This is a genomic window from Chryseobacterium oleae (assembly GCF_900115055.1).
Lineage (GTDB): Bacteria > Bacteroidota > Bacteroidia > Flavobacteriales > Weeksellaceae > Chryseobacterium > Chryseobacterium oleae.
The window spans coordinates 1,211,104-1,326,446 of record NZ_FOVD01000001.1 but is presented as its reverse complement, the minus strand read 5'-3'; the positions used below and the strand labels follow the sequence as shown (position 1 = coordinate 1,326,446).

Below are 115,343 nucleotides of genomic sequence, written 5' to 3'. Positions count from 1 at the left end.
TTAAATATTTAACTGGGACGAGTTCCCATAAAATTCACAACATTATGTCAGTAAAAATCAGATTACAAAGACACGGTAAAAAAGGTAAGCCTTTCTTCCACATCGTGGTTGCAGATTCTAGAGCTAGAAGAGATGGTAGATTCATCGAGAAACTAGGAACTTACAACCCAATTACTAACCCTGCTACTATCGATTTGAACGTTGATTCTGCTGTAAAGTGGTTAAACAACGGTGCTCAGCCAACTGATACTGCAAGAGCTATCCTTTCTTATAAAGGTGCCCTTTACAAAAAACACTTACAAGGTGGAGTTGCTAAAGGTGCTTTTGACGAAGCTGAAGCTGAAAAAAGATTCAATGCTTGGGTAGAATCTAAAGATCAAAAAGTACAAGGTAAAGTAGAAGGTTTAACTAAAGCTCAGGCTGACGCTAAGAAAGCTGCTTTAGAAGCTGAAGTTAAAGTAAACGAAGCTAGAGTTGCTGCTGCTGCACAAGTTGAAGCTGATGCTAAAGCTGCTGAAGAAGCTGCTAACGCACCTGCTGAAGAAGTTGTTGCTGAAGCTACAGAAGGAGAAGCTCCTGCTGCTGAAACTGAAGAAAACACTGAAGCTTAAAAATAAACCTGTATGCGTAAAGAAGATTGCTATTTACTAGGAAAAATCACACGCAGACATGGCCTTGCGGGAAACGTTATCCTTAAATTGGATACCGATCAACCCGAGCTTTACAATAAATTGGAATCAATATTCGTTGAAATCAACGGATTATTGGTTCCATTTTTTATTGACAAAACATCATGGAGCAAAAACGATGCTCTGAACATTGCATTTAAAAATTCTTCCGAAACACTGGTAGACCAATCTTTAGGGAAAAGTGTCTATCTTCCGCTTGCTACACTTCCGAAACTTTCCGGAAAGCAGTTTTATTATCACGAGATCATCGGTTTCGATATTCTTGATGAAAATGATAAAGAATGCGGGGTGATAAGATCTGTAAACGATCAGACTGCTCAAAACTATTTCGTGACCAACCTGGACGGAAAAGAAGTAGTGATTCCTATCATCAAAGACTGGATCCTGGAGGTGAACAGAGAAGAAAGATTCATCAAAATGCAGCTTCCGGAAGGACTTATCGACGTTTTTTTAGTGTCCTCTAAAAAAGACGAATAGTCCGATCAGTTTTTCAGATAATAGATCTGAAACTTCCCCTCTCTCACATTACTTACTAAGAAATATTTCCCCGTTTTGGTCTTTATAGGATCAGAAGCGACTATTTTGGTATGGTCTTCTTTGGTGGAAACCGTTTTGTTACCAAGTTTTACATCATAGTAATACATATAAACCGGATAGTAGCCAAAAGAAGCCACAAAATGATTCCCTGTGCTGAACCATCGGTTTCCGGAAACAATTTTATCCTTTATATTGAACGATATCGTATCTCTGTACTCCTTACGGATTTCAGGAGAGAAATTGTTTTCGTTTGGAGAAAGTCTGATCTTTGGAAGGATTTTGGTGTAAACAGGATCCTTTTCCACAGTTGAATCTTTTGTTTTCAGATCCTGTAGGAGGTTATAAGACACGAAATAAGTATTTTTCTGTCCGGGATTAAACAGGTAGTTAGCACCATAGATCGCATGATCCGGAATTTCAGTATTCATGAGATCGGCTACCAATACAATCTGATCAGCTTTGTCCAGAACATTTTTCTGGAGAACAGACTGTTCATCTCCTATTTTTTTGAAGAGGGCAGAGTCTTTTTCGGATTCACCGGTATGGAAAAGATGTTCGTATTTCTTTGTAATATCGTTGAGGTCATAAAAAGGCAGAAACTTTTTGTAACGGAAATCCGGAGCCAGGTATTTCCGGTTATTGGCGTATACATTACCTGCCTCATCTACAAAAGCCAGATTGTTGATACCCGGCCTGTTCTTCCATTGCTCAGAAATAGCCAGCTTTCCTTCCGTCATTATAAAAATCATGTTGGTGTTATTTTGGTGGGAATCTGTGACCGGGAAATTATAGACCAAAAAGTAATTATCTTTAACCAGATACCTGCAGTTATCCTTCTGCGAAAGCGGCAGCTCCATAACTTTTTCCAAAACAACGGTCTCGTCTGAGAAATGAGGAAATTCAGGGATCTCAGGATGCTTGTCTTCTTCTACATCGGTTTTCGGACTATAGCATGATGATAAAACGAAAAGCGACAATACAAGTGAAATCCTCATGGTTTATTTTTATTAAAGATACATTTTTTACCCATTCAACAATATTCTGACCTATCACTCATTACCATAACCCAGCGCTGTTAATAAATACTCCTGAACAATCTTCTCCGACTGTACATGTGCATAAGATTTATTGTATGCTTTAGCTGTAATGACGATCACTACAGGGATTTCCGTGAACATAATTATTTTGTTTCCGCCGTTTCCACTGCATTGATACGCTTCAAAATTCCGGTTTCCTACTTTATAGATTTTTCTCCAGAATAAGTAGCCATAGCCTTCAGAATCAGGATCGTTGGTGAAATAGTTGGTGAAAGATTTTTTTACCCAATTTTTATCGATAATGTTCTTTCCGTTCCATATTCCATTATTTTTATAAAGCTGTCCAAACTTAGCAAAATCCAGCGATTTCATACGTAATCCACCAGCCAGAGAAGGTTTTTGTTGTGGGGTGAACTGCCATTTATAATGAGTGATGCCAAGGGGTTGAAACAACTTTTTATCCGCATACTTTTCAAGACCTTTTGGAACATTTTTGTCTAAAATATCTCCTGTCACCACAACGCCTGAAGTGAAATAGTTCCAGACTTTTCCAGGCTTATTCTCTGTTGTAGGCAAATCTAGGGTGAACTTTACCCAGTTGTAGGTAGGATACATATTTTCCTCATTTCCAGGCGAGCTTTCATCCTGATCATTACCGTCGAATCCGGAGCTCATCGTCAGAAGACTTTTAATGGTAACGCTATCCTTTCCGGACGAATAGTTTTTGAACTGTTTCAAATCATAAAAATCTTTCAGCATCTGGCTTTCACTTTTAAGATGTCCGTCTTTTATCGCAATACCCGTCAAAGCCGACGCAAAAGACTTTCCTACCGAACGTGTATCCTGCAGAGAATCTCTTCCGGATTGGTTGAAATATTCTTCCAGAAGAAGCTTTTCATTTTTGATCACGACAATACTTGTGATCTCTCTGAATCGGTTTTCAGCAATTTTTGTATTTAAAAGTTTTATTTTTTCCTGATCCAGTTTTTCATCTGAAACTTTCCATCCGCTATTGGGCTGTATCTTTTGAATGGCAACTTGTTGTTGTGGAATATTTTTACGGGGGATTGTTAAGTTAATTTCCCCTGCTGCAATCGTAGGTCCAACCTTTAATGATGGAGTTTTTAAATAGGGCTTGATTTCAATTTTCAGAACATGTTTTCCCTCTTCCAGTGCATCAATTCCACCGTTGCCAAGATAGAATCTCATCCACAAATACCTTCCCCATGAATCTTCGTTTTTTGAACTTGATAAAGGAATTCTCAACGTAGTTTTCTTCTTTTTGTCTTCAGCAATTCCTGCTCCGGTATTCAGATTTTCAGTGTAGATCAATTTTCCGTCAACAAAGAAATTGAATTGATAATTTCCTTTTTTCAGGAGCTCATCGGTTGATAGTGAAGGATCGATTTGATGTAGATAATTAACCAGAGCATTGTCCATAAAAATGCGGATGCCCAAATCCTTATCTTCCTGAAATTCCATCGTCTTAAGAAAATCGGATTCTTTTAATTGGTCGGGAGCTATGGTTTTATCCAGAAAAACAATAGTGTTGATGTATTTTTTATGAAGAGGAAGCGTGACCGGATCCGGATCTGTAAGATTTTTGGATTGCCCAAAAGAAAGCCCGAAACTTAGAAATAAGACAAACAGAAGAATAGATTTCATTTTAATATTTTATCTGAACAAAAGTATAAATAGGTTTTCGGAAAAAATAGAATGAAATTAACATTATTATTTCTTCAGAAGAGTTTTGTATTGCAAAGGAGTAATCCCCGTATATTCTCTGAATGATCTGATAAAATGACTTTGATCTGCAAAACCACATTCCAGGGCCACTTCAGCCAGAGATGGATAAGTGTTGAGAAGCGTCAGAGATTTATTGATCTTCAGTTTTTTGATGTATACCCCTAAAGTACAGTGAAAATGTTTCTGAAAATCCCTGCTTAAATGAACAGGATGAATATCTAATGTCTTTGAAAGTTCCGTCAGGCTCAGTTTTTCTGTACAATTTTCGTGAAGTATTTCATCAATCTTACTGACCCAGGTTGGTTTTCTGTCAAAATTTCCTCCCTTCTCTGTCAGCTGATTGAATAGGTTAAGCAGAAGCTCGTGAACAGACAGTTCAAAAGAAGGATCATTCACTTTTGTCTCCCTGAAAATCCTGTACATTAATAATTTTATAGCAGGATTTTTCAGATTAAAGCTTCCTTCAATGGAGTCTTTGGGAACCCCAAACTGTTCAAACCATTCTTCGGTAAGTTCAAGATGAAAACCTCTCGTAAAAATATCCGGTTTGATATTGTAATGAGCATCTTCCCAATGATGGTAAAGCAGCGTTCCTGCAGGACAGTCATAGGTTTCCTTTCTGTTTCCTTCCGTCATATTTCCCTGCAGCAGAAAAGTGAAATAAGCATTTTCATGATAATGCCAGTCGACGTAGGGATGCGTGTATTCCGTATCCGTAATGGTCAATCCATCGAAACGCAGGGTTTCATTGGTCTGTCCGAAAAATTCACCATTATGGAGGGTATTCATATTATAGCTTTTGTTTTAAATTTTCAATTTGCTCGAACATTTTATTGAAAAATATCTTTCTGTCGCGGTTTCCGGATGTGTTCAGCGATTTTGAATTTTTAATCTGGTGTTCAAAATAATTCCGTGTTTCACCACAGGTTTTTTCGTCATTAATCAAAATATAGCCAAACATATTGATCGGTATGGCAAAAAGCGACTGTTGCGGATGATGGAAAAAAATGTCATTGGACAGATGCATCAGTTCATTTTCATACAAATGAAATTTTGGATTGCTTTCCGTTTTCTTCTCAATATATTCTATAAGTTCTCTGAGTTCTTTCAGGATAATTTCAGCTTCATTTTTCTGTAAAAGTCCGGTTTCGTAGTAGAATAAAATCTGCTGTAAAATACTGGAAATGGTCCTGTCATTCCACAATTCTACAACATTTTGTGCTTCGTATCTTTTCTTCAGCTCCTGCGTATTGGATTCAAAATAAGGCGGTGAAAACTGCATAAAAGGAATGAAAACCTGTTTTGCATTAAGCAGATTCATCCAGACATAAATCTTAAAACGGGAAAGCAATGTGTCCGAAAGCGTGTAGAAAAAAGGAATATCCTTGGCAGAATAATAAACAGTCATCTCATCAGACAGTGGTAAATTTTCAAAAACGCTCAGATTATTCTGAAAAAAAGACTTTAGATCTTCTGTTTTGTCCACACCCGAAGTTTTCTGAACCACAAGCTGTTGATCTGAAGTGATAAATTGATTGAGAGAAATCTGATAATACTTTGCCAGCTCCAGAGCTTCTTCAAAGCTGAACTTTGCTTTCAGAGACGTTCTTCTGTGGGATGCATCATAGCTTATATTGAGAATATTGGCGATCTCGTCATTTAAAGATTTGTCCCCAATTTTCTTTCGTATTTCCTTAAGTAAAAGTTCCTGATGCATGTTTTTGTGATTTTCACAAATGTACTTCTTTATTTTAATTTTTTTTCGCATTCGGAATTGTGATTTTCACAGATACTTTTGATGTATCATTTTAAAACAGTGAGTTATGAAAATAAAATTGTTAATGATGATCGGTCTCTTTGCGGGAAGTGTCATCAGTGCTCAGGATAGTTTGCAGGTTGAAAGAATAAAATCAAAAGTAATTACATTCACTCCGAAAGCTCAAGTGGAAAATACCAATGGAATTAATCTTGGTGTAGTGGATGATTATCAATCCCAAACAATCAACGGGCTTAATCTGCAGGGGAATCCATTTTCTTTGATTTATCCTTTGCTGCCTCATGCCATTAAAGTTCCTACCGATGAGCAGGCAACAGTTTCTATCAACGGCCTTCATATTTCTACAGGAGGCGTTACCAATGCTAAAAAACTGAATGGAATCGGAATCTCAATGTATCATGTTGCCCAGACCACTAATGGGTTTACAGTAAACGGATTTAATAATAATTCTGGTAAGCTGAATGGGCTGCATATTTCCTTTATCAATAATTCGGCAGGTACCGGCAAAGGACTTTTAATCTCTTTTAGCAACACAGCTGATCAATTTGGAGGAGTTCAATTGGGACTTTATAACCATACAGGAACAATGAAAGGTATTCAGGCCGGAGCTGTGAATGTGAGTAAAGATCATAAAGGTATGCAAATAGGCCTGGTAAATAAAACAGACAGGAATAAAGGTCTTCAGATCGGTTTTTGGAATAAGAATGCCAAAAGAACGCTGCCATTTATCAACTTTTAGCCTATGAAAACGATTCTTTTTTGTTTGGCATGCTGTATAAATATAACAGCCCAAACCGGAGAAATTAATGATCACCGGAAAAGATCACTGATCGAGACTGGGAGCTATCTGAATTTTTCTGCTGAAAAAGTAAAGCAGAGTCCTGGATTTTACATTGGATATTGGTATCGCTATCCGGTAGATGAAACGAAAACTCACCTGGAAATAGGAGGTAACTTCAATTATAGTAATAGTTTGTATGATTTTGATTACGGTAAAAAAGGACTGTTTTACAGGGTGCGTTCTCAGGAATTTATAGTGAATTTGGGTGCTAGGTTGGTCAAAAGTTATCCTGTGAGAAATAATAGAATAGAATGGGTAAGTGAACTCAGTTTTCACAATTTATTCTTTGACGGCAAAGGAATACCATCTGATGAGGCTGAGCAAAACGATAATCAAAATACAATTCATATTGACACCAAATTGGAAAGTGTTGCGTCATTAAAAATTGGACAGGGAATAAGGTTCTGGAGAAAGAATATAGGATTGGGCATTCAGGCTTCATACATGCCCTATCAACTCTGGTACAGAAATACAGTTCCTAAAGATTTTAATTCTTTCTCCGTAGAAACAGGAATATACTTTAAGTTTTAGATGAAATAATTGATTTAAAAAAACAAAAAATTATGAAAAAATTACCATATCTGCTGATCGCAACCAGATTTATCTTGGCTCCGGTGATTCTGTTATTAGCTTATTTCAAAGGAACAGAAGCAGGATCTTTAATTTTAGGATTGATGTATTTTGGCTTATTGACGGATATTTTCGATGGAATCATTGCCCGGAAGGTGGGCGTTTCCTCGGAAAAATTAAGAAGACTGGACAGTCAGACCGATTTGATTTTCTGGCTGTCCTTAGGGTTTGCATCTTATTTTCTGAATCCTGATCTGATTAAAAATGAATGGCAGGGAATTCTTTTAATCTTAGTCATGGAAGCACTTTGCTACGTCGTCAGTATCTGGAAATTCGGAAAAGAGACCTGTACGCATGCATTTCTGTCAAAAATGTGGGGTCTGAGTCTGCTGATTGCCTTTACCTATCTGATCGGGTTTCAGCAAACGGGCTGGGCATTTTATCTCACGGTTGTACTGGGATTTGCCTCTCATATTGATGTGATTTTAATTGTCTTATTGCTTCCTAAATGGCAGTACGACGTACCGAGTTCCTATCATGCATGGAAGATACGGAATGGAAAAGAGCTGAAGAAAACCGTATTCTTTAATTAGAAAGTGAATGTAAAGAAAGGAAGTGGGAAGTTTAACGAGTAACGCTGTCACTCGTTTTCAGTGACTTTTTGTATCCCTATAGACTCTTCCGATTATATCCTAAAGTATTTGAATGCCAATTGGGCTAAATAAACCAAATGTGGTTATTTAAATGATAAATTAAAATTTAAACTTAATAAAATGAAAAAACTTATTGTACCGTTAATTTGCTTGTTGGCCGCAGTGTTGAATCTTCTCCTATTGAAGTTTAGTTTCATAACTTGGTTTGTACTGGCACCAATTGTTTTATTTTTTATTTTCCATACATTGATCATTAATGCAATGCATAGTTTGGCTATTAGGATCTGCTATGGTTTGGCTTTTATGATACTGCTGATCTTTCCACTCTTACTTCCTATTATCTTTTATTTTAATATAGGTGGTATAGCAGAAGATGGCCAATCTGCATTGGCGTTTGTCTTTTTACCTATTTATGCTTGCATGTTGGGTGTGCTTCCTTGCTTGGTAGCACTGATATTAAAAAAGAGAAATAGGAAAAAGAATCTTCAGGCAGGGATGTTGTAATATGCATGTGTAGCTGCAAAACATTATATTGATAGATTTAATAAATATTTATCGTTGTATCATCGCCTGGATAATATCCATAGCATAATTTTAGATTCAATATTTTAATAAATGATTTTTTAAAAATACAGCGTAATCATCAAGTTGCGCTGTTTTTTTGTAACTTTGCAGACGTTAATTTTTATACGAAAATTTATAATCAACAAATGAAAAAGCAGACGATTAAAGAAATCCTACAGGATTACAAGAAAGTATTACATCATGACATTACAGTTTACGGATGGGTAAGATCATTCCGTGCCAATCGCTTTATTGCCCTTAATGATGGATCTACGATTAATAATTTGCAGATAGTTGTTGATTTTGAAAATTTTGATGAAGAGATCCTAAAGAAGATCAGTACAGCTTCTTCCCTGAAAGTAATCGGAGAAGTGGTGGAAAGCCAGGGAGCGGGACAGGCAGTAGAAATTATTGCTAAAAAGATCATCATTTTAGGAGATAACTTCACAGAAGAACTTCAGAACACGATTCTTCAGCCTAAAAAACACAGCTTGGAGAAACTTCGTGAGCAGGCACACTTAAGATTCAGAACCAATGTATTTGGAGCTGTTTTCAGAGTACGTCACGCGGTGAGTTTTGCCGTGCATTCATTCTTTAACCAAAACCAGTTTTTCTATATCAACACACCGGTGATTACAGGTGCAGATGCAGAAGGAGCAGGTGAAATGTTCGGTGTCACCAACTTTGACCTGAACAATATGCCAAGAACGGAAGAAGGTGAAATTGATTTTGCACAGGATTTCTTCGGTAAAAAGACCAACCTTACGGTTTCAGGGCAGCTTGAAGGAGAAACGGCAGCGATGGGATTAGGTAGAATTTATACATTCGGACCTACTTTCCGTGCAGAAAATTCAAATACGACAAGACACCTTGCAGAGTTCTGGATGATAGAGCCGGAAGTGGCATTCAACAACCTTGAAGACAACATCGACCTTGCGGAAGATTTCTTAAAATATGTGATCCAGTACGTTCTTGACAACTGTAAAGATGATCTTGAATTCCTGAACACCCGTTTTGAAGAAGAACAGAAAGGAAAACCGGAAAAAGACAGAGCTAAAGAAGGTCTTATCGAAAAACTTCAAAACGTTATCGCTAAACGCTTCAAACGTGTTAGCTATACGGAAGCTATTGAGATCTTACTGAACTCTAAAGAGAATAAAAAAGGAAAATTCCAGTATCCGGTGGAGAACTGGGGTGCGGATCTTCAGTCTGAGCATGAAAGATACCTGGTTGAAAAGCATTTTGAATGCCCGGTAGTATTGTTCGACTATCCGAAAGAAATCAAAGCGTTCTACATGAAACTGAACGATGACAATAAGACCGTTGCAGCAATGGACGTTCTTTTCCCGGGAATCGGGGAGATCATCGGAGGTTCTGAGCGAGAAGCGCGATTAGACGTATTAAAACAGAAAATGGAAGATATGCACGTAGATGCAGAAGAGCTTTGGTGGTACCTTGATACCCGAAAGTTTGGTTCTGTGCCGCATGCAGGCTTCGGATTAGGGTTGGAAAGACTGGTTCTTTTCGTTACGGGAATGACCAATATCAGAGACGTGATTCCTTTCCCTAGAACACCGAAAAGCGCTGAATTCTAGATCAATAAAAAAAGCCTTAATGTAAAAATTAAGGCTTTTTTATTTTCTAATAGTTTATTATATTAATAAGTGTAATGCAAAAATCATGCTAAATGTGTTTTTTGTCGAATTAATTTATTAAATTCGTAGAATATGTTATGTTAAAACACAAAGACTAATATGCTTAAACAACACTTACAACTCAAGTTAGGACAGAAGCTGGCACCTCAGCAGATCCAGCTGATGAAGCTTATCCAGCTTCACACCCTGGAATTTGAAGAGGAGCTGGAACGGGAGCTAGAAGAGAATCCTGCTTTGGAAATTGTAAAGGAAGATCCAAAAGAAGATGAATTCTCTTCTCTTGAAGATGCTTATCAGGATGAAGGAACAGCCAGCATTGAAACAGATTTTGACGTCAACGAGTATATCTACGATGACGAGCCCAACTATAAAACTGCATCCAGTAACTATTCTCCGGACGATGAAGAGTTCGATAACGAAAGCCTTCTGACGGAAGGACAGTCGTTATATGACTATCTCTTGGAACAGATTCACCTGGTGAACATCAGTGATGAGGATGAGAAGATTGCGGAATATGTGATCGGAAACCTTGACACGGACGGTTATCTGAGAAGAGAAATCAAAGCGATCGTAGATGATCTTGCTTTCTCACAGGGAATTTATACCACAAAGGAAAAAGTGGAAGACATTCTGGAAAATTATATCCAGAAGCTGGATCCACCTGGAGTGGGAGCCAGAGGTCTTCAGGAATGCCTGTTGCTTCAGATCGAAAAGAAAGTAAGTTCCGATAAAGCAGTTTCCCTCGCAGCCAATATCTTAAGACATCAGTTCGATGCCCTTACCAATAAGCATTACAACAAGATCATCCAGAAGTACGATATCGAAGAAGAAGATCTTAAAGATGCCCTTGATGAGATCTCAAAACTGTCTCCGAAAGTAGGAGGAAACTTTGATACACAGACCATCACCATCAACCAGGAAATTATTCCGGATTTTGTGATCCAGGTAAAAGATGGAGTGGTAATCCCAATGCTGAACAGCAAAAATGCTCCGACCTTAAGAGTTTCTGAAGAATATAAGGACATTCTGACCACGTATTCCCACGATAAAAACTCTTCAGAGCACAAACAGGCGGCATTGTTTATCAAACAGAAATTAGATGCTGCGAAATGGTATATTGATGCTATTAACCAGCGTCAGAATACCCTGTTGCAAACCATTACAGCAATCGTGAAATTCCAGAAGGATTATTTTATCACAGGTGATGAAAAATCTCTGAGACCTATGATTCTGAAAGATGTTGCAGATATCACGGGATTTGATATTTCTACGATTTCAAGAGTGGTAAAAAGTAAATATGCCGATACATCCAACGGAATCGTTTATCTGAAAGACCTTTTCTCGGACAGTCTTACCAACGATGATGGTGAAGAAGTTTCTACCAAAGAAATTAAAACCCATCTTCAGGAAGTGATCGGGAAAGAGAACAAAAGAAAACCGCTTACCGATGATGCATTGGTAGTGATCCTTAAAGAACAGGGTTACAATATCGCCAGGAGAACAATCGCTAAATACCGTGAACAGCTGAATATTCCGGTAGCAAGATTAAGAAAAGAACTTTAAGAAGTTATGCATAAAAGTAAAAGCCCGGTATATCCGGGCTTTTCTATTTTGAATATAAAATTTGTCTAGATTATTAGTGAGTATTAACAATTTATCTAAAAATAAATTCAGTCTGATTTGCTCAATCTGCGAGAATTTTTTTTTAACGCAAAGTCTTATTATAACATTGAATATTTCAAGTGAGCGAAGAGAGATCAATTTCATTGATCTGAATAAGCAGTCGTTTTATCTGTGAGCTTCATCAGTGACAAAGTTGAATTCTTTGCCTTCCTCAAAGTCAATATCATTTTATTTAAAAACTTTGCGTCAGAAACAAAAAAACTACGAACGCTGTTTCAATTGATCCAGTTCCAGCTCTTTGATAGAAATCTCACGCATTTCCACTTTTCGTATTTTTCCGGAGATCGTCATCGGGAATTCATCCACAAATTTCCAGTATTTAGGAACTTTATAATGAGCAATTCTGCCTTTGCAGTAGTCGAGAAGTTCAGTTTCCGTTACGTCAAAACCTTTTCTCACCTTTACCCAGGCCATCACTTCTTCACCATACTTTTCACTCGGAATTCCTATGATTTGTACATCCAGTATATTCGGATAGGTGTATAAAAAGTCTTCAATTTCTTTGGGTGAGATATTTTCACCACCGCGAATGATCAGGTCTTTCATCCTTCCGGAGATGGTGATATAGCCGTTATCATCCATTACCGCCATATCGCCGGTGTGCATCCATCTGGCATCGTCCAGTACTTTTTTGGTGTTTTCAGGGTCATTCCAGTATTTCAGCATCACAGAATAACCTCTGGTGCAAAGTTCGCCATGTTCGCCACGTTCCAGGGTCTTTCCGTTTTCGTCAATGATTTTAATCTCAAGATGATCCTGAACGGTTCCTACCGTACTTACCTGCTTTTCTAAGGGCGTTCCGATCAAAGTCTGGGTAGAAACAGGAGAGGTTTCCGTCATTCCGTAGCAGATACTCATTTCTTTAATATTCATCAGGTTTTCCACCTTTTTCATGATCTCAGGAGGGCAAACTGAACCTGCCATAACCCCGGTCCTTAAATTTGAGAAATCATAGGTTTCAAAATCTTTAACCGCCAGTTCGGCGATAAACATCGTTGGAACTCCGTATAAAGAAGTACATTTTTCATCAGAAACAGTTTTTAACGTAATATCCGGATCAAAACTGTCATTCGGGATCACCATACAGGCACCGTGAGCCGTACAGCATATATTCCCGATGACCATTCCGAAACAGTGATAAAACGGTACCGGAATACAAACCCGGTCGTTTTGTGAGTACTTTAAGCGTACACCGATGAAATATCCGTTATTTAAAATATTGTGGTGGGAAAGGGTAACGCCTTTTGGAAAGCCTGTCGTTCCTGAAGTGTATTGAATATTCACAGGATCGTCGAACTGTACATGTTCTTCAAAGCTGTGGAGTGTGTCATCTGAAATATCCTGTCCGTTGTTCAGGAAATCTTCCCAGTTGTCATCAAAGAAAATTTCATGTTCCAGGCTGGGGCAGACTTCTTTGGCGTATTCTACCATTTCTTTGTAGTTGCTTGTTTTAAAGCTTAAAGAAGAAAATATAGAACGGATTCCCGATTGATTGATGACGTAAGTGAGTTCATGAGTTCTGTAAGCAGGATTGATATTTACCAGTATGGTTCCGATCCGGGCGGTTGCATATTGAAGCAGTACCCATTCATAGCGGTTAGAAGACCAGATTCCAATTCGGTCTCCTGCTTTGGCCCCTAAAAAAATTAAGGCTTTTGCAACAGCAGTGGTCTGATTATAAAATTCCTGGTATGTGGCCCTGTAATCCTGATGAACACAGACTAAGGCTTCCTGATTGGGGTATTTTTCAACAGTCTTTTTAAGATTTCCTCCGATGGTTTGTCCCAGTAATGGAATCGAAGAAGCTCCATAGACGTAAGATAATGGCATAGTTTAAGATTTGGTGGAATAAAATTAATGAAAAATCTTGAACTGATGCCTGTTTGCACTAATTTTCCTGAGAATCTATGTCTTTAAGCTGTTTTAAATTTCTATCCAGTTTTCTGATGATGATTCCGTAGACAAGTCTGTAGTAAAACCAGATCAGAAGCACACAAAGGACCGTACTTACAATGATCCCGATAATAACGATGATCAGGTTGGAGTTGGAAGGCTGTACATTCTGAGAATTTAATACATAAAAAATAAATGCGGTAAACACGAACATAAAGGCAACCAGCAGTGCAATGCTGATCAGGATAAAGGCATTGACTGTCTTTTTGAATTTAATAATTCTTATGATGAGCCCTTTAAGGTTTTCCTCAATCTTTATTTTGCGGTAATTCTGATAAAATTTCAGGACAAAATAAGCCGTGATCAGTAAGCTTATAATTTTGATGGCTAAATACGCATGGTCAAAATTAGTTTCTATCTCAGGAGCTTCCTGTGCGCCCAGTTTTTCTAATATTTTGCGGAAACTGTCCGATTCTTCATCCTGAAAGAAATAAAATAGTCCCAAAACAGAAAAGAATAAAAATTCCAACACGCTGATCCAGAAAATATATTTCACATAATTGCGTGACTTTCTGTTCAGCATCTGAAGGATCTCAGTGCTGTCGTATTTCGGTTGAACAGGCTGCTCTTGCCATGTTTTCTTAAAGCTGTCTAAATCAAAATCAGGCATATTTTTCCATCTGTTCTTTAAGGGTTTTCTTTAATCTGTTCATTTTCACGCGCGCATTGACCTCGGTGATCCCAAGGTTTTCTGCAATATCCTTATAAGGCAGGTCGTCAAGATACATCATTACAATTGCCCGTTCTACATTGGGAAGGGTTTTGATCACAGTATACAGAAGAGAAATCTGCTGCTGCTTATCGTCATCATCTTCCACAAAATCTCTGTGGTTGATATCCAATTCGTTGGTAGGGAGGCTTTTGCTTTTTTTTCTGAAAAGAGTAATGGCTGTATTAAGGGCTACACGGTACATCCACGTAGAAATTTTAGAGTTCCCTTTAAAAGAATCGTAGCTTCTCCACAGCTGCAGTACGATCTCCTGAAACAGGTCCTCTTCATCTTCGAGAGAATTGGTATACAGACGCGAAACTTTGATAATCAGGCCCTGATTATCTTTGATAAGCTGCGCAAATTCTTTTTCTCTGGAAGTCATAGATATATAATGGCACGAAGATAATAATAATGCGGTGATTTGTTGATATGATGATGCGTTAATTTGTTGATATGGCGATTTGATGATTTGCTGATGATGGGGTAATGTCAGAATTGGGTTTAATAGATTTTGGGAATTGTTGAAATGATATTGTTTTTTTAGGTTTTGGCTAAAGCCAAATTGCTTGCTTTCTTTTTTTAATGGGCTAAAGCCCATGCCTATTGAATATTACATTCTCCTAATCAATCCATATATTCCCCATCATCGTATTAACACATCATTATATCAACGCATCAACAAATCATCACATCACTAAATCACCAAATAATGCGTATCTTTGCAACCGCGAGAAAATCGGCTTGTTGATTCCTGTTTCGGCAGGGGTAGGAAAGTCCGGACACCATAGAGCAGCAAAGCGGATAACATCCGTCACCCGTGAGGGTAGGACAAGTGCAACAGAAAGCAGGTACAGTTCGGCTGTAGTGAAACCAGGTAAACTCTTTGCGGTGCAATGATAAGTATATCGGTTCTTTTCAGCAATGGAAATTAGGGGCGGCTCGTCCTGAAAGCCGAGGGGTAATCAGCTCAAGTTTTGCAGCAATGTAAGACGCAGATAAATAACAGGCGCTTCTTCGGAAGAACAAAATCCGGCTTACAGATCTTCTCGCGATTTTATACAGGCTACACAATTGTTTATAAAAAAGAAAGCGGAGAAAGTTCTCCGCTTTTTTTATGGATAGATACTGAAATAAGTAATCTTCCCTGTAGATGTTGTAATGGTAAACCACTCGGCTTCTATACCGCTGTTGGCTCCTATCTGATATGCATTGGCGGTGACCCCTGCATTAATGGCAATATTCGGATCTCCCACAAGGTAGGAGTCTATCGTATTTCCAGCACTGTCCTTCAGGAAGAAGTGAAATGAAGCCCACTCGTTGATAGAAGACATCGTAGAGGTGATGTAGTTATGGTTGTACGGATACGATGTGTTATTTGCGGTGTTGCTTGGATCCGTAATATTCCATACATTCATATTCATTGGGAAAGCGGCTAAACCCGTAGTGTTGAATGATGCATAGGAGGAAGAAATTCCTGCCGGCATTGTATACGTACCATAAGGTCCGTTGGGTGATGCATACATATAGCAAACCAGTCCCGGCGTAGGGCTGCAGGTCATCAGTCTTCCGACCGCATCATAAATATTGTAGTTATTAAATACAAATGTTGAAGTCTGTGCGGAGGAAAGTATCGATGTTAAACCCAATAATAAAGCTGCTGTTTTTTTCATGGCCGTAATTATTTATCAGATTTAATGTTCTTACGTATTTCATCGCTTTTCTGCATATAAATCTGGGTAGCCCAAACGATGATCTGGCTCATATCGCCACCTGTTTTTCTTGTCAGTTCAGCTTCTGTAACGCCTGTGGAAATAATCAGTTCTTTTGATGCCGGAACCAAAAGTGCTTTTCTTCTGTCACTTAGTTCAGAGGTATTTCTTTTTTTCTCCTCTTCCGTAGGTCTGTTTTGTGGATCTCCCAGACTTTTAAAAGCTTTGTCGAACTTTTCCATCTGTGGCGTTTTCATACTTTCTACGGTATTCACGGCGCTGCCTTCATTATTACAAGATATTAAGGCTAAAGTGGCAAAAGCTGCTGATATAAAAAGTTTTTTCATAATGAATTAGGATGTAGGTTAGATTTTTTGTGACTAATAAATTTGTAAATACGAATAAGTGACGTTTGCTACGGTAATGTTGAACCATTCAATGTCTCCGTAGGATGTGGAAGTATATCCCGGAGCACCCGTGCAGGGATCAGGAGATTCCCCGATTTGTCCGCTAAAACCCGGCTCCGGAGTGGATGTACCTGCATAGTACATCTGAAACTGGGAAGATGCCCATTTTACATTTTCTGAAATAACACCGCCCGGTGCTATGCTTGGATGATTCCATGATCTTACCGAAGAATTAGTGGCAGTGGTCTGCAATGTCCAGTTAGTGGTAGGATACAGTGAACTTGTAAACTGGTCTCTGAAATTTTTATAAGCCAGTTCTTTACCGTTACCCTGATGCGAATCTGCCGGAACAACGATGGACGTCGGAGTATTGGATGTTACATAAGGATAGCAGCTGCCTGCGAAATTATGAGCCCCTATTTTTCCCTGAAAATCAAAGGTAGTAGAGTAGTTATTGACGATCATGATACTGTGCTGTGCATAAGCAGATGACAGTAATGATAGGGTGAGAATAGTGAATATTTTTTTCATGATTTTATAATTAATTTAAATCCTCGATATCCTGTATTAAAACAGTTGTAAATAGGTTATCGTTCCTATAGTAAAGATTTCAGCACTGTTGTTTCCCGATGGAGTATCGTAATAACTATACGCGGTAGGGTTGCAGGGATTGGCCAGATTTAAATTGGCCCGAAAGTCCGGTGAGGATGTAGTTGTTCCGGGTTCCGTCATATCAAATTTAGTGGCAAACCATCGGGTTGTGGTTGAAATAGTACCGCTGGTTGCAAGGTTGGGATTATTCCAGGCCATGATGGAAGAATTGGTGGGACTTAATGTGACAGCCCAGTTGGCGGTAGGATATAAAGAAGACATGAACTGACCGTTGTAATCTTTATAGATCAGTTCCATATTGTTACCCATATGAGAATCTGCAGGGACTACGATCTCGCCATCATTTCCTACCCGGGGATAGCATCCGGCTGTAGATCCGGCCGCCATAATAAATCCATGAAAATCATATTGAGAATAATTATTAATGATGATCGTACCCTGTGAGTAGGCCAAAGAAGCGGCTGCTGTTCCTATGATAGCTAAAATCTTTTTCATAATTCAATCAAATTAATAAAGTTGGATGTAGGTGGTAGTGGAGGTTCCACTCGTGATCGTAAATATTTCCGCACTGTTATTTCCAGTAGTAGAAGTCATATTATCCAATGCAGTATAGCAGGTATTGCCAACAATGGTTATAGCGCCGTTGAAGTTGTCCGGTGCCAGGTTCGTTGTTCCCGGATAATACATCACGAATTTGGTAGTGGCCCATCTTGTATTGGTGGATAAAACTCCGCCGGGTATTAGAGAACCGAAATTCCAGGGTCTAATGACGCCAAGTGCGCTGGAGGTAGCCACATGCCAGGAAGCCATGGGATATAAAGAAGAGCCAAACTGATCTCTGTAATTGTCGTATCTCAGCTCATTTCCGTTGCCCATATGAGAATCGGCAGGAACTCTCACCATGTCCGGATTGGCAGAAGTGATATAAGGATAACACCCACCGGCAAGATTATTGGCAATAATGAATCCCACAAAATCATAGGCAGAATAGTTATTCAAAACAAGAGTTCCTCCCTGGGAATACCCCAGAGAAAAAGCGGCTAAGCCTAATACGGTTAGTAATTTTTTCATGATGATTAATTTTAGGATTTAATGTTTTTTCTGATTTCATCACTCTTCTGCATATAGATCTGAGTCGCCCAAACGATGATCTGGCTCATATCACCGCCTGTTTTTCTTGTAAGTTCAGCTTCTGTAACCCCTGTGGAAATGATCAGTTCTTTTGATGCAGGTACAAGAAGTGCTTTTCTTCTGTCACTCAGTTCGGAAGTATTTCTTTTCTTCTCCTCTTCAGTAGGTCTGTTCTGTGGATCTCCCAGGCTTTTGAAAGCTTTGTCGAATTTTTCCATCTGTGGCGTCTTCATCGTTTCCACAGTATTCACGGCAGAGCCTTCATTGTTACATGATGCTAAGGTTAAAACAGCTATTGCAGCCGATAAAAAATATTTTTTCATAATTAAGATTAATAAAGTTGGATATAAGTGTAATTGATTCCCCCGCTTGATATGATAAACATTTCCGCACTGTTCGCTCCGGATATCGTGGTGAAATTGTCGGAAGCCCCAGTACATGGATTTCCTGCGAGACCTAAATTGGCGTTATATCCCGGGACATTATTTGTAGTCCCTGCATAAAACATCTGAAATTTTGTATGTCCCCATTTTGTATTGAGCCCTACAGGTGAAGCAGGTCCTACGGCAGGATGATTCCATAATCGTTGTTGAGTGGTAGTTGCTGAGACACTCACATTCCATTCGTTTATAGGATACAGCGATGAGGTGTATTGATCTTTGTAATTGACATACCTTAGCTCTGTTCCTGTACCCATATTGGCGTTGGCAGGAACGGTGATCATACTGTTAGGGGTATTGGGGCTTACATATGGGTAGCATCCGCCTGAAAAATTATTGGCCATGATAGCACCGTAATAATCATAAGGTGTATAATTATTCACAACAAGTGTTCCTCCTTGTGAGTAAGCAAAAGAAGCCACTGTGATTCCAAGTATCGTTAGTATTTTTTTCATAGTAATAAATTATTTGTCGGATTTGATATTTTTTCTGATTTCGTCACTCTTCTGCATATAAATCTGAGTAGCCCAAACGATGATCTGGCTCATGTCACCACCTGTTTTTCTCGTCAGTTCAGCTTCAGTAACGCCTGTGGAAATGATCAGCTCTTTCGACGCAGGAACCAAAAGTGCTTTTCTTCTGTCGCTCAGTTCCGAAGTATTTCTTTTTTTCTCCTCTTCCGTAGGTCTGTTCTGAGGATCTCCAAGGCTTTTAAAAGCTTTGTCGAATTTTTCCATCTGTGGGGTTTTCATCGTTTCCACGGTATTCACGGCAGAGCCTTCATTGTTACATGATGCTAAGGTTAAAACAGCTATTACAGCCGATAAAAAATATTTTTTCATAAGTAAATCAGATTAATAAAGTTGGATATAGGTGAAGTTAATTCCTCCGCTTGATATCATGAACATTTCTGCGCTGTTACTTCCGGATGGTGTGTTGAAAAAGTCATCAGACAAATTACAAGGATTTCCCGCGAGACTTAAATTGGCGTGATATTCCGGAACGTTATTCATAGTACCGGCAAAAAACATTTGAAATTTTGTAGATCCCCATTTTGTATTGAGTCCTACAGGTGAAGCAGGTCCTACGGCAGGGTGATTCCATAACCGTGGCTGCCCGGAGGTTGGTGATACATTTACCTGCCATTCGTATATAGGATACAGTGATGAAGTGTATTGATCTTTGTAGTTGTCATACCTCAGCTCAGTTCCGGTACCCATATTATTGTTAGCAGGAACGGTGATCATACCGTTAGGTGTTTTTGGACTTACATAGGGGTAGCATCCGCCTGCAAAATTATTGGCAATCAGGGCTCCGTAATAATCATAGGGCGTATAGTTGTTCACAATAAGTGTTCCGCCCTGTGAATAAGCAAAAGAAGCCACTGTGATTCCCAGTAGGGTTAGTATTTTTTTCATAACAAAAGATTATTTATCGGATTTGATATTTTTTCTGATTTCGTCACTCTTCTGCATATAGATCTGGGTAGCCCAAACGATGATCTGGCTCATATCACCACCTGTTTTTCTTGTTAGTTCAGCTTCAGTAACTCCCGTAGAAATGATAAGTTCCTTCGATGCCGGAACAAGTAGCGCTTTTCTTCTGTCGCTCAGTTCAGATGTATTTCTTTTCTTCTCCTCTTCCGTAGGTCTGTTCTGAGGGTCTCCAAGGCTTTTAAAAGCTTTGTCAAATTTTTCCATCTGCGGAGTTTTCATCGTTTCCACAGTATTTACGGCAGAGCCTTCGTTGTTGCATGATGCCAAGGTTAAAATGACAAAAGCAGCAGATAACAGTTGTTTTTTCATAGTTAGATTGTTTGTAAATGATCAGTTTTTATTATGTTAAGGTTGTTGATATTATAATGGAGGAATTAAAAGATCTGAAAATAAGTGACCACACCTCCGGGCGTTGTGATCGTAAACCAATCCGCAGAAGAACCTGTGTTGGGCCCGTTTTGACTAGATTGGAGAAAACCTCCCGAAAGTACAGGATCTCCTACCTCAAATGTATCATAAGTATATCCCGTACTGTCCGTAAGGTTGAATGCAAACCCCATCCATTCGTCGATGGCAGTCACCGCTGTGATGGTAGGATGATTGTACGGATAATTCCCTGTATTGGCACTGTTGAGGGGATCTATATAAAACCATCCGGGAATCGGAATCGGATTGCCTCCACCTGTATTGTCAAACTTATCATATTTGGTGTGGCCTCCTGCAGGAATTGTATATACGCTGTAAGGAGCATTGGGAAGAGCATACATATAAGGCTGGGATGATCCGGAACCTGCCGACCCAACGGTCATAAATCTTCCCGCAGCATCATAAGCGCTGTAGTTATAGATCACCAGTGTGGAAGACTGGGCTGAAATACCCATTCCCGCCAGAATACCCAGAATAATGCTTAGTTTTTTCATAGTGTAATTCGTTTAATAATTAGTGTTTATGAATTTATTTCATGTTTTAAAACAATGAATAAGGGCTGATAAAAAATATTAAAATGCCTGAACATATGTGTAAGTGGTTCCGGCGCTCGTTATGGTAAACCATTCTACAGCTCCCTCTGTAGTAAGTAACGTGTTAGGTACAGGATTGCAGGTATACCCCGTATCACCTACACCTCCTGATGATAAAGCTGTTCCTGACTGGTGAAACTGGAATTGTGACATCACCCATGTGGTATGGTTGGAGATCGCGCCTCCTGACATAAGACTTGGGTGGCTTCCCGGTCTTGGCGTGGCACCTGTAGGAGAGGTAGATACTTTCCAGATCGTACCAGGAATATTGAAACTGTTATAACTCACAGAACTTCCGCTGGGAATAACAAGTTCAGTATTGTCTAAGGTTACATAAAAATAACACCCCGGCGTAGTAAGACTGGCAGCAGTAAGTCTCGTATGAAAATCAGCAGCCGTATAATTATTAATGATAAGAGGTCCTCCCTGTGCATAAGCAAAGGATATGGACACGAATCCTAAAATGGTTAAAAGCTTTTTCATACCTATTTTTCAGATTTTAAGTTTCTGCGTATCTCATCACTTTTCTGCATATAGATCTGAGTTGCCCAGACAATGATCTGACTCATATCTCCCCCTGTTTTTCTCGTCAATTCATTTTCTGTAACCCCTGTAGAAAGGATAAGTTCTTTAGAAGCCGGAACGAGAAGTGCCTTTCTTCTGTCGCTCAGTTCAGAAGTATTTCTTTTCTTCTCCTCTTCAGTAGGTCTGTTCTGTGGATCACCAAGGCTTTTAAAAGCTTTGTCAAATTTTTCCATCTGTGGGGTTTTCATGGTTTCCACAGTGTTTACAGCAGAGCCTTCATTATTACATGATGCTAAGGTTAAAACGGCTACTGCAGCCGATAAAAAGAATTTTTTCATAATTAAAATGTATTAGAATAAGTTTTAAAATAGTATTGAAGTATAGGTATATGTCTTCCTGAGAAAGCAAAAAAGCTGCTTTCCATATCAATGGTTTTCAATAAAATAGGCAGCCGCAGAACAGCTGCCGGTTATTTAAAAGATTTGCAGATAAGTGGTAGGACCGCTAGGTGTAGTGATGGTAAACCAATCGGCGCTTGAATTAATTCCGGTTGCTGTACTGACAAACCAGGGGTCAACAGCAGGATCTCCCATCCGGAAATGATCAACTCCGTTTTGGGTTACAGGATCCTTAAGAAAGAAATCAAATCCCGCCCATACATTGCTAGGGTCCATTACTGTGGCAATAAAAGGATGATTATAGGCATATGTTCCGTTGTTCGCAGGATTGGTAGGGTCTCCAACATACCATAATGTGATCCCATAAGGAGCTGTCCCTGCTGTACTGAATTTATCGTACTGGGTAAACCCTCCTGCAGGTATCGTGAATGATCCATAAGGAATATTGGGGGCTGCGTACATATAAGGACCGGGTGCACTTATCGGGCTGGTACGAAGTCTGCCTTCTGCATTATAGGCACTGTAGTTCTGAATAACGAGAGGAGAAGTTTGCGCAAAAGCAAGAACACCTGCCAGAGCGGATAAAAGTAATGTTATCTTTTTCATAGTGATATAAGGTAAATGATTTATTGAATGACTAGATAGGTGTAAACATCTGTGCCTGCTGTGATGGTGAACCACTTGGCATTTCCCCAGGCTGTGTTGATCACATCGGGAACAGTATTACACGCAGCGACTGTTTCCCCGATATTTCCGTTAAAGTAGGTTTCAGGGACAGAAGTTCCTGCGTGAAACATCTGGAATTTTGACATCGACCATTTGGTGTTATTGGAAATCACACCACCAGGCATCAGACTGGGATGGCTCCATAGCCTTGGTAAGACGGTAGATCCTGGGCCCAAATTAACATTCCAGGAAGTAACCGGAAAGGCGGAGGAAGAATACTGGTCCCTGTAATTTTCATATTTTGCAGTGGCTCCTGCCGGTACAACGATCGCATCAGGATTTTGGTTGGCGACAATTGGATAACACCCTCCAGCATTGTTACTGGCAAAAATAGCTCCACGGAAATCGTAATTGGTGGTGAAATTCTGAATGATCAGCATTCCTCCCTGAGCATATGCCGAAGAAACGGAGCATATGCCGAGTAGCAGTAAAAACTTTTTCATCTGCTATTCAGATTTTAAGTTCTTACGGATCTCGTCACTTTTCTGCATATAGATGTTGGTAGCCCACACAATAATCTGGCTCATATCACCGCCGGTTTTTCTTGTGAGTTCAGCTTCTGTAACGCCGGAAGAAAGGATCAGTTCCCTGGATGCAGGAACAAGAAGAGCCTTCCTTCTGTCGCTCAGTTCAGAGGTATTTCTTTTCTGTTCCTCTTCAGTAGGTCTGTTTTGTGGGTCATTAAGACTTTTGAAAGCTTTGTCGAAATTCTCCATTTGTGGAGTCTTCATGCTTTGTGCTGTATTGGCAGCGATTCCTTCACTGGTACAGGAGATAAGACATATTACGGCGATTGCCGGTAATAATAAGAGTTTTTTCATAGCTAAAGTTTAATAATTTGGGGTAAAAAATTAATTTTTGATAAATTTATAAAAAAAAAGCACATGAACAATAAATTATTCACTTTTCGGTGTCTTCTTAGTTAAATTTATTTATATATACTTAGCTATGATATAATATTTTACGTTTTAAGTTTATTCACTTTCAAGTGTTTTTTTAGCTTCCAGAAGCTCATTTTTTTCCTTTTCACCCACCTGAGGATACTTTAGATCCATCTTTTCCAGCGTATCAATAATAATCTGAATAGCGGCTACTCTTGCAAACCATTTATTATCCGCAGGAAGCACATACCACGGGGCATGATCTTTTGACGTTTCATTAATAGCGGTTTCGTAGGCTTCCATATATTGTGGGAAAAGAGCCCTTTCCGGAAGATCGGCTGCTGAAAACTTCCAGTTCTTCTCCTGTTCGTTGATTCTGTCCAGTAACCTTTTCTTCTGTTCATCCTTGGAAACATTCAGAAATATTTTCACAATGGTGGTTCCGTTGTGGGCTAGGTGCTGTTCAAAATTTCGGATGCTTTCATATCTGTTTTCCCAGAACTTACCATCGAAATCCTTTACAGAAGACCATGTCTTCTCGCTGAGGTTGTATTCAGGATGAACTTTACATACCAGAACGCTTTCATAATGGGACCGGTTGAAAATACCAATCATTCCTTTCTGCGGAAGTGCCAGATAATGTCTCCATAAAAAGTCATGGGAATATTCTTTTGAGCTGGGTGTTTTAAAGCTGGTCACATTACATCCCTGAGGATTTACCCCTCCAAAAACATGCTCTATCAGACTGTCTTTTCCCGCTGCATCCATCGCCTGAAGGATCACAAGCAGAGATTTACTCCCGTCTGCATACATTTTTTCCTGCAGCTCACGGAGTTTTTCCTTTTCCTGAATTAAAAGCTGTCCGCCTTCTTCTTTGGTCAGCTTGCCTTTATATTCTGTTGAAGCTTTTTTTATTGAGAACTTTCCTTTTACCAGGAAATCATCTGAGAAATTGGTGTCCATGTTTTTTTATATTTAATGATTTAAAAATTTAAAATTAAGTGATTGAGAAATTTAGGAATTAAGAAATTAAGCGAAAGTCTCTAACTGGCTTATAATTTCGACCTCTTACATCAGACGTCTGATATCTGATGTCTGACATCTAGCATCTAGCATCTAAAATCTAACTTCTAACCTCTAATTTCTAATCTCTCACCTAAATGTAACAAAAAAACCGCCTCCAATGGAGACGGTTCCTTTATTTTTTTAGTAGAGATTTACTTTGCTGCTGCTTTTTTAGCAAGTTTAGCTGCTTTCTTTTCAGCTTTAGCGGCTGCTTTTTGCTCTTCAGCGGTTAATGGCTTTGGCTCAGGAGCGCTGGCATCTACATTACCTTTGATATAGATTACGCTTCTGCTGTTGGCAGGGTCGTTAGAGAAAACCTCAATCATTTTGTTGAAAGGTCCGTTAAGTGTCGTGTTGTATCCTACTTTAATTTTAGCAGATTTTCCTGGCATGATCGGATCCTGGCTGAATTCAGGAGTTGTACATCCGCAAGAAGGCTTTACGTTGGAAAGGATCAAAGGTTTGTCACCTGTGTTCGTTACTGTAAAGAATCTTGTACCGTCCGCACTTGGTTTGATAGTACCGTAGTCAAAAGTCGTTTTATCAAATGTAATAGTCTGTGCAGAAGCTAATGCAAATGTCCCAAATAATGCAATTCCTGCAATTAATTTTTTCATATTCTTGAATGTTAATATGTTTGTTAGATAAATTTTGAGAAACAAAGTTAAAAATTATTTTAATTCATACTTAAAATTTTTTTTCTTTAGACTATTTTTGCAAATTGTAAGCAAAAGAAATAGAATTTTATGCAGATTTCAGAAAAGTACAATCCACAGGAAACTGAACAGAAATGGTACAACTTCTGGATGGAAAACAAATTTTTCCATTCGGAGCCTAATGAGAAACCACCATATACTGTGGTAATTCCTCCGCCAAACGTAACGGGGATATTACACATGGGACATATGCTGAACAATACCATTCAAGATGTTCTCGTCCGCCGTGCAAGAATGCAGGGCTTTAATGCCTGTTGGATTCCGGGCACAGATCACGCTTCAATTGCCACTGAAGCCAAAGTTGTTGCTAAACTGAAGTCTGAAGGGGTCAGTAAATCAGATATTACCCGTGAAGAATTCTTAAAACATGCATGGGAATGGACTGACAAATATGGAGGAACCATCCTTGAGCAGCTGAAAAAGCTGGGATGCTCATGCGACTGGGACAGAACCCGTTTCACCATGGAGGAAAAATTGTCTCAGCAGGTGATCAAGAGTTTCGTAGACCTTTATAATAAAGGACTCATCTACAGAGGCTACAGAATGGTTAACTGGGACCCGGAAGCAAAAACCAATATCTCCGATGAAGAGGTTATATTTAAAGAGCAGAACGGAAAGTTATATTTCCTTAAATATAAAATAGAAGGTTCGGAAGAATTTCTTTCCGTGGCTACGACGCGTCCCGAGACTATTTTCGGGGATACTGCCGTATGTATCAACCCTAATGACGAAAGATATGCTCACCTGAAAGGGAAGAATGTTATCGTACCAATCGTTGGTAGAGTAATTCCTATCATCGAAGACGAATATGTTGACATTGAATTCGGAACAGGAGCGTTGAAAATTACACCTGCTCACGATACCAATGACTACGAGATCGGACAGAAGCATCAGCTGAAAATGATCGATGCTCTGGATGATGACGGAAATCTTAATGAGCACGGTTTACATTATGCAGGGCAAAACAGATTTGATGTAAGAAAGCAGATCGCAAAAGAATTACAGGAAAAAGATCTTTTACTGAAAGCAGAAGATTACGTAAATAAAGTAGGAACTTCAGAAAGAACAGGTGCAGTTATTGAGCCTAAAGTTTCTGTTCAGTGGTTCCTGAAAATGTCTGAAATGGCGCCACCTGCTTTAGAAGTAGTAATGAATGATGAGGTTAAATTTTACCCTGAGAAATTCAAAAATACCTATAAGCACTGGATGGAAAACATCCGTGACTGGAATATTTCCCGTCAGCTTTGGTGGGGACAGCAGATTCCGGCATTCTACTATGGAGACGGAGAAAATGATTTTGTGGTTGCAGAAAACATTGAAGACGCTTTAGTATTAGCGAAGCAAAAAACCGGCAACGAGCAACTGACCACTGACAACCTGAAACAGGACGAAGATGCTCTTGACACCTGGTTCTCATCATGGTTATGGCCAATGTCCGTATTCGATGGTCTTTTGGATCCTGAAAATAAAGACATTAACTATTACTATCCAACCGCTGACCTGGTGACAGGACCGGATATTATTTTCTTCTGGGTAGCCAGAATGATCATGGCCGGACTGGAATACAAAAAAGAAGTTCCTTTCAAAAATGTATATTTCACGGGGATTGTAAGAGATAGCCAAAGAAGGAAGATGTCAAAATCTTTAGGAAACTCACCGGATCCGTTGGAATTAATTTCTGAATTTGGTGCAGATGGGGTTCGTGTTGGAATTTTATTAAGTTCTGCGGCAGGAAATGATTTACTTTTTGATAAAGATCTGATGTTGCAGGGAAGAAATTTTGCGACAAAAATCTGGAATGCTTTCCGATTGATCAATATGTGGAATCATGAAGACAAACCAGCCAATACAGCAGATAAACAAACTATTGAATGGTTTGAGAATAAGCTTAATAAAACCATTGCTGAGATTAATGATCAGTTTGGAAAATTCAGGATTTCAGATGCACTTCATTTAATTTATAAATTGATTTGGGACGATTTCTGCGGTTGGTATCTGGAAGCTATTAAGCCGAATTATGGAGAAGGTATTTCTAAAGAAGTTTATAACAAGACCATATATTTCTTTGAAGAATTAATGAAATTACTTCATCCGTTTATGCCTTTCTTAACAGAGGAATTATGGCAGACGATTTCTGAAAGAAGCATTGAAGAGGCATTAATTATTGCTCAACAGAAAAAAGAGGAATCATTTAATGAAGACATCATTAAAAACTTTGAAACTGCTGAAGATATCATTTCCGGAATCAGAAATTACCGTCAGACCAAAGGAATTTCTCCTAGAGAAGCCGTTGAGGTGTATACCGGAGCTTCGGAATTTGCCAATGAAGCCGTAATCAGAAAGCTGGCGAATGTTACTGAAATTCATTTTGGAGAAAAAACAGCTAAGCCTAGCTTTACATTCCTGGTAGGGGCTACTGAAGTTTCTATTCCTCTAAGTGAAAATTTAGATTTAGCTGAAGAGAAAAAGAAGACAGAAGAAGAAGTTGCTTATTTAAAAGGATTCCTGATCTCTGTAGACAAGAAGCTTTCCAATGAAAAATTTGTAGCCAATGCAAAGCCTGAAATCGTAGAAGTAGAGCGTCAGAAACAGAAAGATGCACAGGATAAGATTGCTATTTTAGAAGAGAAGCTGAAAAGTTTGTAAATTTAAAAGATAGACAGTAAGTTTGTCGGAATGTCAGGCTGAGCACAGATAGAAAATCTGCGAACGAAAGTTCACGAAGCCTGATATCTTAGAATGAAACAATATTTTGTCTATATTTTAAAATGTTCCGACAGCTCTTATTATACAGGAGTTACCAGTGATATTGAAGCCAGATTAGCTCAGCATCAGTCTGGAAAATTTCCTGAAAGCTATACTCACAAAAGAAGACCGGTTCAACTAGTCTTCTTTTGTGAATTTAATGACATTATTCAGGCTATTTTATTTGAAAAACAGGTAAAAGGCTGGAGTCGAAAGAAAAAAGAAGCCATTATTAATGATAATTGGGAGAAGTTGAAAGAATTATCGGTTTGTCAAAATAAAAGTCATTCTGATAATTTTGAGCAAGAAAAAAAAGGCTTCGACTCCGCTCAGCCTGACAGTTTAAACAACGAAAAATAAATGACACATATAGACAACATAAAAAAACTATTCTCAAAAAACTTCGTGGAAAGCCCTTTACTGGAAAGCTTCGAAGTAGGGAAACTCTATCTTTCAAGTGGAAAGCTGGTAGCTTGTGACCCGTTGATCACAAATGATATGCAGGCTTTCACAACAGAATTTCCGAAAGGAGATTTTTCTGTTTTACTGCATAAAGAGAGAGAAAGCAACTGTGTCGCGTATGCAGAAGTTATTTTCAGCACTGCCGAAATTGCAGAATGGGAAATGGCTGTGACTGCAGGACAGAATGTAAAGGATCTCGGAGAAGAAGAAATCTTCGGATATCCTGTAGAAAGCGGGATGGGATGTCTTATGGATGTAGATACCCAAAACAGTCTGAACGAGCTTGAAAAGAGGCTTTATCACAGCAAAGGCGCAGATTTCATGGGAATCTATGAAGAATTTTTCCATGAGTATTTCTTCGACGAAAAAGGAGCGATAGATCAGTATGCATTCCTGAAACCGGCTGATGATCATCCCGGAACCATTTTCGCCTTTGAAACCGGATATGGTGAAGGTTTTTATGCAAGTTATATTGCTTATGATAAAGATCACAAGCCTGTGAAGATAATTACAGAATTTATTGAAATAAGTTAATTAAATTAGTTATTTTTGAAACTTAGTTTTTTGAATATAGTATATTAAGCTAACATTAAAACACCAATGAAATTCTCATCAGAACAACCCAAAATTATTGTTGTAGGCAGCTCTTCCATCGATCTTGTTTTAGAGACCGAAAAAATTCCACAGCCGAATGAAACGGTTTTAGCCGTCAACTCAGACAGCTATTTTGGAGGAAAAGGAGCCAATCAGGCGGTAGGTACTGCAAGATTGGGAGCCAGCGTTTATTTTATCGGATGTGTTGGGATGGATCCTTTGGGGCAGCAGATCATGAGAAATCTGGTAGGTGAAAACGTGAATGTAGGTTTCGTTCATGAAACGGATGCCGAATCCACGGGTACCGCCTATGTAACCACCAGCCACGGAAATGCAGCTATTGTAGTGGTTCCGGCAGCCAATAAACGTCTCAGCATACAACATATAGAAGAAGCCGATCGTTATTTTCAGACGGTAGACCTGATTTTGGTTCAGCTTGAAGTCGCCATGGAAGTGGTGGAATACACCATCAGAAAAGCCAAGAAATATGGTAAAAAAGTGGGACTTTATGCCTCACCGGCTATGAAAATCAGTGAAGGAATTATTGAGATGGTAGATTTCATTGTAGCAAAAAGCAGCGAGCTTCATACCGTTTTTGGAGAGGAAAAAAGAGAAGAAATTCTTAAAAAATATTTCAACAAAGTTTTTGTAAGAGACGATACCAATTCTACGATCTATTTTGACGGTACGGAAATGAAGTACTTTAGAAATGACAAAGATGAAACGGTTTACAAAATGGGAATGGGAGACGCTTTTACTTCAGGATTTGCCATAGCACTCTGCCATGGAAACTCGGTGGAAGACTGTGTGAAATTCGGGAATGAAGTTTCTTCAAGGGTTTCCGGAGGGAAAGGTTCGCAGACCGGTCTTCCGAGAATGTCGGATTTCTTTTCCTAAAGCTATTTACCACATATCGAAAGTCAGAAACTTAACATAAAAATATAAGTAAAATCTCCACTTTTATAGTGGATTTTTTCTTTTTACCCTATGGAAAAACTGGAACTCATTACAAAAGATCAGGTATCGCTGGCGGTTCATCTTTTCAGACCTGAAAAAAGCAACGGAAAACTACTTCTGATCAACTCGGCGACGGGTGTGAAGCAGCAGGTGTACTTTTCTTTTGCCCATTTCTTTGCAGAAAAAGGATTTACCGTCATCGCTTATGATTACAGAGGAATCGGGCTTTCAAAACCTGAAAACATGAAAGGTTTTAAAGCGTCTATGAGGATCTGGGGCTCCGAAGACTACAAAACCCTTACCCAATACATTAAAAAGGAATTTTCAGACTATAAGAAGTACTGCCTGGGACATTCCGTGGGTGCATTGATCTTGGGAATGAATGAAGATTCTGAAATGTTTGACGAATTTATTTTTGTAGGAACCCAGAATGCATTCGTAGGAAACCTGAAATGGAAGACAAAAATAGAAGCTTATCTCGGATTTGGAATTGTTCAGCCTTTAACTACCGGATTATTAGGATATTTTCCGGCCAATTGGTTTGGGCTTGGAGAAAGTCTTCCAAAAAATTGCGCATATGACTGGAGAACCTTAATTTTAAACAGGAAATCAACCAACAGACTGTTGGAGAAAATTGATGACTATTCTAAAAATCTGACGCAAAAAGTATTTGTAATCCGGGCAGAAGATGATGTGTGGCTGACTGAAAAAGGAGTATTAAGTCTTTTGAATACTACCTATCCCAACCTTAAGCCTTCCTACAGGCTCGTAAAAACATCTGAATCCGACAAAAAAGAAATAGGACACGTTAATTTTTTTAGAAGTTATAATAAAAAACTCTGGAATATTATTTTAAACGAATTGACAGCTTAATGAAAAGTACGATCGAAAACACCGTAGCATTTGTAAAAGAAAAATTAGAAGGCGCTGAAGCAGGACATGACTGGTACCACATCGAAAGAGTATGGAAACTGTCCAGGAAAATAGCAGAAACAGAAAACTGTAATCAGGAAGTGGTAGAACTTTCCGCTTTGCTGCATGATATTGCAGATCCGAAGTTTCATAACGGGGACGAAACCATCGCTCCCAAAATAGCAAGAGAATTCCTGGAAGGACAAAAGGTTTCGGAAGAGGTGATAGAACAGGTTTTATTTATCATTAAAAATATTTCGTTTAAAAACAGAGGTGAGGCTCCGGCTGAACTGCCGATTGAACTCAAAATTGTACAGGATGCCGACCGTATCGATGCCATCGGGGCTATCGGGATCGGGAGAACATTCAATTTCGGAGGATTTAAAAATAATCCGATGTATGACCCGGAGATCCAGCCCAGCCTGAATATGTCCAAAGATGAATATAAAAAATCCAACGGTACGACAATCAATCATTTCTACGAAAAACTTCTGCTTTTGAAGGATTTAATGAATACTGAGAAAGGGAAAGAGATCGCTCAGCAAAGACATGATTATATGCTGGGATTCCTTGATCAGTTTTTCAAAGAATGGAATGTTGATTAACCTTCCTTCCGAAAAATCTTAAATCAGTATCTTTGCAGTATGGTATTTATCATTTTTGTTATCTTCTGGGCTAGTGTGCTTTCTTTGATTTTGTATAAAGTAAAATCAGGAAGGGTGGCAAAATGGGCAAAACTGTTCAGAATCCTCACATTGGTTTTTTCAATCTCTATTTTTACGTACTGGTTCATTCAGAAAAGTGCGGTAAGTTTTGTAGATAATTCAGTAGGGCTGCAGGTAGTCAATAAACTTCCCCAAACCCTGGACTTTTATCTCATCAAAGTAGACAGCGCTAAAAATGGAGTTCTTGCACCTAAACATATCGGAAAAATACGTCCGGAATACTACAGGATAGAATACCTTAAAATGGATAAGTCCGATGAATACTGGATCATAGGGTATCTGGGTAAAAAGAACATGGTCTATTTCTCCCAGCACGCCGTTCCGAACAAAAATATTGACCAGATTGTAGAAGTACAGAATTATATCAATCAAAGTGTAAAGCTTTCCGAAGCAGCAAAAAAAGAAGTAGACGCATACAATTATGAAAATGCAAAGCTGGGAATATGGGTATCTCTGGATTTCTTACTTCTGTTTCTGAACCTCGTCCTTTTATTGAGAAAGAATAAGCAATAAGTAGTGGGCAATGAGTAATAATAAATTGATTTAAAATATTACTCATTGCTTATTACTCAGTACTCATACATCATATTAAGGATAGTCCAGAATCTGCATCACCTGCTCCTTAAATTCTTCAGGGCAGTTTTTAATCAGTTTATCTTTATTCTGTTTGTTGATCTGATGTGGTTCCAGCCATTCGGTGCGGTTGGCGCTCAGGCTGTGATTATCGTAGACCCTTTTTATTCTGTGATCTTCGTAAAATGTATATTCATCACCGAGCCAGGTGCTCGTAATGCTTATCGTGCAAATTTCTTTTTCCATGACATTTTGTATTTTAAAAATACTGTGCCCTATATGAACAGCAGTACATCCTAAATTACTAAAATTTTTCCACAAAAACAGATTTTTAAGTGCCTTTTTGTAAGTCGGTCTGAAAAGGTTGGGATATGGGTTCGGGAAGTTTCGGGTTTTGGAGTACGTGTTTCGAGTGGGAGAGTGGGAGAATCGGAGGGTTTTAGAGTCTGAGGGTTTGAGGGTTTTAGAGTTGGTAATTGTGAATCAGGACATATTAAACGAGCTACAAATATCTGGTGGCTGAGGCTCCCGAAGCCACCAGTACTGCTATCTAAAAGTTTCGTATCTGAAATCTGAAATCTTGCATCTTGGCTCTTGATTCTACCATTCACCATTCACTTGCGAAGCAAAATTCACCATTGACATCTAAAACAACGTCCCATTGTTATCAGTCGCCATTTGCGGAATATGAATGTCCGTTTTCCAGTCCTCATTCATCTTTTTAATGAAATAGGCGGAAAGCAGTGGAGATGCTTTTTCAATATTCTGGTGTACAAAGAAATAGACATTCTGAAGTCCTTCTTTTTTCCATTTGGTCAGGTGTTTCATCCAGTCATCCAGTCTTTCATAATCACTTTCGGCATTGGCGCCTACGTAGCGGATGAAGGCATTGGGCGTGGTAAGACGCATATGCAGCATATCTCTTCTTCCGGCCGTATCTACGATGATATTGGTGATATTATTGGCTTCAAAAAGCTCACAGGTTGTATTGAAAATTTCCTCATCGGTGAACCATTCGGTGTTACGGAGTTCGATGGCTAAAGGAACTTCTTTAGGCCAGTCTTTGACAAATTTTTCCAGCCTGTCATAATCTTTAGGTTTAAAATTATCATGAAGCTGCAGAAAAGCCATTCCCAGTTTATCATCAAAATTCATCACTGCTGATGTGAAGTTGGTCACCGGTTCCGTCACATCTATCAGTCTTCTGAAGTGGGAAACCGTGTTGGTGATCTTTGGGAAGAATTTAAAATTTTCCGGTGTTTTTTCTTTCCATACTTCCACCTGTTCCGGGGTAGGCATTCCGTAAAAAGTAGCGTTCAGTTCAATAGAATTAAACTGCTTCGCGTAATATGTCAATTCGTCTTTGGTTCCTTTAGGGTAAAATCCTTTAAGGTCGGTTTTGTTCCATTTAGCACATCCTATGGAAATATTTTCCAGTCCTTTTTTATTTTGGTTTAAAATTTCTTTGGTTCTGGCGTGATCTTTAGGAAGTGTAAAATCTATTTTTGACGGGTCTTCTACTTGTCCGAATTTCATATTAAATGATTTTATTTTTTTAAAATTAAGCATTTTTTGCCGATCTGTGCAGGAATGGGGTCTAAATTCTTTACACTTTGAGGAGTGCTTTATTAAGTTTTTTTTAAGGAAATATTAAACATTCATTTACACAATGTTAATTCTATGTTACCACACTTGATATTTCTGAGATCTAATTTTACTCCCGAATTTGTAACAATAAAATCATGAAGAAAAAAATAATCTGTGCTTTTGCTTTATTATCCTTTGGCTTTGCATTTTCACAGGAAACCAGCTCTAAAATTTTTGGAAGGCTCAAAGGAATTTCTTCCGAGGTTACTGTGAAGGTCGTACATATTCCTACGAACAGTGCATTCGAAACCAAAAGTAATAGTAAGGGGCAGTTTAGTTTAGACAACCTTCAGCCGGGAGGCCCATATTCCATTGAAATATCGGATGGAAAACAGATTATTTATTCTAATACCAACGTGCAGCTTTCGCTGGGAAACAATGATTTGCCGGTAGTTGAAGTCAATACGGGTGAAAAAAAGATTGATGAAGTGAAGATCACTTCTAAAAAGACCGGTGCAAAATATGGTGTTGGAATCAGTCAGGCTCAGATTTCAGGACTTCCCAACATCAACAGAGGAATTCAGGATGTGACCAAACTGGTGCCGCAAAGTGCCAATAACTCTTTCAACGGAACCAATTTCAGATACAACAATGTTACGATCGACGGATCCATCAATAACGACGCGATCGGTTTCAGTCCGTCTTTGGGAGGTCAGACAGGAACTTCCGGAATGCCGGGAAGCAGTACGCGTTCGAATTCCATAAGTCTGGATGCCATTCAGGATGTGCAGGTATATATTGCGCCGTATGATGTAAAGCTTGGAAACTTCCTGGGTGGAAGTATTAATGCCGTTACCCGAAGTGGAAGTAATGAGGTGACCGGATCTATTTACGGATACGGAAGAAATGCTTCCATTACCGGAAACAACAGGGTAGGAGATAATTCAAAGATGCCGAGCGCTTTTCAGGATATGATTTACGGAGGAAGGGTAGGACTACCTGTGGTAAGAGACAAGGTTTTCCTGTTTACCAATCTGGAATATACCAAAAGAACAGATCCTGTATTCTATAATGCCAATGATCCCAATGCTTTGGTCAGTGATCCCGTGGCTCAGCAGATCTCAGATTTTGTTAAAAATAAATATGGTTTTAATGTAGGGAGCTTCGACAGCTACAACAACTTTTCAGAAAGTGCTAAACTTTTTAATAAATTAGACTGGAAGATCAACGATAAACACACGCTATCCATTAAAAATAATACGGTGTTTTCCCAGGCCTCGAATCTTGAAAGAGATGGAGCAAACTTCAGATTTTCAAGCATGGATTTTATTCAGAAAAATAATGCTTCCACCACGACATTGGAGTTGAAAAGCCGTTTTAATGATAAATGGAATAATAATTTAGTCGTTGGATATTCTTCCATCCATGATTACAGGGATCCTACCTCGGGGAATGCCATGTTTCCGCAGGTGGAAATCTCCTATAACGGAGGAACTGTACTTCTGGGGAATGACCGTGAAGCCACTGTTTTCAATATGAAACAGAAAACCTTTGAGATCACAGACAATCTGACCTATAAAACCGGGCACCATACTTTCTTGTTGGGAACGCATAATGAGTTGTATAACATCAATTACGGCTTTGTCAATGCCCTGAACGGAAGGATTTCCTATAAAAACCTGACCGATTTCTATAATTCCAGTCCATCAAGGATCAGAGGGACATATCCTTTTAACGGAGACAGCAGAGAAACACTTTTTGATAATCCTTATGCACAATATAAAGTCAATCTTTTCTCCCTGTATTTTCAGGATGAGATCAATTGGGGAAGGTTAAGATTATCACCGGGAGTAAGGGTAGATTACACAGATTTACCGAACAAACCTCTGTTAAGTAAAATGGTGCAGAGCTCTCCTCAGGATCCGAACTTTGGGAATACCTACAGCTATACACCGCTAGGCCAACTTTCGAATGATTATCTTAATAAGCCTACCATTTCTCCGAGATTAGGATTTAATCTTGATCTTACTGAAGACAGGTCTATGGTGTTAAGAGGAGGCTCCGGTATTTTCGTGGGAAGAATTCCTTTTGCATGGTTAGGGTATGCTTATTATAATGATGGAGTAGGTTTCGGAAGCTATGATTATAATGCTCCGACTGCTGCTCAGCTGGCTGCCAACGGAGATCCTCTGGTAAGCGGCAATTTCCCGAAATGGCAAAACTCTTCAAAGGTTCAGGTAGACCTTATAGATAACAATTTTAAAATGCCGAGGGTATGGAGAAGCTCTTTAGCCTTTGATTATACATTGGCCGGATACAAACTTACGCTGGAAGGAATTTATACCAAAGTGCTTTATGACCTGAAATTCCAGCAGGTAAACAAAACGGATAATGTGACGTATTTCAGCTATGATACGAATCATGAAATGCCGATATACACCACCAATATCAACAGTAATTTCTCAAATGCCTATCTTCTGTCCAACACTAAGGAAGGATACCGTTACAACCTGACGGCGCAGATTTCCAAGGCCTATAATTTCGGGTTTAATTTCTTCGTAGCCTATACGTATGGTGATGCAAAAGACATTACCAACGGAATCAGAAACTCAATGGAAAGTAACTGGCAGATGAACCAGTCTCTGACTCCGAATGATCCTAAACTGACAACCTCCAATTTTGCCATCAAAAACAGAGTCGTAGCCAATCTGGGCTACAGTCTTGAGCTTTCAAAATCCAACAGATTATCTGCTAACGTATACTTTAACGCCCAATCAGGAAATCCTTTCAGCTGGGGATTTGTGAACAGTACGATTGCGAATACTGGTCAGGCCGCAGGACTTTCTTATGTGTTTAAAGATGCTGCAGAAGCTGCCAAATATATCGTTCCTATTAAAGATGCCGCCGGAAATGTACTGGTAACTGCCCAACAGCAGATTGCAGACTATGAAAATTTTGTAGGTGGAAATAAATATCTGAACTCCAGAAGAGGAAAGTTCACGGAAAGAAACGGTGATGTTACCCCATGGAACATTCAGGCCGATTTCAAAATCATGGATGAGATCAGACTCAGCGAAAAGTCTAAAAATAACATCCAGATTTCAATAAGCATTATCAATCTTACCAATTTGCTGAATAAAGATTGGGGCAAAGTCTATTTTGTGCCTAATACCTTTAATTCTACCGCCAGTGTAGGGCTCACGAAAGTTGGAAATGTAGCTGCCGGTCAGCCTGCTGCGGGTGATCCTACCTATAATTTCAAAACACCGGGACTGCCTTATACCGTTGATCAGTTTGCATCAAGGTTCCAGGCGCAGTTGGGAGTGCGGTATAATTTTTAATCATTAGTCTTTCATTTTTTACTTATAATTTTTTCAGCGATCCGGATTTTCTTTCCGGGTCGTTTTTTGTTTTTTTATTAAACCGGAAAAAATATTCATCAAGGCGTTTCACACAGTAAAAACAGCAGTCAGTCTTTGGTTGTCAGTGTAGAAACAAATTAGTAAAAAACAAGTGAAATTTTTTTTACAGTTGGAACAGCGCAAAGGCGCAAATTAAATGACAGGAACATGTTTTAAGGCGCAAAGATTTTATCTCCGATAAAATTGATTACGTCATTGCGAGGAGCGTAGCGACGAAGCAATCTCATCATTCTCCTTGCTGAAAATCTTTGATTTTCTTGCGCCTTAAATATTCAAATATTATAAAACAAAAACCATAGAAAATTCTATGGTTTTTTGCTGCTTTTTTATAATTGAATTTGTGTTTTCTTCTGGGGTTTATTTTACACCCTGTGTTACCATTTTGTTGGAAATAACAGAATAGATACACCCTGTGGTTTTTAAATTCACAGTAATCGTTGCCGGAACAGAACGGTAAGCAGTGTCACCATAAGGTTCAGTGATCTTTCCATTTGAATCCTTTACGGTTCTTCCTTTTATTGTATACGTCATTGTTGCTGTTCCTGTAAATCCGCTTGATGGATTGAACGTAACAATACCTGTGGCTTTATTGTAAGTCCATGTTCCCTGCGGGGTTACTTTTTTACGGTAAAGCGTAAGATCTGTATCACTGCTTTTTGTAAAGCTGAAGGTCGAATAATCGATATTGGCATTGCTTCCGGTGGGCGGAGTTGTAATGCTGATAGCCCCTTTATATGCTATATCATTAGCAAACACCGGAATATTCACCGGCTGAAACTTACAGGTAGACGTCACATCATCGTTGGCAACGGCTGCATAAGGAAGCGTAAGTTTCACATTTCGGATGATATGCTGCTGAAATGCTGCTCCTGTTGCTGCCGCAAAACCCAGTTTCAAAACAGACGGAACCGTTGCATCCAGTGTTTGGGATGTAGCACCTCCTTCTGTATCTGAAGCATTAAAATCAGAACTCTGTGGATTTGCGTTTTCAGTGTAAGGCACTGACGTTTTATAATGATAGTAGTTGATAATATTCGTAGGTGTTCCGTTTTGAGTAGTCTGGATATCCACTTTGATGTCAAACCCATCCGTTGTCGTAGGGCTTGTAAAGTGGGGAATCAGATCCAGATATACTTTTCTGAATTCTCCCGCATTATTTCGGAGATCAAAAACAGAAGCCAGTGTATTGGAAGTAGCCAGATAACTTCTGTCAGCCTGCAGGATTCTGCCGACAGTTCCTGTGTTGCTTAAGGTAGAACGGGTCACCAGAACAGGATATCCTGTAAATCCGGCTCCCAGACCTGTGGTATTAATCGCAGCACCTCTTGCCCCTCTTAAAGTCACATGACTTGTCGACTGGCTCCAGGTTACGCCTGCAATACCATTCACCCTGGAATCGCCCTGAAAACGTTTAGATTTAAAATTCCCGAACTCATCCAGCGCAATACCCAGATAAGCTCCTGATAAACCTGCTTTTCTCTGGCTGGCATAAGTATCTTTCGTCCTGTTATAGGAATACCCGATTCCGGCACCCGGTGCTCCGATGGTAGGGCTGGCTACCGCTCCGTCATAAAGAAAGAATGATAAACCGTCACCAAAAGTACCTCCTAAGGCAGTTCCGTTTTTCATCTCATATTCAAACTCAACATGAAGTCCGTTTACCGAAGTAAAAGTTCTTCCGTTGATAAACAATCCTCCAAACTGGCCTGAACTGGCCGGAGTAAGCTGTACACCCGTAGAAGTATGCGACGCATTTCCCTGTATCGTAAGTTCAGATGCCGAAGAGGCATTCATCAGCGAACTCGAATAGGAATAAAACCCGTAGATACTGGCCACTTCTGTACTGTCTGTCTGCGCATACACGAAGTTGGTAAGCAATGTGAAAACCAGGCTCATCAAAGATAGCCCCTTAAAATTCTTTTTCATGACTGCTTATTTTACAACAAATACGATGTTGATGAAAGAGGCTGAAGTAGCATTCGATAAGACATCATAATTCAATACACCCGTGTTGCTGATGCTGTTGATCTTGAAAACAGAAGTATCATAACCCGTCACATAATAGTGCAGATCTGTTGCATTGGGAAAAAACGGAATCGAAGCTGGAGCAGATGCACTTCTTGCATTAGCCGGTACATTCGAAAACTGGTTTTTATACAATGTGTACAAATCTTTCGTCTGCCCTGTGGCTGTTGTGGTCGTGTCAAAAACTACACTCGGCATATAGAAAAACCTGGCGACATACGGAGAGAGGCAAGCCCAATCCGGAGCTGCTGGAGTTCCTACATTCTGGCTGATACATTTTTTGTTGGTATCAAAAATAACGAGCCCGGTTGCAGGGTTGGTAATTGAGGAAAGATTGCTGATTCGTGGTAGTAAAACTCCTTTAGAAGTGCTTGTAACGTCTAAAGCGGAGCTTGCATCTGGTGTGGTAGTATTAATACCCACCTGCGCGGTAATGGAGCAAAAAGCCATCACCAAAACTAAAGTAATAATTTTGTGCATGTTCGAAATAATTTTTTTTTGTGTGTTTCTACTATTAACAAACTTCTTGCCAATAGAAAATTAATTGCTTAATATATGTGTTTTGTGTATTTTATATTAGAATCAATATTTATTTATGATTAATTTTAATTTCTATCTCCTGATTGTGTTTAAATTCATTATAGGCTAATTTGTGTAGTGCCTTTTTTATGTGTTTTTATTCGTGTTTATGCGGTTTTGTACTTCTTAATTTTTCCTTATATTTTTATGAATGCTTGTTTTTCAAACAGAACTTGAAAATGTATTATTTTAATTAATTCTTCGTTTTTACTTATAAATGTTGAATTTTAGAAATATAATAGTCAGAACATAACAAGTACTTTATTCAACTCAAATAAAAGTCTAAACTTTGTGGGTTATCTATCAATTAATATCAAAAATATTCTGATTATATATTGATATTTTCATTAAAAAGGTGATTTAAGTGGTAAATTTTAAACAAATGTATATAAAATTACTTAATAATAATAACCTAAAGCCTGTGGTAGAGCCATTTGATTCACTGTTCAGGGAGGGAATGGCTCATATTTTCAGTGTTAATGAATGATTAAAGGAAAATAATTTTTTAAAACTCAAATGTTAAAATTTTGTTAAAATTAAATAATACCCTTTTTAGCAGGCTTATTTTATGACTTTTAGATTGTTTTTTGGCTTTATATCTGAGTTTTTAGAGAAAAGAAACCATAGATATTCCATGGTTTCTGTACTTTATAATAAGGCTTAAAAGTTTTATTGATTTTACTGTCCCAGATACACAAATATATATGCTGAAAGGTATTTCGGCTGCAGGCTCAATGCTGTATTTGATCCTCCTGTAGATACGGAGAATGTGTGATTGTGAGCCCCTGCAGTTGAAGTGGTAGAGGTAGTTGCATCATTATCCACAACCGTTTTCGTGCTTCCTGCTTCTATACTGTTGGTAGTACCGCTTGCACGGTCATTGTAGGCATGGGTATGAGCTCCGTTGGTCGTAGTAGTAGCATTGTAGGTTACATTCGGAAGATTAGCCTGAGTAAGTGCTACAAAAGTACTCCCGCCTGTAGTTCCCAATGTTTCCGAACCTGATTTAGACTTAAGATACCTGTCTGTACTGTTCGGAAGTGTTGTGGAGAATCCCAGTGAAGTTGCCCTGCTCTGTACTGCCGAAGGGAGGCTTGAAATGGCCCTTCCATCCAGCAGATACCATCCGTCCTGATCTGCAGGTGTGCTGCTGTATTTTATGTCGCCCACTGTTGGAAGCTGTACTTCCAGTTTGCTCCATGAAGTTCCATCATTATAATAAAATCCGGGAGTTACACCGGTCAAAGCTGCCGCTGTGGTATTGGTGTTATACACAGTCATTCCTGCGATGTGGCTTGGAAATGGATTTGGGGCGCTTGTCGCTGTAAGAGATACCTTTGGCATCAATAGCCCTTTATTTTTATTCTGCGCATACAGCTCAAGAACTGCCTGGCTGTTTGCGGTAGGAGTTGGAGTAGTTCCTGCTGTGATAAGCACTTGTGCAGTGAATATATTGAAAGTAGCAAGAAACAGTATGATATAATTAATTTTTTTCATGTCTGATTTTTTATTTTCCTAAATAGATGAAATACTGAACGACCATATGTTTTGGATACAGTGCAAGGGGAGTATTCGTTCCTCCGCTGGGTACAGAAAAAGTATGGCTGTGATCTCCGGCTGACCCGGTGGTTCTTGTTTCAGTATTCACTGTTCTGGTCGTGGCTAGACTTCCTGCATTGTAATTCCAGTAATTCACCCCTCTGTTGGTGTATGTATGGCTGTGTGCACCGTCTGTACTGGTTGTTCCAGTAAGGGTGAGGTTCGGAAGATTGGCCTGTGAAAGACTGTAAGAGTTGGTTCCACCTGTTGCTGCCATAGCTTCAGAAGCATTTTTACCTTTTATAATCCGGTCTGCTGTATTGGGAAGGGCTGTTGTATATCCCAACGAAGCTGCATTAATCCGGGCAGATTCTGAAAGAGCAGATGCGCTTCTTCCATTCAGCAGGTACCATCCGTTGTGGTCTGCATTGGTCATACTGGATTTGATATCTCCTATTTTTGGTATATCGCTGTTGATAGACATGAGTACCCATTTGGAACCGTCATTATAATACAATCCCGGGATTACATTATTGGGAGCTGTCCCGGCCGTAACGGTATTGTAAACCCAGATTCCTTCAGTATGAGCACTAAGAGGGCTTGCAGATGATGTGGAAACCAATGAAACGGTATTCATCAGAAAGCCTTTATTCGTACTGCTCAGTTCTAAGACGGCAGAAGCGGAAGGATTGGATGTTCCTATACCCACTTGAGCGCTTAAACCTGAAAAAAATAATAATCCGATCAGTGTTTTTAAAATATTTTTTTTCATAATCAGCTTCCTAGATAAATAAATACGTTAGTAATGATATTGTTCGGGACCAAACTTACAGGCTGGCTGCTACCTCCAAGAGAAAAGCTCAGGGTGTGGTTGTGATCACCGCTGCTGTTTGTATTGTCGTTAACGCTGGAGGTATCAGAGATCGGATTATTGGTTCCTCCTGCTACTCCGTTTGCTGCCGTGTTTAATGGGTTGTCGGTGTAGGTATGGGTGTGATTTCCGGTCGTGTTGGTTGTTCCTGTAAAAGTAACGTTAGGAAGATTGGCCTGTGTAAGGGTGAAAGAGTTTGCTCCTGCCGCTGTTCCTATATTATCTGTTCCGCTTGTGTTTTTTAAGTATCGGTCTGAAGCATCAGGAAGATTGGTCGTGAAGCCTAATGCTGTCGCTCTGGCTCTTGGATTAACGGCTAATGTACTTATGGTTCTTCCGTTCAGCAGATACCATCCGTTGTGATCTGCGCTTTGGAAGCCGTTTTTAATATCTCCGACCTGTGGTGCTTTAGTGGTCAGTTTGATCCATTGTGTTCCGTTGTTGTAGTACAACCCGGGAGTCACATTATTGGGAGCAGTTCCAGCTGTTGCTGTGTTGAAAACAATCATTCCTGCGATATGGGAAGCAAGAGGTGCTGCTGTGTTGGCAGCCTGCAAAGCAATTCTGGTTAACAGAAATCCTCTGTCGTTTGATGAGCTTTCAAGCTGCAGTAAACTTTCTGAATTAATGACTCCTGATGAATTGGAAATTTTGACCTGGGCATTTGTGTTTGTTGCGGGTAAGCACAATAGTAAGGTAAGCAGTGTGCTACCGCCTAGAGTTTTTATCATAAGGTTTAGTTTGAAATAATTTTTTGCAAATATATCAAATTTGAAACCATTATGTCTGTTGGGAATCAATCATATAGCAGTTATACTCACTGTTTGGAGAATAAGGTGTGGGTATTTTTAGTATTAATGGATGATTAACAATGTATGTGTTTTTATGTTCCCAATATTAATATTTTATTAAAATTTAAATAATAATAAAAAAAGCACGCTAAAAAGCGTGCTTTAATTCTATATTGATGTGTATTATTTATGAATAATATTATGCTTCACAAGCTGAACAGCTCACAAAATTAACCATCATTTCTTTAGAAACAGAAGAACTTCTTTGGTAATAAAGTGTTTTTACCCCTTTTTTCCATGCCTCGATGTAAAGGTAATTAACGTCTTTTACCGGCATTGTAGATGGGATCTGTAAGTTCAGAGACTGAGCCTGGTCGATATATTGTTGTCTTTGAGCAGCCTGAGAGATAATTTCCATCGGAGAGATCTCTTTGAACGTTTTGAATACTGCTTTCTCCTCATCGGTAAGCTCTTTCAAATGCTGTACGGAACCGTGGTTCAGCATGATCGTTCTCCATGTTTCTTCGTTGTCCAGACCTTTTTCTTCCAGTAATTTAGCTAAATACTTGTTCTTACGCATAAAGTTTCCTTTCGCAAGCCCCGCTTTGTAATAGTTGGAAGCAAACGGCTCGATTCCCGGGGAAGTCTGTCCTAAGATTGCAGAACTTGAAGTGGTAGGAGCAATAGCCATTGTTGTGGTATTTCTTAATCCGTATCCTTTTAATAATTCCGGTTCACCGTATATGTTGGCTAATTCTCTTGAAGCAGTTTCTGCCTGCTCTTTGATGTGTCTGAAAGCTCTTGCATTGAACTGAGTTGCTTCAAAACTTTCAAACGGAATCATATTTTTCTGTAAATAAGAATGGTATCCTAAAACTCCCAATCCAAGCGCTCTGTGACGCAATGCGAAGTTTCTGGCTCCCTGTAGGTAGTAGTTTCCTTCTGTTTTTTCGATGAATTCAGTTAACACGGCATCCAGGAAGTAAACAGCCAGTTTTACAGCATCTGTATCTTTCCATTCGTCATACAGTTCCAGGTTCATGGAAGACAGACAGCAGATGAAAGATTCTTCTCTGGTAGAAGGAAGCATGATTTCAGAGCAAAGGTTACTTGCATTGACAGGCATTCCCAGATCTTTATAAACCTGCGGCTTGTTTCTGTTAACGTTGTCGGTAAAGAAAATGTATGGAAGACCTTTCTGCTGACGGCTTTCAAGAACTCTTGCCCAGATTTTACGCTTATCCATATCCCCATCGATCATATCCTGCATCCAGTAATCAGGAACACAAATTCCTGTAAATAAGTTCTGGATCGGGCTTCCGATATCTTTGATGGATAAGAATTCTTCAATATCACCATGGTCGATATCCAGATAAGCTGCAAAAGCACCTCTTCTTACGCCTCCCTGAGAAACCACATCCATTGCGGTATCGAATAATTTCATGAACGAAACCGCTCCTGAAGATTTTCCGTTATCTGTTACCGCAGTCCCTCTGTTTCTCAATTCTCCGAAATATCCTGAAGTTCCACCTCCGATCTTTGTTTGCATGATCACTTCACCCATTTTGTGGGTAATGCCTTCGATGCTGTCCGGAATGTGGACGTTGAAACAAGAAATAGGAAGACCTCTCTGTGTTCCCATATTTGCCCATACAGGAGATGAGAAACTGATCCATCCTTTGGTGATCATTTCTTTGAAAGCGGGTTGTAATTCCGGCTTGTATAATTTTTTTGCCGCTGCAGTGGTGATTCTGTCGATGGCTCCGTCTACCGTTTCTCCTTTTAACAGATACCCTCTGTTCAGCATCTGCTCAGACTCTTCATTGAGCCACCATATATTTGAATTTTGCTCTTCCATAGATGTTATATTTTCGAATTCCGGGGCAGTTTTTATGCTCCGGAATTTTGTTGCTTTTTATATTGATTGTAAAATTTCCACTTTGTGCGTGCCGTTCAGGCCGCTTTCATCTCTTAATCGTTGAAACTCTTTAAAAGACGGTACATTTAAAACCTCATGCTGAACCTCTTCATTGATGTAGTTTGAATAATGTAAAAAAGTAACACCGTCTTCTTTTACATACACCTTATACTCAAATGTTTCCTGATTCAGATTTTTGAAATCCTCCAGAAACTTTTGGATATGGGTTTTGTTTTCTGAAACGTATTCAGGGTTTACGGTGTAGGTTACAATTACATTAATCATTTATTGTGCTTTGAATTATGGTGTTATTTCAGGGAACGAAAATTTATTAAGATGATGCTTTGACAGGCTTAGCGTGATATTGCTAATACTTTCTGCTTTGACGCTCGCTTCGCTCGCGCCCACCCATTGATATTTAAAACAGATCGTTCGCCGTAATACTCTTATCGTGTTTCGTATAGTCCACAGGTCTTTTTGCGAAGAAGTCATCCATAGAGTTGGCGAAAACTTCTTCTTCAAACCATTTCATTGGACGGTACTGCTCAGGAGTCACGTTGTAACGGGTTTCCATGTCGATTTTTTTCAAACTGTCGTCTACACGGTATTTCATGAAGTTTAGAAGGTCTTCTTTTGAGAAAACGGTTAATTCTCCCAGTTCAAAGATCCAGTCTAAAATTTCACCTTCCAGCTCGATAGACTGATCTACCAGCGTGTAGATGTCTTCGATATCAGAATCTGTTAACAGATCAGGTTGTTCCTCACGGATTTTGTTGATCAGATAGATTCCGGCGTTGGCGTGGATTTGCTCGTCAATAGAAGTCCATGCGATGATATTGGAAACGTTCTTCATGTATCCTTTGAATCTTGTGAAAGAAAGGATGATCGCGAATTGTGAGAAAAGCGATACATTTTCGATCAGGATACTGAATAATAAAAGGGAAGATACGTATTCTTTAGGTGTAGTGGAATTGGCGTGTTTCAATACATTTGAAAGGAAGTCAATTCTCTTTTTTACGGCAGGAATTTCAATAACGTTGGTAAATTCTTCGTTGTATCCCAAGACCTCTACCAAACGGGAATACGCTTCGGAATGACGGAATTCACATTCTGCAAAAGTAGCTCCCAGCCCATTGAATTCAGGTTTTGGCAAGTGGTTGTATAGGTTTCCCCAGAATGTCTTTACAGACACCTCGATCTGTGCAATGGCAAGCAATGCATTTTTCACAGCGTGTTTTTCGTTCGGCTCTAACTGCGAATGAAAATCCTGAACATCTGCAGTAAAATCCACTTCCGAGTGCACCCAGAACGATTTGTTGATCGCCTCTACAAACTGAAGAACCTCAGGGTATTCAAATGGCTTGTAACTTACTCTCTTATCGAAAATTCCCATATTAAAATATCTTTAAAATTAAATAATCAGCATTACTGTGGATAACGTGGAAGTAATGCTTAACTTCTTGTATGTTTGGTATTTACGTTAGAAACATATTCACATTGGTGACTGGAGGTTTCTTGTAAAGAACTAATGACAAAGTTCGAAAAAAAGAACTGATTTTGAAAGGGGTAAATACTAATTGGCTGAGTTTTAACTCTAAAAGTTTTCCACATTTACATGAAACCAGCACGAATAATGGCTTAGAAGGGGTTATGAGGAAAAAATAAATGAAAAAACACACTTACAGTTAAACAGATTAATGCAATGTACTATAAACAAAGGAGTAATTGGTTAAACAATAAAATATTCGAATAAATTATGCATCTTGTAACAAATTGAAAGTATCGTCTACTTATATGGGTATAAAACAAGCATCACTTAATGTTAGTAATTCAGGATTTACATAAATCATACGATACGGGGAAAAGCAAGCTGCACGTTCTTAAGGGTATTAATCTTAATATTTCCGAAGGCGAGTTTGTTTCTATTATGGGAAGTTCCGGGTCCGGAAAGTCCACGCTTCTTAATATCATCGGTATTCTGGATGAAAAAGATTCAGGGACTTATGAGCTGGACAACGTTCCTATCGAACATCTCTCTGAGGTGAAAGCGGCAGAGTACAGAAGTAAATTTCTGGGCTTTATATTTCAGTCTTTCAACCTGATCAGCTATAAAACGGCTTTGGAAAATGTAGCACTTCCTTTATACTATCAGAATGTTCCCAGAAAAGAACGTAACAAGAAAGCCATGGAATATCTTGAGAAAGTAGGTCTTGCACAATGGGCAGATCACTTACCCAACGAACTTTCAGGAGGACAGAAACAAAGGGTTGCCATCGCAAGAGCACTGATCACAGATCCTAAAGTAGTGCTGGCAGATGAGCCTACCGGAGCACTGGATTCCAAAACAACCCATGATATTATGAAACTTCTTCAGGATATCAATAATGAAGGAAGAACCATCATCGTTGTAACCCACGAACCGGACGTAGCCGCACAAACCAAAAGAAACGTCATCCTGAAAGACGGCATCATTGAAAGTGATGAGTTTATCAAGCAGATTGTTTTATAGAATGTGCTGATTTGAAAATTTGATAATGAGATAATTTGAAAATTTAGAGCCCAATATTTTAATCTTTAAATTTTTCAATCTTTAAATACCAGTAAAAAATGTTTGACCTAGATCGTTGGCAGGAAATATTCAGTTCTATTCGCAGTAATGTATTGCGGACGGTGCTTTCGGGGTTTACAGTGGCTTTGGGGCTGTTTATTTTTGTGGTTCTTTTCGGAATAGGAAAGGGGCTTCAGAATGCCTTTACCGAAGGTTTTGCAAGAGATGCCCAGAATCTGATCACGATCTATACCGGTAAAACCACGATGGCTTACAAAGGACTTCAGTCCGATAGAACCGTCACAATGAATAATGACGACTACGATTTTCTGATCAATGCCGATAAAGATAAAGTAGGTGATGCCAGCCCGAGATACACCACAAGTTTAATGGTGAAATACGGCAAAGAAAGCGGGACTTACCAGGTAAACGGTGCAGAACCGGGAGAAAAGGTCATTGAAAACAGAAAAATGCTGGACGGACGCTATCTGACGGATATGGATCTTCAGAGAAAGCAAAACGTTGCCGTCATCGGAAGAATGGTTCAGCGTGACCTGATCAAGAATGGTAGCCCGGTAGGAAAGGATCTGAACATCAATGGAACCATGTTCAAAGTAGTAGGGGTATTTTCTGATGATGGAGGAGACTGGGATGAAAGGCATATCGCAGTGCCTATCACCACACTTCAGCAAATGAAAAAAGGCTCTGATACGGTATCCACGGTATATATTGCCTATAATGAAAAGCTGAGCCCTGAAGAAGCTATTAAATACGGTGATGAACTTAAAGACAGATTAAAATCAAGAAAGAATGTTGCTCCTGACGATGAAAACGGAGTCCGTGTCTGGAATAATGCCAAGAACATGAATGAAACCTTCCAGTTTATGGCCGTACTGACCATTATTGTAGGTTTTATCGGGATGGGAACATTATTGGCAGGAATCATCGGGATCAGTAACATCATGGTGTATATCGTAAAAGAAAGAACCAAAGAAATCGGTGTTCGTAAGGCTATCGGGGCCAAACCAAGAAGTATTGTAGCGCTGATTGTACAGGAAAGTGTCGTGATAACGGTAGTTTCAGGTATTGTTGGAGTGGGAATAGGCGTTCTGGCGCTCAGCTTAATCGGAGACAGTCTCGAAGAATATTTCATCAAAAGCCCGAGTGTAGGCTGGGTAACGATCTTTATGGCGTTTATCGCTTTGGTGTTTTCAGGGCTTATTGCAGGATTTGTTCCGGCGTACAGAGCTTCGAGAATTAAACCGATAGAAGCGTTAAGAACCGAATAATGATACGATGATTTGTTGATGTGATGATACGATGATTCTTAGGATAGCATCATTGATCAATCATCATTTATATTTTATTTTAAACTTATAACTCAAAGAAGTGAACATATTATTTAAAAAAGATACTTGGCAGGAAATTTATTATTCACTGAGGAATAATAAGCTTCGTACGTTCCTTACCATGATTGGTGTAGGCTGGGGAATGTTTTTGTATGTGAGTCTTCTTGGAGCAGCAAAAGGGATGGAGAATGGTTTTGATAAACTATTTTCCGGATTTGCAACCAATTCCATTTTTCTTTGGGCTCAGAAAACATCCATTCCTTATGATGGATTCCCTAAAGGAAGACAGGTTCATCTCAACTTATCCGATATGGATATGCTGAAAAGAAAAGTGAGTGCTATCGACTATATCTCACCCCAAAATGCAAGAGGAAGCTTTACCGGAACACCTGGTGAATCGATGTCCAGAAACGGAAAAAACGGGACGTATTCTCTTACGGGAGATTACTCGGTGGGAAATAAAATTTCAGAGAAGAAACTTATTTTCGGACGCTACATCAATGATGCCGATGTGATGGGAAATAAAAATGTAGTGGTGATTGGAGAAGAGATCTATAAGAACTTCTTTGATGCCAAGAAAAAAGAAAATCCGGTAGGAAAACAGGTCAATATAAAAGGAATATTTTTTAATGTGATTGGAGTTTTCAGGGTGAAAAAAGGCGGTGGATTTGAAAATGACCAGACGGCATTTATTCCACTTTCCACCTATACCAAAATGTATAATGCCGGAGAACAGATTGACATGTTTGCGATCGTAAGTAAGCCTAATGCCAATGTAAATGGAGTAGAGGAAGATGTAAAGCAGGTACTGAAAACTCAAAATAAAGTATCTCCCGAAGATACCAATGCTTTTGGAAGTTTCAACTTAGGAAAAGAATTTAAAAAACTGACGGGATTCCTTACCGGAATGCAGCTTCTGACCATTATCGTAGGAACGCTGACCATTCTTGCCGGAGTTATCGCCATTTCGAATATCCTTCTGATCACGGTAAAAGAAAGAACCAAAGAAATCGGGATCCGAAGAGCTTTAGGCGCAAAACCGGCCGAAGTAAGAAACCAGATTCTGTTGGAAAGTGTAGTGATTACACTGTCCTCGGGGATTCTCGGATTCATGTGCGGAATCTTTGTCCTCATTATTTTAAATGCAGTGACGCAGAACCAGGATGAATTCCCTTTCTATAATCCGACGGTAAATTACGGAAACGTATTCGGAGCTATGGCGGTCATGGTAGTCCTCGGTCTTATTATCGGAATGATCCCGGCGCAGAGAGCGGTAAAGATCAGACCTATTGAAGCATTGAGATCAGAATAATAATGGGGTAATAGGGTTGATGTAGTAATTTGAAAATAATGACAGATTTTTTTAATGTTTAAATTCTTAAATCATTAAATATTTAAATCAGTTAAAAATCTTAATAGTAAAAAATAAACTAGATATATGAAAAAGAAATTCACTTGGAAAAAAGCCATTTATATTGTACTGGGGCTTTTATTTGCAGTGGCATTGTTCTCCGGGATCGGGTATCTCGTGAAATCAAATTCTAAAGAGAGTGAAGCTTTCCTGACCAGAAAACCATCGTACCAGAACATGGAAGACAAGGTAATGGCCACGGGAAAAATCGTTCCGAAAGAAGAAATTGAAATCAAGCCGAACATTGCGGGAATCATTGATAAAATTTTGGTAGATGAAGGCGATAAAGTGGTAGCAGGACAGCTGATCGCTACCGTGAGAATCATTCCTAACATTGCTGACGTGAACAACGCTCAGCAGGAAGTAGTGAATTCCCAGCTGCAGATCAGTAACGCCAAGCTGAATGTGGATAACATGCAGAAACAATATGCTATGCAGGAAAAACTGTTTAAGCAGGGCGTAATTTCCAAGCAGGAGTATTTAAACTCACAGCAGCAGCTGTATACCCAGCAGCAGACGCTTAGAAATGCCAACCAGCAGTTAGCGACCGCTCAAAAAAGACTACAGATTGTAAAAACCGGAGCGACTCCTGAACTTCAGGGATTGGCGACAACACAGATCCGTTCCAAGGCATCAGGTACCGTTCTTGAGGTTCCTGTAAAAGTAGGAAGCCAGGTGATTGAGGCCAACTCTTTCAACGCAGGTACAACGATCTGTTCTATTGCAGACCTTAATTCTTTGATCTTCCAGGGAGAAATAGACGAAGCTCAGGCAGGAAAACTGAAACAAGGAATGGATATGAAAATCGTAATCGGTGCCCTTCAGAACAAAACGTTCCCGGGAAAACTGACGATGATCGCGCCCAAAGGAAAAGACAATTTAGGAACTATCAAATTCCCGGTGGAAGGTGATGTGACGAATCCTAACAATGAATACATCAGAGCGGGATTCTCTGCCAACGGAGAAATCGTCCTTAAATCTGAGAAGAACGCATTGCTATTGGATGAATCACTGGTTCAGTACGAAAAGAAAAACGGAAAAGACACGCCATTTGTAGAAGTAAAACAGAAGGATGGAAAGTTCAAGAAAGTCTATGTAAAATTAGGAGCCAGCGATGGAATCAATGTGCAGATCCTTTCAGGAATCACCAAAGACTCTGAAGTGAAAGTATGGAACCCTTCCGATAAAGACAAGGAAGAGCTTAAAGAAAAGAAAAAATAGTAAACAATCACTATATATTTAAACTGTAAGATCCTGGGAATTTATTCTCAGGATTTTTTTATTAATCAGGTCTGTTCATCTCTGAAATAGAATTATTAGATTTGATATTAAAATAAAGACATGTGCAGGTATGCCCGGAAAACATATAAATCCCATTACACCTGTTTTAAATGCAGAAAATCATTTAAACAGACCGATACGTATGATATTCTTTCAAGAATTGAAAAAGAAAAAATCTATCATCAGCCGGATGGGACGATAAGAGATGTGGGCGATGTGTTTACAAAAGCTAAAAAAGAAGAACTTGATGCACTGACAGAAGAGATCAGGGCAAGAAAGATAAAATGTCCCGAATGTGGAAGCCTCATGGCAGACCTTGGGTGGGATTTTAAAGCACCGAAGAAAACCGCTGTTAAAGAATGGAAAATTGTAGAAGGCCTGTTTGTCATAGGACGGTGTTTTCACAGCTGCGGGTGTGACGGGATTGGTTACGTTCCCCAAAATCCTAAAGACTATGAAGAGTACTTAAAAAATACTTTGGAAGAGTACAAAAGCAACGTCCTTAGCGGCCAAAGCCAAACGGTCACGGAATTTCCCGGAAAACGTGAATATATTCAATTTTGGACACGAAAAGTATCAGATGTCAAAGCAGAAATAATCCGTCAAAAATTTGAAAAAGCTTAAAATCCTCCTCCATGAAGAAAAACTACCTGGTTCTCTTTTTCTTTATCATCGCAAAATTCATTCTCCAGTATTCCCTCATCAGCCCGGAATATGAACTGCACCGGGATGAATACTTACATCTTGATCAGGGCAATCACCTTGCATGGGGATATCTTTCTGTGCCGCCTGTCAATTCATGGCTCGCCTGGCTGGTAAAAATAGCCGGAGGTTCTGTCTTTTGGGTTAAATTTTTTCCGGCTCTCTTCGGAGCATTGACGATTGTTGTGGTATGGAAGATCATTGAAGAACTTCATGGAAATTTATACGCTCAAATTCTGGCTTCAACGGGCATTCTGCTGTCGGTGCTTCTCCGGATCAATATGCTTTTTCAGCCGACTTCTCTGGAAGTCCTCTTATGGACCCTTATTTATTATACACTGATTAAATACTTCAATTCAGAAAAAGTAAAATGGCTCTACATCGCTGCTGTGATCTTCGGAATAGGTTTCCTGAATAAATACAATATCGCCTTTTCAGTGTTGGGAATGATCCCGGCTGTTCTATTGACGAAACAAAGGAAGATCTTTCTTCAGCCGCATCTTTATATTGCGGGATTACTGGCACTGTTGATCATGCTGCCCAATCTGTTGTGGCAATACAGTAACGGTTTTCCGGTGATTCACCATATGAAAGAACTTACGGAAAGACAGCTCGTCCATGTCGATCGGTTTGATTTTTTTAAGTCTCAGATTCTGTTTTTTATAGGTTCCTTTTTGGTGATTATTGCTGGATGGTATGCCTTGCTGTTTTATAAGCCGTTTGAGAAATTCAGGTCCTTCTTCTGGATGTATGTCTTGACGATTGCGCTGTTTGTATTTTTTAAAGCCAAAGATTATTATGCCGTTGGTCTTTATCCGGTTTTTATAGGATTCGGGGCTGTTTTTCTGGCTCCTGTTTTTGAAAATGGCTGGAAGAAATTTCTTAAACCGGTCTTTATTGTAATTCCTGTTTTACTGTTTTTGCCTTTGTATCAGATCGCATTTCCCAATAAAAGCCCGGAATACATCATCAGTCACCCGGAACCCTACAAAAAGATGGGACTGCTCCGTTGGGAAGATGGGGATGATCATCCGTTACCCCAGGATTTTGCAGATATGCAGGGTTGGAAAGAACTTGCGGAAAAAGTGGATAAAGAATATTCCATATTGTCAAAATCCGGAAATACACTTGTGCTCTGTGATAATTACGGACAGGCAGGCGCCATCAATTATTATTCGAAAAAAAATATAAAAGCGGTTTCCTTTAATGCAGATTACATCAATTGGTTTGATCTGAGTAAAAAGTATGTTAATCTGATTCGAGTGAAAGAATTTTCCAAAGATGAAGATGAACTCAAAGAAACAGGTCCTTATTTTAACACCGGCAAAGCGGCCGATTCCATTGTCAATAAGTTTGCCCGGGAAAAAGGAACTACCGTCTTTAGTTTTGAAGGTGCTAAAATTGATATCAGGAAGAGAATTCAAGATGAAATTGATAAAATGAAATGGTGATAATTAACACTTAATTAACTATGGCTTATCACTTTAGAGGGAGAAATATTTTCTAATTTAGCTGTAATGAATTAAACCTATGAAATCACTGTCAAAAATTTTACTCTTATCCTCTGCACTGTTTGCTTTTAGCTGTACTTCTCAGAAAAAGCAGGAGAAAGCTAAACTAATGTACAAAACTGATAACCTGTCCATCATTCAACTGTCAAATGGTATTTATCAGCACATATCCTATTTAAATACAGACTCCTTTGGAAAAGTGGAATGCAACGGAATGATTGTAAAAGACGGCAATGAAACCGTAATTCTGGATACCCCAACCAATGATAAAAGCTCTGAAGAATTGATTTCATGGATCAAAAATAACCTTCATTCAAAGGTGAACGCCGTTGTTGCGACCCATTTTCATGATGACTGTCTGGGTGGACTGAAAGAATTTGATAAAAATAATATTCCGTCTTACGCCAATAATAAAACCATAGAGCTGGCCAAACAAACAGGCGCCAATGTTCCCGGTCACGGATTCAATGATACCATGACCCTGAACGCCGGAAAACATAAAATTATATTGAAATACTTTGGAGAAGGGCACACAAAAGACAATGTTGTTGCATATGTTCCCGATGAAAAAGCCATGTTCGGGGGCTGCCTGATCAAAGAAGTAGATGCTACGAAAGGCTATTTGGGTGATGCCAATGTTCAGGCCTGGTCTCCAACTGTTGAAAAAGTAAAAGCCCAATATCCCGATGTTAAAATCGTAATGCCGGGACATGGAGAAATAGGTGGGCAGGAACTTTTAGACTATACGATCAAACTGTTTAAAAATTAAAGGATTAAGTGGCTGGAAGATGTAAGAGGGAGGCTGGAAGTTCTTAATAACAGTTTTTATTACTTCCGGTATTTAAATGAAATGCATGAAAGAGTGAAAACTCCTATTCGGTCCTCTATAGCTTCCATCTTCCACCCTCAGGCTTCCTTTCTTTAAACAAAACTCATCCATTAATATATCAACTGACAGCTGATTTTAAATTATTTACAGGTTTAAAATCAGCTGTTTTTCTTTATTGTTTCCGCATCAATTCATCATGATAGAAAATATTAATGCAACAATATTGCTTTAATGAAATTTTGTTTTACCTTTGTCAAAGCAAAAGAGCAAAAGCAATGAAGTTGAGACAGGCTTATGGTAAACCTTCTCACATTAATCATCAATTATCATTCATCAATCATGAAAAGCTACGACGTTATCATCATAGGAGGAAGTTATGCCGGATTATCGGCCGGAATGTCTTTGGGAAGATCAGTAAGAAATGTTCTGATCATCGACAGTGGGAAACCATGCAACAGACAGACTCCGCATTCCCATAATTTCATTACCCACGATGGAAAAACCCCAAAGGAAATCTCTGATCTTGCCCGCGAGCAGGTAGCAGCCTATGATACGGTACAGTTTCATGAAGGTTCTGTGGTCAAAGTAGGAAAAACAGACGAAGGCTTTGAAACAGAAATGCTTGATGGTGAAAAATTCAAAGCTAAAAAACTGATCCTTGCTTCGGGAGTGAAAGATCTTATGCCCAATATTCCCGGATTTTCAGAATGCTGGGGAATTTCGGTACTGCATTGTCCGTATTGTCACGGGTATGAAGTGAGAAATGAAATCACCGGAATCCTTTCCGATGGTGATATGGCTTATGATTTTTCTAAACTCGTCTACAACCTGACGAAAGATCTCTTCTTATTTACAAACGGGCCATCAGTGCTTTCCAAAGAGCAAAAGCATAAACTGGCAGAGAATAATATCACGCTGGTAGAAGATGAAGTAGAGAACATTGAACATGAAAACGGGAATATTAGAAAAATTATTTTCAAAACCGGAAAGGAAATTTCATTGAAAGTTCTATACGCCAAAATACCCTTTGAGCAGAACATTAATGCTTCAGGTGATCTTGGCTGTGAGCTTACAGAGCAGGGTTTCATCAAAGTTGATATGATGCAGAAAACCAACGTTCCGGGAGTCTTTGCATGCGGAGACAATGTAACGATGATGAGATCTGTAGCCAATGCGGTAGCACAGGGGAATTTCGCCGGAGCAGTAGTCAATAAAGAACTTACAGAAGAATTGTTTTAATGTATCCAATGGGGAAGAGAGGTTGGAAGTTTTAGTTTTGTGTAGAGAGATAATTTCTGACAGACTTAAGGACATAGTTGTTTTTTAGAGTATTGTGACTTCCTTCTTCCATCCTCCAGCTTCCTTTATTATCAAAACAGCTTATTCGGAATTTCATATTCATATATATAAATTGGTGCGGTCCCTGTAGAAAATTTCTGCAGGGATTTTGTGTTTAGATGGGAGATGAAAGAGGGAGGCTGGAAGTTACTATTAGAAATCATTTTCAACAGTTACCTGAAAAATTACTGAAGATATCTTATAGTTCTTCCTTTGGGTTTCAATAACATCCCTCTTCGAGCTTCAAACTTTCTGACGTAATAAAAATGACTAAAATATTTTGCTGTAAAAATTTATTATCGTAATATTGCGATATAATTAAATGATATGGGAGCTACAAAAACAGATTTCTTTACGGATGAGCAAAACAAAATAGCGGTCATTGCAAAAGCTTTGGGGCATCCGGCGAGAATTGCCATCATTGAATACCTTCTTAAAGTCAATGAATGTATCTGCGGAGATATCGTGAATGAACTTCCTCTTGCACAGCCTACCGTTTCCCAACACCTTAAAGAATTAAAAAATGCAGGACTGATCAAAGGAAACATTGAAGGAAACTCCGTATGCTATTGTATTGATGAAAAAGCTTTTGAAATCCTGAATGCTTTCTTTTCCAATATCATTTCCGCGGTGAAAAAGCAGAATTGCTGCTAAAATTTTTTTGACTTTTATTATCGCAATATTGCATTATAACAATAAAAATAAATCTATGAAATTATCAGACATTAAAAACATTTTACCGGCATTGGAGAATGTAGAATTCCAGCTGGAGAACGGGAAATTGGTACCGGAACACTTCCATGTGACGGAAGTAGGGATGGTGACCAAAAACTTCATCGACTGCGGAGGAACCATCAGAAAAGAAGAAAGAGTGAATTTTCAGCTTTGGGACGCAGATGATTACGAACACCGTCTGAAACCGGGAAAACTGCTCCACATCATCAATCTGTCGGAGGAAAAGCTAGGGATCGGAGATTTTGAAATTGAAGTGGAATATCAGGACCAGACGATTGGAAAATATGATCTGGAATTTAATGGTAAAAACTTTGTGCTGAAAAATAAAGTGACGGCCTGCCTGGCTAACGAAGCATGTGGTATTCCTCAGGAAAAACAAAAAATCAGTCTGAGTGAGCTGAAAACGGATCAGAATTCCTGCTGCACACCGGATTCAGGTTGCTGCTAATATTAATTTAATACCAATTGAAATGTATCCTAAACTACTAAAACATATAGAAGAAATTCTTGCTCAGAATATCAGCGATGAAAGAAAGGCGGTATTGCAGCCCTTAATTGATTTTATAGAAAGCAAAAAAAGAAACCGGGAAGCAATAGATATTAATTTTATCTGTACCCACAATTCCCGTCGAAGCCATCTTGCGCAGATCTGGGCACAGACGGCCTCTGCTTATTTTAAAATTCCTGACGTACACTGCTACTCCGGAGGAACGGAGACCACGGCTTTATTTCCTAAGATTGCTGAAACCTTGATGGAAGAGGGTTTTCACATCTGGAAACTCAGTGAAGGTGAAAATCCTGTGTATGCCGTAAAATATGCTGAAAATGCCCTGCCACTCATTGGATTTTCTAAAAAGTATGATGATATTTTTAATCCAGACAGCGGTTTTGCAGCAGTGATGACCTGCTCTCAGGCAGATGGAGGTTGCCCTTTTATTGCAGGCGCAGAAAAACGGATTCCCATTACATTTGAAGATCCTAAAATTTCAGATGGAAGTTCTAAACAAACCGAGACATACAAACAACGAAGTAGGGAGATTGGTGCTGAAATGTTTTATGTTTTTTCCAGAATAAATAAACAAGTATGAAACCCAAATTAAAACTTCTCGACAGATATCTGACCCTTTGGATCTTTCTCGCAATGCTTACCGGCGTTGGTTTGGGATATTATTTTCCGGGGATTTCTGTACTCACCCATTCACTTTCTTCAGGTACGACGAATATACCTTTAGCGGCCGGGCTGATCTTGATGATGTATCCGCCATTGGCGAAAGTGGACTATGCCTTACTGCCGAAAGTGTTCAGAGACAAAAAAGTAATCACCGTTTCGTTGGTCTTAAATTGGGTTGTTGGACCTGTACTCATGTTTGCGTTGGCTGTTATTTTTCTTAAAAATGAGCCGGATTTTATGATAGGACTGATCCTTATTGGTCTGGCAAGATGTATTGCTATGGTCATCGTCTGGAATGACCTGGCGCAGGGAAACCGGGAATATGCGGCTTTGCTAATTGCGTTAAACAGTATTTTTCAGATCGTATCCTACAGTTTTCTGGTATGGCTGTTTATCAATGTGCTTCCTCAAAAATTAGGACTCGGGAATTTTAATGTTTCAGTACCCATTGGAGATGTTACGAAAAGTGTTTTAATTTATCTGGGTATTCCCTTTTTAGCAGGTTTTTTAAGCCGCTACTTTCTCACGAAATGGAAAGGAAAAGAATGGTACAGCCGGAAATTTATTCCCATGATCTCACCCATTACCTTATATGCTTTGTTATTCACGATTGTCTTAATGTTTAGCCTGAAAGGAGATAAAATACTGGAACTTCCTATGGATGTGGTGAAAGTTGCCATTCCACTGATTATTTATTTTGTGTTGATGTTTTTCATTAGCTTTTCGATTAACAGACTGATTAAAGTTCCATATGATAAAAATGCAGCTATTGCTTTTACAGCTACAGGAAATAATTTTGAATTGGCTATCGCGGTAAGTATTGCTGTTTTTGGAATTCATTCATCGCAGGCATTTGTAGGGGTTATTGGTCCTTTGGTAGAAGTTCCTGTTTTGATTGTATTGGTTAAGGCGAGTTTATACCTGAAAAAAAGATACCAGCTGAAGTAAAAGGAATTACGAATAATAAAAGATTCAAACTTAAAACCCAAAATTTTGGTCTAAAATCATGCTTTCTGATACAGAAATCTTAAAGTAAATTCCGTACATTTGGGGTGAAAAATTTCAAAAACTAAAAGTAAAATGGACATTATTTTCGACCTGATTGAAAAAGAAAGACAAAGACAAGCCCATGGATTAGAGCTTATTGCGTCAGAAAACTTTGTTTCTGAGAACGTGATGAAAGCAATGGGAAGTGTACTGACCAACAAATATGCTGAAGGATATCCCGGAAAAAGATATTACGGAGGTTGTGAAGTAGTAGATGAGGTTGAAACATTAGCCATCAACAGAGCAAAGGAACTTTTCGGTGTAGACTACGTGAACGTACAACCGCATTCCGGATCTCAGGCTAATGCTGCCGTTTATCTTGCAGTTTTGAAAGCAGGAGATAAGATCATGGGAATGGACCTTTCAATGGGAGGACACCTTACTCACGGTTCAGGAGTTAACTTCTCCGGAATCCAATATCAGGTAGTTTCTTACGGGGTTCAGAAAGAAACCGGACTTATCGATTACGATCAGATGAGAGAAGTGGCTTTGAGAGAAAGACCAAAAATGCTGATCGCTGGGTTCTCTGCCTATTCAAGAGATTTGGATTATGCTAAATTCAGAGAAGTTGCTGACGAGATCGGAGCGACACTTTGGGCAGATATTGCTCACCCGGCTGGTTTAGTGGCTAAAGGGTTATTAAACTCTCCATTCGAACACTGTCATGTAGTGACTACAACTACTCACAAGACTTTAAGAGGTCCGAGAGGAGGGATGATCATGATGGGTAAAGACTTCGAAAATACTTACGGTCACAAAACACCAAAAGGAGAAACGAAGATGATGAGCCAGGTATTGGACGGAGCTGTATTCCCAGGAATTCAGGGAGGTCCGCTAGAGCATGTTATTGCCGGTAAGGCAGTTGCTTTCGCTGAAGCCATTGACGGTAAATTTGAAACATACGCTAAGCAGGTTAAAGCCAACGCACAGGCATTATCAAAAGCAATGATCGAGAGAGGTTTCGATATTGTAAGTGGAGGTACAGATAACCACTTAATGCTGGTAGATCTTAGAAATAAAAACGTCAACGGAAAAGAGACAGAAAAAGCATTAGTGCTTGCAGATATTACATGTAACAAAAACATGGTTCCTTTTGATGATAAATCACCGTTCACTACTTCCGGTATCAGACTGGGAACTGCAGCGATCACGACAAGAGGGCTTAAAGAAAATGATATGGATACGATTGCAGGACTTATTTCTGAAGTTGTGGACAATATCAAAAATGAAGAAGTTATCGGTTCTGTAAAAAAGAAAGTCAATGAACTGATGGAGGGCAGAGCACTGTTCAACTATTAATTTAATGTAACATTATCATAAAGAATGGGCAGCTTTGTCCATTCTTTTTCATATCTATTTATGGAGAAAAAGTCTTTCACCTTTGACGAAATAAAACTGAAACTGGTGAACTATTGCGTTTACCAGGACCGTTGTCATGCAGAAGTTGAACAGAAAATGCGGGAATTCCTGCTAATCGAGGAGGCCAGAGATGAGATCATCCTATACCTTTTGAAAGAGAACTATCTGAACGAGGAAAGGTTTACACGAAGCTATATCAGAGGGAAATTTTACATTAAGCATTGGGGCAGAAATAAAATTAAAATGCACCTGAAGCAAAAACAGATCTCTGAAAAGCTTATCAACAGCTGTTTTGATGAAATACACGAGGACGATTACGAAAAAATGATCAGAAAAATATTTGAAGATTATTCCTCCAAACAAAAAGGATTACAGGAATATCAAAAAAAATCTAAAACGATAAAATATTTAATGAGCAGGGGTTTTGAATATGAGAAAATAAATGATACTTTTGACGAAACATAAGCAGATAATTGAAAAAAGAAAAGATTTGGCTATCACCACCGCATATGGGCGGAAATGAGCTTAAATATATACAGAATGCATTCGATACCAACTGGATCTCTCAATACGGCGCCAATATAGACGAATTTGAAAATAGCCTGGAAACCTATCTAGGAAATAATTCTTATGTTACAGCCTTGTCTTCAGGAACTGCAGCCATTCATCTGGCATTGCGTTTACTCAACGTGGAGGAGGGTGATTTTGTGATCTGTCAGTCTTTTACCTTTGTAGCTACAGCCAATCCTATCCTTTATCTTAAAGCTATTCCTGTGTTTGTTGACAGTGAAAGCCAAACCTGGAACATGTGTCCGGATGCATTGGAAGAGGCTATAAAATACTGTATTCAGCAAGGAAAAAAACCAAAAGCTATCATTACTGTATCTTTGTATGGAATGCCTTTTAAGGTAGACGAAATACTCAGGATCTCAAAGGAATATGAAATTCCTATTGTTGAAGACAGTGCAGAAGCTCTTGGCAGTAAATATAAAGGCCAGCCATGTGGAACTTTTGGGGATATTTCTGTGATAAGTTTTAACGGGAACAAGATCATTACGACCGGCGGCGGCGGAATTTTAATATCAAGAAATGCTTCAGTTAAAAGCAGAGCGCTCTTTCTGGCAACACAAGCTAAAGATAAGGAAGAATTCTATAGCCATTCTGAAATAGGATATAATTATAGAATAGATAATATTGCGGCAGGAATCGGAAGAGGGCAGTTGGAAACATTAGAAGAAAAGATCACTCAACGAAGAAAAAACCATGATTTTTATCAAGGTATGGTGAAGAATAGTGATCATATTGAACTGTTTTCTGCACCCAATAGTGACTTTTTTTCTAATTATTGGCTCAATACTATAGTTCTTAAAAATAATTATTCGAAGGAAAAACTGAGGAGTAAATTTTCTCAGAATAATATAGAAACCAGATATCTATGGAAGCCAATGCACCTGCAGCCGTTGTATAAAGGGTACCTGTTTTTTGGAAATAATTTATGTGGTACACTTTTTGAAGCAGGACTGTGTCTACCGTCAGGGACCAATTTAACAGATGAAAGTAGAGCCAGAATTTCTGAAGTTTTAGAAAATGAAATTCACTAAATTTGTTTTTTTAAATTTAAGTATAGATGAGAATTTATTTTAATTTTGCATCAGTAGTTTAAAATTATTATTAATAAATATCGGGTTTATTCCCATTTAAATATGAACACAAATACAGACAATGTACAGCTCTCTTAGAAAAAAAATATTTGGAGGTGATAATGTTGTCAATCTCTCAGATGTAAGATATCTTCCCAGATGGATAATATTAGTAATAGATATTATTATTCTGGTAATGTCTTTATTTCTATCCACCTACACTATCGAAAAAATCACTCAGAAAGAGTTTATTTATCATGAAGATAAAAGTGTCGTTTTTGCTTTTATTATACTGATAAATACGATGTTTATGTATTTTTTCAAGACCTATGCGGGGATTATAAGGCACTCTACCTTTATTGATCTTTTCAAACTTCTGATTTCCTGTTTTTGTACAATGACAGTAGTAGGTCTGGTTAATCTTATTTATTTTTGGTCTACAGGAGGTAAATTCATATTAACTCCATTCCTGATACTGTATTTCATTATATCTTTCATGGGGCTATTTCTCTTTAGACTATATGTTAAAGAGTTTTTTCATATTGTGAGAGAATACAGAAGAAGTACTTTGAAAAAGAGAATATTGGTACTTGGTATTGACGAACAGTCTATTGCCATTGCCCGTGCTATTTTAGATAATCCAAGCCTGCCTTATCAGGTAGTAGGGTTTCTTACCCAAAGAACCGATTCTAAAAGAGCGTCTTTACTGGGGAAACCTATTTACGAAAAAAGAAGAATAGAGGAAGCTACAAAAGAGGATCTGATCATCGATGGGGTAATCATTGTTAAAGAAATGATGTCTAAGGATGAAATGAATTCCTGGGTGAATCTATTTTTGGAAAAAGACTTGAACATATTCAAAGCTCCGTCTGTACAGAAATTAAGAGATAGTGACTTGGGAGGGGCCATACGAAACCTTCAAATTGAGGATCTCCTGAACAGAAAACCAATAAAAATTGAAAGTGAAGAGGTTAAAAGCAGACACTTTAATAAAAATATACTGGTGACAGGGGGGGCGGGTTCTATCGGAAGCGAAATCGTAAGACAGGTAGCTCAGTTTAATCCCGCATTAATTGTTGTTTTAGATCAGGCTGAAACCCCGCTATATGACATTGAACTTGAAGTTAAAGATAAATTTCCTCATATCAGGTTTAAATTTGTTTTAGCAGATGTTTCCAATATACACAGGGTAGAACCATTATTTCAAACCTACAATTTTTCAATGGTTTATCATGCTGCAGCTTATAAGCACGTTCCATTGGTAGAAGAAAATCCAAATGAGGCTATTCGTGTGAATGTCTTGGGATCAAAGAATATTGCTGTTCTGTCAAGTCGTTACAAAGTGAATAGATTTGTCATGATCTCTACAGATAAAGCTGTAAACCCAACCAACGTAATGGGGGCTTCAAAAAGAGCAGCTGAATTATTTGTACAGTCTTTACAGCACGTTGAAGGAAATACGACAAAATTCATCACCACGAGATTTGGAAATGTATTGGGATCAAACGGTTCGGTTATTCCACATTTCAAAAAACAGATTGAGGCCGGTGGCCCTGTTACGATTACCCATCCCGATATTGTAAGATACTTCATGACTATTCCTGAAGCCTGTGAACTTGTTCTTCAGGCCGGAACAATGGGACAAGGTGGAGAAATCTTTGTCTTTGATATGGGAGAGCCTGTAAAGATTTTAGACCTAGCAAGAAGAATGATAAAGCTATCAGGTTTTGAACCTAATATTGATATAAAAATCATTTATACTGGTCTAAGACCAGGAGAAAAGTTATATGAAGAGTTGTTGAGTGACGATGCAAAAACGCTTCCTACTCACAATGAAAAGATTATGATTTCTAAGGATCCTATGAAGTCGTTCTCAGAAATTGAAAGTCTCATCAATCTGATTACAGACGCTTCAGTAATGGATGAAAAAGTGGATGTAGTAAAGATGCTGAAAATTATCGTTCCGGAATTTAAGAGTAATAATTCGATCTACGAACTATTAGATAAATAGCAAAAATATAAATGTATATTTGTACAATTTTTAAAATATGAAGGGAAAAATATTAGCAATATCTCTTGCATTAATGCTGGTTTCCTGCAAGGTAAACCAAACTAAGCCAAATGACTTGAACTATATGCAGAATATAGAGAAGGTTGCAATAGAAGCATCGGAAAAAAATTCTAAACCTACAATACAGGCAGGTGATCAGCTTATTATTTTGATCACTGCTAAAGATATGGACGTAGTAAAACCGTTCAATCAAAATTATTCTTCGTCAGAATTGATCCAAAGTAATGCCATGGCTGGTGGAAATACTCCCAATCAAGGATTAACAACTCTTACAGGACCAACATATGTTGTAGATGCTGAAGGTAATATTGACTTTCCTATTTTAGGTAAAATTAATACAACTGATAAATCTTTATTAGAATTTAAAGATGAACTACGTGATAAAATGACAAAATATGTCATTAACCCTACGATAAGCGTGAGGCTTGCCAATTTCAAAGTTACGGTATTAGGTGAAGTAAACAGACAAGGAGATTATACTATAGCAAATGGACAGGCTACTATTCTGAATGCCTTGGGACTTGCTGGTGATTTAACATCATATGGAAAAAGAGATGATGTACTAGTAATCAGAACAGAAAACGGAACTGTTTCACATGGACGTGTTAATCTTCGCGATGCTAACTTAATCAACTCACCATACTATAATCTTAAACAAGGAGACGCCATTATTATCTCTTCCAACAATACAAAAGACGTTTTAGCAAAACAAAACCCAAATACAGGACTTATCTTAACAGGTGTTTCAATTGCAGTCACGGCTGTAGCAGTAGTAGTAAGTTTATTTAATAAGAAATAAAAATTTGATGGATAACCAGCAGCCTTCGCAATTTTCAGAAGTTGAAAATAATTCAAATAGTATTGATATTAGTGAGATAATTAAGCCATATTTAAGAAAATGGCCATGGTTTATTTTAAGTGGATTTATTGCTCTACTGATAGGGTATTTTGTCTTGAAATTTATGGTTCCCATATACGAAGTTCAGGCTACTGTACTGGTAAAAGATGCTAAGGGAACCGGATCTCCTGTTGCAAATGAATTAGGCTTACTACCAGACCTTTCTGGCTTAGGTGGTTTAAAGACAAATAGTGTTGCCAATGAAATCGAGATTCTCAAGTCAAAGAAAATGATGAGGGAAGTTGTGATCAATCAGAACCTTCAGACTAATATTATTGGAAAGGGAAAGATTGCCAAGATGGAATTATACCAAGAAACTTCACCAATCGAAGTTAAGGTCATTAATGAAAAACCTATGCAAGGGTCGGTTAATGTCATTAATTTGATAATTGAAGGGAACAAGCTTACTATAAAATCTGAAAAATTAAAAAAAGACATAGTAACAACATATGGCAAAACAATAGGGCTGCCATTTGCTAATATTATGATTACAAAAAACAGCAAGTTTAATCCTTCTCTGGTAAAAAATGTTGACACACAAAATCTGGTCTTACAGATTGCTTCTCTTGAAGCTAAGGTAGGAAGCCTACAGGGCGCTTTAAATGTTAGCTTGGTCACAAAGGAAGCTACTGTTGTGAGACTTGCCATGCAATATCCTCAAATAGAAAAAGCGGAAAATGTTCTTAATAATCTGGTAGTTGCTTATAACAATGATGCTATTTTAGATAAAAATTCAGAATCCACAAAAACGTTGGATTTTATTGAGGATAGAATTAAAAAATTATCAGGAGAACTTGGTGAGGTAGAAAATCAAAAAGAGAGTTTTAAATCAAAAAATAATCTTACAGATATTGAAACTGAAGCAAAAATTAGCTTAGAAAGCTCAGCGGCTGCAAGAGTAAAACAGTTGGATATTGATGCACAATTAGAATTAACTGATGCATTAATAGGATTTGTTTCAAGACAAGGGCAGTTTCAGGTTTTACCGGCTAATGTAGGATTAAACAATCCAGAAGCTACTGCTGGAATTTCAACCTACAACCAGTTAATTCTACAACGAAATAGATTGTTGGAATCTGCCACAACAGAAAACCCTACAGTAGTAGATATTACCAAGCAGATTAATACAATGCGAGGGTCTATTACGCAAAGTTTACAAAGAAATAAAACGGGACTTGAGCTGGCAAGAAACGAATATGTGGGCGAACAGAATAAAGTTTCAGGTAAGATTTCTAAACTTCCTTCTATCGAAAAAATGTTTAGAAGTATTGAAAGACAACAACAGATAAAAGAGAATTTATACCTTCTTCTTCTTCAAAAACGAGAAGAAACAGCTATTGCTCAGTCTATTACAGCGCCGAAAGCCAGAGTAATTGATACTGCGTATGCATCCAGCATTCCAGTGGCACCCAAAAGAAACTTAATTCTACTAGCAGCTTTATTTTTAGGGTTGTTATTACCTTTTATCATTATTTATGTATCACAGTTATTTAATAATAAGGTGGTTACTAAACATGATTTAGATAAATTAATTCATGCTCCAGTCATAGCAGAACTCCCAAGTCTTCAAAAAGGAGATTCGGACATTGTTCAGGTAAATGATATTACTCCAATGGCAGAGGCATTCAGAATTCTTATCACTAATATGAATTTCATGCTTCCTAAAAGTAAAGAGGGAAAAGTGGTATTTGTTACTTCAACAGTAAAAGGAGAAGGGAAAACATTTACTTCAGTGAATTTAGCTTTAACATTGGCTAACCCTAAAAAGAGAGCAATTATCATAGGATCGGACATCAGAAACCCACAGCTTCAGAGATATAATCCGGCAAGAAAAGGATTAATGGGACTTACAGAATTTCTTTATTCTAATGAAACGAAAATTGAAGATATTGTACATGTTTCCTCTTTCAACCCTCATCTGGATGTTATTTATTCCGGAATGATTCCTCCAAATCCTACAGAATTAATATCTAACGGACGATACGAAGTTCTTCTTAATGAATTGAAAAATAGATATGATTATATTATTTTAGATACAGCTCCGTTACTTCTTGTGACTGATACATTCCTGATTTCAGAACTTGCGGATGTTACTATTTATGTATCAAGATCTAAATACACAGAAAAATCTCTTCTTGAGTTTGCCAATAATAATATTGATGCGAATAAGATCAAAAATGTTGGATTTGTCCTTAATGATGTTAGTAATGAAAACTTAGGATACAATAACAAATATGGTTACGGATATACCCAACACAAAGAACAGACATGGTTTGAAAAAATTAAAAATAAATTTAACTAATGATGAAAACATATAAAATAGCTGTTATTGGCCAGGGCTATGTAGGTCTGCCTTTGTCTTTAGAATTTGCCAGTCATTATCCTGTTTTAGGATTTGATATCAATGCTCAACGAGTTGATCAGCTTAATGAAGGCATAGATATAACGCTGGAAGCAGATATCGATAAGCTTAATGATGGTTTAAAAAAATATAAAGAATCAACGGGTTCTATTGGATATAAAGCTACAAGTCAATTGGCAGAAATAAAGGAAGCTAATATTTTTATAGTAACAGTTCCTACACCTATTGATAAATATAATGCTCCGGATTTAAATCCATTGATTTCTGCTTCAAAAATGCTGGGAGAAATTATTAAAAAAGGAGACATTGTCATATATGAATCTACCGTTTTCCCTGGTTGTACAGAAGAAGAGTGTGTTCCAATTCTGGAGAAACATTCTGGGTTAAAATTTAATGAAGACTTCTTTGTGGGTTATTCTCCGGAGAGAATTAATCCGGGAGATAAAGTAAATACCCTTACCAGCGTTAAAAAAGTAACTTCAGGATCTACTGAAGAAATTGCTGAAGAAGTAGACCAGCTCTATAAAAAAATTATTACAGCAGGAACACATAAAGCATCCAGTCTTAAAGTGGCAGAAGCCTCAAAAGCAATTGAAAACGCACAACGTGATGTGAACATTTCTTTTGTGAATGAACTTGCTTTAATTTTTGACAGAATTGGTATTGATACCAATGATGTATTAGAAGCTGCAGGAACAAAATATAATTTCCTTAAATATAAACCTGGATTAGTTGGAGGACACTGTATTTCAGTAGACCCATATTATCTGGCACATAAAGCAGAACAGTTAGGATATCATCCTGATGTTATTTTATCAGGAAGACGTGTTAATGACTCTATTGCAAAATTTGTTGCATCTAAAGTGGTAAAACTTCTTATCGCAAAAGGGGGTATCATCAAAGATTCAAATGCATTGATTTTAGGCGTTACTTTTAAAGAGAACTGCCCTGACGTAAGAAATACCAAGGTCGTTGATATTTATAAAGAACTTACAGATTACGGAATCAATGTAGATATCTATGATCCTTGGGCAAGCAAAGAAGAGGTAAGACATGAATATGGTATAGATATTCTTGACGTCCTTCAGGAAGGTAAAAAATATGGTTCTATCATTATAGCGGTTTCCCATAATGAATTCCTTCAAATGGATCTGGCTCAGTTAAAAACTGAAAATGCAGTAGTTTTTGATACTAAGGCTTGTTTAGATAGGAATCTGGTAGACGCGAGATTATAAAATTAGAATGAATTATGACATCATAATAGTCGGTGCAGGTTTAGTAGGATTAGCTACTGCCTATCAGGCTAAACTCAAAAATCCTAATTCTAAGATTCTTATCTTGGAAAAGGAAAATAATGTATCCCTTCACCAATCCGGGCACAACAGTGGGGTGATTCATAGTGGAATATATTATAAGCCGGGAAGTTTAAAGGCAAAAAACTGTATTGAAGGCTATAATTCTGTTATAAACTTCGCAAAAGAATACGGAATCAAATATGATTTGTGTGGCAAAATAATTGTGGCAACTTCACAGGAAGAGCTACCTCTTTTAGACAATATTTATAAAAGAGGAGTAGAGAATGGCCTTGAAGATTTAAAATATCTTTCCAGAGAGGAATTTCGTGAAATAGAGCCTCATTGTGAAGGAGTGAAAGCTATAAAAGTACCTCAAACTGGTATTATAGACTATCCGGGCGTTGCTAAAAAAATAAAAGAACTTTTCGAAGAGCTAGGAGGAGAGGTTAGGTTTAATCAGGAAGTTAAAAATATTATTGATAAAGGTTCAGAAATTATTGTTCAAACCAATACTTCTGAAGTTAAAACAACCAAACTCATCTCGTGTGCCGGACTTTATTCAGATAAAGTAACCAGCATGACCAACAAAAATAATGATGTCATCATTATTCCTTTTCGTGGAGAGTATTACAAATTAAAAGACGAGAAAAAACATTTGGTTAAACACCTTATTTATCCCGTTCCGGATCCTAATTTTCCTTTTTTGGGAGTACATTTCACCAGAATGATTGATGGGAACATTGAAGCTGGTCCGAATGCTGTCCTCGCTTTTAGAAAAGAAGGGTATAAATTTTTTGATTTCAGTTTCAGCGAAACCATGCAGACTCTTACATGGCCAGGGTTTAGGAAAATCGTTGCCAAATATGGTAAAACAGGAATGGGAGAGGTTCACCGCTCACTTTCCAAATCTGCATTTACAAAGGCGTTGCAAAAACTGATGCCGGAAATACAGGAAAATGATCTTGTTACCGGAGGTGCAGGTGTAAGAGCGCAGGCATGTGACAGGAATGGTGCTTTAATTGATGATTTTGACATTGTGAAAAATGGAAATATTATCCACGTAAGAAATGCTCCTTCACCGGCAGCTACTTCATGCCTTTCAATAGGAAATAAGATTAGTGAACTTATAGAAAATTAAATTCTCCGAAAATCTCCCCCCAACACTTAAATAAACACTACATATGAAAATTCAAATGGTTGACTTAAAAAGTCAATATGAGAAAATAAAAGAAGAAGTAAATGCCGGAATTCAGGATTGTCTGGATAATACTGCATTTATCAATGGTCCGGCAGTAAAAGAATTTCAACAGGATTTTGAAAAGTATTTAGATGTAAAACATGTTATTCCTTGTGCGAATGGTACAGATGCCTTGCAGATCGCAATGATGGCTCTGGATTTAAAGCCTGGAGATGAAATAATCTGTCCTGCTTTTACCTATGTAGCAACTGCCGAAGTGATGGGCCTTTTAGGATTAAAGCCTATCATGGTAGATGTTGATGAAAATACATTTGATATTGAACTTAACGGTTTAGAAAAATACATAACTCCCAATACCAAGGCTATTGTTCCTGTTCATTTGTATGGGCAGAGTGCAGACATGGAGAAGATTCTTGAGTTTGCAAAAAAGCATAATTTATTTGTGATAGAAGACAATGCTCAGGCTATTGGTTCAGATTATACATTCTCAGATGGTACGGTAAGAAAAACCGGAACCATTGGAGACATAGGATGCACTTCTTTCTTCCCTTCAAAAAATTTGGGATGCTATGGAGACGGAGGAGCTTTAATGACCAATGATGATGATCTGGCTCTAAAAATAAGAATGATTGCTAATCATGGTCAGGAGAAAAAATACTATCATAAAGTACTGGGCTGTAATTCAAGGCTAGATACAATACAAGCAGCAGTGCTTAAAGTAAAGTTGAAGCACCTTGATGAATATTCAGAAGCCAGGAATACAATGGCGGATTATTATGATAGAAATCTGGCCGGTATTTCTGAAATCCAGGTTCCAATCAGGGCCAAAAATTCTACTCACGTATTTCATCAGTATACCTTAAGAGTAAAAAATGGAAAAAGAGACGAATTGCAGAAATATCTTGGTGAAAAAAATATTCCAAGTATGATTTACTATCCGTTACCGTTATATAAGCAAGAAGCTTTTCAGCAGTATGTAGAAGAAGGTTTTAGTCTTCCTGCTACAGAAAAGCTTTGCTCGGAAGTTATTTCACTTCCTGTTCATACAGAATTTGATCAGGATGCCTCAGATACTGTCATTTCTGAAATTAAAAACTTTTTTAATCAATCATAAAAAGAATACTATGTCAGATTTTTTTGCACACGAAACTGCTGTTATAGATGAAGGCTGTAAAATAGGAGCCGGAACTAAAATTTGGCATTTTTCACATATTATGCCTAATTGTATTTTGGGTGAGAATTGTAATATTGGCCAGAATGTAGTAGTGTCTCCTCAGGTAGTTTTAGGAAAGAATGTCAAAGTTCAGAACAATGTTTCTATATATGAAGGTGTGACTTGCGAGGATGATGTTTTTTTAGGTCCTTCTATGGTTTTTACCAACGTTATTAATCCTAGAAGTGCTGTAAACAGGAAAAATGAGTATTTAAAAACCAATGTTGGTAAAGGCGCATCTATTGGTGCCAATGCTACAATAGTCTGTGGTCACAATATTGGAAATTATGCATTTATCGGAGCAGGAGCTGTAGTTACGAAAGAAGTACCTGACTATGCTCTGGTAGTAGGAAATCCTGCAAGACAATTGGGATGGATGAGCGAGTACGGACAGCGTCTTGAATTTGATGCGGATGGAATAGCTATTTGTGAAGAAAGTGGAGAGAAATATAAAATTGAAAATAATAAAGTTTCAAAAATTTAAATAAAGAACAAATGTCTGAGAAAATAAAATTTGCAGTTGTCGGTTGTGGACATATCGGGAAAAGACACGCTGAAATGGTATCTAGAAACCCTGAGTGTGAGTTGGTAGCTTTAATAGATGTAAAAGATAAATCAGTTCTTGGAATTGAAAGCTTTGACGTCCCTTTTTTCGCTTCACTTGATGATTTTTTGAATTCTGGGATTGAAGTGGATGTTGTTAACATTGCTTCTCCGAACGGGTTCCATTTCGAACAGGCATATAAAGTAATAGATTCTGGAAAACATGTTGTCGTAGAAAAGCCGATGGCTCTTAATAAGCAACATGCTGAAAAGCTTATTTTTCAGGCACTTCATAAGCATAAACAGGTTTTTGCTGTAATGCAAAACCGTTATTCACCTCCTTCTGCATGGGTGAAGGAAATGGTGGAAAGCGGAAAATTGGGTGAAATCTATATGGTTCAGCTCAATTGCTACTGGAACCGTGATGACAGATACTACAAGCCGGAATCATGGCATGGGAAATTAGAATTAGATGGAGGAACTTTGTTTACACAGTTTTCCCACTTTATAGATATTATGTACTGGCTGTTTGGTGATATTACCAATATTCAGGCAAAATTTGCTGATTTTAACCACGAGAAACTTACAGATTTTGAAGATTCAGGTTTTGTAAGCTTTGATTTTGTTAATGGAGGAATGGGATCATTAAATTATTCGACTTCTGTATGGAATCAGAATCTTGAAAGTTCAATGACGATCATTGCTGAAAACGGTGCCGTTAAAATTGGGGGCCAATATATGGATAAAGTAGAAGTCTGCAACGTAAAAGACTATGTAATGCCGGAACTGGCGCCTACGAATCCAGGAAATGATTATGGAGCTTACAAAGGTTCTGCTGCTAATCATCATTATATTATTGAAAATGTAGTAGACGTAATCAAAGGAAGAAATTCTATTACGACCAACGCTTTAGAAGGTCTGAAAGTGGTAGATATTATTGAAAGAGTCTATGCTTTAAAAAATAGTACAAAAGGTTAGATTTTGAGAGAAAAATTAAAAAATATAATTAACTCATCTAGCATTAGAAATTCTTTTTTGTTAATGATTGGAACAGGGATTAGTCAATTTATTCCTGTTCTTTTCAGTCCTTTACTGACAAGAATTTACTCTCCTTCTAATTTCGGAGATTTGGCAATTTTCATGGCCTTTTCTCTTATTATAGGTATGGGTGCCTCTGGAATGTATGAATATGCAATTGTTTTGCCGGAAAATGATGATGATGCGCAGAATATCATAAAATTAATAACAATTCTGGCCCTATCAATTAGTGTTTTAACGGGAATAGTTTTTTACGTTGTAAGCTGGTTCATAGAATTAGATTTTTTTTATTTCCTGCTACCATTTTCTATCTTTTTTACAGTTTGTTATAACGTTATATCCTATTGGTATAATAGAATGAAGAAGTATAAAACTTTAAACCTTATTAGAATCTTTCAGTCTGTGCTGATTATTGGGGGAAGTTTTATTTTCTATACTGTTAAAAATGGATTAATCTACGGATATGTATTAGGGGGGCTTTTTTGCTTTATTATATATTTATTTAATTTTATCAAACAACTACGCCAGGTAAACTTGCAAAAAATAAGAAGTCTGGCCATTGAATACAAAAAATTTCCTACGCTGATTTTACCTTCATCTTTAATGAATACAGTGAGCAGCTATGCACCTGTTTTTTTTATAAAAAGATTTTATACATCGGCACAGTTAGGATCTTTTTCCATGTCAAATAGGGTACTTACTGCTCCTATATCTGTAATAAGCACAGCAATAGGACAGGTTTATTTTAAAAATTTATCAGATTACTATAATGAAAAAAAATATGATTTAATAAAAAAAACATTTTTACAAAGTACTTATATACTCTGTGTGATCTCCATATTTATTTTTCTGCCTTTGTTTTTCTTTGGAGAAGAATTGGCCATAGTGATTTTTGGAAAAGCATGGAAAGAAGCTGGAGAGTTTATTGAAATAATTGCTTTGGCATCGATGATGAAATTCATCGTGTCTCCTTTAAGTACAATTTTAATAGTAAAGAAAGAATTAAATAAAGTGGCAAGATGGCAGACCATTTACTTCTTTACTTCAATGACAATTTTTATAATAGGTTGTTTTTTTTCTATAAAAACATTATTATGGATTTATGTGATTCATGAAACAATATTATATGCTATATATTATTACATAATGAAAAGTGTAATAAATAAAACGAATAACATCTATGCATAGTACTGAAATAAATATAAAAAAAATAAAAATAATCTTTGCAATTGGTTATTGCGTAGTTTTTTTGGTTTTTTATTGTATTATCCCTGTTTTTTTTATGGGGAGCTCAGTGGATAAAAATATAAGTGAAACTTTAGCTACCATTACTCTTTTATCTTTGGTAGGCTTCTTGGTTTCATTTTGTATAAATTTTTTCCCTAATTACAAAAGAAAGTATCTCGTTATTAGTGGCGATACCTTCAGTAATTACGTGTTTGGAGCTTATGTCATAGTTGTACTATTGATTATGGCTACTGCTGGGGAATTACCAATACTGGCGTCATTACGTGGTGCTAGCCAGGAAGACCTTTTTGGACTAAGAGAAGGCTTTTTGAAGGAGAGAAAAGGTTTTGAAATTATTTTTGGATATTTAATTACTGTGATAGATAGTACATTCTTTCCTTTTGTAATTGTCAGGGCTTTTTTTTATAAAAATAAATCCAGATATCTTTATCTGCTAGCTTTTGTATTATATTCTATTTCATTTTTGGAGAAAGGTTATTTTTTGAAGATTGCTATTCCTGTTTTTATCTTTTTCTATTATAAATCAAAAAACAAAAAAACTTACTTATTAATAAGTGGTGGCCTCATTTTAGCTCTAATAAGCTTAATGTTTCTTCTTTCGAAATTCGATGCCATTGCAGTAAGCCGGGATGAACCATTCTTCAGCATATACCATATACCAGAGACTATATTTGAAGCAGTTATTTGGAGGATGGTCGCTGTACCAGTCATTACGGCCTATCAAGGGCTCGAACTGTTTTTTTCTGGTCAATTTAATGGCGAATACCTATATGGAGCAACCAGTAGTTTACTGTCATCAATATTCGGATTAGAGAGAATAAATTTTGAAAGAGCTTTGTATCAAAGCCAGTTTGGAGGAAGTGAAACAGGAAATGCAAACCAATTTTATTTAATAGAAGCATTTATCAATTATGGATTTATTGGTGTTTTTCTCTTTTCATTTTTATTAGGTAAAATCGTTAAGGATATGATTAATACCAGGAACATAGCGGTAATATGTATAATTCCGCTGTTATTTTATAATTTGTTCAGTTCCGGACTCATAGGAAATCTGTTAAGTAATGGATATCTGTTATTTTATTTAATGGTAATATATGTAAGGTTCAAATAATTCTGTAAAAAAACACAAATGGCAAAAATCTTATTATTACTTTCTCTTTTACTATCTGTAGAAAGCATTTTCATTAAAGAGTATGAAGATGATTCCAAATATTTACAGGCCTTACTTGATGAAAAAAGTGTGGTGGAGTTTCCGCTTAACAAAACCTTTAAAATTAAAGGAACTTTGTATTTGAAAGATGGCCATAAACTGATAGGAAATCACATTATTATTATTCAAACGCAGGCAGGGAAGCCTATTTTTGATTGCGTTGGCAAAAAAAACATATCAATTTCCGGATTTAATCTGAAAGGACTTGGAAATGATTATACGCCCACCTCTTCCTCTTTATCCGTAGGTATATATTGTTTTGGAGCTGAAAATGTAATTATAAAAGAAAATAATTTTTATAACTTTTCTTATTCACCGGTTTCAGGATTGAGGAAAGTAAAAAATATACTGTTTGAAAATAATTATTGTGAAGGCATCGGTTTAAATGATTCTAGATATTATCAAAAAGATGTTACCGGAATTACACTGGGAGGAGATGGTATTCGTATCATAAATAATAAGATAACGAATAGCTCACAAGGTATAATGATTGCTGAGGGAAGCAAAAATATAGTTATAAAAGAAAATCAAATTTATAATTTGCCTTTGGAGCATGGTATTTATGTAGATGCTTCATGTTCAGATATTATTATTGAAAACAATAAAATTACAAATGTTAAAGGCTCAGGAATAAAGATACAAAACAGAAGCAAAAAAATCCCAGGAATTAGTAAAAATATATTGGTAAAAAACAATACTATTTCGGATACAGGAATAGGAGATGGTATACTCGTCAATAACTCAGAAGGAAACGAAGTTTATGCGGAAGATGTACTTATTACCGGTAATATCTTAAAAAACATAGGACAGGATGGAATTAACATAAGATTTTCTAAATCAGCTAAGGTTTTGGAAAACAAGATTTTTAATGCTAAGAGATCTGGTATTTATCTGAAAGAAAATTATGATTTAACGGTATATAAAAATACAGTACAGGATATACAGCAAAATGGAATTTTTGATGAAGGATCCGGTAGTAATATAAATATTGATAGTAATGTTATAACAAATATAGGCTTAGAAGGAAATGATAAGAATGGTCTAAGTTCGGGTATTTTTATACAAGGAGGAAGTAATAGGGAAATTGTAAACAATTACATAAAAGGAGATCCTAAGTACACCCAATATTCCTTATATATTCCTTACGGAGATCAGAAAACAATTACTATTAAAAATAATAGATTTATTGGAGCCAGAGAATTTGGAGCTAGATTTTCTGATAATAAAGTGAAATTTAAAGAGTTTACAGGGAATCAGTTTGGTTCTAAATTGAGCGGCTCAAAAACCTTTAACCAACCTTAAACTAAATAGTAAAAAATATTTTTAACTCAACTTATAAATATGATATGAATGCTAAAAGCTTCAGATGCAGATGTGGAATAATAAAATCCTGTTAAGATTCTACTATAACTTAATCTGATATTTAATACACGCACATCAACTACATTTATATAATCGAGCTTAGATATTCTGAGATTAAACCAATTTAAAACTGATTAATTATGAAAACAAAAAATTTTATTTTTTTACTAGGAATTATGTTTTCCACAGATTTATTTTCACAAACTGTAAGTGTAGACAATACTTATGGATTTGTTAGTGGAAGAATAGAATACCCACTGATTCAAAATAATGAAACCTATCAAAGTGAGAGTATCTATCAAACACAGTTTGCTCCGTATTTAGCTGTCAATAACACAGATTTTTCAGGTAGAGTTCTGGATAAAAATGTTAATAGTGATGTGATAGGTTCTAATTTTAAAATAAAAAAATATAATGCAGAAGGAAAGCTTGAATTAACTTATGGAAATAATGGTTATTCTGTAGCTACTTGTGATTGGTCTATTCATGGTAACTTTAGGAATAAGACGCTATATAGCAATCACAACGGTGAAAACATTGTTGCAGGTCTAGGTTATCCCAATAATCTTGATGCATATAGATTAGGTAAATTTTCATTGGATGGAAATACCTTCACTGATCTTGGAACTGCCAGCTTTTTAGTTAATTCTACATTTGAGGTTTTAGATATTAAAGTTCTTGCTGATAATTCTGTATTCATGTATTTAGGATTTCAGGATTTTAAATTTGGAATAATCAAATTTAATTCTCAGGGCGTATTGGATACTTCATTTAACGGTAGTGGAATGAAAGTATATACACAAAACCGGCCTGGTGACTATACGTCCAGCGTAATAACAGATAGCAATAATAATTTTTATTTTACAACCTCTAATTATAATAAAGACGAAAGAATACATGATATTTTTGTCAGAAAAATTAATTCGGACGGGTCGATAGATACTTCTTTTGGCACGAATGGAATATCGATGCAGGCACCTGAGCCTAACAAAGGATTTACTCCTAAAAGTATTGGGATAACACAAGATAATAAAATTCTGGTGTTGGTAAAAGCCTACGCTCCGGCAAGGAATTTATTAATGAGATTGAACAGCAATGGTAGCTTAGATACCAGTTTTGGACAAAATGGGTATAAAACCCTTACAGGTATAGAATACTTCAATAGCAGAAGTATGAAGATCATTAATAATAAAATTTATTTAGTTGGGGATAATAATAAGAATGGTACTTCTAATTATACGCCTATGATTGCTAAGTTGGATATCAATGGGAATTTGGATACCTCTCTGAATGGCACAGGAATATTAACGCAAACAATCTATAATAATTACGATGCAAATCTTAAAGATATTATTTTGCAGCCTACCACAAATAAACTCCTTGTTTTTGGCGAAACAAATACCCCAAGCGGAAAGCTTACCAAGTTTGTTTTTAGATTAATAGATCAGGAATTTTTAGGAACTGATGATAAGGTCAATAAAAAAGAATTCTTGAATATTTACCCGAATCCGGCAAAAGATGTTATTAATTTTAATGAAAATACACTTGTTAAAGCCAATGAAGTATATAATATATATGACTTAACAGGTAAAGAAGTGTTAAAAGGAAAGGTAAATGAATCCATGAAAATTAATGTTTCATACTTACCGAAAGGAGTTTATATTTTGAAAATTAAGGAACAGAGCATTAAATTTATAAAAGATTGATTTTAAATTACATTTCTAAATCAATAGGGTTAAAATTTTTAAACAACGTTAAATAAATAGTTAAATTGGGAACGAGAAAGTCATTGTTATTATTTGCAGATTATTTTGATGCAACCACTGCAACAAGAAGAGTTGTAAATGCCTTAAATGAAAATTTTGATCATTTGGAATTTGTTTACTGGGCAAGGCTGGGACATGAGAGGGAAATAAGCGAAGAGATTTTTAAGAACATTCCTAAAAAAGTATATAAGGAAACTGCACCACCAAGAAGTTTTGGTGTACTTGTTCAGTTTATCAAATATCAGATATGGTTATTAAGGACTTTGTTGCAAAAAAAACCTAATTTAGTTATCGCATTTACTTTTTATACCATCTTTCCGGCATTATTTTATCGTCTGTTTATCAACAGAAAGTCTAAAGTGATTTATGATCCCAGGGATTATGTAGCTGTTTCATATCGTGTTAACATTGTTATATCATCTGTTATCAGATTTTTGGATAATTTATGCATGAAATTTTCAGACTTTGTTATTTTTCCTGATAAACAATATTTTTCTCACTACGGAATGTTTACACTACCAGAAAAGAAATACTTTGTTTTGCCAAATTCAGCTGAGGACGTATATGACCAGTTAGCTGACATCGATTTACAGAAATTGTATAATATTCCTGTTGAAAAACCTCTGATACCTATATTGGGGTATTTTTCAGAAACACGGGGTAAAGATTTACTATTTAAGGCGATTCAGGATGAAAATTTATCAGAATTTCATTTTGTTTTTGCAGGAGACTTAAGAGACGAAAGCGAAATTAGTTTTTTAAATTCTAAAAAGAATGTGACATTTTTACCTAAGGTGCCGTATCTTCACGCATTAAAAATAATTCAAAAGTCAATTGTTGTACCTCAACTTTATGACCCTAAATTATTAAATAATGTTTACGCTTTTCCTACTAAATATTTCGATTGCTTAATGGTTGAAACTCCAATGATCGTTAGTCTCGGACAAAAAGATGTATTGGAAGAAATTAAGAAGTATAATTTTGGGTTTGGTATAGAATATGATGATTATGACGGATTTGTGATGATATTAAAAAAACTTTTAAAAAATGAGCAGGTGATTGATAAAAAGAGCCTAAGAACTTTCTTTTTAGCCACCTATGACTACAATTTATATAAACAGAAATTAGCAGATGTATATAAAGATATATATGATAGCATTCCCCAATAATTTTTATATTAAGAAAACTTAAAATTAAAGGAATTATAGAGATCTACACGGGAATTTTTAGTAGATATAGTTCTGTAATAATTATTTAACTTTGCAATTAAAATTCATAAAATGAGTGAAAATAGAAATCCACAAGTTTGTGTAAACTGTATCATGGATACCACTGATGAAACAATTATTTTTGACGAAAAAGGGGTATGCGACTATTGTGGAAATTATTATAACAATATTTTGCCAAACTGGCATCCTAATGAACAGGGTGAACAGGAAATTCAAAAAGTTATAGATAAAATTAAAGCCGAGGGAAAAGGAAAAGATTATGATTGTATCATAGGGATTTCCGGTGGCCTGGATAGTTCGTACTTAGTGTATTTGGCCGTTGAAAAATGGGGATTAAGACCAATGCTTTACCACGTAGATGCAGGCTGGAATTCTGATGTTTCTACTAATAATATCAAAAATCTTGTAGACGGTTTAGGCTTAGATTTATATACAGATGTTATCAATTGGGAAGAAATGAAAGATCTTCAGAGAGCTTTTATAAAGTCTCAGGTTCCTGATATTGATACCCCTCAGGATTTGGTATTCTTCTCTTCACTTTATAACTACTGTGCAAAAAACGGAATCAAATATATCTTAACAGGAGGGAATTTCTCTACGGAATGTGTGAGAGAACCTCTTCATTGGGGAGCTTATTACCAAACGGATATGAAGTATGTGAATGACATTCATAAAAAGTTTGGGGAAAGAAAGCTTAAAACTTTCCCAAGATGTGATATTTTTAAATATAAAATTCAATACAGATTAATCAATGGGGTAAGAGTAGTAAAACCTCTTGACCATACAAGATTTATCAAAAAAGAAGCTGAAGATCTTTTAGAAGAAAAGTTCGGATGGCAGAGATACCAGCACAAGCACCACGAATCAAGGTTTACAAGATTCTACGAAGCGTTCTGGTTACCAAGAAAATTTGGATTTGATAAAAGAAAAAATCATTTGTCAAGTTTAGTTCTTACAGGTCAGTTGACGAGAGAAGCTGCTTTAGACAGAGTTTCAAGATCAGAGCTTCCGGAAGATGAATTAATGAAAGAATTTGAATACGTAGCTAAAAAACTTGATTTTACAGTGGATGAGCTTTGGGGCTATTTCAATGGACCTAATAAAAGTTTCAAAGACTATAAAAATAATTACAAGTTAATACAACTGGGAACTAAGGTGATGCAGTTGTTAGGTCTTGAAAAAAGAGCGTTTAAATAATATGGTTACAATTATTGATTACGGCGTTGGAAACATTAACGCCTTTCTAAATATATATAAACAACTTAATATTCCTGCTACCACAGCAAAAACTGTTGAAGAGCTTGAAGGCGCAACAAAGCTTATTCTTCCGGGAGTAGGCCACTTTGATTACGCTATGCAGAGATTCACAGATTCAGGAATGAAAGATAAAGTGAACGACCTTGTTGTTAATCAAAAAATTCCTGTTGTAGGGGTATGCGTAGGCATGCAGATGATGGCAAAAGGAAGCGATGAGGGAAGCCTGCCCGGACTGGGGTGGATAGATGCATATGTTCATAAATTTGATGCATCACAGGTTTCTGCCAAACTGCCATTGCCACATATGGGATGGAATGACATTGAGATTGTAAAAGATACACCATTACTTAAAGATCTGGAAGTAGATCCCAGGTATTATTTTCTGCACAGTTATTACTTTAAATGTAATGATCAGAATGATTCTATTGCAGAAACAAAATATGGAATAAACTTCACCAGTGCTGTTAATCATGACAACATTTTTGGAGCACAGTTCCACCCTGAAAAAAGCCACCATTTTGGAATCCAACTATTAAAGAACTTTGCTGAAAGATGTTAAGACCAAGAATTATACCCTGCCTTTTGGTTCATGAGAAAGGATTGGTGAAAACCGAACATTTCAAAAATCCAAGATATTTGGGTGACCCAATGAATGCAGTCCGAATTTTTAACGAAAAGGAAGTTGATGAACTTATTATTTTAGATATAGACGCTACCGTAGAAGGAAGAGGTCCGGATTTTAAAATGATAGAGCATTGGGCTGAAGAATGCAGAATGCCTTTGTGTTATGGAGGAGGAGTAACAACCGTAGAACAGGCACAGAGAATTTTTTCCTTAGGGGTAGAAAAAATAGCTTTTAGTGCGGGAGCCATTAATAATCCCGAAATCATAAGAGAAATATCTGAAAAAGTTGGGAGTCAGAGTGTTGTTGTCGTTTTGGATGTTAAAAAGAAACTCTTCGGTGGTTATGAGGTGTATACTCACAATGGAAAAAAAGCTACCGGAAAATCACCATTTGAATTGATTAAGATGTTTGAACAGCTTGGCGCCGGAGAAATAGTAATAAATTCTATCGACAAGGATGGCGAGATGAAGGGTTATGATGTAAAACTTATCGAAGCCTCAAGAAATGAAACAACTTTACCACTCACGGCTATTGGAGGAGCAGGTAAATTAGAAGATGTTGGTGAACTTATCAGTAAGTTTGGAATAATCGGAGCTGCGGCTGGAAGTTTATTTGTTTTTAAAGGGAAATTAAAGGCAGTGTTAATTAACTATCCTAATTTTATAGATAAAGAAAGTCTCATAAAAAAGTATTTCTAATTAATGTGCGGTATCGCTGGCTTAATATATAAAAATTCAACTATTGTATCAGAAGAATCTCTAAAAAAAATGACAGATAAAATGTCACATAGAGGTCCTGATGCAGAAGGGTTGTTTATAAATCAAAATGTAGGACTTGGTCATAGAAGATTATCTATTATTGACGTCAGTGAATCGGCTAATCAGCCTTTTTTCTTAGAAGACAAACATGTATTGGTTTTCAATGGGGCTATTTACAACTATGTTGAAATAAGGGAAGAACTTATTCAGCATGGCTACTCCTTTAAAACAACTTCGGATACAGAAGTTTTATTAGCATCTTATGATTTTTGGGGCGAGAAATGTGTCACAAGGTTTAATGGGATGTGGTCTTTTGCTATTTTCGATTTCAAAAGAAACGTACTGTTCTGTTCAAGAGATCGATTTGGGATTAAACCTTTCTATTATTATACAGATAAAGAAAAGTTTGTTTTTGCTTCAGAAATAAAACCTATTCTTGAAATTGAAAAAGTTGAAAAAGCAAATCTTCAGGTACTTCTGCAATATTTAGTTATTAATGTTTCTGACCAAACAAATGAAACCTTTTTTGATCATATTTTTAAGCTGCCAGGATCCCATAATCTGGTTTATGATTTAGCTACCAATGTATTTAATATTTATAAATATTATGATATTCCTTACAAAGAAGATATTTGCAAATTAAACCTGAAAGAATCAATAAATCTTTTTGAAAAAGAATTTGAAAACTCAATAAAGCTAAGACTTCGTTCAGATGTAAAAATAGGTTCGGCATTAAGTGGAGGATTAGATAGTGCTTATGTCGTATCTGTGGCTTCTAAAATTCTTAGTAATTCAGACAACGAAGAAAAATTTACTGCGATTACTGTAGGATCTATTGATAATGATAATGACGAAAGTAGGCTCGCTAAAATTACTACCAGCACATTGGGCGTTAATCATGATATTATTACACCAAAATCAGATGAATTCAAAGATACTTTTGAAGAAGTAATTTTTAAACACGAAGAACCTTTTGGAGGTATTTCTATTTATATGCAAAAGTTTCTGATGAAAGAAGCTAATAAATTAGGAATCAAAGTTTTCTTGGGAGGACAAGGAGCTGACGAAGTTTTGTTGGGATATAGCAGGTATACTGCAGCTTATTTAAGAAGTCATAATATCTTCAATAAGGTGAAGTTTTTAAGAAATGTAAGAAGTCATTATAATATATCTATTGGTGAAGGTATTGCTACCTATTTTTATTTTTCCAATTTTTTTGTAAAAAAGGCACGTTTTAAAACAAGAGGAAGAATTTTAAAAAGTAAGTATTTTAGTACAATCGATTTTTCAAAATCTAAAGATCTTACAAAATCATACAAGAACATATTTGAACTTCAAAAAAATGAAATTTTTTGGTGTCAATTACCCGAACTATTAAAGTGGGAAGATAAAAATTCAATGGCCTATTCGATAGAATCAAGGCTACCTTTTTTAGATTATAACTTAATTGAAACTTGTCTTTCTATCAATAACAATTATAAAATAAAGGAAGGCTGGTCTAAATATATTCTTCGGAAAAATCTGGAAAAATATTTGCCGGATGAAATTACTTACAATAAAAGAAAAATTGGTTTTGAGCCTCCATTAAAATACTGGTGGCCAAGATCAGAAGAAATTTTAGACGTTATTAACAATTCTAAAATTATCAGGGAGATTTCAAAAAAGAAATTTAACTTTATAGCAGACAGAGATCTGGAATGGAGACTTTACAACATTGCAGTCTGGGAAAGACTGTATAATATGAAAATAGAATAATAAAAACGCATATGCAGATTAAAGATAAAATACTTCTTATAACAGGAGGAACAGGTTCATTTGGAACTGCCGTCTTGAGAAAATTTATACATACAGATCATTTTAAAGAGATTCGTATTTTTTCAAGAGATGAGAAGAAGCAGGATGATATGAGAAATCAGTTTAAAAATGATAAACTGAAATTTTATATTGGTGATGTAAGAGATTATAAAAGCATTGAACCTGCCATGAGAAACGTAGATTATGTTTTTCATGCTGCAGCATTGAAGCAGGTCCCTTCCTGTGAATTTTTCCCTATGCAGGCTGTGAAAACCAATGTTGAGGGAACCCAAAATGTTATTGATGCAGCAGCTAATAATAAAGTTAAGAAAGTAATCTGTTTAAGCACAGATAAAGCAGCTTATCCTATCAATGCAATGGGGATTTCTAAGGCGATGATGGAGAAAGTAGCAGTAGCTGCTTCCAGAAATTTAGATGAAACAGTAGTTTGTCTTACCAGATATGGAAACGTAATGGCTTCCAGAGGATCTGTAATACCGTTATTTATCAAACAGATTAAAAACGGAGATGATATTACCATCACAGATCCCAATATGACACGATTCCTAATGTCTTTAGAGGAAGCTGTGGATTTGGTATTGTTTGCATTTGAACATGGAAATCCTGGGGATTTATTTGTTAATAAAGCTCCTGCGGGTACTATAGGGGATTTGGCTCAGGCATTAAAAGAAATGTTTAAAGCAGATAATCCTATAAAAATCATTGGAACCAGACACGGTGAAAAGCTATATGAAACATTGTGCACTCGTGAAGAAATGATTAAAGCTGAGGATATGGATAATTTTTACAGAATTCCAGCTGATAACAGAGATCTGAACTATGCACAGTATTTCTCTGAAGGAGTAGAAGATATTTCTAAAATAGAAGATTACCACTCTCATAATACAGAACAACAAGGAGTAGAAGGCATGAAAAATCTTTTATTAAAACTTCCGTTGATCAGAAAAGAAGTTCTGGGAGAAGATATATTACAGTATCCTGATTAAAAAAAACGTATGGAAATTCCAAAAATCTTTGAAGGAGGAAAATATTCTGATGAAAGAGGAAGCCTTACTTTTAATAATAATTTCAATGCTTCTGAAATTAAAAGGATGTACCATATAGAAAATGCAGATACAGAATTTATAAGAGGCTGGACGGGGCACAAGATAGAGCAACGTTGGTTTTCTGCTTTACAGGGGAGTTTTCTGATCAGGCTGATTAAAATAGACGATTGGGAAAACCCATCAAAAGAATTACAAATTCTTAGATTTGATTTGGATTCAGACAATTTAAACATTCTTCATATTCCCAGAGGATATGCAAGTGCTATTCAGGCCAAAGAAAATAATTCAAAATTATTGGTTATGGCAGATTATTCTTTAGGAGAAATAGATGATGATCATCGTTTTCCTATAGATTATTTTGAAAATTTATAAGATGAAAAGAATAGGAATTACAGGACAAAATGGGTTTGTAGGCTCACACTTATATAATACTTTAGGTTTAAAACCTGAACAGTTTGAAAGAATCAACTTTGAAAGATCATTTTTTGAAGATTCAGAAAAGCTGGATGAATTTGTAAAACAGTGCGATGTCATTGTACATCTGGCAGCCATGAACCGTCATCCTGATCCTGAAGTGATTTTCAATAATAATATTGATCTTGTGAAGAGCTTGGTGGCTTCATTAGACAGAACAGGATCTAAAGCACACATCCTATTTTCATCATCGTCTCAGGAAGAAAAGGATAACCTATACGGAAAATCTAAAAAAGAAGGAAGAACGCTTTTCGCGGAATGGGCTGAGAGATCCGGAGGAAAATTCTCCGGATTGATTATTCCTAATGTTTTTGGGCCGTTTGGAAAGCCTAATTATAATTCATTTATTGCCACGTTTTGTTATAAACTTACGCATGGTGAGAGCCCTGTAATCGATAATGACGGTCAGGTGAAGCTTATTTATGTAGGAGAACTTGTTCAGGAAATCATCAGTAAAATTGAAGCTGCCCAAACCCAGGATTTATATGAAGTTCCACATACTTCAGAAAACAAAGTTTCAGAAGTTCTGAGCAAGTTGGAGAACTACAGGAACCTGTATTTTGAAAATGGAGAAATTCCTGAATTAGCTACAACGTTTGACCTGAACCTTTTCAATACTTTCCGTTGTTATTTCGAAATTAAGGATCATTATCCTGTGAAATTCACTCAACACGTCGACCCTAGAGGAGCTTTCGTTGAAGTGATCAGACTTGGAATTGGGGGACAGTGTTCTTTTTCCACAACGGTTCCGGGAATCACCCGTGGAAATCATTTCCATACCAGAAAAATAGAAAGATTCGCTGTCATAAAAGGAAAAGCATTAATCCAGCTAAGAAAAATCGACACAGATGAAGTGCTGGACTTTTATCTGGATGGAAACGAGCCTGCCTATGTGGATATGCCCATCTGGTATACCCATAATATTAAAAATATAGGAGAGGAGGAATTGTATACCATTTTTTGGATTAATGAACCGTTTAATGCTGAGGACGCAGACACTTACTTTTTGGAGGTTTAAATATGGAGATGCTAAGAAAGAATAATATAGAGTTCTTTTTCGTTTTCCTGATTACTTTTGGATATATTTTTTTTTATTCATTTGCAGTCCCATTCAATATACCTAACCATTATTTTATTGTTCCTTTCCGTATTATTATATTTTCAACAGCTTTATACATCATATATAAAAACTTTGAAAATATAAAAAAAAGAAGATCAACAATATTTTTTATTTGCCTTTTTTGGCTTCTTTATTTATTTAAAACCTATTATAGTTTTAGCCACTATACCTTTGTAACCAGAACAAAAAACCTGGAATCAGAGATTTATATTAGGATAATATGTTTGAATATGATTCCTTTTTTGGCTCTTGTAAGCATAAATTTTTCAAAAGAAATGGTTGAAAAATTAACTAATGTTATTTTCAATTTTTTATTAATAATGTTAGGTTGCAGTTTTTTATATGTCATTCTGGAAACGCATATTTTTTCCAGATCGAGTGGCATATTCGTAAGCTACTATATCAACACCGGACACTATGGGCTTTCATTGATCATATTATCAGTTTTCTATTATTTTTTATCACCCTCAAAAAAAATAAAACCGATCCTGGGAGCAGGATTAGGTTTATTCACCTTACTGATATCGTCTGCGAGAAGTCCTATGTTGGCTGGCGCAGTCCTTGTCATTATTATGTTTTTTTATATCAATAAGCTAAAGTATTGGCTTCTATTGGCTGCATTTATACTCGTTTTTATAATAAGTATTTATTACCTGAGGTATAGCACTCTTTCTACAGAATATATTGTAAGAATTTACGATGCTATTTTTGAAGGTAACGCCTATGGAAGGTCTTATTATTTATCCAAAGGATGGGAGATTTTTGAAAGTAATCCATTATTTGGAGGCCCTACCTTATTTAAAGACACCATGTATCCACACAACATTTTTGTGGAGGTATTGATGAGTATGGGGATAGCTGGTTTTATTGTACTAGGCTTATATTTTAAAGATCTGGCGAAATTTAGATTAAGGTATATTAAAGAGAATATCTATTATTTACCTTACTTTTTATTTTTCGTTCAGTATCTCGTTCTTGTTCAAACTTCTTACTGTATCTTTGCCAATATTGAATTTTGGTGCTTTTCAGCAGTAATTATATCTATAATTTTATTTTGTTATGATGAAGAAATTAAAAGTTATGACAGTCGTGGGAACACGACCGGAGATCATTAGATTATCAAGAGTATTATCAGCTTTGGATGCTTCCGAGGCTATAGAACATATTATCGTTCATACCGGACAAAACTATGATTATGAACTGAATCAGATCTTTTTCGAAGATCTTGGATTACGTAAACCCGACCACTTTCTGGAAGCAGCAGGTAAGACAGCTACTGAAACTGTTGGGAATATATTGATTAAAATTGATCCGCTTCTTGAAGAAATTCAGCCCGATGCCTTCTTGGTTCTGGGGGATACCAATTCTTGTCTGTGTGCGATTCCTGCTAAGAAAAGACAAATTCCTATTTTCCATATGGAAGCTGGAAACAGATGTTTTGACCAAAGAGTTCCGGAAGAAACGAACCGTAAAATTGTAGACCATACTTCAGATATCAATCTTACTTACTCGGATATAGCCCGTGAATATCTATTAAGAGAAGGACTTTCTGCGGATAGAATTATCAAAACAGGTTCTCCAATGTTCGAAGTTTTAACCCATTATCTGCCACAGATTGAAAGTTCAGACGTTTTAAAAAGACTGGAACTGGAAGAAGGAAAATATTTCGTAGTATCATCACACAGAGAAGAGAATATTAATTCAGAAAAGAATTTTAACGGGTTAATGGAAAGCCTTAATGCCATTGCTGAAAAATTCGGATACCCTATCATTGTTTCTACACATCCAAGAACAAGAAACATGATCGATAAAAAACAGATTGCAGTAAGACCTGAAATCCAGTTTTTAAAGCCACTGGGTTTCCACGATTATAATGCGCTTCAGATGAGAAGCTATGCCGTATTATCTGATTCAGGAACCATTTCAGAAGAATCATCAATTCTTAACTTCAGAGCACTTAATATCAGAGATGCTCATGAAAGACCGGAAGCTATGGAAGAGGCATCAGTAATGATGGTAGGACTTTCTCCTGAAAGAATTTTACAAGGGCTGACACAGCTTCAACAGCAGAAGACAGGAAAAGAAAGAAATTACAGACCGGTATCTGATTATTCGATGCCCAATGTTTCTGAGAAGATGGTACGTATCATTTTGAGTTATACCGATTACATAAACAGAGTAGTTTGGAGCAAAAAATAATGAAAAATCTTTGGATCGCAACTGAGCTTTTTTATCCTGAGGAAACTTCAACCTCTTTTATTCTCACGAAAATAGCAAACAAGCTTTCAGAAAAATATGATGTAAAAGTTGTTTGCGGAGATCCTGTATATGACAAACAAAAGAAGAGTGAAAATTTTACACTTCATTCAGATGTTTTTGTTCACAGGATAAAAGGGCTTGGAGGTAATAAAAACAGTTTGATAAGCAGATCTCTGAGATTTATTTTTCTAAGTCTGTCAATCTTCTTCTATCTTTGGAGAAAAGTGAAGAAAGGAGAAAAGGTTTTTATTGTAACCAATCCGGCTCCTTTAATTCTGCTCATCTCAATACTCAAGAAATTTAAAAAAATTGAATTGGTTATTTTGGTCCATGATGTTTTTCCTGAAAACACAATTCCGGCTGGAATTATCAAATCCGAAAAATCATTGGCATACAAAATCCTGAGAAGAATATTTGATAAAGCTTACTCCAATGCTGATCAGCTGATCACATTAGGGCGGGACATGCAGGAAGTTATTGAAAAGAAGATTCGGAAATACAACAGCCATTCAAAAATGGAGATCATTGAAAACTGGGGTGATGTTGAAAATATTTATCCGCTTTCAAAAGAGGAGGTTTTTGATAACGATTCTCCATTCAAAAATAAAACTATTTTTCAGTACGCCGGAAATATAGGCCGGGTTCAAGGTCTAATGGAAGTGCTGGAGGTCATTAAAAAAGTAAATAATGACAAACTTGCTTTCTATTTTGTAGGAGAAGGGGCTGTGAAGCAAAAAATGCTTGAATATGTACAGGAAAATCAACTGCAAAATGTTTATTTCGACGGTGCGTATTCAAGAGAAGACCAGCTTTCGGTTTTAAACAAGGCAGATGTAGCGTTTGTAAGTTTAGCTCCTAAAATGTTTGGACTGGGGGTTCCTTCCAAAACATATAATATCTTAGCTGCAGGAAAGCCTATTTTATACATTGGTGAAAAAAACAGTGAGATCGATCTGCTTGTAAAAGAAGAAAATATAGGATATTCATTTCAGCATTTTGAGCAACAGAAGCTTGTAGACTTTTTTAATTCATTTGATGAAAATTCAATTCTGGATTTGAAATTGAAAAAGGAAAAAGCAAGAAAAATAGCTGAAGAAAAATTTTCGGAAAACACAATATTGAACAAATTTTATAATACGATCTAAATGAAAGTGCTATTCACAGGAGCTAACGGTTTTTTAGGAAGAAATGTAATTCCCTTACTTAAAGAAAAAAATCTCCAGGTAAAAACTTTTGGAACCAGTAAGGCAGATTATGTATTTGATATTGCCAATACCATAGTTCCATTTGATGAAAAGTTTGATGTCGTTTTTCATGCAGCGGGAAAAGCACATTCCATTCCTCAAAATCAGGAGGAGGAGAAACTTTTTTATACTGTAAATTTTGATGGAACCAGAAACCTTTGCAGTGCTTTAGAGAAAAACCTACCGGACTATTTTATCTTCATCAGTACAGTTGCAGTATATGGAAGAGATTTTGGTGATGATATAAATGAAAATGTCGCTTTAGAAGGACACACCCCTTATGCTAAAAGTAAAATGATGGCAGAGGAATTTCTTACAGGCTGGTGCAAAAAGAATAATGTTAAATTATTTATTTTAAGACCCTCGCTGATCGCTGGACCTAACCCTCCCGGTAATTTAGGAGATATGATTAATGCGGTGAGAAGTGGGAAGTATTTTAATATTGCAGGTGGTACAGCCCGGAAAAGTATATTTTGGGTAGAAGATTTTGCTGAAATTACGACTCGTATTATAGGCAAAAATGGAGGCGTTTATAATGTCTGCGATAATGCCAACCCAAGTTTTAAAGAAATTTCGGATAAGATTTCAACCATTTTAAATAAAAAATCACCGGCAAGTATTCCTTATTTTGTAGCTAAATCATTAGCAAAAGTAGGCGATTTGCTTGGGAATAAAGCCCCTATCAACTCTTTAAGATTAAGAAAAATTACAGATTCTCTTACTTTCTCTAATGAAAAAATAAAAAGAGAATTAGATTTTAATCCTTCCAACGTAATGGAAAAATTTCAACTATAATTTATGGAATTTGCAATTGTAATAATTTTACTTTTTATATCAATGTTGGCTTACTTCAGAATTGCTGATAAGTACAATATTATAGATAAACCAAATCACAGAAGTGCGCATACACAGATAACATTAAGAGGCGGTGGAATTATTTTTCCTATTGCATTCATTATCTTTTGTCTGTTTAATCTGAATGAAGCCATCCAAAATTATTGGGCTTTCGGACTTGGGCTTTTGGCGATTTGTACCATTAGTTTTATAGATGATGTTAGAACTTTATCAAATAAAATCAGGCTTTCGGTTCATTTGGTTTCCGTCGTTCTGCTTCTCTATTTTACAGGAGCTTTCACTTTAATGCCTTTCTGGGTATGGCCAATCCTGTTTGTCGTAATAATTGGTACTCTTAATGCTTACAACTTTATGGATGGCATCAATGGGATGACGGGGCTTTATAGCCTTGTTGCTCTTGGTTCCTTAGCCTATATCAATAAAGATATCATTCAGTTTACAGATGAAAATTTTATACTGTATCCTATTTTAGCTTCTATAGTATTTCTTTTTTTTAATTTTAGAAAAAAAGCAAAATGTTTTGCCGGCGATGTTGGAAGTATGGGGATAGGCTTTTGGGTAATAGGGCTTATCACTCTTCTTGTCATGAAAACGGGCGAATACAAGTATATCTTACTTCTCTCAATTTATGGAATGGAGGTCGTTCTTACCATCACCGAAAGAATACTTTTAAAAGAAAATATTTTTGAAGCACACAGAAGACATTTATACCAGCTTTTTGCCAATGAAAAAAAGGTTTCGCACCTGGTGGTAAGCTCTGTTTATGCTGTTTGTCAATTATTAATTAATATATTCTTAATTCATTCGCAACTTCCTGTTTGGGCTGTTATTTTGATTATCTTTATCCCTGCTGGTGGAATGTATTTAGCATTAAAATGGAGCCTGAAAAAGGAGTATAATTTATAGAAATATAACCATGAAAATTAAAGAAACCCCGCTTAAGGATTGTTATATCATAGAACCCACAATATTCGAAGACGAGAGAGGTTATTTTTTTGAAAAATTTAATGAAAAAAAATTTGAAGAACTGACTGGGATGAATGGACATTTTGTTCAGGATAATATTTCAAAGTCTTCCTATGGAGTTCTCAGAGGGCTTCATCTGCAGAAGGGAGAGCACGCTCAGGCAAAATTAGTATCCTGCCTTGAAGGAAAAGTTTGGGATGTTGCAGTAGACCTCAGAGAAGATTCTCCAACTTTCGGAAAATGGTTCGGAATAGAGCTTACTGCAGAGAATAAAATACAAATGTATGTTCCCAGAGGATTCGGGCACGGATTTTCTGTACTGAGTGAAACAGCTGTTTTTTCATACAAATGCGACAATTTTTACAATAAAGAATCAGAAGGAAGCGTGAAATTCAATGATCCGGATTTGATGATAGACTGGAAGATTGATGAAAAAGATATGGTACTTTCTGAAAAAGATGTGAATGCACCCGGAATCAGAGAGAAAAATTTTTAAATAAAACCTTGAAAACCACTTTGCTAAAGTGGTTTTCATTTTTTGGTCACTACTCTTTTATTATTTTGTATCTTTGCACACTCAAAATCAAAACGATGCGCACAAAATCTGTAGGGAAGAAGAAAATCAATGTGGTTACACTTGGGTGTTCCAAGAATGTATATGATTCTGAAGTATTAATGAGCCAGCTGAAAGCTAATGGAAAGGAAGTGGTTCATGAAGACCGCGGAGATATCGTAGTGATCAACACATGTGGGTTTATAGACAATGCTAAAGAAGAATCTATCAATACCATCCTTGATTACGTAGAAGCAAAAAACAGAGGCGAAGTCGAGAAAGTTTTTGTTACCGGTTGTCTGTCAGAAAGATATAAGCCGGATCTTATTAGAGAAATCCCTGATGTGGATCAGTATTTTGGAACGAGAGATCTTCCGATCCTGTTAAAACATTTGGGTGCAGATTACAAGCATGAACTGGTAGGGGAAAGATTGACCACTACCCCTAAGCATTACGCATACCTTAAGATTTCAGAAGGCTGTGACAGGCCATGTTCTTTCTGTGCCATTCCATTAATGAGAGGAGGGCACGTTTCTACTCCTATTGAAAAATTGGTTCTGGAAACTCAGAAATTAGCCAAAAAAGGAACCAAAGAAATTATTCTTATTGCACAGGATCTTACCTATTATGGTCTTGATATTTATAAAAAACGTGCGCTTGGAGAGCTTTTAAAAGAATTGGTGAAAGTAGAAGGGATTGAATGGATCCGTCTTCATTATGCTTTCCCTAGCGGTTTTCCTGAAGATGTTCTGGATATCATCCGCGAAGAGCCTAAAGTTTGTAACTATATAGATATTCCTCTTCAGCACATCAATTCCGATTTGTTGAAATCCATGAAGCGTGGAACAACTCATGAAAAAACCAATGCATTATTAGCCAAATTCAGAGAGAAAGTTCCTGATATGGCGGTAAGAACTACTTTGATCGTAGGATATCCTGGAGAAACAGAAGAAAGATTTCAGGAGCTGAAGGACTGGGTAAGAGAGCAGAAATTTGACAGATTAGGATGTTTCACTTATTCTCACGAAGAAAATACCGGTGCCTATGTATTGGAAGACGATATCCCACAGGAAGTGAAAGAAGCTAGAGTAGAAGAAATCATGGAACTTCAGTCACAGATTTCATGGGAGAAAAATCAGGAGAAAATAGGGAAAACTTTCAGATGTGTATTCGACAGAAAAGAAGGGAATTATTTTGTTGGAAGAACAGAATATGACTCCCCTGATGTAGACAATACAGTTCTGGTTTCAGCAGAGGAAACATATATCTCTATCGGAGAGTTTGCAGAGGTGAAAATAACTTCAGCAGAAGAATTTGACTTGTATGGAGAATTGATCTGATAACTTGTATGTTACAGCGATCATAAGCATTTTGCTTTTTCACAGATAATTAAAAATATTAATAAAATTTAACACAACTTATACAATTGCTGAATTATAGATAATGTTGATTTTCAATAGGTTATTATTTTGTTAAATAAAAGTATTCTATTTTTTTTATATAATATGAATTAATTTGAAAATTATGTCTTAAATTTGCGCAATAAGCAATGTTTTAAAATCAAATGCTTCAAGCAGTTGCCTATTTAAATAAGCTGATACACAAACAGCTTAGATGATGAGCACAAGTTGAGATGCATCTTCCATTTTGGAAATATTGATGGAAAATAATGTAATTTAAATCTTTAAAAACTTATGAAAAAATTTTTATTAACAGCGACAATGCTCGTTGGCCTTTCGGCAGTTTCCAAGGCTCAGCAGGGACGTGTAGGGATTAACACGACTACACCTTCCGCCACTTTAGACGTAGTAGCCAATACTACCGATAATGCCAGACCTGATGCTTTACTAGTCCCTCGTATGACCGCAGCAGAATTAACTTCTAAAGATGATACTGCAGGTACTTATGGTGCTCCTCAGAACGGAGCTATGGTTTACATTACTTCCGGAACTGGTGCCGGAGCAAGAAAAGCGAAAATTACCGGAGCAGGATTCTATTACTTTGATAATACTGTTCCTGAATGGAAACCTTTTGGAGGTGGTGGCAGTACTCCTAATGCTGTTATACCAGTTAGAACTTCAGCGAGTGGAACAGATTTATCTGCAGCTGATTTAAATGGTTATGTATTTATTAGTTCAAATGCTGATTTATCTACAATACCTGTGAGTGCAGCTACAAAAGGTAAAACCATCACACTTGTTAAAGTTGGCGGTCCTGCATCAATTACTGTTAACGGTATGAGTGCAACTTCTGTTAACTCTCTTGGGGTTAATGGTAGAGGGCTTGGTTTTGTATATGATGGTACTGCTTGGCAATCATATTCTGCACAATAATTAATAACTTTAATACACATTTAAGTCATGAATAAAAAATTTTTACTGATGGTTGTCGCTACAATGGCAATATCCCAATATTCTAAGGCACAATTAAGAACCAATGGTTTTGCCAGTGGAAACATCAATGGACAATCAGCGTTTATGGATGCTTCTGGTGCAACAAATGGTTTCAGTGCAGATGCTAATACTACTGACGGAAAAGGTTTGGTTTTCCCAAGAACTAACTTAGTGAATTTTACATTTGCTACAACTACAGGTGATGAAGATAACTTTCCTACTGCATATGATGGTATGATCGTTTATAATACTGGTACTGGTAATACACCAGCAACAGGTTCTGGAGTTGGAGGGCAAGCTATTGTTCCTGGGTTTTATTATTTCTCGAACCCAACAGCGGGACCAACTTCAGGAAACTTTTCAATAACATCGGGTAGATGGTTGGCAATGGGAGCTTCTCCTAAAGTAACTATCGGTACTGCTGAAACAGCTACAAATACTTTGATCAATACAGGTGTAGGCGTTGATAAACAACTTTTTGCTAAGAAAGGAACTTTCACAGCAACTGGTACTTCAACTGCTGTAGATATCCCTGCTCCTACAGGAATGACTACTTTATATGGTATTACCATTTATAAAGCAGGTACAAACACTGTTTATGACAGAAGCTTGTATTCTTACACAGTAGCTACCAGTGCAGGAAATGCAATTACAGGTTCTCCAAGTATGTCAGTGGTGTATCCTTCAGGAACATACGACTATGTAATAGAATACTTAAAATAAGATTTCCCCTTATCTTAACTATATAAAATATAAAACCAATGAGCAATCATTGGTTTTTTGTTTTAAAGAGAAGTATAAATGTTCATTGACTTTAAAGTAAAATAAACGAAGTATCCGGTAGCTAGGCTTTTATCTCTAAGAATTAACATCATTCAAGAATTTGGATTGATTGCTTTCTATAATATATATAAGGTATCAAAATCAAACGTTTGAGATAGATGGTAAGAATACCGTTTTCGACCGATTTTTGTATCTGATACATTCGGTATTTAAAACATAATAAGAATTTGCAGTTGATTGTGAAATTCATTTGGTACCCAATTTGATTACAATAAAATAGAACATTGAAAAAGAAGATCAGAAAACGCTGGTTTGAATGAGTGATTTTTACAGGCTAATTCATTTGACTGTTAAAAACCATTGTTAAAATAAATACTAATGATAGTAGTATATGGCCTTAAAAGACTTCTGTCAAGTAGTTCTGCCCATTAAAGTTCTTAAAGTTTTTAGATTTTAAAATGATAGAAGTGATTTTCTTTAATTTTTATAATTTATTTAAAATATTGAATATCAGATAGTTGTACTTTTGTGATTTTGAATTTTTTCTTTAATAAGTTAATTATGTTAACTTTTGACCTGTTTTTTTAACGTTTTTTAACAGTGTAGTCTAAAACCCCTGTTAATAGGAACTTACAGGCCTTGTTAACATATTATTTTGTTTTCGTTAACGGTTTTTAACATATGGAGTAGGGACTTTACAACATTCCTTATACTTTTGCTCCGTCAAAACCAATAAAATTCAAGATGATGAAAAGATTCATTCTCGTAATCATAATGATGATTTCAACCTTAGGTGTTTATTCTTTTACAGGTAATACCTTAGATGCGAAGAAAACAAGTTATGCATCGTACTACCACGATAAGTTTAATGGTAGAAAAACAGCAAGCGGAGAGATCTTTAGTAATTCAAAGTTCACCGCTGCAAACAGAACGCTTCCGTTTGGAACTAATATTAGAGTTACCAATCTGAACAATGGAAAACAGGTGATAGTGAAGATTAATGATAGAGGACCTTTCCATGCATCAAGAGCATTAGATATTTCTAAAGCCGCGTTCGATGAAATCGGAGATATCAGTCATGGTACCATTCCGGTTGAATATGAAATTGTCGACTAAATTTATGATTTAAATTTAAAAAAGCCAGCTGAATCAGCTGGCTTTTTACTTTTATAGTCTTTCTATATATTGAATTCCAATAAAGCAGGGCAGTGGTCGGAATGAACGGCCTCCTTTAATATCACAGCTCTTGAAAGTTTATCTTTAAGCGTATAGGTCGCAAAGTTGTAATCCAGTCTCCAGCCTTTGTTCTTCGCTCTTGAGTTCTGTCTGTAGCTCCACCATGTATAATTATCCGGTTCACTATTGAAAAATCTGAAGCTGTCGATCAGCTCGCATTCTGCGATGAAACTGGTCATCCATTCCCTTTCCATCGGGAGGAAGCCGGAAACGTTCTTTAAACGGATCGGATCGTGAATATCGATGGCCTGATGACAAATATTGAAATCCCCGGAAATAATAAGGTTAGGAATCGTTTTACGCAACTCCTTTATATAAGTAAGGAAATCGTGGCAGAACTGCATCTTAAATTCCAGCCTTTCGATATTACTTGCGGAAGGGACATAGACTGAAATTACAGAGTATCCGTCAAAATCCGCACGGATGATCCTGCCTTCATTATCATAGCTTTCGATACCACATCCGTACTCAACATGATTAGGTTTGATTTTAGACGCAATTCCGACGCCACTGTAGCCTTTTCTTACTGCGGAATGCCAATAACTGTGATACCCGATTTTTTCAAGGCTTTCGATGTCGATCTGGTCATTTCCCGCTTTGCTTTCCTGAATGCAGACGATGTCCGGGTCCGCAGTCTTCAGCCAGCCTAGAAAATCTTTCGTAAAGGCAGCCCTGATTCCGTTGACGTTATAGGTGATTAACTTCATGAGTTTTTTATAAAAAAATTAAAGTGTTCGTTATATTTTGATGGAATAAATTCAATGATTTCATAATCCGCTACCTGATGGATATAAAAAGGATCTTTCCTGATGATTTCCTCAACTTCATTTTTAGAAACGGCATTGGCAAGAATGATTCCGCCGGTCCTCGGTTCTTTCCTTCCGGAAGCGATAAAATTTCCGGCGGTGTAGTGTTGGTCTAAAAAATCGTTATGTTCAGGAATGAAACGTTCCACATTCTCCAGAGATGTTTTGTAGGTCAGCGAAATAATAAACATTGCTTTTTTTGCTAAGATAGGAACTCTTTAAGATTATTAAAAGAGCTGTAAAAAAGAAGCGGCAAAAATCATTCGATTTTTGCCGCCTTAAACCCAAAATTTTAAATAAACTATGAAAAAAACTACTTGGGTTCTAAAATGCTGATAGGAATAATACATTCCTCCAATGATATTCCACCGTGCTGGTAGGTTTCTTTATAATAATTGACAAAGTGATTGTAATTCTTAGGATAAGCCAGGAAAATATTGTTTTTCGCAAAAATATACTTAGAACTTAAATTTCCTTTTGGCAGGAATAACTTTTCAGGATTAGTGATTGCCCACACATCGCTGTCGTCGTAGGTTAAACTTTTCCCTGTTTTATAACGGATATTCGTTGATGTTTCACGGTCACCCACTACTTTACTAGGTCTTTTTACATACACCGTTCCGTGGTCTGTAGTGATTACCAGTTTGTAGCCGCTTTCTGCTGCCAACTTAATGATTTTTAAAATGGATGAATTTTCAAACCAGTTATAGGTAAGAGATCTGAACGTTTTATCATCACGGATCAGTTGATCTACAATATGGTTATCCGTCTTAGCGTGCGAAAGAATATCAATAAAGTTGTAAACAATAACCAGAAGATCGTTGTTCTTGTGCTGGTTAAAATCATCATAGATCTTACGCTCAAAATCTGCATTCAGAACTTTAAGATACTTCATTGATTTAGATCCCAGACCGATTCTCTTCATCTGATCTTCCAGGAAGTCACGCTCAAATTCATTTTTATTTCCCTCTTCATTATCATTGAACCACTTGTCCGGGAAACGTTTCTCGATCTCAGACGGCATAAGTCCTGCAAAGAAAGAATTTCTTGCATACTGTGTCGCCGTAGGAAGAATACTGTAATAATAATCTTCCGAAACTTTATTGTAGTATTTTGTGAATAAAGGTTCGATCACTTTCCACTGGTCATAACGTAGGTTATCCACCATCAGAAGAAGAACCTTCTCTTTTTCTACTTCGGTTTTAATTTTTTCCTTGAAAAGCGTGTGGCTCATCATCGGTTTGTCGGAATCCGTAAGCCAGCCTTCATAATTTTTTTCAATGAACTTAGCGAACTGAATATTAGCTTCCTCTTTCTGCGACTGCAAAAGGTCTGCAAATTCGTTATCCGCTACTTTATCAAACTTGATTTCCCAGCTTAGGATTTTCTTGTAATATTCTGCCCATTCCTGATAGGTTCTCAGATAAGAAAGTTCCATAGACAGGTTTCTGAATTCCTGCTGGTACTGAAGAATTGTTTTTTGCTCCACAAGATTATCCTCCTGCAGATTCTTTTTTAATGATAATAAAATCTGGTTAGGATTTACAGGCTTAAGAATGTAGTCAGCGATCTGAGATCCGATGGCTTCTTCCATAATATGTTCCTCCTCACTTTTTGTCACCATGACAATCTTTAAAGAGTTGTCTTTCTCTTTGATCATTGGGATGGCTTCCAATCCCGAAATGCCGGGCATATTTTCATCGATAAGTGTTAAGGCGAACTTTTCCGAATCCATAAGCTCCAGAGCTTCGTTCACGTTATTAACAGGGGTTACATGGTAACCTTTTTTTTCTAAAAATACGATATGGGGTTTGAGTAAATCTATTTCATCATCTATCCATAATATCTTTTCCGACATAATTTAATTTTTTACATGGTTATTGTATCAAAATGTTGACCAATTCCTTTTAAATTCTCACAAATTAGAGAGAATAATAGTTAAATATTAGTTAAATGAAAATCCAGCGAATCATTACTTCTATTTAATCTATTTAAAAACCGGTCTTTATATATTCTAAAGCTCTTTCCAGAACTTCATCTTTTCTTTCCAATATGCCCTTTACGGTAGGTTTTACTACAATATCAGGAATGATTCCTATTCTCTGGGTTTCTCTTCCGTCTGGATAATAGGCACCCAGTCCGGTAAAGCAGGTATCCAGGTCCGCAATCTTAAACCTGATAATGTCACCATTTGCTCCCGAAGTATTGCTTCCAATCACTTTGGCTTTCGGATGCTGTTTAAACATCATGGTCGTGGTCTCTGCCTGGCTTTGCGTATTCTCGTCAGCCAAAACCACTACATTCCCTTTGTAGTAATCCGGATTCTTTTTGCCGATGGTATTTTTTGCGCTATAAAATTTACTCAAATAATCGGTCTCCGGAAAATTAAATTGATAATAAATTGACTTTTCCGGCAGAATCATCCTGCTTAAAGGAAAAATGGTCTGCTTGGGATAATTTCTGAGATCGAAAATGATAGACTTCGCCTTTTTCAATTCCCGGTACATATCATCCAGATCACTCTTTTCAATGATTCCCATATTCACGTATCCCGTCTTTTGGTCTGCATCCAGAAACTTCCATTTTTGTATCGCTGATGGCTTTTCCCAGACGATATCTTTGAGAAGATAGGTTTTGGTTGATAGACTAAGGTTTTGTCCGTCCCGTTCAATTTTAACCGTAACAGAATCATTATTGCTGAAAAGAAAAAGGCTTTTCACTTTTGTAATTTTTCCCCAGGAATTGGAAGCTGGAACATATTTTCCCAGGCTGTTCACCATTTGTGAAATCGTCCGGCCATTCACATCGTAAATGACATCGCCCTTTTTCAGAGGAGTTTCTTCGTTCAGTTTATTGGTAAGAATCTTCGTTACAACCAATTTTCCTTCAGCGTAAGTATATTCTACAGGAACTTTTCGTCTTCCATACAGATTGGCGTTGATCAATGAAGAATATAAAAATGCGTGGGAGTCGTCCACTTTTGTTACCAGTTCAGCAAGAGTCAGATGATAATTTTCATCATTATTGACAGAGAGAAATTTCGGGATCATTTCCGTTAAAACATCATTCCAATTCTGGTCCGTCTGATATTTATAAGGAAAAAAATATTCTACCAGATTCCAGTATCTGAAAAGTTCCAAAAGATTGATCTGTTTAGAGATAAATTTTGAACCGTATGAATTTTCATTTTTGAAATAAACCTTTTTTCCACCGTTTCCAACATAATGGTTGCTTCCAATATTCCTGTTGTTTTGAATAAACGAAAGCTGGCGGCTTACTTTTTCATTGAACAGATGTTGATCATTCATCCAGTTCAGATCAAAATTTCTTAAAAAATAAACTTTCTCTTTATCTTCTTTTGAACATTTTTTACATTCATCAACGTTCCCAAGGTTATTAATCCAGTTAAAATATAATTCATTCAATTGATCTTTATCCCTGATATTTTCAACTTCATCTATTTTCTTTAAAAGCTCCTGATCCCATTCAAAATCTCCTTTTGCCACATGAGGATGATAATATTTTAAAAATCCCCAGACTTTACAAAGCGACTCCAGTTTTTGGGTCTCGGATAAAAGCTGCGCAGAAAAATGTAAACTGAAAAAAAACAGGATGAAAAGAGAAATTTTCCTCATTAAATAGAACACATTATTTATACAATCAAAGATATATTTTTAAAACATAATAATAAATCCAGGATTGAAAAAATAAAACACAAATATCACAAATATCAACACGAATACCACAAATGAATTCTTAAGGGATAAACATCTGTGTAAATCTGTGAAATCCGTGGTTATAAAAAATTAAAACACAAATGTCACAAATATCAACACGAATACCACAAATGAATTCTTAAAGCGTAAACATCTGTGTAAATTCGTGCAATCCGTGGTCAAAAAAAATAAAACAGAAAAGTCACCATATTTCCACAAATGCCACAAAGGAATTCTTAAGCCGTAAACATCTGTGAAAATCTGTGAAATCCGTGGTCAAAAAAATTAAAACACAAATAACACTAATATTTTCACCAATACCACAAATGAATTCTTAAAGCGTAAACACCTGTGTAAATCTGTGAAATCCATGGTAAAAAAAATTAGAACATAAATCATACTGGCAAATTATCTGTTTTTACAGGCGTGAAATTCTTTAACATCAATTTAATGACGCTTAAAATTTAAAATCCCTAACTTTGTTTACTAATATCGACGTTTCAATGCAGAACAAGCTAAAGATCATCAACGACCCCGTTCATGGTTTCATCAGAATCCCACATGAAATTTTATTTGACGTTATCGAACATCCTTACTTTCAAAGATTACGAAGGATAGGGCAAACCGGACTTCTGAATCTGATCTTTCCGGGAGCTACCCATACAAGATTTCATCATGCATTGGGAGCGATGCATCTGATGTTTACAGCTTTGGAAACCCTTCGCCAAAAAGGGATTAAGATCTCTGAGGAGGAAGAGAAAGGTGCCATGCTTGCGATTCTGATGCACGATATCGGGCACGGACCGTTTTCCCACGCCCTGGAAAATATGCTGATGGATGACTGGCATCACGAAAAACTTTCGCTGTTGCTGATGAATAAATTAAATGAAGAATTTGGCGGCCAGCTTTCCGTAGCGATCGAAATGTTTCAGGGGAAATACCATAGAAAATTTTTCAACCAACTTATTTCTTCACAGCTTGATGTAGACAGACTTGATTATTTAAACCGCGACAGCTTTTTTACAGGCGTTTCGGAAGGAAATATTAATACACAGAGAATTATTTCCATGATGAATGTGTGTGGTGAAGGCGAATTGGTCATCGATGCAAAAGGAGTTTATTCCATTGAAAATTTCCTGACGGCAAGAATGTTTATGTACTGGCAGGTGTATTATCATAAAACTTCGGCACTGGCTGAGTTTCTGTTGGTTGAAATCCTAAAGAGAGCTAAATTTTTGGTTTCTCAAGGTATGGACCTACCGGCAGGGGAGAATCTGAAGTATTTTCTGCACCGTGCAAAGAGTTCAGCTACCGATGAGGATATTTATCGGTTTAACCAGCTTGATGATAATGATATAATTCATGCCATGAAATCCTGGCAGAATTCTGACGACTTTATCCTTTCTTATTGGTGCAAGTGCGTGATTCAGCGAAATCTTCCCAAAACGGTTATTTCTACGCGTCCTTTTGCTCCGGAATTTATTGAAGAAAAAATAAAAAAAACCAATGAATTTTTCGGAATCGATAATGGAAAGGAGCTTGTGCATGAGATTAAAAGAAAATTACTCCCATATGACACCGAAAAGCAGCCAATTTACCTTTTAAAGAAAGATGGTAAAAAGATAAGGTTGGAAGAGTCCCAGGACCAGCTGTTGTCGGGGCTTATGGTTCATAAGACGGCCAGATATATTCTCACTTTTCCAAGGGAAATTTCCAACATAATTTCTTAAATAATATTAAAATTCACGTTCCTAAAATCAAAAAATGTTTGCGAATTACAGAATTTCTTATCTTTGCAGAATATGGAATTTACAGCTTCGCAAATTGCAAGTTTTATTGACGGACAAATAATAGGCGACGAAAGTACGGTTATTACTGGGGTTTCACCAATTGAGAATGGTGAATCAGGGCATCTTTCTTTTATAGCACAAGATCGATTTTCGCATTTTTTAGATACCTCAAAATGCTCCGTTATTATTGTTTCGGAAAAACTTATAGATAAAGTTAATTATAATCCTACCTTAATTGTTGTAAAGGATGCATACCTTTCTTTCCAGATCTTAATGAATCTGTACCAGGAAATGCAGGGAAGAAAAGAAGGAATCGAAACCGGTTCTTCTATTCATGAAACTGCTGTGATTGGTGAGAAGGCTTACATCGGGGCATTTACTTATGTTTCGGAGAAAGCCAGGATCGGAGAAGGTGCGCAGATTTATCCGCATGTGTATATCGGTAAAGGAGTAAAGATTGGTAAAAACTGTAAAATTGACAGTGGGGCCAGAATCTATGACTACTGTATTATCGGAGACAACTGTGTGATCCATTCCAACACGGTTGTGGGTGGCGACGGATTCGGTTTTCAACCTACCGCAGAAGGATTCAAAAAGATTCCTCAGCTGGGTAATGTGATCATTGAAGACGACGTAGAGATCGGTTCAAACTGTAGCATCGACAGAGCTACCATCGGTTCCACCATCATCGGAAAAGGAACGAAGATTGATAACCTGATCCAGATCGCTCATAATGTGAAGATAGGACAGAACAACGTTATTGCAGCACAGGCCGGAATAGCAGGATCTACAACCATCGGAGACTGGAATCAGATCGGAGGACAGGTAGGAGTGGTAGGCCATATCAAAATTGGCAACCAGGTTAAAATTCAGGCTCAGAGCGGGGTGAATTCAAGCGTTAATGATAAAGAAACGCTGTACGGATCTCCGGCGATCAGCTACAATGACTATCTTAGAAACTATGTTCATTTCAGAAATTTTACTGAAATTGTACGAAGAATAAATAATCTTGAGGATACCTCAAAAGATAAAACTAATGAGTGATATGCAAAAAACACTCCAGGAAGAAGTAACGCTTTCTGGAATTGGCCTTCATACTGGTAAAGAAGTAAAACTTACCATTAAACCTGCTAAAGAAAATACAGGTTTTGTGTTCGTAAGAACAGATCTAGAGGGACATCCTCAGGTAGAAGCTGATGTTAATTATGTAGTTGCAACAGAAAGAGGAACGACATTAGAAAAACTGGGCGTAAAAATCACAACTTGTGAGCACCTTTTGGCTGCCTTGGTGGGATGTGATGTAGATAACGCTATTCTGGAAATGGATGCTTCAGAACCTCCAATTTTAGATGGATCTTCAAAATTCTTTGTTGAGGCTATTGAAAGTGTAGGTATTGTAGAGCAGAACATAGCCAGAGAATACCTGGTGATCAAAGAAGTTTTGAGCTATGCAGACCCTGCATCAGGATCAGAAATCACGATTATCCCTTCAGATACTTATGAAGTGACTACCATGGTAGATTTTGGAACCAAAGTATTGGGAACCCAGAATGCCACGCTTAAAAATATTTCAGAATTTAAAGACGAAATTTCTTCTGCAAGAACATTCAGCTTTTTACATGAGCTTGAAATGTTGTTGGATCACGGATTGATCAGAGGAGGAGATATCTCTAATGCTATTGTTTATGTAGATAAGGATCTCACTCCTGAAACTACAGAGAAATTGAAAAAAGCCTTCGGAAAAGATAATGTTTCTATCAGACCGAACGGTATTTTAGACAATCTTACATTAAACTACCCGAACGAAGCGGCGAGACATAAGTTACTTGATGTAATTGGTGACCTTGCTCTAGCCGGTGTAAAAATAAAAGGTAAAGTCATTGCAAACAAACCGGGACATTTTGTGAATACCCAGTTTGCAAAAAAACTGAACCGTCAGTGGAAACTTCAGAAAAAGAAAAACGTGCCGGATTTTGACCTTAACAAAGAACCTGTATTTGATATCAACGGAATTATGCGTCTTATGCCGCACAGACCTCCGTTCTTACTGATCGATAAAGTTCTTGAACTTTCAGACTCTCATGTAGTAGGTTTGAAAAATGTGACTATGAATGAGCCTTTCTTCGTAGGACATTTCCCTAAAGAGCCTGTAATGCCTGGAGTTCTTCAGGTGGAAGCTTTGGCACAAACGGGAGGTATCCTTGTATTGGCAAGCGTTCCGGATCCGGAAAATTATTCTACTTATTTTATCAAAATCGATAAAGTGAAATTCAAGAAAAAAGTAGTTCCAGGTGATACTATTATTTTCAAAATTGAATTGATAGAGCCCATCCGAAGAGGTATCGTACATATGCAGGGATATGGATATGTAGGAGGTACTGTGGTTGTAGAAGCAGAGTTAATGGCTCAAGTTGCAAAAAATAAAGTTGATTAAATGATTCATCAATTAGCCGCCGTAGATAAACGCGCAAAAATCAGCAAAAATGTTATTGTAGAACCTTTTACTACAATTGCAGGGGACGTGGAAATAGGAGAAGGAACCTGGATCGGACCGAATGTTACCATCATGGATGGAGCAAGAATAGGAAAGGATTGTAAAATTTTTCCGGGAACTGTAATCTCTGCGATCCCTCAGGATCTGAAATTTGATGGGGAAGATACACAGACCATTATTGGAGACAGTACGACTTTAAGAGAATGTGTCACTGTCAACAGAGGAACCAAAGCGTTAGGATTTACCAGAGTCGGCAGCAACTGCCTTATTATGGCAACTTCTCACATCGCACACGACTGTATCATTGGTGACAATGTAATCATCGCCAACGGTTGTGGTATTGCAGGACACGTAGAAATAGGTGATTTTACCGTAATGGGAGGATTATCTGCAGTACAGCAGTTTGGAAAGATCGGAAAACATACCATGATCTCCGGAGGATCTTTGATCAGAAAAGATATTCCACCTTACGTAAAAGTAGCAAGAGACCCGATTTCTTATGCAGGAATCAATTCTGTAGGATTAAGAAGAAGAGGATTCTCCAATGAGAAGATCTTTGAAATCCAAAAAATCTACAGAGCCATCTTCCAGATGAAGATGAACGTTTCCCAGGCTTTGGCATTTATTGAAAAAGAAATGCTTCCTACGGCTGAAAGAGACGAAATTCTTCAGTTTATCCAGAACTCTCCAAGAGGTATTGTGAAAGGATACGGAACGACCAAGGATAGCAACTAATAGCGACAAAAAAGACGGATATCAATATTTAATTATTGACCGCAATAAAAACTAAAATAAAAAAGATAACATACATTAATGGCAACAAGTAACGATATAAGAAAAGGACTTTGCATCGAGTTTAGCAATGATATTTTCAAAGTAGTTGAATTTATGCACGTAAAGCCAGGGAAAGGACCTGCTTTCGTAAGAACAAAACTAAAATCGGTAACGAACGGAAAAGTTCTTGACAATACTTTCTCTGCAGGACACAAAATTGATGAAGTAAAAGTAATCACCAGAAAATTCCAGTATCTTTATGATGATGAGAATGGTTTTCACTTCATGAATAATGATGACTTCTCTCAATTGTATCTAAATAAAGAGATGATCGAAAACTCTCAGTTTATGAAAGCTGGCGAAGAAGTAACGATCATTTTGAAAGAAGCTGACGAAACTCCGCTTTCTGCAGAACTTCCTCAGTCAGTTTATCTGGAAGTAATCGAAGCTGATCCGGGTGTAAAAGGAAACACCGCAACGAATGCTCTTAAGAACTCAATCGTTGAAACCGGTGCGAGAGTAATGGTTCCATTATTCATCGAGCCAGGTGACAAAATCAAAGTAAACACTGAAGACGGTAGCTACTTAGAAAGAGTAAAATAATCATAAAATTTACATAAATTCGGTTTGCACTAGCAGTCCGAATTTTGTTTTTATAAGAAAATCTATTGTTATGAGATTCCACTCTCCGCAAAAGCTTAAAACGATTGCCGAATTAATAGGCTCAGAATTTGTGGGTCCCGAAGACTTTGAAGTATTGGGAACCAATGAAATTCACATGGTAAAACCGGGTGACATTGTTTTTGTCAACCATCCGAAATATTACGATAAAGCGCTGAATTCTGCCGCTACGATCATCCTTATTGACAAAAAGGTAGAATGTCCGGAAGGAAAAGCCCTTTTGGTTTCTGAAGATCCTTTCGGAGACTTCAATAAGATCAATACTCACTTTACGAGAATATATAATTTCACGGAAGAACTTCATGATGCTGAAATAGGAGAGGGGACAAGAATCCACTCATCCGCAGTGATTGGAAACAATGTGAAGATCGGGAAAAACAGCCTGATCTTTCCTAATGTAGTGATTGGTGACAGAACTGAAATAGGTGATAATGTCATCATCCAGTCCGGAACTGTTTTGGGTGGTGATGCATTTTACTACAGAAAACTGAACGGTAATTTTGACCGTCTGATCTCTGTTGGAAATGTCATTATCGAAAACAATGTGGAGATCGGAAACAACTGTACCATCGATAGGGGTGTTACGGATTCTACGGTGATCGGAGAAGGGTCTGTTTTGGATAATCAAATCCAGATCGGTCATGATACAGTGATCGGAAAAAAATGCCTGATCGCATCCCAGGTGGGCATCGCAGGATGCTGTGTAATTGGAGATGAGGTGACCCTTTGGGGCCAAGTGGGTATCGCTTCCGGCAACAAAATCGAGGCGGGATCTGTCATTCTTGGTAAAACAGGAGTGAACAGAGATCTTAAAAAAGGCACCTATATCGGGATGTTTGCAGAAGATTTTAAAGGCTATCTGAAAAAAGAAGTAAAGCTGAGAAATCTCAAATAAACTATTCTCTTGGTTTTGTCCAAAATCAAAGAAAAATAAGTAAATTTGTGAGCATTAATAAAATATTTAAATAAATTAAAACATCAATAAAATGTCAATTTTAGTAAACAAAGATTCTAAAGTAATTGTACAAGGATTTACAGGGAACGAAGGTACTTTCCACGCAGGTCAGATGATTGAATACGGAACCAACGTAGTAGGAGGAGTAACTCCAGGCAAAGGAGGATCTGAGCACTTAGGAAAACCTGTATTTAATACAGTAGCTGACGCTGTTGAAAAAGCTGGAGCTAACGTAAGTATCATTTTCGTACCACCTGCATTCGCTGCTGATGCGATCATGGAAGCTGCTGAAGCAGGGATCAAAGTTATCGTATGTATTACTGAAGGTATTCCTGTAGCGGATATGGTGAAAGTAAAATCTTACATCGCTGACAGAGACTGCAGATTAATCGGTCCAAACTGTCCGGGAATCATTACTTCTGAAGAAGCTAAAATTGGTATTATGCCAGGATTCGTTTTCAAAAAAGGTAAAGTAGGTATCGTTTCAAAATCAGGTACCCTTACTTATGAAGCTGCTGACCAGGTAGTAAAAGCAGGTTACGGTGTTTCTACAGCAATTGGTATCGGTGGTGACCCAATCATCGGAACTACGACAAGAGAAGCTCTTGAATTATTCATCAACGACCCTGAAACTGAAGCAGTAGTAATGATCGGTGAAATCGGTGGTGGTCTTGAGGCTGAAGCTGCAAGATGGTACAAAGCTAGTGGATCTACTAAGCCGGTTGTAGGATTTATCGCTGGACAAACTGCTCCAAAAGGAAGAACTATGGGACACGCTGGTGCTATCGTAGGAGGTGATGAAGATACTGCTCAGGCTAAAATGCAGATCATGAGAGAGAACGGAATCAACGTAGTAGATTCTCCTGCTGATATCGGAGTTACCGTTGCTAAAGTTCTTGGATAATAGCTATACAAAACAAAACATATGAAAAAACTTTTATTAACCTCAGCATTGACCCTTTCCACACTGTCTTTCGCCCAGATCGACTTTAAAAGTACAAGATTTGGTGTCACGGCAGGAGGTAACTATTCCAGAGTAAGAAATGCCCATAATCCTTCTGGTCCGAAATACGCGTTTCAGGGTGGAGCTTTAGCTCTTATCCCGATCGGAAAATCCAACCAGTTTTATTTACAGCCGGAGGTCGTGTACTATGGTGCAGGAGAAACGGGGAAAGATAAAGATGCTAAAGGAAAAGACGGTTATGATGCAGTATATGGTAACAACTATCTGAGTGTGCCCATTTATTTTAAAGGATATTTTTCTGAGGCTGAATCAGAATTCTTTGGAATGATTGGACCAAGATTTAACTTCCTGATGAGTCAGAATGTTAAAAATGCACCGGTAGGAAGACCTTATTATGACCCGGATTATGTGGTTACAGACTCTAAATATCCTGCAGGAGTTAGCGGAAAAGCAGCAAGCTTTAATTTCGCCCTTGGATTAGGAATAGGGTATAGCTACAAAAGACAGCTGGAAGTAGCACTTAAATATGACCTTGGTCTTTCAGATACCTATCCTGATCTTGCCAAAGACATAGGAGGTACTAACAAAGGCAAGTCTGAGCAGGTGATCAGCCTTAGCTTAAGCTATATCTTCAAATAGAATAACAAGTTATTCAGACATAAAAAATCCCGGAAATTAATTTCCGGGATTTTTGTTTTGTATAATGTGATGAAGTTGGAAGAGAGAAGTTATTGAAGGTATAAAGAACAACTGGAATCTGTTCCAGTATTTCCATCCTCCATCTTCTGGCTTCCAAACCCTTAGTCCATCATCCTCTGATCCATTTCCAGATCTCCTTCAAGGTCGCCTTATTTCCATACATCAGAATCCCTACCCGGTAGATCTTTCCGGCTAAGAATATCATGAAAATAGTAGTCCCCAACAGTAAGGCAATAGATAAAGCAATCTGCCACGCCGGAACACCGAACGGTATTCTTGCAATCATAGCAACCGGTGAAGTGAATGGAATGATAGACAGCCAGAAGCCCAAAGGACCGTCAGGATTGTTCATTAGTGAAAAACTTCCATACATCCCTAAAGTAAGAGGTAAAATCGCAAATAAAGTGAATTGCTGCGTCTCTGTTTCATTATCCACTGCAGAGCCGATAGCGGCATAAATTGAACTGTAGAAAATATAGCCTAAAAGGAAGAATACGATGAATACAAAAATAATCAGCGGGAAATTCAGTTCTAAAAGACTGTGAGAAATCTGTGTCGCGATCTGTGCGATGTCCAGTTTGCTGGCCAGTGCTTCATTACCTCCGGGAATATTTTTCTGGAAAGAAGCGAATCCTGTATTCAAAACCAGTGCTCCTACTACAGACATTGAGATCCAGATCAGAAACTGAGTCAGAGCGACCAGGGTTACGCCTAATATTTTACCCATCATCAGTTCAAAAGGCTTAACGGATGAAATAATGATCTCTACCACTCGGTTGTTTTTCTCCTCAAGAACGCTTCTCATTACCCTTACTCCATAAATGATGATGAACATAAACGTTACATACATCAGAAGGATGCTTAGGCCACTCTTTACACCGAAAGCAAGGTCAGAGTCTTCCTTATTGTTATTGGAAACATTAATCGTTTTTAAAGTAAAGCTTTTATCAAGGCTGTTTAATTGGGATTCTTCTATGCCAAGTTGCTTGATTTTTTCCTTTTTGATGACATCTGTGATATCCGAAACGATCTTCTGCTTCGTATCAAAGCCCATCTTGGCATTAACGATAAGTCTCGTGCTGTTTTCAAGGTTGGTGTAATCATGATCTTTAAGCTCGGGAAGGATCAGAATACCATCCAGAGATTCATTGTCTTTAAGATTGTTGATTTTTGCTTTCTCATCTGCTGCGGAAACAAATACATAATTCAGTTTGTCATTCGATTTCAGCTGGTCTTTAAAAAGTCCGCTTTTATCTACAACTTCAATGATGCTGTGAGATTCATTGGCTTTGAACATCAACCCGATTACGGCTCCAAAACCAACCAGTAAAAGAGGCGCGAGCAGCGTTAATATAATGAAGGATTTTTTCTTAACCTGCGTAAGAAATTCCCTTTTTGTAATTAAATAAATATTGTTCATAAAATTAAGAATGATTACTTACGGCATTAATAAACACTTCATTCATGCTCGGAATTCTTTCGTCGAATGATCTTACTTTTCCTACATTCACAAGATCCAGAAGGATATCGTTCTGCCCGCTTTCATTTTTCAGATCAAAAGAGATGAGGTTATTTTCGTGGGTGAAATTAAAAATCTCATGGTTGCCTTTGAAGCTGTTAAACTGAGCTTCATCCACTTCAGAAAGAGTAACCCCAAAAATATTCTTCTTAAACTTTTCTCTTACATCGAAAACCCTTCCGTCAATAATCTTCTTGGAATTGTTGATCAGTGCAACATAATCACACATTTCCTCAACACTTTCCATTCTGTGGGTAGAAAGGATAATCGTAGTTCCGTTATTTTTAAGATCGATGATCTGGTCTTTAATTAAATTGGCATTTACCGGGTCAAAACCTGAAAAAGGTTCATCAAGGATCAACAGGTGAGGACGGTGAAGAACGGTTACCACAAACTGGATCTTCTGTGCCATCCCTTTTGAAAGTTCAGACAGTTTCTTTTTCCACCACTGGTCGATGTTCAGTTTTTCAAACCATTTTTTGGCTTCATTCAAAGCATCATTTTTGGTCATTCCTTTCAGTTCCCCGAAATAAAGAATCTGATCACCCACACTCATGTTTTTGTACAGACCTCTTTCTTCAGGCATATAGCCGATATCTCTGATGTGTGTTGGATTAAGCCTGTTGCCATTGATGAATACATCTCCGGAATCTGCCTGGGTAATTTGGTTGATGATACGGATAAAAGAAGTTTTTCCGGCTCCGTTCGGACCTAGAAGACCATAAATACTTCCCTGGGGTACATGGATGCTGAAATCATCCAATGCTACTTTTTTCCCGGAACTATAGGTCTTTCTGATATGTTCAGCTTTAAGCATTCAATTGTTTTTATAATGAGTATAAAAAAGTCCCTAAATTTACGGAAATATTAAGGGAGAATTGATGTAAAAGAAAAAATCCTGATGATTATCAGGATTTAATTTTTATTGTTTTACGATTTGCGTAACCTTTTGGGTATTATCGCTTAAAATATAGCGAATCAAGTATTTTCCGGGTTTTAATTTTTCAATATTGATCTCTCCGGAGTTCATGTTGACAGAATAATTGGCTACCTGTGTTCCAAGAATGGAATAGAAAGTAACACTTTTGATCTTTAAAGCAGCATCTTTTGCTTTGATCAGAAGGAAATCTTTCGCAGGATTTGGGTAAGCTACCAATACACCATCATCAGACTTCTGTGTAGGGGAACCCGGCTCTCTCAGCTGTGCTTGCATATTGTTGGAAAACCCAACGAAAGCGCCAATAAATATAAATAAAAGTAAAAGTTTTTTCATCAAATTATAATTTCTCGAATGTATTGAAACAAAAATAAACAATTCTACAATTCTATACAATAGTTTTTTATATAAGTTGTAGTAAATTTGTAGAAACTTATTCAAAAAGTATTCCAAAATGATACATTCAAGAAATAGAAGACTTAGAGTTAATGAATCTATCAGAAGTTTAGTAAGAGAAAACATCCTTACGACTGATGATTTTGTAATGCCAATCTTCGTAATGGAGGGCGAAAACCAGCAGGAAGCAATCCCGTCTATGCCGGGAATTTTCAGGAGGAGCATAGATTTAACGGTGAAGGAATGTAAGGAATTATTTTCTTTGGGAGTAAAATCTGTCAATCTGTACATGAAGGTGTCAGAACATCTTAAAGACAATACCGGAAAAGAGGCCTGGAACAAAGACGGACTGATGCAGCAGACGATCAAAGCGATCAAAGATGCCGTTCCTGGAATGATTGTAATGCCGGATGTAGCTTTGGATCCTTATTCAATCTACGGACACGACGGAATCATTGAAAACGGAAAGATCATGAATGATGCTACCAATGATGCACTGGCAAGAATGTCTGTATCACACGCTGAAGCAGGAGCTGACCTTGTGGCGCCAAGTGATATGATGGACGGAAGAGTTCTGGCGATCCGTGAAGCTTTGGAGGAAACTGGATTTACCGATGTCGGAATTGTGAGCTATGCTGCAAAATACGCAAGTTCTTTCTATGGACCATTCAGAAGTGCTTTGGACAGTGCTCCGAAAGAGAATGTGGAAATCCCGAAAGATAAAAAGACTTATCAGATGGACTTTCACAATTCCCGCGAAGCTTTGAACGAAGTATTTAAAGATATTGATGAAGGGGCTGATATCATCATGATCAAACCGGGACTTCCTTATCTGGATATCGTTTCTAAAGTACGTGAAGCTATTGATCTTCCGATCGCGGTTTATAACGTAAGCGGAGAATATGCCATGGTAAAGGCTGCAGCACAGAACGGATGGCTGGATAATGACAAAACAATCATTGAAAGTCTTACATGTTTCAAGAGAGCCGGAGCTGACCTGATTTTTACTTATTTTGCCAAAGAAGCAGCGATGATTCTTGGAAAATATTAATTAATTTTTATTAAAAATGATGATCATAATTACGCAAATGACGTAAAGGAATCATCAGCCACCCATACTGATTTTAAATATCTTTAGTAATTTATAAAGACTGTTCTCTGAATGGTCTTTTTTTTTGTTCAATTTTCTGACTGCCTCCCTTCTGGTCGCATGGAGTTTGTGAAAAAAAAATAGTTTTATTTAGAGTATACGTGTAAAATTTAAATGAAATGAAATTTGATGATTATGAAATTTAATTTTGTTTTTTTTATCTAAAAACACAATTAAATGCATTTTTTATTTTTTTTATAAAATTAAAAATGGTTTAATTAAAACATTAACGGATAATTTTAATTTGACTGTGTTGTCTGTTTTTTTTAGAATAAAATTATTTGCCAAAACTATTTTGAAATGTTTTTTTCAATCTCTAAAATTGTACAATAATACAAATACGGAGAAATGGGGAAAAACTATTTTTCAGGAGAGGCGTGAAGCGTTTTTTCTGATTTTAAGTCAAGTAAAATATGAATAATAATCAAACGATTATTAATTGGTATTTGACTTTTGACAGGGTAAAACTATCCTTTAGTAATTCTATTTATTGTGAAGACCCCTGAATATATTCCTCTACTGATACGATTCCATTTTCAATTTAACATGGCCAGCATTAATAAGTTCTGGCTCGATTTCAAATTATAGATTTTTATGGTTTTTTTATTTACAAAAAGCAATGTAAAGATGAATGTCATGTTGCTTTTATCAGCTTTATATATCATTTTTATATGCATCTATTCAATTGATCTTTTTGACCTCGGTTTTATCCCATCAATGATTGGAAGATTACAGGAAGGGCAGATTATTTATAAAGATTTTGATTATATAAGACCTTTTTTGGGGTTGGTCTTTTGGGATTATCTTCTTAAATTCATTCCCGGGACGACATCGTATTTTATCTTGATTACCCGGCTCCTTGTAGTCATTCAAAGTCTTATTATCGCTGTCTTTATCCAAAAAATTATTTTTGATAAAGTGCGCTGTGATGTAAGTCTTCTTTTACTGATCTGTTTTTTAGGGACATTTTCTATATTGCCTTGGCATACAATAGACGGAATATTTTTCGGAACGATATCATTGTATTTTTATAAGAAAAAATGGATATTCAGTGCATTGATTTTTTTAGCTTTTGCCTGTCTTACGAAGCAGTCTTTTTTTATTTTTGGCTTGGGTATTTTTATGATGATCGTAAAAGATTTTTATAAAAAGGTGCCATTTCATAAAAAGGATATTATCATTTTCATATTTTCTGTCATATTTCTTCTTTTTGTCGTTTATCATTATCAAATTGTAAAAAACTTTCACCTTTTTTTGAATCAGGTTTTTAATTTTTCTATGACATCTGGATTTTATGAAAATGGTATTGCTCCCTATTTGTTTAAAATTAAACTGAATAATGTATTGTTTTTCTATTTTCTAGTATTGCTGTATTTTCTTGATATTAAGAAGAAATATGCAGAAGTAGGAGTATTGATCATATTTATTGGACTTATTATCTATCCTTTTTTCAATAACGGAGTATATAAAGGGGTACATTCA

At 37.1% G+C, this 115,343-nt stretch carries 113 protein-coding genes and 1 other RNA gene (1 of these 114 running past the window's edge); 72 read left to right on the top strand and 42 right to left on the bottom strand.

Going from position 1 to position 115,343, the window contains the following annotated elements; translation table 11 throughout:
• The first annotated feature begins 44 nt into the window (after positions 1-44).
• Positions 45-611: a 30S ribosomal protein S16 gene (locus BM143_RS05960; protein ID WP_034729410.1), complete on the top strand. Its 567-nt coding sequence runs from the start codon at positions 45-47 to the stop codon at positions 609-611.
• A gap of 12 nt (positions 612-623) precedes the next feature.
• Complete coding sequence (rimM, locus tag BM143_RS05955; protein ID WP_090023658.1) at positions 624-1,166, top strand: ribosome maturation factor RimM; 543 nt, start codon at positions 624-626, stop codon at positions 1,164-1,166.
• Between the two features lie 5 nt (positions 1,167-1,171).
• On the opposite strand, the gene BM143_RS05950 is transcribed toward rimM, so the two are convergent.
• The 4 genes from BM143_RS05950 to BM143_RS05935 form a co-directional block, all read right to left on the bottom strand.
• Positions 1,172-2,221, bottom strand: a complete 1,050-nt coding sequence (locus tag BM143_RS05950) for a hypothetical protein (RefSeq protein WP_090023657.1) — start codon at positions 2,219-2,221, stop codon at positions 1,172-1,174.
• Positions 2,222-2,275: 54 nt separating this feature from the next.
• Positions 2,276-3,928: a serine hydrolase domain-containing protein gene (locus BM143_RS05945; protein WP_090023656.1), complete on the bottom strand. Its 1,653-nt coding sequence runs from the start codon at positions 3,926-3,928 to the stop codon at positions 2,276-2,278.
• Between the two features lie 66 nt (positions 3,929-3,994).
• Complete coding sequence (locus BM143_RS05940) at positions 3,995-4,798, bottom strand: helix-turn-helix domain-containing protein (protein ID WP_090023655.1); 804 nt, start codon at positions 4,796-4,798, stop codon at positions 3,995-3,997.
• Position 4,799: 1 nt separating this feature from the next.
• Positions 4,800-5,726, bottom strand: coding sequence for a transcriptional regulator (locus BM143_RS05935; RefSeq protein ID WP_090023654.1), 927 nt, complete (start codon positions 5,724-5,726; stop codon positions 4,800-4,802).
• A gap of 106 nt (positions 5,727-5,832) precedes the next feature.
• On the opposite strand from BM143_RS05935, the gene BM143_RS05930 reads away from it, so the two are divergent.
• The 6 genes from BM143_RS05930 (at position 5,833) to rpoN (ending at position 11,632) form a co-directional block, all read left to right on the top strand.
• Positions 5,833-6,525 (top strand): LA_2272 family surface repeat-containing protein, encoded by a 693-nt coding sequence (locus tag BM143_RS05930; protein WP_139221997.1) that lies wholly within the window; start codon positions 5,833-5,835, stop codon positions 6,523-6,525.
• 3 nt (positions 6,526-6,528) lie between these two features.
• Entirely contained in the window at positions 6,529-7,158 is a 630-nt protein-coding gene (locus BM143_RS05925; protein ID WP_090023652.1) for a hypothetical protein, read from the top strand.
• 32 nt (positions 7,159-7,190) lie between these two features.
• Entirely contained in the window at positions 7,191-7,790 is a 600-nt protein-coding gene (locus BM143_RS05920) for a CDP-alcohol phosphatidyltransferase family protein (protein ID WP_090023651.1), read from the top strand.
• Positions 7,791-7,970: 180 nt separating this feature from the next.
• Positions 7,971-8,354: a hypothetical protein gene (locus BM143_RS05915; protein ID WP_047450000.1), complete on the top strand. Its 384-nt coding sequence runs from the start codon at positions 7,971-7,973 to the stop codon at positions 8,352-8,354.
• A gap of 206 nt (positions 8,355-8,560) precedes the next feature.
• Entirely contained in the window at positions 8,561-10,009 is a 1,449-nt protein-coding gene (gene asnS / locus BM143_RS05910) for an asparagine--tRNA ligase (protein ID WP_073175781.1), read from the top strand.
• Positions 10,010-10,168: 159 nt separating this feature from the next.
• Entirely contained in the window at positions 10,169-11,632 is a 1,464-nt protein-coding gene (rpoN, locus tag BM143_RS05905) for an RNA polymerase factor sigma-54 (protein WP_034729391.1), read from the top strand.
• Positions 11,633-11,953: 321 nt separating this feature from the next.
• On the opposite strand, the gene BM143_RS05900 is transcribed toward rpoN, so the two are convergent.
• Genes BM143_RS05900 through BM143_RS05890 form a run of 3 tightly spaced genes read right to left on the bottom strand, consistent with a single transcriptional unit; the run spans position 11,954 to position 14,799 of the window.
• Complete coding sequence (locus tag BM143_RS05900) at positions 11,954-13,582, bottom strand: AMP-binding protein (RefSeq protein WP_090023650.1); 1,629 nt, start codon at positions 13,580-13,582, stop codon at positions 11,954-11,956.
• A 58-nt stretch (positions 13,583-13,640) separates the two neighbouring features.
• Complete coding sequence (locus tag BM143_RS05895) at positions 13,641-14,315, bottom strand: beta-carotene 15,15'-monooxygenase (RefSeq protein WP_090023649.1); 675 nt, start codon at positions 14,313-14,315, stop codon at positions 13,641-13,643.
• The gene (locus tag BM143_RS05890; RefSeq protein WP_034729370.1) at positions 14,308-14,799 is read right to left on the bottom strand and encodes an RNA polymerase sigma factor; all 492 of its coding nucleotides are present in this window, start codon (positions 14,797-14,799) and stop codon (positions 14,308-14,310) included. Before BM143_RS05890 ends, BM143_RS05895 begins: the two co-directional genes overlap by 8 nt.
• 346 nt (positions 14,800-15,145) lie before the next feature.
• On the opposite strand from BM143_RS05890, the gene rnpB reads away from it, so the two are divergent.
• Positions 15,146-15,470: RNase P RNA component class A (rnpB, locus tag BM143_RS05885), an RNA gene on the top strand.
• A gap of 59 nt (positions 15,471-15,529) precedes the next feature.
• Here the strand turns inward: rnpB and BM143_RS05880 are convergent.
• From BM143_RS05880 to BM143_RS05795, 18 genes are all read right to left on the bottom strand, one after another.
• A complete protein-coding gene (locus BM143_RS05880; RefSeq protein WP_090023648.1) occupies positions 15,530-16,087 on the bottom strand; it encodes a hypothetical protein in 558 nt (185 codons plus the stop codon).
• An 8-nt stretch (positions 16,088-16,095) separates the two neighbouring features.
• Positions 16,096-16,473, bottom strand: a complete 378-nt coding sequence (locus BM143_RS05875) for a hypothetical protein (RefSeq protein WP_090023647.1) — start codon at positions 16,471-16,473, stop codon at positions 16,096-16,098.
• A gap of 33 nt (positions 16,474-16,506) precedes the next feature.
• Entirely contained in the window at positions 16,507-17,064 is a 558-nt protein-coding gene (locus tag BM143_RS05870) for a hypothetical protein (protein WP_090023646.1), read from the bottom strand.
• Positions 17,065-17,100: 36 nt separating this feature from the next.
• Positions 17,101-17,640, bottom strand: coding sequence for a hypothetical protein (locus BM143_RS05865; protein WP_047449975.1), 540 nt, complete (start codon positions 17,638-17,640; stop codon positions 17,101-17,103).
• Between the two features lie 12 nt (positions 17,641-17,652).
• Positions 17,653-18,216 (bottom strand): hypothetical protein, encoded by a 564-nt coding sequence (locus BM143_RS05860; protein ID WP_090023645.1) that lies wholly within the window; start codon positions 18,214-18,216, stop codon positions 17,653-17,655.
• 11 nt (positions 18,217-18,227) lie between these two features.
• Positions 18,228-18,599 carry a hypothetical protein gene (locus BM143_RS05855; RefSeq protein ID WP_047449969.1) on the bottom strand — a complete coding sequence of 124 codons (372 nt, stop codon included), beginning with the start codon at positions 18,597-18,599 and terminating at the stop codon, positions 18,228-18,230.
• Positions 18,600-18,607: 8 nt separating this feature from the next.
• A complete protein-coding gene (locus BM143_RS05850) occupies positions 18,608-19,171 on the bottom strand; it encodes a hypothetical protein (RefSeq protein WP_090023644.1) in 564 nt (187 codons plus the stop codon).
• Positions 19,172-19,180: 9 nt separating this feature from the next.
• Positions 19,181-19,558 (bottom strand): hypothetical protein, encoded by a 378-nt coding sequence (locus BM143_RS05845; protein ID WP_047449962.1) that lies wholly within the window; start codon positions 19,556-19,558, stop codon positions 19,181-19,183.
• Positions 19,559-19,570: 12 nt separating this feature from the next.
• On the bottom strand, positions 19,571-20,134 hold the full coding sequence (locus BM143_RS05840) for a hypothetical protein (RefSeq protein WP_090023643.1): 564 nt from the start codon (positions 20,132-20,134) through the stop codon (positions 19,571-19,573).
• 9 nt (positions 20,135-20,143) lie between these two features.
• Positions 20,144-20,521, bottom strand: a complete 378-nt coding sequence (locus tag BM143_RS05835; protein WP_072921783.1) for a hypothetical protein — start codon at positions 20,519-20,521, stop codon at positions 20,144-20,146.
• A 65-nt stretch (positions 20,522-20,586) separates the two neighbouring features.
• Positions 20,587-21,132, bottom strand: a complete 546-nt coding sequence (locus BM143_RS05830) for a hypothetical protein (RefSeq protein WP_090023642.1) — start codon at positions 21,130-21,132, stop codon at positions 20,587-20,589.
• A 78-nt stretch (positions 21,133-21,210) separates the two neighbouring features.
• Positions 21,211-21,714 carry a hypothetical protein gene (locus BM143_RS05825; RefSeq protein WP_090023641.1) on the bottom strand — a complete coding sequence of 168 codons (504 nt, stop codon included), beginning with the start codon at positions 21,712-21,714 and terminating at the stop codon, positions 21,211-21,213.
• A 2-nt stretch (positions 21,715-21,716) separates the two neighbouring features.
• Positions 21,717-22,094, bottom strand: a complete 378-nt coding sequence (locus BM143_RS05820) for a lipoprotein (protein ID WP_090023640.1) — start codon at positions 22,092-22,094, stop codon at positions 21,717-21,719.
• A 135-nt stretch (positions 22,095-22,229) separates the two neighbouring features.
• On the bottom strand, positions 22,230-22,760 hold the full coding sequence (locus BM143_RS05815) for a hypothetical protein (protein WP_090023639.1): 531 nt from the start codon (positions 22,758-22,760) through the stop codon (positions 22,230-22,232).
• Between the two features lie 20 nt (positions 22,761-22,780).
• Positions 22,781-23,323 carry a hypothetical protein gene (locus BM143_RS05810; protein WP_090023638.1) on the bottom strand — a complete coding sequence of 181 codons (543 nt, stop codon included), beginning with the start codon at positions 23,321-23,323 and terminating at the stop codon, positions 22,781-22,783.
• Between the two features lie 3 nt (positions 23,324-23,326).
• On the bottom strand, positions 23,327-23,701 hold the full coding sequence (locus BM143_RS05805) for a hypothetical protein (protein WP_090023637.1): 375 nt from the start codon (positions 23,699-23,701) through the stop codon (positions 23,327-23,329).
• A 153-nt stretch (positions 23,702-23,854) separates the two neighbouring features.
• Positions 23,855-24,724: a polyphosphate kinase 2 family protein gene (locus BM143_RS05800; RefSeq protein WP_090023636.1), complete on the bottom strand. Its 870-nt coding sequence runs from the start codon at positions 24,722-24,724 to the stop codon at positions 23,855-23,857.
• Positions 24,725-24,978: 254 nt separating this feature from the next.
• Positions 24,979-25,443 (bottom strand): DUF1573 domain-containing protein, encoded by a 465-nt coding sequence (locus tag BM143_RS05795; RefSeq protein WP_034729320.1) that lies wholly within the window; start codon positions 25,441-25,443, stop codon positions 24,979-24,981.
• Between the two features lie 129 nt (positions 25,444-25,572).
• Here BM143_RS05795 and BM143_RS05790 point away from each other — a divergent pair, with 129 nt between their 5' ends.
• The 7 genes from BM143_RS05790 to BM143_RS05760 all read left to right on the top strand — a co-directional run bounded on the left by BM143_RS05790 (position 25,573) and on the right by BM143_RS05760 (position 32,450).
• Entirely contained in the window at positions 25,573-28,188 is a 2,616-nt protein-coding gene (locus BM143_RS05790) for a valine--tRNA ligase (protein WP_090023635.1), read from the top strand.
• A 93-nt stretch (positions 28,189-28,281) separates the two neighbouring features.
• On the top strand, positions 28,282-28,647 hold the full coding sequence (locus BM143_RS05785; protein WP_090023634.1) for a GIY-YIG nuclease family protein: 366 nt from the start codon (positions 28,282-28,284) through the stop codon (positions 28,645-28,647).
• Positions 28,648-29,283: a DUF4241 domain-containing protein gene (locus BM143_RS05780; protein WP_090023633.1), complete on the top strand. Its 636-nt coding sequence runs from the start codon at positions 28,648-28,650 to the stop codon at positions 29,281-29,283. It abuts the gene before it with no gap.
• Between the two features lie 66 nt (positions 29,284-29,349).
• On the top strand, positions 29,350-30,240 hold the full coding sequence (locus BM143_RS05775) for a ribokinase (RefSeq protein ID WP_090023632.1): 891 nt from the start codon (positions 29,350-29,352) through the stop codon (positions 30,238-30,240).
• A gap of 90 nt (positions 30,241-30,330) precedes the next feature.
• Positions 30,331-31,173, top strand: coding sequence for an alpha/beta hydrolase family protein (locus BM143_RS05770; RefSeq protein ID WP_090023631.1), 843 nt, complete (start codon positions 30,331-30,333; stop codon positions 31,171-31,173).
• On the top strand, positions 31,173-31,817 hold the full coding sequence (locus BM143_RS05765) for an HD domain-containing protein (RefSeq protein WP_090023630.1): 645 nt from the start codon (positions 31,173-31,175) through the stop codon (positions 31,815-31,817). The genes BM143_RS05770 and BM143_RS05765 overlap by 1 nt, the downstream gene beginning before the upstream one ends.
• A 39-nt stretch (positions 31,818-31,856) precedes the next feature.
• Positions 31,857-32,450, top strand: a complete 594-nt coding sequence (locus BM143_RS05760; protein ID WP_090023629.1) for a hypothetical protein — start codon at positions 31,857-31,859, stop codon at positions 32,448-32,450.
• A 75-nt stretch (positions 32,451-32,525) separates the two neighbouring features.
• Here BM143_RS05760 and BM143_RS05755 read toward each other — a convergent pair whose 3' ends face one another.
• The gene (locus BM143_RS05755; protein ID WP_034729304.1) at positions 32,526-32,756 is read right to left on the bottom strand and encodes a hypothetical protein; all 231 of its coding nucleotides are present in this window, start codon (positions 32,754-32,756) and stop codon (positions 32,526-32,528) included.
• Between the two features lie 399 nt (positions 32,757-33,155).
• The gene (locus tag BM143_RS05750) at positions 33,156-34,046 is read right to left on the bottom strand and encodes a DUF72 domain-containing protein (protein WP_090023892.1); all 891 of its coding nucleotides are present in this window, start codon (positions 34,044-34,046) and stop codon (positions 33,156-33,158) included.
• Between the two features lie 206 nt (positions 34,047-34,252).
• Here BM143_RS05750 and BM143_RS05745 point away from each other — a divergent pair, with 206 nt between their 5' ends.
• The gene (locus BM143_RS05745; RefSeq protein WP_090023628.1) at positions 34,253-37,438 is read left to right on the top strand and encodes a TonB-dependent receptor; all 3,186 of its coding nucleotides are present in this window, start codon (positions 34,253-34,255) and stop codon (positions 37,436-37,438) included.
• A gap of 438 nt (positions 37,439-37,876) precedes the next feature.
• Here the strand turns inward: BM143_RS05745 and BM143_RS05740 are convergent, their stop codons facing one another.
• The 8 genes from BM143_RS05740 to BM143_RS05705 all read right to left on the bottom strand — a co-directional run bounded on the left by BM143_RS05740 (position 37,877) and on the right by BM143_RS05705 (position 46,635).
• Entirely contained in the window at positions 37,877-39,445 is a 1,569-nt protein-coding gene (locus tag BM143_RS05740; RefSeq protein WP_090023627.1) for a hypothetical protein, read from the bottom strand.
• 6 nt (positions 39,446-39,451) lie between these two features.
• Positions 39,452-40,024, bottom strand: coding sequence for a hypothetical protein (locus tag BM143_RS05735; RefSeq protein ID WP_090023626.1), 573 nt, complete (start codon positions 40,022-40,024; stop codon positions 39,452-39,454).
• Positions 40,025-40,801: 777 nt separating this feature from the next.
• Entirely contained in the window at positions 40,802-41,620 is an 819-nt protein-coding gene (locus BM143_RS05730; RefSeq protein ID WP_090023625.1) for a hypothetical protein, read from the bottom strand.
• Positions 41,621-41,630: 10 nt separating this feature from the next.
• On the bottom strand, positions 41,631-42,434 hold the full coding sequence (locus tag BM143_RS05725) for a hypothetical protein (RefSeq protein ID WP_090023624.1): 804 nt from the start codon (positions 42,432-42,434) through the stop codon (positions 41,631-41,633).
• Positions 42,435-42,436: 2 nt separating this feature from the next.
• Positions 42,437-43,264 carry a hypothetical protein gene (locus BM143_RS05720; RefSeq protein WP_090023623.1) on the bottom strand — a complete coding sequence of 276 codons (828 nt, stop codon included), beginning with the start codon at positions 43,262-43,264 and terminating at the stop codon, positions 42,437-42,439.
• A gap of 259 nt (positions 43,265-43,523) precedes the next feature.
• A complete protein-coding gene (locus BM143_RS05715) occupies positions 43,524-45,191 on the bottom strand; it encodes a ribonucleoside-diphosphate reductase subunit alpha (protein ID WP_262483639.1) in 1,668 nt (555 codons plus the stop codon).
• A gap of 48 nt (positions 45,192-45,239) precedes the next feature.
• Positions 45,240-45,527: a hypothetical protein gene (locus BM143_RS05710; protein WP_034729296.1), complete on the bottom strand. Its 288-nt coding sequence runs from the start codon at positions 45,525-45,527 to the stop codon at positions 45,240-45,242.
• 133 nt (positions 45,528-45,660) lie between these two features.
• The gene (locus BM143_RS05705; protein ID WP_034729294.1) at positions 45,661-46,635 is read right to left on the bottom strand and encodes a ribonucleotide-diphosphate reductase subunit beta; all 975 of its coding nucleotides are present in this window, start codon (positions 46,633-46,635) and stop codon (positions 45,661-45,663) included.
• 426 nt (positions 46,636-47,061) lie between these two features.
• Here BM143_RS05705 and BM143_RS05700 point away from each other — a divergent pair, with 426 nt between their 5' ends.
• The 45 genes from BM143_RS05700 to BM143_RS05480 all read left to right on the top strand — a co-directional run bounded on the left by BM143_RS05700 (position 47,062) and on the right by BM143_RS05480 (position 96,860).
• A complete protein-coding gene (locus BM143_RS05700; protein WP_047449905.1) occupies positions 47,062-47,751 on the top strand; it encodes an ABC transporter ATP-binding protein in 690 nt (229 codons plus the stop codon).
• Positions 47,752-47,849: 98 nt separating this feature from the next.
• Complete coding sequence (locus BM143_RS05695) at positions 47,850-49,079, top strand: ABC transporter permease (protein ID WP_034729291.1); 1,230 nt, start codon at positions 47,850-47,852, stop codon at positions 49,077-49,079.
• 100 nt (positions 49,080-49,179) lie between these two features.
• Positions 49,180-50,451, top strand: a complete 1,272-nt coding sequence (locus BM143_RS05690) for an ABC transporter permease (protein ID WP_034729289.1) — start codon at positions 49,180-49,182, stop codon at positions 50,449-50,451.
• 126 nt (positions 50,452-50,577) lie between these two features.
• Positions 50,578-51,771, top strand: coding sequence for an efflux RND transporter periplasmic adaptor subunit (locus BM143_RS05685; protein WP_090023622.1), 1,194 nt, complete (start codon positions 50,578-50,580; stop codon positions 51,769-51,771).
• Positions 51,772-51,891: 120 nt separating this feature from the next.
• Entirely contained in the window at positions 51,892-52,455 is a 564-nt protein-coding gene (locus tag BM143_RS05680; protein WP_090023621.1) for a hypothetical protein, read from the top strand.
• A gap of 11 nt (positions 52,456-52,466) precedes the next feature.
• Positions 52,467-53,984 (top strand): glycosyltransferase family 39 protein, encoded by a 1,518-nt coding sequence (locus BM143_RS05675; RefSeq protein ID WP_090023620.1) that lies wholly within the window; start codon positions 52,467-52,469, stop codon positions 53,982-53,984.
• A gap of 79 nt (positions 53,985-54,063) precedes the next feature.
• Positions 54,064-54,813, top strand: coding sequence for a subclass B1 metallo-beta-lactamase (bla, locus tag BM143_RS05670; RefSeq protein WP_090023619.1), 750 nt, complete (start codon positions 54,064-54,066; stop codon positions 54,811-54,813).
• 399 nt (positions 54,814-55,212) lie between these two features.
• Entirely contained in the window at positions 55,213-56,112 is a 900-nt protein-coding gene (locus BM143_RS05665) for an NAD(P)/FAD-dependent oxidoreductase (protein ID WP_090023618.1), read from the top strand.
• Between the two features lie 426 nt (positions 56,113-56,538).
• Positions 56,539-56,865 carry an ArsR/SmtB family transcription factor gene (locus tag BM143_RS05660; RefSeq protein WP_090023617.1) on the top strand — a complete coding sequence of 109 codons (327 nt, stop codon included), beginning with the start codon at positions 56,539-56,541 and terminating at the stop codon, positions 56,863-56,865.
• A 55-nt stretch (positions 56,866-56,920) separates the two neighbouring features.
• Positions 56,921-57,394 carry a DUF6428 family protein gene (locus tag BM143_RS05655; protein WP_090023616.1) on the top strand — a complete coding sequence of 158 codons (474 nt, stop codon included), beginning with the start codon at positions 56,921-56,923 and terminating at the stop codon, positions 57,392-57,394.
• Between the two features lie 22 nt (positions 57,395-57,416).
• Entirely contained in the window at positions 57,417-58,034 is a 618-nt protein-coding gene (locus tag BM143_RS05650; protein ID WP_090023615.1) for an arsenate-mycothiol transferase ArsC, read from the top strand.
• Positions 58,031-59,065: an ACR3 family arsenite efflux transporter gene (gene arsB, locus BM143_RS05645; protein WP_090023614.1), complete on the top strand. Its 1,035-nt coding sequence runs from the start codon at positions 58,031-58,033 to the stop codon at positions 59,063-59,065. Before BM143_RS05650 ends, arsB begins: the two co-directional genes overlap by 4 nt.
• 132 nt (positions 59,066-59,197) lie before the next feature.
• Positions 59,198-60,463, top strand: a complete 1,266-nt coding sequence (gene glyA / locus BM143_RS05640) for a serine hydroxymethyltransferase (protein WP_090023613.1) — start codon at positions 59,198-59,200, stop codon at positions 60,461-60,463.
• 60 nt (positions 60,464-60,523) lie between these two features.
• Positions 60,524-60,988 (top strand): regulatory protein RecX, encoded by a 465-nt coding sequence (locus tag BM143_RS05635; RefSeq protein WP_090023612.1) that lies wholly within the window; start codon positions 60,524-60,526, stop codon positions 60,986-60,988.
• A 44-nt stretch (positions 60,989-61,032) separates the two neighbouring features.
• A complete protein-coding gene (locus tag BM143_RS05630) occupies positions 61,033-62,124 on the top strand; it encodes a DegT/DnrJ/EryC1/StrS family aminotransferase (RefSeq protein ID WP_090023611.1) in 1,092 nt (363 codons plus the stop codon).
• A 121-nt stretch (positions 62,125-62,245) separates the two neighbouring features.
• Positions 62,246-64,174, top strand: coding sequence for a polysaccharide biosynthesis protein (locus BM143_RS05625; protein WP_090023610.1), 1,929 nt, complete (start codon positions 62,246-62,248; stop codon positions 64,172-64,174).
• A 37-nt stretch (positions 64,175-64,211) separates the two neighbouring features.
• Positions 64,212-65,033, top strand: a complete 822-nt coding sequence (locus tag BM143_RS05620; protein WP_090023609.1) for a polysaccharide biosynthesis/export family protein — start codon at positions 64,212-64,214, stop codon at positions 65,031-65,033.
• Between the two features lie 7 nt (positions 65,034-65,040).
• A complete protein-coding gene (locus BM143_RS05615) occupies positions 65,041-67,434 on the top strand; it encodes a GumC family protein (protein WP_090023608.1) in 2,394 nt (797 codons plus the stop codon).
• Complete coding sequence (locus BM143_RS05610) at positions 67,434-68,729, top strand: nucleotide sugar dehydrogenase (protein ID WP_090023607.1); 1,296 nt, start codon at positions 67,434-67,436, stop codon at positions 68,727-68,729. Before BM143_RS05615 ends, BM143_RS05610 begins: the two co-directional genes overlap by 1 nt.
• Before the next feature lie 7 nt (positions 68,730-68,736).
• Positions 68,737-69,927 carry an L-2-hydroxyglutarate oxidase gene (gene lhgO, locus BM143_RS05605; protein WP_090023606.1) on the top strand — a complete coding sequence of 397 codons (1,191 nt, stop codon included), beginning with the start codon at positions 68,737-68,739 and terminating at the stop codon, positions 69,925-69,927.
• Positions 69,928-69,970: 43 nt separating this feature from the next.
• Entirely contained in the window at positions 69,971-71,101 is a 1,131-nt protein-coding gene (locus tag BM143_RS05600; RefSeq protein ID WP_090023605.1) for a DegT/DnrJ/EryC1/StrS family aminotransferase, read from the top strand.
• 10 nt (positions 71,102-71,111) lie between these two features.
• On the top strand, positions 71,112-71,684 hold the full coding sequence (locus tag BM143_RS05595) for an acyltransferase (RefSeq protein ID WP_090023891.1): 573 nt from the start codon (positions 71,112-71,114) through the stop codon (positions 71,682-71,684).
• 11 nt (positions 71,685-71,695) lie between these two features.
• Positions 71,696-72,721 (top strand): Gfo/Idh/MocA family protein, encoded by a 1,026-nt coding sequence (locus BM143_RS05590; RefSeq protein WP_090023604.1) that lies wholly within the window; start codon positions 71,696-71,698, stop codon positions 72,719-72,721.
• Between the two features lie 3 nt (positions 72,722-72,724).
• A complete protein-coding gene (locus tag BM143_RS05585) occupies positions 72,725-73,969 on the top strand; it encodes an oligosaccharide flippase family protein (RefSeq protein ID WP_139221996.1) in 1,245 nt (414 codons plus the stop codon).
• Positions 73,962-75,140 (top strand): O-antigen polymerase, encoded by a 1,179-nt coding sequence (locus BM143_RS05580; protein WP_139221995.1) that lies wholly within the window; start codon positions 73,962-73,964, stop codon positions 75,138-75,140. Before BM143_RS05585 ends, BM143_RS05580 begins: the two co-directional genes overlap by 8 nt.
• Positions 75,141-75,158: 18 nt before the next feature.
• On the top strand, positions 75,159-76,541 hold the full coding sequence (locus BM143_RS05575) for a right-handed parallel beta-helix repeat-containing protein (RefSeq protein WP_090023601.1): 1,383 nt from the start codon (positions 75,159-75,161) through the stop codon (positions 76,539-76,541).
• Positions 76,542-76,741: 200 nt separating this feature from the next.
• Positions 76,742-78,307 (top strand): T9SS type A sorting domain-containing protein, encoded by a 1,566-nt coding sequence (locus BM143_RS05570; protein WP_090023600.1) that lies wholly within the window; start codon positions 76,742-76,744, stop codon positions 78,305-78,307.
• A 65-nt stretch (positions 78,308-78,372) separates the two neighbouring features.
• The gene (locus BM143_RS05565; protein ID WP_090023599.1) at positions 78,373-79,536 is read left to right on the top strand and encodes a glycosyltransferase; all 1,164 of its coding nucleotides are present in this window, start codon (positions 78,373-78,375) and stop codon (positions 79,534-79,536) included.
• A gap of 111 nt (positions 79,537-79,647) precedes the next feature.
• On the top strand, positions 79,648-80,793 hold the full coding sequence (locus BM143_RS05560) for an N-acetyl sugar amidotransferase (protein WP_090023598.1): 1,146 nt from the start codon (positions 79,648-79,650) through the stop codon (positions 80,791-80,793).
• Between the two features lies 1 nt (position 80,794).
• Positions 80,795-81,412 carry an imidazole glycerol phosphate synthase subunit HisH gene (gene hisH, locus BM143_RS05555; RefSeq protein WP_090023597.1) on the top strand — a complete coding sequence of 206 codons (618 nt, stop codon included), beginning with the start codon at positions 80,795-80,797 and terminating at the stop codon, positions 81,410-81,412.
• Entirely contained in the window at positions 81,406-82,176 is a 771-nt protein-coding gene (locus tag BM143_RS05550) for an AglZ/HisF2 family acetamidino modification protein (protein WP_090023596.1), read from the top strand. Before hisH ends, BM143_RS05550 begins: the two co-directional genes overlap by 7 nt.
• Before the next feature lie 3 nt (positions 82,177-82,179).
• Positions 82,180-83,991, top strand: a complete 1,812-nt coding sequence (asnB, locus tag BM143_RS05545; protein ID WP_090023595.1) for an asparagine synthase (glutamine-hydrolyzing) — start codon at positions 82,180-82,182, stop codon at positions 83,989-83,991.
• A gap of 11 nt (positions 83,992-84,002) precedes the next feature.
• Positions 84,003-85,037, top strand: coding sequence for a polysaccharide biosynthesis protein (locus BM143_RS05540; protein ID WP_090023594.1), 1,035 nt, complete (start codon positions 84,003-84,005; stop codon positions 85,035-85,037).
• Positions 85,038-85,046: 9 nt separating this feature from the next.
• Positions 85,047-85,469 carry a WxcM-like domain-containing protein gene (locus BM143_RS05535; protein WP_090023593.1) on the top strand — a complete coding sequence of 141 codons (423 nt, stop codon included), beginning with the start codon at positions 85,047-85,049 and terminating at the stop codon, positions 85,467-85,469.
• A 1-nt stretch (position 85,470) separates the two neighbouring features.
• Positions 85,471-86,589, top strand: a complete 1,119-nt coding sequence (locus BM143_RS05530; RefSeq protein ID WP_090023592.1) for a polysaccharide biosynthesis C-terminal domain-containing protein — start codon at positions 85,471-85,473, stop codon at positions 86,587-86,589.
• A 332-nt stretch (positions 86,590-86,921) separates the two neighbouring features.
• Positions 86,922-87,806 carry an O-antigen ligase family protein gene (locus BM143_RS05525; RefSeq protein ID WP_167375242.1) on the top strand — a complete coding sequence of 295 codons (885 nt, stop codon included), beginning with the start codon at positions 86,922-86,924 and terminating at the stop codon, positions 87,804-87,806.
• Positions 87,754-88,890: a non-hydrolyzing UDP-N-acetylglucosamine 2-epimerase gene (gene wecB / locus BM143_RS05520; protein WP_090023590.1), complete on the top strand. Its 1,137-nt coding sequence runs from the start codon at positions 87,754-87,756 to the stop codon at positions 88,888-88,890. Before BM143_RS05525 ends, wecB begins: the two co-directional genes overlap by 53 nt.
• A complete protein-coding gene (locus tag BM143_RS05515) occupies positions 88,890-90,095 on the top strand; it encodes a glycosyltransferase family 4 protein (protein ID WP_090023589.1) in 1,206 nt (401 codons plus the stop codon). Before wecB ends, BM143_RS05515 begins: the two co-directional genes overlap by 1 nt.
• A complete protein-coding gene (locus BM143_RS05510) occupies positions 90,096-90,989 on the top strand; it encodes an NAD-dependent epimerase/dehydratase family protein (RefSeq protein WP_090023588.1) in 894 nt (297 codons plus the stop codon).
• A 3-nt stretch (positions 90,990-90,992) separates the two neighbouring features.
• Complete coding sequence (locus BM143_RS05505; protein ID WP_090023587.1) at positions 90,993-91,955, top strand: MraY family glycosyltransferase; 963 nt, start codon at positions 90,993-90,995, stop codon at positions 91,953-91,955.
• A gap of 10 nt (positions 91,956-91,965) precedes the next feature.
• The gene (gene rfbC, locus BM143_RS05500) at positions 91,966-92,511 is read left to right on the top strand and encodes a dTDP-4-dehydrorhamnose 3,5-epimerase (RefSeq protein WP_090023586.1); all 546 of its coding nucleotides are present in this window, start codon (positions 91,966-91,968) and stop codon (positions 92,509-92,511) included.
• A 95-nt stretch (positions 92,512-92,606) separates the two neighbouring features.
• Positions 92,607-93,908, top strand: coding sequence for a 30S ribosomal protein S12 methylthiotransferase RimO (gene rimO / locus BM143_RS05495; protein WP_090023585.1), 1,302 nt, complete (start codon positions 92,607-92,609; stop codon positions 93,906-93,908).
• Positions 93,909-94,289: 381 nt separating this feature from the next.
• A complete protein-coding gene (locus BM143_RS05490; RefSeq protein ID WP_139221994.1) occupies positions 94,290-94,901 on the top strand; it encodes a hypothetical protein in 612 nt (203 codons plus the stop codon).
• A gap of 48 nt (positions 94,902-94,949) precedes the next feature.
• Positions 94,950-95,684, top strand: coding sequence for a hypothetical protein (locus BM143_RS05485; RefSeq protein ID WP_139221993.1), 735 nt, complete (start codon positions 94,950-94,952; stop codon positions 95,682-95,684).
• Positions 95,685-96,488: 804 nt separating this feature from the next.
• Positions 96,489-96,860, top strand: a complete 372-nt coding sequence (locus tag BM143_RS05480; RefSeq protein WP_034729183.1) for a septal ring lytic transglycosylase RlpA family protein — start codon at positions 96,489-96,491, stop codon at positions 96,858-96,860.
• A 62-nt stretch (positions 96,861-96,922) separates the two neighbouring features.
• On the opposite strand, the gene BM143_RS05475 is transcribed toward BM143_RS05480, so the two are convergent.
• The 4 genes from BM143_RS05475 to BM143_RS05460 all read right to left on the bottom strand — a co-directional run bounded on the left by BM143_RS05475 (position 96,923) and on the right by BM143_RS05460 (position 101,421).
• Positions 96,923-97,687 carry an exodeoxyribonuclease III gene (locus BM143_RS05475; RefSeq protein WP_090023582.1) on the bottom strand — a complete coding sequence of 255 codons (765 nt, stop codon included), beginning with the start codon at positions 97,685-97,687 and terminating at the stop codon, positions 96,923-96,925.
• The gene (locus BM143_RS05470) at positions 97,684-97,977 is read right to left on the bottom strand and encodes a YciI family protein (protein ID WP_090023581.1); all 294 of its coding nucleotides are present in this window, start codon (positions 97,975-97,977) and stop codon (positions 97,684-97,686) included. Before BM143_RS05470 ends, BM143_RS05475 begins: the two co-directional genes overlap by 4 nt.
• A 122-nt stretch (positions 97,978-98,099) precedes the next feature.
• Positions 98,100-99,644 (bottom strand): T9SS response regulator signal transducer PorX, encoded by a 1,545-nt coding sequence (gene porX / locus BM143_RS05465; RefSeq protein ID WP_090023580.1) that lies wholly within the window; start codon positions 99,642-99,644, stop codon positions 98,100-98,102.
• A gap of 133 nt (positions 99,645-99,777) precedes the next feature.
• Positions 99,778-101,421 (bottom strand): S41 family peptidase, encoded by a 1,644-nt coding sequence (locus tag BM143_RS05460; RefSeq protein ID WP_090023579.1) that lies wholly within the window; start codon positions 101,419-101,421, stop codon positions 99,778-99,780.
• A 584-nt stretch (positions 101,422-102,005) separates the two neighbouring features.
• Here BM143_RS05460 and BM143_RS05455 point away from each other — a divergent pair.
• From BM143_RS05455 to BM143_RS05420, 8 genes are all read left to right on the top strand, one after another.
• Positions 102,006-103,232 (top strand): HD domain-containing protein, encoded by a 1,227-nt coding sequence (locus BM143_RS05455; protein WP_090023578.1) that lies wholly within the window; start codon positions 102,006-102,008, stop codon positions 103,230-103,232.
• A gap of 72 nt (positions 103,233-103,304) precedes the next feature.
• A complete protein-coding gene (gene lpxD, locus BM143_RS05450; RefSeq protein WP_090023577.1) occupies positions 103,305-104,336 on the top strand; it encodes a UDP-3-O-(3-hydroxymyristoyl)glucosamine N-acyltransferase in 1,032 nt (343 codons plus the stop codon).
• Positions 104,329-105,726, top strand: a complete 1,398-nt coding sequence (locus tag BM143_RS05445; protein ID WP_090023576.1) for a bifunctional UDP-3-O-[3-hydroxymyristoyl] N-acetylglucosamine deacetylase/3-hydroxyacyl-ACP dehydratase — start codon at positions 104,329-104,331, stop codon at positions 105,724-105,726. Before lpxD ends, BM143_RS05445 begins: the two co-directional genes overlap by 8 nt.
• Positions 105,727-106,521 (top strand): acyl-ACP--UDP-N-acetylglucosamine O-acyltransferase, encoded by a 795-nt coding sequence (gene lpxA, locus BM143_RS05440; protein ID WP_034729169.1) that lies wholly within the window; start codon positions 105,727-105,729, stop codon positions 106,519-106,521.
• Between the two features lie 78 nt (positions 106,522-106,599).
• Positions 106,600-107,163 (top strand): elongation factor P, encoded by a 564-nt coding sequence (gene efp / locus BM143_RS05435; protein ID WP_034729167.1) that lies wholly within the window; start codon positions 106,600-106,602, stop codon positions 107,161-107,163.
• Between the two features lie 70 nt (positions 107,164-107,233).
• Positions 107,234-108,136, top strand: a complete 903-nt coding sequence (locus BM143_RS05430; protein WP_090023575.1) for a UDP-3-O-(3-hydroxymyristoyl)glucosamine N-acyltransferase — start codon at positions 107,234-107,236, stop codon at positions 108,134-108,136.
• 91 nt (positions 108,137-108,227) lie between these two features.
• The gene (gene sucD, locus BM143_RS05425) at positions 108,228-109,100 is read left to right on the top strand and encodes a succinate--CoA ligase subunit alpha (protein ID WP_034704619.1); all 873 of its coding nucleotides are present in this window, start codon (positions 108,228-108,230) and stop codon (positions 109,098-109,100) included.
• Positions 109,101-109,121: 21 nt separating this feature from the next.
• A complete protein-coding gene (locus tag BM143_RS05420) occupies positions 109,122-109,799 on the top strand; it encodes a porin family protein (protein ID WP_090023574.1) in 678 nt (225 codons plus the stop codon).
• 169 nt (positions 109,800-109,968) lie between these two features.
• Here the strand turns inward: BM143_RS05420 and BM143_RS05415 are convergent, their stop codons facing one another.
• The 3 genes from BM143_RS05415 to BM143_RS05405 all read right to left on the bottom strand — a co-directional run bounded on the left by BM143_RS05415 (position 109,969) and on the right by BM143_RS05405 (position 112,651).
• A complete protein-coding gene (locus BM143_RS05415) occupies positions 109,969-111,279 on the bottom strand; it encodes an ABC transporter permease (RefSeq protein WP_090023573.1) in 1,311 nt (436 codons plus the stop codon).
• Between the two features lie 4 nt (positions 111,280-111,283).
• Positions 111,284-112,195 (bottom strand): ABC transporter ATP-binding protein, encoded by a 912-nt coding sequence (locus tag BM143_RS05410; protein ID WP_034731967.1) that lies wholly within the window; start codon positions 112,193-112,195, stop codon positions 111,284-111,286.
• Positions 112,196-112,300: 105 nt separating this feature from the next.
• Entirely contained in the window at positions 112,301-112,651 is a 351-nt protein-coding gene (locus tag BM143_RS05405; RefSeq protein ID WP_090023572.1) for a T9SS type A sorting domain-containing protein, read from the bottom strand.
• A gap of 118 nt (positions 112,652-112,769) precedes the next feature.
• On the opposite strand from BM143_RS05405, the gene hemB reads away from it, so the two are divergent.
• Positions 112,770-113,762, top strand: coding sequence for a porphobilinogen synthase (hemB, locus tag BM143_RS05400; RefSeq protein WP_090023571.1), 993 nt, complete (start codon positions 112,770-112,772; stop codon positions 113,760-113,762).
• Positions 113,763-114,455: 693 nt separating this feature from the next.
• Positions 114,456-115,343, top strand: the 5' portion of a protein-coding gene (locus BM143_RS05390) for a hypothetical protein (protein WP_090023569.1). The gene runs 624 nt beyond the window's last position; 888 of the gene's 1,512 nt are visible here — the first part of the coding sequence; the start codon lies at positions 114,456-114,458; the stop codon falls past the right edge of the window.

What these genes read in the sequence shown, in the direction of transcription:
- BM143_RS05630 (WP_090023611.1), top strand. Translation starts at nt 61,033, where the DNA reads ATGGGCGGAAATGAGCTTAAATATATACAGAATGCATTCGATACCAAC.
- BM143_RS05860 (WP_090023645.1), bottom strand. Translation starts at nt 18,216, where the DNA reads ATGAAAAAATTACTAACCGTATTAGGCTTAGCCGCTTTTTCTCTGGGG.
- BM143_RS05830 (WP_090023642.1), bottom strand. Translation starts at nt 21,132, where the DNA reads ATGAAAAAACTAAGCATTATTCTGGGTATTCTGGCGGGAATGGGTATT.
- BM143_RS05890 (WP_034729370.1), bottom strand. Translation starts at nt 14,799, where the DNA reads ATGACTTCCAGAGAAAAAGAATTTGCGCAGCTTATCAAAGATAATCAG.
- BM143_RS05795 (WP_034729320.1), bottom strand. Translation starts at nt 25,443, where the DNA reads ATGAAAAAATTAATTGCAGGAATTGCATTATTTGGGACATTTGCATTA.
- BM143_RS05600 (WP_090023605.1), top strand. Translation starts at nt 69,971, where the DNA reads ATGAAAATTCAAATGGTTGACTTAAAAAGTCAATATGAGAAAATAAAA.
- rfbC (WP_090023586.1), top strand. Translation starts at nt 91,966, where the DNA reads ATGAAAATTAAAGAAACCCCGCTTAAGGATTGTTATATCATAGAACCC.
- BM143_RS05775 (WP_090023632.1), top strand. Translation starts at nt 29,350, where the DNA reads ATGAAATTCTCATCAGAACAACCCAAAATTATTGTTGTAGGCAGCTCT.
- BM143_RS05490 (WP_139221994.1), top strand. Translation starts at nt 94,290, where the DNA reads ATGCTCGTTGGCCTTTCGGCAGTTTCCAAGGCTCAGCAGGGACGTGTA.
- BM143_RS05530 (WP_090023592.1), top strand. Translation starts at nt 85,471, where the DNA reads ATGAAAAGAATAGGAATTACAGGACAAAATGGGTTTGTAGGCTCACAC.
- BM143_RS05815 (WP_090023639.1), bottom strand. Translation starts at nt 22,760, where the DNA reads ATGAAAAAGATAACATTACTTTTATCCGCTCTGGCAGGTGTTCTTGCT.
- BM143_RS05750 (WP_090023892.1), bottom strand. Translation starts at nt 34,046, where the DNA reads ATGAAATTCGGACAAGTAGAAGACCCGTCAAAAATAGATTTTACACTT.
- BM143_RS05475 (WP_090023582.1), bottom strand. Translation starts at nt 97,687, where the DNA reads ATGAAGTTAATCACCTATAACGTCAACGGAATCAGGGCTGCCTTTACG.
- BM143_RS05930 (WP_139221997.1), top strand. Translation starts at nt 5,833, where the DNA reads ATGAAAATAAAATTGTTAATGATGATCGGTCTCTTTGCGGGAAGTGTC.
- BM143_RS05785 (WP_090023634.1), top strand. Translation starts at nt 28,282, where the DNA reads ATGAAACAATATTTTGTCTATATTTTAAAATGTTCCGACAGCTCTTAT.
- glyA (WP_090023613.1), top strand. Translation starts at nt 59,198, where the DNA reads ATGGACATTATTTTCGACCTGATTGAAAAAGAAAGACAAAGACAAGCC.
- BM143_RS05410 (WP_034731967.1), bottom strand. Translation starts at nt 112,195, where the DNA reads ATGCTTAAAGCTGAACATATCAGAAAGACCTATAGTTCCGGGAAAAAA.
- bla (WP_090023619.1), top strand. Translation starts at nt 54,064, where the DNA reads ATGAAATCACTGTCAAAAATTTTACTCTTATCCTCTGCACTGTTTGCT.
- asnS (WP_073175781.1), top strand. Translation starts at nt 8,561, where the DNA reads ATGAAAAAGCAGACGATTAAAGAAATCCTACAGGATTACAAGAAAGTA.
- BM143_RS05445 (WP_090023576.1), top strand. Translation starts at nt 104,329, where the DNA reads ATGAGTGATATGCAAAAAACACTCCAGGAAGAAGTAACGCTTTCTGGA.
- BM143_RS05760 (WP_090023629.1), top strand. Translation starts at nt 31,857, where the DNA reads ATGGTATTTATCATTTTTGTTATCTTCTGGGCTAGTGTGCTTTCTTTG.
- BM143_RS05480 (WP_034729183.1), top strand. Translation starts at nt 96,489, where the DNA reads ATGATGAAAAGATTCATTCTCGTAATCATAATGATGATTTCAACCTTA.
- BM143_RS05700 (WP_047449905.1), top strand. Translation starts at nt 47,062, where the DNA reads ATGTTAGTAATTCAGGATTTACATAAATCATACGATACGGGGAAAAGC.
- BM143_RS05620 (WP_090023609.1), top strand. Translation starts at nt 64,212, where the DNA reads ATGAAGGGAAAAATATTAGCAATATCTCTTGCATTAATGCTGGTTTCC.
- BM143_RS05840 (WP_090023643.1), bottom strand. Translation starts at nt 20,134, where the DNA reads ATGAAAAAAATACTAACCCTACTGGGAATCACAGTGGCTTCTTTTGCT.
- BM143_RS05570 (WP_090023600.1), top strand. Translation starts at nt 76,742, where the DNA reads ATGAAAACAAAAAATTTTATTTTTTTACTAGGAATTATGTTTTCCACA.
- BM143_RS05920 (WP_090023651.1), top strand. Translation starts at nt 7,191, where the DNA reads ATGAAAAAATTACCATATCTGCTGATCGCAACCAGATTTATCTTGGCT.
- BM143_RS05665 (WP_090023618.1), top strand. Translation starts at nt 55,213, where the DNA reads ATGAAAAGCTACGACGTTATCATCATAGGAGGAAGTTATGCCGGATTA.
- sucD (WP_034704619.1), top strand. Translation starts at nt 108,228, where the DNA reads ATGTCAATTTTAGTAAACAAAGATTCTAAAGTAATTGTACAAGGATTT.
- efp (WP_034729167.1), top strand. Translation starts at nt 106,600, where the DNA reads ATGGCAACAAGTAACGATATAAGAAAAGGACTTTGCATCGAGTTTAGC.
- BM143_RS05660 (WP_090023617.1), top strand. Translation starts at nt 56,539, where the DNA reads ATGGGAGCTACAAAAACAGATTTCTTTACGGATGAGCAAAACAAAATA.
- lhgO (WP_090023606.1), top strand. Translation starts at nt 68,737, where the DNA reads ATGAATTATGACATCATAATAGTCGGTGCAGGTTTAGTAGGATTAGCT.
- BM143_RS05405 (WP_090023572.1), bottom strand. Translation starts at nt 112,651, where the DNA reads ATGAAAAAACTTTTACTTTTATTTATATTTATTGGCGCTTTCGTTGGG.
- lpxD (WP_090023577.1), top strand. Translation starts at nt 103,305, where the DNA reads ATGGAATTTACAGCTTCGCAAATTGCAAGTTTTATTGACGGACAAATA.
- rpoN (WP_034729391.1), top strand. Translation starts at nt 10,169, where the DNA reads ATGCTTAAACAACACTTACAACTCAAGTTAGGACAGAAGCTGGCACCT.
- rimM (WP_090023658.1), top strand. Translation starts at nt 624, where the DNA reads ATGCGTAAAGAAGATTGCTATTTACTAGGAAAAATCACACGCAGACAT.
- BM143_RS05415 (WP_090023573.1), bottom strand. Translation starts at nt 111,279, where the DNA reads ATGAACAATATTTATTTAATTACAAAAAGGGAATTTCTTACGCAGGTT.
- BM143_RS05580 (WP_139221995.1), top strand. Translation starts at nt 73,962, where the DNA reads ATGCATAGTACTGAAATAAATATAAAAAAAATAAAAATAATCTTTGCA.
- arsB (WP_090023614.1), top strand. Translation starts at nt 58,031, where the DNA reads ATGAAACCCAAATTAAAACTTCTCGACAGATATCTGACCCTTTGGATC.
- BM143_RS05535 (WP_090023593.1), top strand. Translation starts at nt 85,047, where the DNA reads ATGGAAATTCCAAAAATCTTTGAAGGAGGAAAATATTCTGATGAAAGA.
- BM143_RS05730 (WP_090023625.1), bottom strand. Translation starts at nt 41,620, where the DNA reads ATGAAAAAAATTAATTATATCATACTGTTTCTTGCTACTTTCAATATA.
- BM143_RS05655 (WP_090023616.1), top strand. Translation starts at nt 56,921, where the DNA reads ATGAAATTATCAGACATTAAAAACATTTTACCGGCATTGGAGAATGTA.
- BM143_RS05705 (WP_034729294.1), bottom strand. Translation starts at nt 46,635, where the DNA reads ATGGGAATTTTCGATAAGAGAGTAAGTTACAAGCCATTTGAATACCCT.
- BM143_RS05650 (WP_090023615.1), top strand. Translation starts at nt 57,417, where the DNA reads ATGTATCCTAAACTACTAAAACATATAGAAGAAATTCTTGCTCAGAAT.
- lpxA (WP_034729169.1), top strand. Translation starts at nt 105,727, where the DNA reads ATGATTCATCAATTAGCCGCCGTAGATAAACGCGCAAAAATCAGCAAA.
- BM143_RS05610 (WP_090023607.1), top strand. Translation starts at nt 67,434, where the DNA reads ATGATGAAAACATATAAAATAGCTGTTATTGGCCAGGGCTATGTAGGT.
- BM143_RS05430 (WP_090023575.1), top strand. Translation starts at nt 107,234, where the DNA reads ATGAGATTCCACTCTCCGCAAAAGCTTAAAACGATTGCCGAATTAATA.
- hemB (WP_090023571.1), top strand. Translation starts at nt 112,770, where the DNA reads ATGATACATTCAAGAAATAGAAGACTTAGAGTTAATGAATCTATCAGA.
- BM143_RS05550 (WP_090023596.1), top strand. Translation starts at nt 81,406, where the DNA reads ATGTTAAGACCAAGAATTATACCCTGCCTTTTGGTTCATGAGAAAGGA.
- BM143_RS05855 (WP_047449969.1), bottom strand. Translation starts at nt 18,599, where the DNA reads ATGAAAAAATATTTTTTATCGGCTGCAATAGCTGTTTTAACCTTAGCA.
- BM143_RS05720 (WP_090023623.1), bottom strand. Translation starts at nt 43,264, where the DNA reads ATGATAAAAACTCTAGGCGGTAGCACACTGCTTACCTTACTATTGTGC.
- BM143_RS05685 (WP_090023622.1), top strand. Translation starts at nt 50,578, where the DNA reads ATGAAAAAGAAATTCACTTGGAAAAAAGCCATTTATATTGTACTGGGG.
- BM143_RS05820 (WP_090023640.1), bottom strand. Translation starts at nt 22,094, where the DNA reads ATGAAAAAATTCTTTTTATCGGCTGCAGTAGCCGTTTTAACCTTAGCA.
- BM143_RS05510 (WP_090023588.1), top strand. Translation starts at nt 90,096, where the DNA reads ATGAAAGTGCTATTCACAGGAGCTAACGGTTTTTTAGGAAGAAATGTA.
- BM143_RS05845 (WP_047449962.1), bottom strand. Translation starts at nt 19,558, where the DNA reads ATGAAAAAATATTTTTTATCGGCTGTAATAGCTGTTTTAACCTTAGCA.
- BM143_RS05925 (WP_090023652.1), top strand. Translation starts at nt 6,529, where the DNA reads ATGAAAACGATTCTTTTTTGTTTGGCATGCTGTATAAATATAACAGCC.
- asnB (WP_090023595.1), top strand. Translation starts at nt 82,180, where the DNA reads ATGTGCGGTATCGCTGGCTTAATATATAAAAATTCAACTATTGTATCA.
- BM143_RS05680 (WP_090023621.1), top strand. Translation starts at nt 51,892, where the DNA reads ATGTGCAGGTATGCCCGGAAAACATATAAATCCCATTACACCTGTTTT.
- BM143_RS05590 (WP_090023604.1), top strand. Translation starts at nt 71,696, where the DNA reads ATGTCTGAGAAAATAAAATTTGCAGTTGTCGGTTGTGGACATATCGGG.
- BM143_RS05945 (WP_090023656.1), bottom strand. Translation starts at nt 3,928, where the DNA reads ATGAAATCTATTCTTCTGTTTGTCTTATTTCTAAGTTTCGGGCTTTCT.
- BM143_RS05485 (WP_139221993.1), top strand. Translation starts at nt 94,950, where the DNA reads ATGGTTGTCGCTACAATGGCAATATCCCAATATTCTAAGGCACAATTA.
- BM143_RS05960 (WP_034729410.1), top strand. Translation starts at nt 45, where the DNA reads ATGTCAGTAAAAATCAGATTACAAAGACACGGTAAAAAAGGTAAGCCT.
- BM143_RS05420 (WP_090023574.1), top strand. Translation starts at nt 109,122, where the DNA reads ATGAAAAAACTTTTATTAACCTCAGCATTGACCCTTTCCACACTGTCT.
- BM143_RS05790 (WP_090023635.1), top strand. Translation starts at nt 25,573, where the DNA reads ATGCAGATTTCAGAAAAGTACAATCCACAGGAAACTGAACAGAAATGG.
- BM143_RS05865 (WP_047449975.1), bottom strand. Translation starts at nt 17,640, where the DNA reads ATGAAAAAGATTTTAGCTATCATAGGAACAGCAGCCGCTTCTTTGGCC.
- BM143_RS05935 (WP_090023654.1), bottom strand. Translation starts at nt 5,726, where the DNA reads ATGCATCAGGAACTTTTACTTAAGGAAATACGAAAGAAAATTGGGGAC.
- BM143_RS05825 (WP_090023641.1), bottom strand. Translation starts at nt 21,714, where the DNA reads ATGAAAAAGCTTTTAACCATTTTAGGATTCGTGTCCATATCCTTTGCT.
- BM143_RS05725 (WP_090023624.1), bottom strand. Translation starts at nt 42,434, where the DNA reads ATGAAAAAAAATATTTTAAAAACACTGATCGGATTATTATTTTTTTCA.
- rimO (WP_090023585.1), top strand. Translation starts at nt 92,607, where the DNA reads ATGCGCACAAAATCTGTAGGGAAGAAGAAAATCAATGTGGTTACACTT.
- BM143_RS05800 (WP_090023636.1), bottom strand. Translation starts at nt 24,724, where the DNA reads ATGGACACCAATTTCTCAGATGATTTCCTGGTAAAAGGAAAGTTCTCA.
- BM143_RS05470 (WP_090023581.1), bottom strand. Translation starts at nt 97,977, where the DNA reads ATGTTTATTATTTCGCTGACCTACAAAACATCTCTGGAGAATGTGGAA.
- wecB (WP_090023590.1), top strand. Translation starts at nt 87,754, where the DNA reads ATGAAGAAATTAAAAGTTATGACAGTCGTGGGAACACGACCGGAGATC.
- BM143_RS05710 (WP_034729296.1), bottom strand. Translation starts at nt 45,527, where the DNA reads ATGATTAATGTAATTGTAACCTACACCGTAAACCCTGAATACGTTTCA.
- BM143_RS05870 (WP_090023646.1), bottom strand. Translation starts at nt 17,064, where the DNA reads ATGAAAAAAATATTCACTATTCTCACCCTATCATTACTGTCATCTGCT.
- BM143_RS05755 (WP_034729304.1), bottom strand. Translation starts at nt 32,756, where the DNA reads ATGGAAAAAGAAATTTGCACGATAAGCATTACGAGCACCTGGCTCGGT.
- BM143_RS05895 (WP_090023649.1), bottom strand. Translation starts at nt 14,315, where the DNA reads ATGCCTGATTTTGATTTAGACAGCTTTAAGAAAACATGGCAAGAGCAG.
- BM143_RS05575 (WP_090023601.1), top strand. Translation starts at nt 75,159, where the DNA reads ATGGCAAAAATCTTATTATTACTTTCTCTTTTACTATCTGTAGAAAGC.
- BM143_RS05835 (WP_072921783.1), bottom strand. Translation starts at nt 20,521, where the DNA reads ATGAAAAAACAACTGTTATCTGCTGCTTTTGTCATTTTAACCTTGGCA.
- BM143_RS05745 (WP_090023628.1), top strand. Translation starts at nt 34,253, where the DNA reads ATGAAGAAAAAAATAATCTGTGCTTTTGCTTTATTATCCTTTGGCTTT.
- BM143_RS05625 (WP_090023610.1), top strand. Translation starts at nt 62,246, where the DNA reads ATGTACAGCTCTCTTAGAAAAAAAATATTTGGAGGTGATAATGTTGTC.
- BM143_RS05780 (WP_090023633.1), top strand. Translation starts at nt 28,648, where the DNA reads ATGACACATATAGACAACATAAAAAAACTATTCTCAAAAAACTTCGTG.
- BM143_RS05805 (WP_090023637.1), bottom strand. Translation starts at nt 23,701, where the DNA reads ATGAAAAAACTCTTATTATTACCGGCAATCGCCGTAATATGTCTTATC.
- BM143_RS05900 (WP_090023650.1), bottom strand. Translation starts at nt 13,582, where the DNA reads ATGCCATTATCTTACGTCTATGGAGCTTCTTCGATTCCATTACTGGGA.
- BM143_RS05880 (WP_090023648.1), bottom strand. Translation starts at nt 16,087, where the DNA reads ATGAAAAAAACAGCAGCTTTATTATTGGGTTTAACATCGATACTTTCC.
- BM143_RS05595 (WP_090023891.1), top strand. Translation starts at nt 71,112, where the DNA reads ATGTCAGATTTTTTTGCACACGAAACTGCTGTTATAGATGAAGGCTGT.
- BM143_RS05675 (WP_090023620.1), top strand. Translation starts at nt 52,467, where the DNA reads ATGAAGAAAAACTACCTGGTTCTCTTTTTCTTTATCATCGCAAAATTC.
- BM143_RS05540 (WP_090023594.1), top strand. Translation starts at nt 84,003, where the DNA reads ATGCAGATTAAAGATAAAATACTTCTTATAACAGGAGGAACAGGTTCA.
- BM143_RS05460 (WP_090023579.1), bottom strand. Translation starts at nt 101,421, where the DNA reads ATGAGGAAAATTTCTCTTTTCATCCTGTTTTTTTTCAGTTTACATTTT.
- BM143_RS05455 (WP_090023578.1), top strand. Translation starts at nt 102,006, where the DNA reads ATGCAGAACAAGCTAAAGATCATCAACGACCCCGTTCATGGTTTCATC.
- BM143_RS05635 (WP_090023612.1), top strand. Translation starts at nt 60,524, where the DNA reads ATGGAGAAAAAGTCTTTCACCTTTGACGAAATAAAACTGAAACTGGTG.
- BM143_RS05875 (WP_090023647.1), bottom strand. Translation starts at nt 16,473, where the DNA reads ATGAAAAAACTTTTTATATCAGCAGCTTTTGCCACTTTAGCCTTAATA.
- BM143_RS05505 (WP_090023587.1), top strand. Translation starts at nt 90,993, where the DNA reads ATGGAATTTGCAATTGTAATAATTTTACTTTTTATATCAATGTTGGCT.
- BM143_RS05950 (WP_090023657.1), bottom strand. Translation starts at nt 2,221, where the DNA reads ATGAGGATTTCACTTGTATTGTCGCTTTTCGTTTTATCATCATGCTAT.
- BM143_RS05735 (WP_090023626.1), bottom strand. Translation starts at nt 40,024, where the DNA reads ATGCACAAAATTATTACTTTAGTTTTGGTGATGGCTTTTTGCTCCATT.
- BM143_RS05695 (WP_034729291.1), top strand. Translation starts at nt 47,850, where the DNA reads ATGTTTGACCTAGATCGTTGGCAGGAAATATTCAGTTCTATTCGCAGT.
- BM143_RS05770 (WP_090023631.1), top strand. Translation starts at nt 30,331, where the DNA reads ATGGAAAAACTGGAACTCATTACAAAAGATCAGGTATCGCTGGCGGTT.
- BM143_RS05515 (WP_090023589.1), top strand. Translation starts at nt 88,890, where the DNA reads ATGAAAAATCTTTGGATCGCAACTGAGCTTTTTTATCCTGAGGAAACT.
- BM143_RS05915 (WP_047450000.1), top strand. Translation starts at nt 7,971, where the DNA reads ATGAAAAAACTTATTGTACCGTTAATTTGCTTGTTGGCCGCAGTGTTG.
- BM143_RS05615 (WP_090023608.1), top strand. Translation starts at nt 65,041, where the DNA reads ATGGATAACCAGCAGCCTTCGCAATTTTCAGAAGTTGAAAATAATTCA.
- BM143_RS05940 (WP_090023655.1), bottom strand. Translation starts at nt 4,798, where the DNA reads ATGAATACCCTCCATAATGGTGAATTTTTCGGACAGACCAATGAAACC.
- BM143_RS05560 (WP_090023598.1), top strand. Translation starts at nt 79,648, where the DNA reads ATGAGTGAAAATAGAAATCCACAAGTTTGTGTAAACTGTATCATGGAT.
- BM143_RS05850 (WP_090023644.1), bottom strand. Translation starts at nt 19,171, where the DNA reads ATGAAAAAAATACTAACGATACTTGGAATCACAGTGGCTTCTTTTGCT.
- BM143_RS05525 (WP_167375242.1), top strand. Translation starts at nt 86,922, where the DNA reads ATGATTCCTTTTTTGGCTCTTGTAAGCATAAATTTTTCAAAAGAAATG.
- porX (WP_090023580.1), bottom strand. Translation starts at nt 99,644, where the DNA reads ATGTCGGAAAAGATATTATGGATAGATGATGAAATAGATTTACTCAAA.
- BM143_RS05765 (WP_090023630.1), top strand. Translation starts at nt 31,173, where the DNA reads ATGAAAAGTACGATCGAAAACACCGTAGCATTTGTAAAAGAAAAATTA.
- BM143_RS05810 (WP_090023638.1), bottom strand. Translation starts at nt 23,323, where the DNA reads ATGAAAAAGTTTTTACTGCTACTCGGCATATGCTCCGTTTCTTCGGCA.
- hisH (WP_090023597.1), top strand. Translation starts at nt 80,795, where the DNA reads ATGGTTACAATTATTGATTACGGCGTTGGAAACATTAACGCCTTTCTA.
- BM143_RS05740 (WP_090023627.1), bottom strand. Translation starts at nt 39,445, where the DNA reads ATGAAAAAGAATTTTAAGGGGCTATCTTTGATGAGCCTGGTTTTCACA.